This window comes from Flavonifractor sp. DFI.6.63 (assembly GCF_024462255.1).
GTDB lineage: Bacteria > Bacillota > Clostridia > Oscillospirales > Oscillospiraceae > Lawsonibacter_A > Lawsonibacter_A hominis.
Genome location: NZ_JANGBE010000011.1, coordinates 1 through 100,659, shown reverse-complemented (window position 1 = coordinate 100,659; position 100,659 = coordinate 1). Strand labels below are relative to the sequence as shown.

Below are 100,659 nucleotides of genomic sequence, written 5' to 3'. Positions count from 1 at the left end.
TACATGGACTTTTACAATACAAGGCGACTTCAAGCTAAGTTAAAGGGCCTGGCTCCCCTTGCTTACAGGAACCAGACCCTCGTGGCGTAATTTTTCTTTTTTCACCTGTCTACTTGACTGGGGGCGGTTCAATCCTGCGCTGCCGTCTCGTTACAGGATAATACAGATCAGTCCGCCGGAGCCCTCGTTGATAATACGCTGCAGGGTCTCCTGAAGCTTGCCCCGGGCATCGTCCGGCATGCGCTTGAGCTTGGTGTTCAGGTCCTCGCTCACCAGTTCATGGAAGGACTTTCCGAAAATATTGGACTGCCAGATGGCCTTGGTGTCCCCCTCAAATTCCTGCAGCAGGAAGTTGACCATCTCTTCGGATTGCTTCTCGTTGCCCACGATGGGCGACACCTCAGTCTCGATATCCGCCCGGATCATATGGATGGAAGGTGCGGATGCCTTCAGGCGTACGCCGTATCGTCCGCCCTGGCGGACGATCTCCGGCTCTTCCAACACCAGCTCATCGGTGCCGGGCACTACGATGCCGTAGCCGGTGCGCCTGACCTCCTCCAGGGCTCCCGCAACTTTGTCGTATTCCCATTTGACATGGGAGAGCTCCGACAAAAGTCCCAGCAGATCCCCATCGTCGTGGACGGCAAAGCCGGACTGCTGGGACAAGGTCTCGTAGAACAGGCTCCGCGGCAGATCCATCTGGGCTGCGGCCAGACCGGTTCCCAGACTGATGGACGTGATGCGGGCGCTGCTGACCGTATCGCACGCCCCGATGGCGGCGACCGCGCCTTCCACATCGCGGATGCGGTGCATGCCGCCGCAGCCCTCCCGGATGGCGGCGTACAGTCCGCTCTTGATGGGATGGTCGTAGGGCAGCGCGTCCACCCAGGGGGGCAGAAACAGATCCAGCTCCTTGACCGGGAACTCATAGAGCACACCCTTGATGATGTCGGTGACCGCCCGCTCATCCAGCTCCAGACAATCGGCGCACACACAGGTGACGTCATACCGTGAAATAAGATCGGCCCGGATGGATTGGACCCGGTCCGAGTTTGGGTAGGCGGAATTCAGTACCACCAAAAAAGGCTTTCCCAGCTCCTTGAGCTCGGTAATGACCCGCTCCTCCGCCTCCAGATAATCCTCCCGCGGGATATCGGTGATGGTCCCGTCAGTGGTCACCACGATACCGATGGTAGAGTGCTCCGCAATGACCTTGCGGGTCCCGATTTCGGCGGCTTCGGTCATGGGAATTTCGTAATCGAACCAGGGGGTGGTGACCATGCGCGGGCTTCCGTCCTCCAGAGAGCCTACGGCGCCGGGCACCATGTAACCTACACAGTCGATGAGCCGCACCGAAAAGGCGGCCCCGTTCTCCAGCGTGACTTCCACAGCTTCCTCGGGGACAAATTTGGGTTCCGCAGTCATGATGGTGCGGCCGGAACCGCTCTGGGGCAGCTCGTCGCGGGAGCGCTCTCTCCGGTAGACGTTATCGATGTTCGGAATGACCATGGTCTCCATGAAGCGTTTGATAAAGGTCGACTTCCCCGTCCGCACCGGCCCCACCACGCCGATATAGATATCTCCCTCGGTACGCAGGGCGATATCCTCGTAGATCTTGCGCTGTTCCACTTGCAATTCCTCCTTCGGCCCCACGAGCCGGTCGTTTTCTCTACATAGGTATGGGGATAAGCCATGAAATATGCTTCCTCTCCCACACTCGGCCGGAGGAATTGCAGGGCATGCCGTTCTATGAGATCCTACGCCCGATATGGGCGCCGACCGCTTCCAGCGTATCCGCATCCGCAATACCCGCGTAGGCCCGGCGCGTAAAATCAGGCCGCCGTCCCCCGCCCCAAAGGCATACCGGCTGCCACCCCCGGTAGACCCGCTCCGCCCGAATCTCCGCAATGGCACGGCAGGCCCGCTCACCGCGGAAGCTCAGCTCGCTCTTTTTCAGGTTTGCGGCGGCGCCCATCGCATCTGGATCCGCCGATTTCCCACGGTCCGTTCGCTGCGCTCCAAAAGCGCGTCATCCACGCCGCCAATGGCGCGGAACAGCTGAATATTTGTCACAGCGCATAGCCCTCCGCAGAATAGGCTTTCTCTCTTCTTAGTATAGACGAAGATCCGCCGCGTTTCCAACGCCTGACGGAAAAAAGTTCCCCCGGCGCGGCCGGGGGGACAGCGTTCTATTCTTCTTCGGTTGGTTCTGCCGGCTTTGTGCGGGGCGCCCCGTTTCCATCGATCCCCTTGGCGTCCAGGCGGTGGTTCACCCACTCCCGCACCAGAGCGTAGAGCACCGCGAACGTAGGCACGCCCAGCACCATACCCGGGAACCCGAACAGTCCGCCGCCTACCACGATGGCCACCAGGACCCAGATGGCGGACAGGCCCGTGCTGTCGCCCAGAATCTTCGGCCCCAGGATGTTCCCGTCGAACTGCTGCAGGGCGATGACCAGAACCAGGAAACGCAGCGCCGCCCAGGGATCCACAATGACCAGGATCATCAGGCAGGGGATCGCACCCAGGATGGGGCCAAAAAAGGGAATGATGTTGGTCACCCCGATCACAACGCTGATCAGCATGGGGTACGGGATACGCAGGATCAGGCACAGGAGGAAGCACAATACGCCGATAATGGCGGAGTCGATCAGCTTGCCGTTGATGAAACCCACGAACACCTTGTTGGCGTGGCTGCAGATCTGCAGAAATTTGTCGGCCCTCCGCTTTGGAACGACAGCATAGAGCATTTTTTTCAGCTGAGGCACCAGCCGCCCCTTTCCAGCCAGCATATAGATGGAGGAAATGACCGCAGTGATGCCGGAGATGATGCCGCTGCCCACCGCCATCCCGAAATCCAGCAGCTGCGGCAGGGAGCTGGCCACTGTTTCCGTCAGCTTGCTGGTCAAGTTTTTGATAAATTCCAGGCTTTCCTCGATCCCGGCCCCTTCCAGCTGGAACTGCTCCGTCACCTGCTGGACCAAACGTTCCAGTCCGTTCAGGTAGTACTGCATGTTCGTGGCCAGATCCATGATGCTCTGGACCACCTGCGGCAAAATCATCTGCAGCAGAATCACCACCAGGGCCAGGGCCAGCAGATAGACGGTCAGGATGGATAATCCGCGCTTAAACCTTAATTTGCGGTAAACCTTCCGTTCAAAAAAGCACATGGGCGTATTGAGCAGATAGGCAATGGCAAACCCGGCGATGAAAGGCGATACCACCCCCATAAACAGGCTCAGCCGGGTCTGGATCACGTCGAAATGGGTCAGCGCCACATAGAACAAAATCGCAATCAGCAGGACCAGCAGCAGTGAAATGGATCTCCCATCCAAAATATACCATTTTCGTTTGTCCTTGTTTTCCTTATCCGGCACGCATCCTGTCCCCCTTCGGTTGCTACGGTTATGGATCACAGTACGGTCGATCCGGTCGTGCGTCTTGCTGCGGCAGGGCCGCACGAATCAGCCGCAGAACGGTTTCCCCTTATTCCGTATCATAGCACGGCCGCCGGTATTGCGCAACCGGAAACGGTCCTGCCGCAGTCTGATTGGAATATGGTCATGAAATCCGCGCTTCTTTCCGTTCTTTTCTTAAGGCATCACCGCACAATTCCCCACGCGCGTCTTGGCGGCCAATTTGTCCCACAAATGCGTTGCAAAACCTTGCAATACACAAAGTATTCCTGCGGTTTTGCGCCTTTTGGCGGCACAAATTTTTGCGCCAATCCACACGCGCTGAATGATGCGGTAATGCCTTAATCTTACCATACCCAACGGTTGGACCGATAAACTATTTTTTAAGGTTCTTTTGTTTTTTTCGAAAAAACAGCGGCGGGACCCGTCCTGATACAAGAAACAGACCCCGCCGCTGTTCTGTTTTACCGTCTGTTTTTCAAATCAGGCTTACCCGGTGGAATACCTTCTTGCCCTTTTTGAGCATCACGCCCTCGCCGGAGAGCTGCTGCTCCGTGAGCGCGGCTGCAATATCGGTGATCTTGACGCCGTCCACCTCCACGCCGCCCTGCTGCACCAGGCGGCGGGCTTCCGAGCGGGAGGGCGTCAGGCCGCACTTGACCATCAAATCCAGCAGCGCGATTTTTCCGTCGGTCAAGTCGTCGGAGGCGAGTCCGGTGGCGGGCACATTGGACTTATCTCCGCCCTGGGCAAAGAGGGCGCGGGCAGCCTGCTGGGCCTTCCCGGCCTCCTCCTCCCCATGGACCAGTTTGGTCAGCTCAAAGGCCAGGATCTCTTTGGCAGTGTTGAGCTGGGCCCCCTCCCAATGATCCATCTCGTCGATCTGCTCCAGCGGCAGGAAGGTGAGCATGCGCAAACACTTGAGCACATCGGCATCGCCGACGTTGCGCCAGTATTGATAGAACTCATACGGAGCGGTCTTATTGGGGTCCAGCCATACGGCCCCGGACTGGGTCTTGCCCATCTTCTTGCCCTCGGAATTGAGCAGCAGCGTGATGGTCATGGCGTGGGCGTCCTTCCCCAGCTTGCGGCGGATCAGCTCGGTACCGCCCAGCATGTTGGACCACTGATCGTCTCCGCCGAACTGCATATTGCATCCGTAGTGCTGGAACATGTGGTAAAAGTCGTAGGACTGCATGATCATATAGTTGAATTCCAGAAAGCTCAGGCCCTTTTCCATGCGCTGCTTGTAGCACTCGGCCCGCAGCATGTTGTTGACGGAGAAGCAGGCGCCCACCTCCCGCAGCAATTCCACGTAGTTCAGCTTCAGCAGCCAATCCGCATTGTTGAGCATCCTGGCCTTCCCCTCGCCGAATTCGATAAAGCGCTCCATCTGCTTTTTGAAGCAATCGCAGTTGTGCTGGATGGTCTCGGGCGTCATCATGGTGCGCATATCGCTTCGGCCGGAGGGGTCTCCAATCATTCCGGTACCGCCGCCGATCAGGGCGATGGGCCGGTTGCCCGCCATCTGCAGCCGCTTCATCAGGCACAGGGCCATGAAGTGGCCTACGTGAAGGGAATCCGCAGTGGGATCGAAGCCGATATAGAATACCGCCTTGCCCGCATTGATCATTTTAGAGATCTCTTCCTCATTGGTGACTTGGGCAATCAGCCCCCGGGCCTTGAGTTCTTCATAACAAGTCATGTTCATTTCTTTCCTCTCGTTTGATGTTCCGCAAATATTCCATGTGATAGCTCTTCACCTGAAACCCCAGTCCCTCATACAGCGACCGGACGGAATTGTTGAAGGCGTAGACCGATAACTCCACGCTGTCCAGCCCAAGCGCCGCCGCCCGCTCCGCTACCCAGCGCATCAGCGATGTCCCGATCCCCTGTCCCCGACAGGACTGCGCCACACACAAGGCTTCCACACAGGCGATGCTACGCCCCGCCAGGATCGTCTGCCCTTTCGCCTGCGTCTTGACGCTGACCAGACAGGCCCCCACTGGAACCCCATCCCGCTCTGCTACCGCAGACAACCGCTCCCCTTCCGCCAACTCGTCCCGATAGTATGCCGCAAGCGTCTCCGGGGATGCCGCCCGGAACAGATCGGGCCGATTCTGGACATGGAGCGCGTGGACCTGGGCCATCAGCTCTTTGCAGCGTCCGTAATCCGCCCGGCAGAGCGGTCGTATGCACAGCGTCCTTTTCATTCCAGCAGCCTCTTTCCGCAGTGGGGACACTTCGGGTCGTCCAGGTCGTGGGACTGTCCGCAGGCGGGACAAGGGACCTGCGCGATACCGCTGCCCGCATCCCCGGGTAATTCCACGGCGTAAAATTCCAGCCTCCTGCACGAACTGCAACAATAGAGGTCTACGGTCAACGCGCCGGACAAGAGATGGTCCAAATTGCCGAACAGCCAGCTGGCTTTCCCTTTTTGCAGCGTTTCCTGTCCGACCCAGCCCATCGCTCCGCCGCAGCGCAGGCAGATCTCCCGTTTCACCCAAGTCCACACCCTTTCCGATCAAAAAACGCCCCCTGTCCGTTCGGACAGAGGGCGTAAAGACGCGGTACCACCTCTGGTTCGCCGTCTCCTCGCAGACAACGGCCTCATCGGGTGCAGTCACACCCCAGACGCGGTAACGGGCGCACCCGACACAGCCCTACTAGGTCAAAACCGTTCCGGCGGCTGCTCCAAGGCGTATTCCCAGGCGGCCCCTCTCCCCCTCGCACCATTTCGGGGGTTCTCTGGGCAGGCGCCTTCCTGGTACTCTTCCCTGTCATCGCAGTTTGATATTGCCTTGCATTATAGTATAACCCGTTTTGTTTGTCAACGACTTTCTTTTTTATAGCGCTGCGCCGCGTCCAGCAGTTCCCCCGCGCTCTCCAGCGCCGCGGGGGTGATCTGCGCTCCGGCGGTCAGCCGGGCCAGCTCCGCCTTGCGTCGCTCCCGGTCCAAAACCTCCACCTGCGTAAAGGTCCGCCCCTTGCGCTCTCCTTTTTCCACTGAAAAATGTACATCCGCCATCGCCGCCAGCTGGGGCAAATGGGTCACGCAGAGCACCTGCTTGCGCCCGGCCACATCGGCCAGTTTTTCCGCCACCTTCTGGGCCGCACGGCCGGACACGCCGGTGTCCACCTCATCAAAGACCAGGGTGCCCACGTCGTCGTTTTCCGCCAGCACGTTTTTCAGGGCCAGCATGATGCGGGCCAGCTCGCCGCCGGAGGCGATCTTCTGGATCGGCTTCAGATCCTCTCCCACGTTGGCGGACAGGAGGAACTGCACCTCATCCATCCCCGTCTCATCCAGACCGTACTCTCCGCCCTTCTCCCGGAATTCCGCCTGAAAACGCACCTTGGGCATGTCCAGCTGGGCCAGCTCGGACTGGATGCGCTTCTGGAGCGTTTCGCCCGCCTGACGCCGCGCATCGGAGAGCCGTTTGGCGCTCTCACGCGTCTCTTCCAGCGCCTTGTCCCGTTTCTTCTCCAGCCGCGCCAGCGTGTCGCTGGAAAACTGGATCTCATCCAGCTCCTTCCGGCAGCGGTCCAGATAGGCCAGCATCTCCTCCACCGTGTCGCCGTATTTCTTTTTCAAACGGTAGATCACGTCCAGCCTGCCCTCGATCTCATCCAATTCACCAGGCTCGAACTCAAAGCCGCAACGCAGCTCTCGGACCTGCTCGGCCAGATCGTCGGCATCGGAGCGCAGCCCCGACAGCCGCTGAGCCAATTCGGCCACTGGAGCGCTCATGCGCCCGGCGGCGCGCAGCGCCCCCTCCGCCTGTGCGATCAGAGCCGCGGCGCCCTCCAGTTCGTCGCTGCCGGACAGAGCCGCGTGGGCGATCTCCACCGCCTCGATGAGCCGGCCCGCATTGCGCAGCAACACACGCCGTTCGCTCAGCGCCTCATCCTCGCCCGGTTTCAGACCGGCCCGCTCCAGCTCGCTGATCTGAAAACTCAGGCTGTCGATCCGCCGGGCCTTTTCCGCCTCGTCCATCTCCAGCGCGGCCATTTCATGCCGTATGGCCTGGAACCGGTCAAAGGCCGCCTGATAGGCCGCGCAAAGCGCCTGGGTACCGCCGAAGCGGTCCAGGTAGCCCAGGTGGCAGCTCTCATCCAAAAGCTGCTGCCCGTCGTGCTGGCCATGGATGTTCAACAGCTGCCGTCCCAGCGCCCGAAGCTGGGATACCGTGATCAGCCGACCGTTCAGACGACAGACATTCTTCCCATCGCTTTGGATCTCACGCTGAAGCAGAAGCGTTCCGTCCTCATCCGGCCCCATGCCGTTTTCCCGAAACCAAGGCAGTTCCGGCAAGCCCTGAAACACCGCGTTCACCAACGCAGACCTGGCCCCGGTGCGGATCAGGTCGCGGCTGGTACGCTCGCCCATGACCGCTCCGATGGCGTCCACCACGATGGACTTGCCCGCGCCGGTCTCGCCGGTCAGCGCGTTGAAGCCCCGGTCAAACTGGATATCCGCCGATTCGATCACCGCAATATTTTCGATATGGAGCAAAGAAAGCATCGTCTCACCACCAGTCTTACAGACGTTCCGCCGCCCCGGATCCGGCGCCGGGCGTGGCAGCGTCCCTCTCCGGGCTTATTTCAGCATCTTATGGATTTCGTTGCAGAATTCCGCCGCATCCTCATTGGTGCGCAGGATCAGAATAGCGGTGTCGTCTCCGGCCAGGCTGCCGACCAGATTCTGGATCTCCATCCCGTCGATGGCGGAGCAGGCGGCGGAGGCCAGGCCGGGCATGGTTTTCAATACCACGATATTCTGCGCCAGATCGAAGGAAATGACCCCCTCCTTAAAAATCGTGCGCAGCCTCCCGGCAAAGTTCAGGGAGGTCTTGCGCTCCGATACGGCGTATTTGTACGTGCCGTACCCCGTCAATTCCTTGACCAGATGCAGTTCCTTGATGTCCCGGGAAATCGTGGCCTGGGTGGATTGGACCCCACGCGCCTTCAGCTCCGAGAGCAATTGATCCTGGGTCTCCACATCCCGCTCCTCAATGATACGTAAGATCTCCTGCTGCCGTTTTGACTTCATGGTTACGCTCCTCCCAACTTTTGGTTCAAAATATCATAAAAGGACCGGTTCGTCAGCCGAACCAGATGGGTTTTGGAGGCGGACATCTTCAATTCCACCACATCCCCGCCGTTGAGTTTGAACGCCTTTCCGCCATCCACGGAGAGATAGGTCGTCTTCCGGGCGGCACGTCCCATTTTGACGGAGACCGTCCGCTCCTTTCCCAGCACAAAGGAACGGGCGGACAGCGCGTGGGGGCAGATCGGAGTAATAATGATATTTTCCGCCGTCGGTTCGACGATGGGACCGCCGGCCGACATGGAATAGGCGGTGGAGCCGGTCGGCGTGCTGACGATGACGCCGTCGGAGGAAAAGCTGAAGATCCGCATCTGGTCGGCGCAGACCTCAAGATCCACCATGCGGGCCACCGCGCCCTTGGTCAGAGCCGCGTCGTTGAGCGCAATATCGGTGTAAACGCTTTTACCTTCCCGGCGGACCGTCACATCCAGCATCATGCGGGACTCCACGGTATACCGGCCGGCAGCAATTTTGGAGAGATGGGAAAGCTCGCTCTGCTCCAGTTCCGCCATAAAGCCCACACTGCCCAAATTGACCCCCAGGATGGGCACGCCGCAGGCATTGGCGTCCTTGGCCGCGTGGAGGATGGTTCCATCCCCGCCAAAGCAGATGAGCATGTCCGCGTCCTTCAATTCCTGCTGGGTGTCCAGAAAGCGGATGTGTCTGGGCAGCTCCACATTGGTGCCCTCCACTTGAAACGGCAGACACATGGCGGTCTCCACCCCGGCGTTTTTCAAAATGCGCTCGGCGGATTGGGCCGCCTTGATCCCACGATCCCGGTAGGGGTTGGGGCTGAGTACCACTTTCATGCTCTCTCTCCCTCCAGCGCGTCGTGAGAGGCTTCCACCAAGGCCTTCAGGTCTCCGTTCCACGGCGTTCCGGCTCCGGCGGTCAGATGTCCCAGATATTCGATATTTCCCTCCGGCCCGCGGATGGGCGAAAAGCTTATTTCCTTTACAGAAAAGTCCGCTTCCGCCGCGTTGCGCAGGAATTGCTCCAGCACCTCCAGGTGGACTGCCGGGTCCCGAACCACCCCCTTTTTCCCCACCTTCTCACGGCCCGCTTCAAACTGCGGCTTGACAAGGCATACCACTTGCCCATCCTCTTTCAGGATGCCGCGCAGGGCGGGCAGGATCAGGCGCAGAGAGATGAAGGACACGTCCACGGTGCCAAAGTCCAGGGACTCTGAAATCTGTTCCGCCGTGAGGTAGCGTACATTGGTCCGTTCCATACACACGACCCTTGGGTCGCTGCGCAGGCTCCACGCCAACTGACCGTAGCCCACGTCCACAGCGTACACCTTCTCCGCACCGTTCTGAAGCATACAGTCGGTAAAACCGCCGGTGGAAGCGCCTGCGTCAATCGCATGGGCTCCTGTCAAATCAATGCCGGTAAATACCTTCAGCGCCTTTTCCAGCTTGAGCCCGCCGCGGCTCACATAGGGAAGGGTCTGTCCACGCACCTCGATCGGCGCGTTTTCTTCGACCGGGGCGCCTGCCTTCTCTACCTTCCGGTCCTTCACATAGACCTGACCGCTCATGATCACCGCCTGGGCCCGCTGGCGGCTTTCCGCCAGTCCCCGTTCCACCAGCAGCAGATCCAGCCGCTTTTTAACCGTTGCCATGTCCGCAGACCTCCAACGCCTTTCTGCACAGACTCTCACCGTCCAGGCCGCAATAATGCCGCAGCTGCTGTACGGTCCCATGCGTCACAAACCCCGGCCCGGTATCCGCCAGAGCCAGTCCTTTGAGCGGAATACCGGCGCGTGCGGCGGCGGCGGCCAGCCGGTTCCCCACGCTGTTGGAGGGAGCGCTGTCCTCCGCTGCCAGAAGCCGTCCGGTCCTGCGCAGAGATTCCAACAGAATATCCGACGCTATGGGTGTAATGCAATTTAACTTTACGACTTCAGCCTGAACGCCATAGCGCTCCAGCCGCCGGGCACAGTCCAGCAGCGGATCGATCATGCTCCCGTAGCCGGCCAATGTGATGTCGCTCCCCCGCCGCAGGATGCACGCGGGCGCGGGCGCAGAATCGGCGGTATACGTCCCTTCCCCGCCGCGCGGATAGCGCACCGCTACAGGGCCATTGACCTGATAGACGGCATAGGAGAGCATGGAGCGCAGTTCCGCAAAGCTGCTGGGGCACAAAACGGTCATGCCGGGTACCGTGTCCAGAAAGGCCGGATCGAATACCCCGTGATGGGTCTCTCCGTCTTCCCCCACCAGACCGGCCCGGTCCACCGCCAGCACCACGTGGAGCTGCTGGAGGGCCACGTCATGGATCAGCATGTCATAGGCGCGCTGCAAAAAGGAGGAATATACGGCAAAGACCGGACGTATCCCCTGCTTTGCCATACCGGCCGCCATCGTTACGGCATGGCCCTCCGCTATGCTCACATCGAAAAAGCGCTGGGGAAAGCGCCGGGCAAATTCGTCCAGACCGGTACCTCCCTGCATGGCCGCAGTAATGGCGACCAACCGTTCATCCTGCTGGGCCAGTGCGCACATGGTCTGCCCAAACACTGCGGAAAAGTTCGGCTTCGGCGGCTGTACCGGCTCCCCGTTCCCCACGCAGAACCGGCCCACGCCGTGAAAGCGGTCCGGATTGCGCTCCGCTGGTGGATAGCCCTTTCCCTTTACAGTTCTGACGTGGAGCAGAACAGGGCTTTTTAATTCCTTGGCGTAGCCCAGCAGCCGGGTCAATCCCTTCACGTCATGACCATCCACCGGACCCAGATAGGTAAAGCCCATATCTTCAAAGAGGCTGCACGGAAGCAGCGTCTCTTTGACCGCTGTTTTGATTTTGTGTGTCACATTATAAATGTGTCCGCCCAACGGCAGCACGCTCATGACCTTGCGATAGCCCTTTTTGAATTGCAGATATTGGGGCTTGAGGCGCTGGCGTGCCAGGTGGTCTGCCACACCGCCCACGCTTTTGGTGATTGACATGCCGTTGTCGTTGAGTATGACGATCAGCGGCTCGCCGCTGTCGCCTGCGTCAGACAATCCCTCGTAAGCCAGGCCGCCGGACAGCGCTCCGTCCCCAATCAACGCCAAAACATGATAGTCCTGCTTCTGTAAGGTCCTTGCCCTTGCCATTCCAACCGCCACGGATACGGAGTTGGAGGCATGCCCCGCTACAAAAGCGTCGCAGACGCTTTCCGCCGGTTTGGGAAACCCGGCGATCCCGCCAAAGGTGCGCAGCGTTTCCATCGCGTCGTTGCGTCCGGTCAGAATCTTGTGCGCATAGCACTGATGTCCCACATCAAAGACCAGCCGGTCCCGCCCGGTATCGAATACCCGGTGAATGGCCACGATGAGTTCCACCGCCCCCAGACTGGAGGCAAGGTGTCCGCCGGTACGGGAGACCGTATCGATCAGCCGCGCCCGCAGCAGGGCGCAGACCTGCGCCGCTTCGCTGTCGTTCAGGCCGCTGAGGTCGTTTGTCAATGTATCCAAGCTAAGAATGGTATCACCTCCAGGCCTTCCTTGGCCTGTTTCATGCAAACCACCAGGCGCCCAGCAGCCCCACGCCGATCCCCAGCAGGCCGCCCATGAGCACCTGGAACGGGGTATGGCCGAGCAGCTCCTTAAGCTCCTTGCCAAAGAGGGCGGGCTTCATCTCCGTCCAGTGTTCCATAATATAATTGAGAATTTTGGCCTGTTCCCCCGCCGCCTTGCGTACGTTGGCCGCATCGTACATGACCACGATGGCCACCACCGCCGCCAGCGTAAAGGTGGGAGACGTCCAGCCATACATAGCGCCCATCGCTGAAGCGCAGGCGCATACAAAGGCGGAATGGGAGCTGGGCATGCCGCCGCTGGAGAGGATATTGCGAAAATCAAGCTTATGCTTGGTGATCAGAGTAATCACAAACTTGATCACCTGCGCCAGCGCCCAGGCCAAAATCGCCAGATTCAAAATCAGATTGCCGGTTAAAAAGTCCACTGCGTTTTTTAACATCCGACTGCCCCTTCCCTCATTTCTCCCGTCCGGCCAGCTGTTCCGCCAGCCAGCACAGGGCGCCGCCCTCGCCGCCGAAGGGGGCAAGAGCCTCTATCGCCTCGCCGGTCAGGCGCTTTACCAGCGTCCGGCAGGCATCCAGGCCCTTGAGGGTCACAAACGTCGTTTTTTCACTTCTGGCGTCGGAACCGATGGGCTTTCCGAGGGTAGCCTCGTCTCCCACTACATCCAGAATATCGTCCCGGACCTGGAAGGCCAGACCCAGACGCTCCGCATAATGCCGCACGGCCTGACGCTGCTCCTGTGTGCCGCCGGCCACGATACAGCCCATTTCCGCCGCCGCGGCAATGAGCGCGCCGGTCTTGAGCCGCTGCAGTTCTTCTACCTCGGCCAGGCTGAGCGAGTGTCCCTCCCCCGCCATATCCAGCACCTGCCCGCCCACCATGCCTCTGCCGCCGGCCGCACGGGCCAGTAGGCCTGCCGCCGCGAGCGCACGCTCCGGCGGCAGCTCCGGCGGCAGCTCCAGCATGGTCTCAAAAGCAGCCGTGAGCAAGCCGTCGCCCGCCAGCACCGCCGTGGCCTCGCCGTATACCTTATGGTTGGTGGGACGGCCCCGGCGCAGATCGTCATCGTCCATGCAGGGCAGATCGTCATGGATCAGAGAGTAGGTGTGGATCATCTCGACGGCGCCCGCAAAAGGCAGCGCGGCCGCCGGGTCGCCGCCGCACATCCGGCAGGTCTCCAGCACCAGCACAGGCCGGATCCGTTTGCCCCCCGCCAAAAGGCTGTAATACATCGCGTCGTACAGATCGCCCCTTGGTTCCCGCTCCTGAAAGCACTCGTTCAGCCAGGTTTCGATCTGTGCCCGGTGTCCGTCCAGCCGCTGCTGATGGGTCATTCCCGTCCCTCCCCGTCAAAGGGCTGCTTGACCGGGCCGCCGTCAGGCCCGGCCAGCAGCTTGCTGACCTTCTGCTCCGCCTTGTCCAGCATGCCGGAGCATTTCTTCATCAGAGCGGTTCCCTCCTCAAACAGCGTGAGGGCCTCTTCCAGCGGGGCGTCCCCCTGTTCCAGCCTGGTCACAATTTCCTCCAGGCGGGCCATGGCCTGCTCAAAATTCAGCTTTTTCTCTGCCATATGATCTCTCCCTTTCCCAGCGGCGCGGGAAACGCCCGCCCCTACAGAACCTTGCAATCGATGCTGCCGTCCGCCATGCGCAGTTCCAGCTTGTCGCCGGGATGTGCTTCCCGGATGGAGCGGACGACATGCCCGTCTTCGTTCCTGGGGATCGCATAGCCCCGGCCCAGGACCTTCAGCGGACTGATGGCGTCCAGTGTGGCCGCCCGCCGCGCAAAGCGTTCCCGTTCCCGGCCCAGCGTGCCCCGCAGCCCATGGGCCAGCTTTTCCCGCTGATAATCCAACAGGACGCGCCGGTCATTCACATAACTCATGGGGTCCTGAAGCGTACGGCAGCGCCGGGCCCGCTCCAGCAGGAAGCGCGCCCCATCCAGCCGCCGGGACACGGCGCGGCCCAGCCGCCGGGACAGCTGATCCAGCGCGGCATACTGCTCGTTCTGGTCGGGGACGGCCAGCTCGGCCGCGTTGGAGGGGGTAGCCGCCCGCAAGTCGGCCACAAAGTCGGAAATGGTCACGTCCGGCTCATGGCCCACGGCGGAGATCACGGGAATACGGGAGGCGTAGATGGCGCGGGCCACGTTCTCGTCGTTGAAGGCCCACAGATCCTCCATGGAGCCGCCGCCCCGGCCGGTAATGATTAAATCCGCCGCCTGATGGCGGTTGGCCCAGGCAATGGCGGCGCAAAGTTCCCCAGGGGCCTCCGCCCCCTGCACCCGCACCGGCAGTACCAGCACCTCCGCCATGGGCCAGCGGGCGCCCAGGATGCGGATCATATCCCGCACCGCCGCACCGGCGGAGGAGGTGATGAGGGCGATACGCTCCGGAAACCGGGGAATCTTTTTTTTATGAGCCTGGTCAAACAGCCCCTCCTGATAAAGCTTTTCCTTGAGCTGTTCGAAGGCCGCATGCAGATCGCCCATCCCATCCGGGGAGAGGGCGCTGCAATAAAGCTGATACTGGCCGTCCCTGGGAAACACGGTGACCCGGCCGAAGGCAACCACCTTTTTGCCGTTTTCCGGGCGAAAGCGCAGCGACATGGCTTCGCGCCGGAACATGACGCAGCGGATGGCCCCCTCCCCATCCTTCAGGGAAAAATAGTGGTGACCGGAGGGATAGGCCTTATAATTGGAGATCTCGCCCCGTACGAAAAGGCCGGACAGGGCGCTGTCGCCGTCCAGCAGGCCCTTGATATATTGATTGACCTGGGTAACGCTGTAAACAGGTGCCGTGCTCATCAAGCGCGCCCCCCTTCCAGGCTCCGCCGGGCCAGGATGGCCACGCCCATGGCGTTGTCGGCAGAATATTCCGGACGGGCGAAGACCGCGCCGTCCAACACGCTGCGCAGCAGACGGTTGGAGGATACACCGCCGGAGCAGAGCACCGGCAGGCCGGGATACCGCTCCAGCGCGGCATCGGTACACCGGCGCACAACGTCCGCCAGCGTCTCCAGCACGAAGCGTGCGATCCGGCCCGCCGCCTCCCCCCGCGCCGCCAACTGTTTCACCTGATTTTCCATTCCGGAAAGGGAAAAGGTCAGATCGTTGCGCCGGACGGGAAAGCCGCGGCAGGGCGGAGCCTCCGCCGCCAGGGCATCCAACGCCTTCCCCGCCGGGAAATCCAGGCCCAGCAGCAGGCCGGTACGGTCGATCAGCTGTCCGGCGGAGAGATCGCTGGTGCCGCCGATGCGCACCGCGCAGACATTGGTTCCCTGTGGATGCACATACAAAAGCTCAGTCGTGCCGCCGGACAGATGCCAGGCCAGCAGGGGCGCATCCAGCAGCTCCGACCGTCCCGCCGACCAGGCTGCGGCTGCAATATGACCCTGCTGGTGGGAGACGGGACAGAACGGGACGTGCAAAACCCCGGCCAGTACGCGCCCTTGGTTCTCCCCCGCCAAAAAGCAGGGCATATAGGAGCCCTCCACCGCCCTGGGGCGGGTAGATGCCCCCACCACAGAGATTCCCTCCAGCCAGCCCTCCGCCTCCAGCTCGGCGAAGCGGTCGGGCAGATGCTTGACATGCTGAAAAAGGGCGTCGGACTGACGCAGCCCCAGTTCGCCGGGCCGCACGTCCAGCAGCCGTCCGGCGTTCCTTCCCGCCGTTCCGTCAAAAACAGCGGCGGAAGTGGTGTAGTTGCTGGTATCGATCCCAAGCGCGCGCATGTCAGGGCGCATCCTTGGGCGTGGTGGGAAGCCCCACCGGATCCGGCGGGCACTCGCTGCGTACGAAGGAGCCCAGGATACCGTTTACGAAGGAGACCACCTCCGGTTCCTCGTAGTGCTTGGTCAGTTCCACCGCCTCATTGATCGCGGCGGCATTGGGGATGTCCTGCATATACAGGATCTCATACATGGCGACCCGCATGATCGCCACCGCCACCCGGTTGAGCCGCGCAAAATTCCAGCCGATCGCGTAGCGGGAGATGTACTCATCCAATTCCGGCGCGTGTTCATACACCCCCTTCACCAGCGCGCTGATATAGGCGCGCTGGGTCTCGTTGGGGTACTCGCTGTAAAGGGGCTCCTCCTCCCCGATGGAGGCGAAGGTGGTACGATTCATAGCCTGCGCCAGCAGCGCTTCGGCAGTCTGCCCGGTAAAGCCCAATTCAAACGTGAAGTGGACGGCAATCTCTCGGGCGGCAGTTCTGGTCATTCGGATTCCTCCAGGCAATCAATAATACACATAGATAATTATATTATACACCAGTTATGCATAAAAAGAAAAGAGCAATTTACAGCATGCGACAAAAATGTGCGGCCAAAACATGATCCGCATGCGTTTAAAGCCGGAAAAACGGCATGGCGTTATGCCATGCCGTTCCGTCGCTCGAGACAGGCCGAAGGCCTTTTGCAGCAGAGAGGGATGTATGCCGGTCCGGGCTTGAGCGCTTACACGCGATCGCCGCCCGATCCGTCTCGTCTTTTCCTGCGCCTGCAGGCGCGTCACAGATCTGCCCGCGCCTCAGCGCCGGGGTCCGGGCGGAACTTTCTCAGTAATTTTGGGCCCGCAGCTCAAAATAAGCGCGGGGATGCGCGCACACCGGGCAAACCTCGGGCGCCTCTTTGCCAATGTGGATATGACCGCAGTTGCGGCACTTCCACATGTACTCGTCGCCGCGCTTGAAGACCACGCCTTCTTCCAGATTCTTCAGCAGGGTCAGGTAACGCTCCTCGTGCTCCTTTTCGATCTTTCCGACGCCTTCGAACAGGAAGGCAAGTTTTTCAAAGCCCTCCTCTTTGGCAGTCTCGGCCATCTCCCGGTACATCTGGGTCCATTCTTCCTTTTCGCCCGCAGCGGCAGCCTTCAGATTCGCCGGGGTATCGCCGATCCCGCCCAGCTCCTTGAACCAGAGTTTGGCGTGCTCCTTTTCATTGCCCGCAGTCTCCTGAAAAATAGCCGCAATCTGCTCGTAGCCCTCTTTCTTGGCCTTGCTGGCAAAATAGTCATACTTATTGCGGGCCATACTCTCCCCCGCAAAAGCTTTCCAGAGATTGGCTTCCGTTTTGCTGCCCTTCAGTTCCATACTTCATGACACTCCTTCTACTATATTTTTGTTCGGTCCGCTGTTTTTGGTTCGCGATCAATTGAGGAAAATAAGTCAATGCACCCGCTTGCAGCCGACACAGATCCCATGAAAAAGGACCTCATGACCATGCACGTCGTGGCCGCTGTGCAAAAGCGCCTGTTCATCCAGTCCCCGGTCATAGGGCAGGCCCAAATCATATACCGCGCCGCAGGCGGAACACCTGAAATGGGGATGAGGCATGGTATTGGCATCATACCGCTCCACCGGAAACGCCATGCGCACGATGGCGCCCTCGTCTGCCAGCAGATTCAAATTGCGATAGACCGTCCCCAGACTCAGATTTGGATTCTCCGGCTTGAGCCATTGATACATCATCTCCGCCGTCGGATGTTCATGGCTGGCTTTCAATGCCTCAAAAATCAACTCCCGCTGCCGTGAGTATCGTTTGCCCTTCATTGCTCATCTCCTCTTTCGAGATCAGTAACTATTACTGTTATTAATATAACAGTTCTTCCCACCTTTTGCAAGCGCAATTTATAAAAAAACAAAAATTTTACCGGGCGTAAAGCGACTGGCGCCGTGCATACTAAACTGCGGATGGAGATCATCTAAAAAACTGCGTAATCAGCAGGAGGATACGGAATGAAACGGATTTTGACAATTCTGTGCCTGGGGCTGGCTCTGACGCTCACTACGGCCGGCTGTACCCGGGACAAGGCGCCCAATGTGACCCCGACCCCCACGACACCGGCCGCTACCGCTACGCCCAGTACGAGTCCGGTCACGACCCCAGGGACCAATGATGGCGCCGTTAATGATAACGACGGCATCATTGGCAATGAGTCGACCAATGACGCGCACGCCACCGGCACCCCCGGCACCACAGGGACCGGAGGCGTCGCCGGCACCACCATCCGCCCCACTCCGCGTACCGGAACCGGCCGTGATATCGGCAATGCGGCCGGCGATATCGTCGGCGGAGTCGGCAATGCCGCCGGTGATATCGTCAATGGAGTCGGCAATGCCGCCCGTGACATCGGCACCGGAGTAAAAGACGCCTTGCACTGACCAAAGGACAGACTGCGGCATGGGTTTTCCATGCCGCAGTTTGTTTGAAGCGGCGAAAAAGCGGTCGCGCCCGCAGCATAGGAGCCTATGCTGCGGGATGTTTGTCTTTTTTAAGAATCGCGTTCTGATTTCTTAAGTCTTTGGACGGCTTGTTTTCATATCTCCAGGTCCCTTTTTTGTTATGCTTTGGACAAACAAAACAGGGAGGTATGGTTATGTCCCGACGAAAGTTGGCCGTTCTGTTCGGCGGCTGCTCCAGCGAATACTCCGTTTCGCTTCAATCCGCTCACGCGGTGCTCGCCCACTTGGACCCGGAAAAATATGAACCGGTGCTGCTGGGGATCACCCGGGAGGGCCGATGGCTGCTGTATACCGGCCCGTTGGAAGCTCTGCTGGACGATACCTGGCACCAAGACACACGCCGCACCATCCCGGCTGTCATCTCTCCGGACCGCGGCCTGCATGGTCTGCTGGTGATCGCCCCCGCCGGAATAACCGCCGTCCGCCTGGATGCGGCCTTTCCGGTGCTCCATGGAAAAAACGGCGAGGACGGAACCGTACAGGGCCTGCTGGAGCTTGCCGGAATCCCGATAGTCGGATGCGGAACATGTGCCAGCGCGGTCTGTATGGATAAAGACCTGGCCCATCGCCTGGCCGGCCAGTCCGGCGTGGCTGTGCCGCGTTCGGTGGTGTTCCGCGCCGGCGAGGATCGAGCCATGCTGCCGTCCCAGGCTGCACGACTGGGCTATCCGCTGTTCGTCAAGCCTGCCCGGGCGGGCTCCTCCTTCGGCGTCAGCCGGGTGGAGCGCCCCGACGCGCTGGACGCGGCGGTGACCGCCGCGCTGGAGCATGACAGCAAGATCCTTTTAGAGGAAGCGGTGCCCGGCTTTGAGGTGGGCTGCGCTGTGTTGGGCAATCTGGGGCTGACCGTAGGCGAAGTGGACGAAATCGAGCTGACGCAGGGATTTTTTGACTACACGGAAAAATACAACCTGATGACCGCTCAGATCCATATGCCCGCCCGGATTTCCCGGGAAAAGGCGGAGTCCGTCAAGGCGGCGGCCTGTAAGGTCTACTGGGCGCTGAACTGCTCGGGCTTTGCCCGCGTGGACCTGTTTTTAACGCCGGAGGGCCGTGTGGTATTCAATGAAGTCAATACCATCCCCGGCTTCACCAGTCACAGCCGTTACCCCAACATGATGCACGGCATCGGCCTGGAATTCGGGGCGCTTCTGGACCGTGCGATCGAATTGGCGGTGGGCGCATGAAATCTGCTCCTCCGTGGCCTGCCGCCGGGACGCTTCTGCTGGTCAACCGGGAGCACCCGCTTCTCCGGGCGCCGGAGTCCGAAGAACTGACGGCGGTGGATCGCCGGCATCCGGACATTCTGCTTCACCGCCGCGCCAAGGTCATGTTGGATGAACTGCTGCAGGCCGCCGGGGCAAAGGGAAGCGTGATTCCGGTGAGCGGTTACCGCTCCCAGCGGGAGCAGCGGCAGATCTGGGACGATACGGTACGGGAACGGGGGCTCCGGTTCACACGGACCTATGTGGCCGCGCCGGGGTGCAGTGAACACCAGACCGGTCTGGCCGTGGATCTGGGCGAGAATGTGCCTGATCTGGATTTCATATGCCCCTGCTTCCCCGACTCGGGCCCCTGCCGTGCTCTGCGGGAAAAGGCGGCGGATTACGGCTTCGTGCTCCGTTACCCAAAGGGAAAGGAAGCGATCACCGGGATCGGCTGGGAGCCCTGGCATTTCCGCTATGTGGGCTGGCCCCATGCCCGGATCATGACGGAGCGGAATCTGGTGCTGGAAGAATATCTGGCATGGCTGCGGACGTTTCCGGCAGAGGGCGCTCCTCTGCGTTATCGGGCGGCAGGCCGCTCGTTCGAGGTATGTTACGCACCGGACGGACATCTGGACACTCTGGAAGCGCTGCTTTCCTCCGGCATGCCCTGCCAGTGTTCGGACACCAATACCGGCGGCATGGTGTTCACTTTGTGGAGGGACGCAGGATGAAGCAATGCCGATTGGGCGGACTGGATCGCTTCCGGCCCGTCGCGGCGCTGCTGGTGGTGGCCATACACACCGGGCCGCTGCTCTCCTGGAGCCGCGACGTCAACTACCTGCTCTGTGATATTCTGGCCCGGCTGGCCGTTCCCTTTTTCTTCGCCGTCAGCGGATATTTCCTCGTGCCGGAGCTGCGGGCTCGGGGCGTGAGCGCCCTGCTCCCCTTTTTAAAAAAGGGCCTTCTCCTCTACGGCCTCTCCGCTTTGCTGTACGCTCCCATCAACCTCTACAGCGGTTATTTTTCTCAACCCGGGCTTCCTTTGGAGCTGCTGCGCGACGCCTGTTTCAACGGTCTTTTTTATCACCTGTGGTATTTTCCCGCCGTGCTGCTGGGTGGATGCATCGTCTGCCTGCTGGTCCGGCGGCTTCGTTTGGCCACTGCCGCGGCAGTCTGTGCTGTCCTTTACGTCCTGGGCCTGCTTGGTGACAGCTACTATGCCTTTACAAATGCGATACCACCGTTGAAGGCATTTTATGAAGCTCTGCTCCAGTGCTTTGACTATACCCGCAACGGCCTGTTCTTCGCGCCCCTGTTTCTACTGTTGGGCGGCTGGCTTGCCGGTAGGGGAAACCGGCGCGCTGATGGCCGGTATGCTGCCGGGCTGCTGCTCTCTCTGGGGCTTCTGCTGGCCGAAGGACTTCTTGTAAAGCAATTTCACCTTGCGCGCTTTGACGCACTCTACCTCTCGTTGCCGCTTTGTATTTTCTTTCTGCTCTGCTGGCTGCGCGGTCTGGATCTGCCGGCCCGTCCCCAACTGCGCCGTTGGTCTGCCGCGGTGTATCTGCTCCATCCGCTCTGCATTCTGCTCGTCCGCGGCGGGGCCAAGGCGCTTGGCCTGAGCGCGCTGCTCATTGAAAACCGCCTGCTCCACTATCTGGCGGTGATCTTTCTTTCCGGTCTGCTGGCGGCTCCCTTTGCGTTGGTCCCCCGAAAGCGCCCGGAGCCGGAACGGGGCCGGGCCTGGATCGAGTTGGATGCCGCCGCCCTGCGGCACAATGTCAACGTCCTGTCCGGCCTGCTGCCGGAGGGATGCGCACTCACGGCGGTGCTGAAGGCCAACGCCTACGGACACGGCGACCTGGAATGCGCCCGCATCTGTCAAAAGGCCGGCATCCGGTCCTTCGCCGTGGCCACCGCCGCAGAAGGAGCCCGTCTGCGCCGGGGCGGCGTCCGGGGAGACATTCTGGTGCTGGGCTGGTCCGGTGCCGGGGCGGTCCCGCTGCTGCGACGCTATCGCCTGACCCAGACGGTGGCGAGTCCGGAACACGCCCGGCTCCTGGACCGCTGCGGAAAACGCCTGCGGGTCCATATCAAGATAGACACCGGGATGCACCGCCTCGGTACCGGGTGGGATGACGCGGCTTCTCTGCGCGAACTCTACGCCTGCTCCCATTTGCAGGTAAAGGGGCTGTTTACCCATCTGGCCGCCAGTGAGACCTGTTCTCCCTCCGATCAAGCCTGCACCCAGGCGCAGATACGCCGCTTCTGGCACGCGGTGGAAACCCTGAGCGGCGCCGGTCTGCCCATCGGAGCGCTCCATATACAAAGCAGCTATGGTCTGCTCAACTACGGCCCCCTGGAGGGCTGCGGCTGGGTACGCACCGGCATCGCGCTGTATGGCCTGCTCAGCGCTCCCCAGGATCATCCCCGCATCTGCCCCGACCTGCGCCCGGTCCTTGCGCTCCGGGCCCGGGTAGCCCAAATCCACACTTTGGAGCCGGGCGAGCACGCCGGATACGACGGGGCGTTCACCGCATCCCGCCCGACCCGGTTGGCCCTGATCACAATCGGTTATGCCGACGGCTGGCCCCGCGCCCTTTCCTGCGGCAGAGGCCGGGTACTGCTCCACGGCCAGCCGGCCCCGATTGCGGGTCTGATCTGTATGGATCAGCTTCTGGCGGATGTGACCGAGATCCCCGATGTCCGCCCTGGAGATACCGCCACGCTCATCGGCCGGGATGGCGACGCCGTGCTCACCGCCGAAGCAGCAGCTGAGGCGGCGGGCACCATCACCAATGAGCTTCTCTCCCGTCTGGGCCCGCGGCTGCCCCGCATCGTTGGGAGCGAAGCATAAAAAGACCCCGCCGCAGTTCAAAGCTGCGGCGGGGCGGCTTTTTATCGCTTTGCTTTGGGCCTGGCATTTTTCTTGGGCTTTGCCGCCGCCCAACCCGCCTTTTTGGCGGGGCGCCGGCGGGGCTTCTCTTCTGCCGGCGACTTTGGATCCGGCCTTCCCTGGTCTTGGATGCGGCGGCCTTGCTCATGTCCGGCGGGTTTCCCGCCCGCCTTGGCCGGAGCGGAGGGGCGCAGCAGACACCCCTTGCCATAGCCGATCAGGTCCTCCCGGTGGGCGGCGTGCAGCGCCTCCCGCACCAAAGCGCGCTTTTCCGGGCGCTTCCACTGCATCAGTGCTCGCTGCATGGCCTTTTCGTGGGGGTCCTTCGGCACATAGACCGGCTTCATGGTGCGGGGATCGATACCGGTATAATACATACAGGTGGACAGCGTTCCCGGCGTGGGGTAAAAATCCTGCACCTGCTCCGGCTGGCGTCCGGTGCGGTTGAGCCATTCCGCCAGACGCACCGCGTCGTCCATCGTGCATCCGGGGTGGGAAGACATCAGGTAGGGCACCAGATACTGCTGCTTGCCGTATCGCTGGTTCAGACGGTCGTATTTTTGCTTGAAGCGCTCATAAACAGCGATGTGGGGCTTGCCCATATAGTCCAGCACCCCGTCCACACAGTGCTCGGGCGCCACTTTCAGCTGGCCGGAGACATGATGCTGGACCAGTTCAGCAAAAAATTCTCCGCTCTTGTCCTGGAGCAGATAATCAAACCGGATCCCCGAACGGATGAAGACCTTCTTCACCCCCGGAACGGCCCGCACCTGGCGCAGCAGCGTCAGATAGTCGGTGTGGTCGGCGTCCAGATTGGGACAGGGCGTTGGGGCCAGACAGGCACGGTTCTTACACACCCCCGCCTTGCGCTGCTTGGCGCAGGCCGGATGTCGGAAATTGGCGGTTGGGCCGCCCACGTCGTGGATATAGCCCTTGAAGCCGGGGTGCTTCGTCAGCGCCTCCACTTCCCGCAGCACGCTGGCATGGCTGCGGGCGGAAATGATCCGCCCCTGATGGAAGGCCAGGGAGCAGAAGTTGCACGCCCCGAAGCACCCGCGGTTGTGGGCCACTGAAAAGCGTACCTCCTCGATGGCGGGCACGCCGCCCATCGCGTCATACATGGGGTGGGGCTCCCGCACGTAGGGCAGCTCCGCCACAAAGTCCAGCTCCGCCGTGGTCAGCGGCATGGCGGGCGGGTTGACCACCAGCAGGCGCGCTCCGTGGCGCTGGAGGATGGCGCGGCCCCGGATCGGATCGTGCTCCTCATACTGAATCTGGTTGGCCTGCGCATAGGCGCGCTTGTCGCCGCTCACCTGTTCAAAAGAAGGGCACTCCACCTTGGGATAGACACACGCCCCCGGGCTTTTTGCAATAAAGGCAGTTCCCTTTACATCTGTGATCTCTTCCACCGGAGTGCCTGAGGCCAGCCGGGCGGCGATCTCCTTTGTGGCGGTCTCTCCCATACCGTAGACCAGCAGGTCCGCCTGACTGTCGAAGAGAATGGCGCGGCGCACCTTGTCCTCCCAATAATCATAGTGCGCAAAACGGCGCAGGCTGGCCTCCAGCCCGCCTACGATCAACGGAAGGTCTCCAAAGGCCTCCCGCGCCTTATTGGCATAGACGATGGCCGCCCGGTCGGGCCGCAGGCCCGTCCGGTTTCCCGGGGAATAGGCGTCGTCGTGACGGCGTTTTTTCGCCACGGTGTAGTGGGCGACCATCGAGTCGATATTCCCGCTGGAAAGGAACACCCCAAAGCGTGGTCGCCCCAGCTGTGTAAAGGCAGATTCCTTTCGCCAGTCCGGCTGTGCCAGGATGGCTACCCGGTAGCCCTCAGACTCCAGCAGACGGGAGATGATGGCCGGGCCAAAGGTAGGGTGATCCACATAGGCATCCCCGGTGATCACCAGAAAATCGTATTCATCCCAGCCGCGCTCCGCCAGATCCTCCCGGCTGACCGGCAGAAAGCGGTCACGCTTGATTCGGTTCGTATCCAATATATTTCTCCAATAGATCTAAAGTGATACGGGCGCCCTTGTCCTCGCCCACTTTGATAAAACCGTATTTCCGATAGAACCGCTGGGCGACGGCGTTATCCGGCGCACAGCGCAGACGCAGATACCGCCGGCCCAGAGGCCGGTATACGGACACCGCCTGACCGATCAGCTGTACGCCCAGCCCCTGTTTGCGGTGCTGAGGCGTCATGTAGACAAACGGGATATAACCTACATCCTGTCCGGCATGCCGTTCCAGGTCCAGCTGGAGCACCCCGACGGTCTCATCGCCCCGCATCGCGCACACGACCGCCTGCGCCGGGTCCTGCCGCCAGCAGCGCAGGGCGTCGTTCACAAAGCCCTCCCCGTCAAAGGGAATCCGGGGACCGTGGATATCCAGCCACGCGTCCTGTCGGGCGGCACGGTACCACGCCGCCTCGTTCTGCATGTCCAGCGGGCGAAACCACAAATTGGCGTCAGCCGCCCGGCCGCCCTGCTCCTTCCACCACTTTTGCCGGGCCAGCGTGGAGATTTCCTCCGGCAGGTGGGAATTGTCGTTTTCAAAGAGAATACGGGCTTGTCCGTCCTCCACCTCCAAGCAGGTGACGGCGGTGTTGTCGCTGTGGCCCAGCGCATCCATTTCCCCCGGTCCCAGGCCGCGAAGGGCCCCCTGAAGACACCGGATAGCCGTGCCATGGGAAAAGACCGCCACCGTCTGTTCCGGATGCAGCCGCGCCAGGTCCAGCAGCGCACGTTTCATGCGCGTTTGCACCTGATCGAAGGTCTCCGCCCCCTCCACCCGGAACTCCGGGGCGCTATGGTTGAAGCGGAGCAGTTCCTGTGCGTCGTGCCGCTCCAGATCCCCCCAAGTCCGGTCCTCCCAGGCGCCCACGCCGATCTCGCGCAGGTCGCTGCGGGTATGTAGCGCCAGAGCCCGGGGCTTCCAAATGGCTCCGGCAGTGGTACGGGTACGAAAGAGATCGCTGGAATACACCGCGTCGATGGGGACGTCCTGGAAGCGTCCGGCCAGAGCGGCGATCTGCCGGTAACCGTTGTCGGTGATCAGGCTGTCATACCAGCCGTGGACACGCCGGTACAGGTTTCCTTCCGCCTCTGCATGGCGGATGATATAAAATCGGGTCATAAATGATTACACACTCTCTTGTTTGGTATCCGTCAGCCGGCCGGAAGGGCCTTTTCCAGCCATTCCAACAGCTTTTTCTCCGCGCCGGTCCCCTCATTGGCGCCTGCAATGATCAGATGCGCCCGGACCGCGCCGCCTTCCGCAGTGTCCAGTACCGCCGTCAGGGTCAAATTTCCCCGCTGCCACAGGAAGTACTTTTCAAATACCAGCACCAGGATTGTGCCGCTTGCGGTCTCCACCGTATAGCGGTCCGCCTCCCGCCCCTGGCTGAAGCCCTTGCCGAGCATCGTTTCGGTTATGCAGCGCGCGCATTCCTCCGCCGTTCCGGCAGGATAGAGGGTCTTAACGACCGCCATGCCATCGCTTCCTTTCCGCCGCTCCGGGACACTGCCCGGTCACAGCCGGTAGGGGCGCAGGGCTTCGGCGGCCACGGCGGCAAAATCCTCCGCCGCGCCCCAGTCGAACCGAAACAGCCCCTCTCCCCCGCCGCCGCCTACCAGATGGACCCGGGTCACTCCGCTCAGGTCGTCCAGCAGGGCGGTCAACGTCAGACGGTTTCCCGCCCGGTAATAGTGCTTTTCAAAGACCAGCGCCAGGCAGCTGCGTCCGTCGGGGCCGCCGGCCCGGTAGCGGTCGATGCATTCGCCGGTAACGCTGCCGTCCACAACGGCGCGGCAGATCCGCTCCGCGCACTCCTCCAGCGCGCAGGAGACGGTAAAGGTGACGCCCTGTCCTTCCATCCGGCTCTCCTTACCAGGGGCGGACGCCGCCGGTGAGCTCGGACACCCTGTCAAGCCCCTGTCCCGCAGCAAGGGCGGCCAGCTCGTCCCGCACCCTGAGCGGGGCGAAGGGATCGTCGAAGCAGGCGGTGCCCACCGCCACGGCAGCAGCGCCCGCCAGCATCAGCTGGGCCGCATCCGCTCCCCTGGAAACGCCGCCCATCCCCAAAATCGGGATCTTGACGGCGCCCGCCACCTCCCAAACCATCCGCACCGCCACAGGCAGCACGGCAGGTCCCGACAGGCCGCCGGTATTCATTTTTAAAATGGGGCGGCGGGTATGCACATCAATGCGCATGCCCCGCAGGGTGTTGATGAGGCTCAGCGCGTCCGCCCCCGCGCCCTCCACCGCCCGGGCAATCTCGGTAATATCCGTGACGTTGGGCGAAAGCTTGACCATCACCGGAACGGATGCGTGCTTTTTGGCGATCGCAGTGACCTCCGCGGCCAGTTCAGGCCGGGTGCCGTAGGCCAGGCCGCCCGCCTTTACGTTGGGGCAGGAGATGTTCACCTCGATCATATCCACCCCTGCCGCCGAGAGTTTTTCGCACATAACACCGTAGTCTTCCGGGGTATTGCCGGAGATATTTGCGATAATGGCCAGGTCGTGGCGCTTCAGCTCCGGCAGTTCCTGCGCGATAAAGGCGTCTACGCCGGGATTCTGGAGCCCGACGGAATTGAGAATACCCATGGGGGTCTCCGCAATGCGGGGGGGCGGATTCCCCTCCCGGCGGGCCGGAGTGAGTCCCTTGCAGCAGATGCCGCCCAGCTCGGACAGATCGTAAAAGGCGCCGTACTCCTTGCCGAAGCCGAAGGTGCCGGAGGCCACCACCACGGGGTTTTTGAGATGCACGCCCGCCAGATCGACGGACAGCTCCACCGGGTTAGACATTCCAATCCACCTCCTCCGCTTCGAACACCGGACCGTCCTTGCATACATGCTTCATGGTCCCATCCGCCATCCGGACCGCGCAGCCCAGGCAGGCCCCGATCCCGCAGGCCATGCGCTCTTCCAGGGAGACCTGGCAGCGCACCCCGTATTCCGCCGCCGCCGCCGCCACCGCGCGCAGCATGGGCTTGGGTCCACAGGCCAGGACAGACGCAACCGTCTGATCCTTTGCGAGGATCCGCCGCACCTGCTCATCCACAAAGCCGTGATGCCCCAGACTTCCGTCGTCGCTGCACAAAACGACCTGAGTGCATTTTTCCCGGAAGTCCTCCACCAGCATCGCCCGCTCCGCGCAGCGAAAGCCCAGCACGGCAACGGAACGCCCCCAGGTATAGGCGGCCTGTCCCAGCAGCGGCGGCACGCCGATGCCGCCGCCCACCAGCAGCAGGCGGTCCTTTTCGCCGCATTCAAAGCCGTTGCCCAGCGGACCCAGCACACTCAGCCGGTCTCCCGCTTTTCGGCGGGAGAGCCATGCGGTGCCCTCGCCCCGCACCTCAAAGACGATGCGCACCAGATCCACCGGCTCGTCCGCCTGGGCCAGGCACACCGAGATGGGGCGGCGGAGCAAATGCTCCGCCCCGCATTTGACATGGAGGAATTGTCCGGCCCGCAGGCCTTCCCGCTTCACCAGGTCCCCCGCCTCCAGGGTAAAGGACCAGGCAAATTCATTCAGTTTTTCTGCGCTGACAATGGTACAAATCTGCTCAATGGGCATAGGCTTTTCTCCCTCTCGTTGCTCGTTTTCCGTGCGGGACGGCGCATCCCGGGGCGGCTGCGGCCCGTAGGAGATCCCGATTCTGCACCGCGCCCGGGCCGCCGGCCAATTCCCGCCGCAGCGCTACACGATGGTTACGAACTGTTTGATATCGTCCCGCATGGCGACGGCGGCGTCCCGGGCGGCCTGCTGATAATCGGAGCCGTCCCGGCCTGTTTTCTGCCAGGCGCACATGATGCCGCGGGAGGAATTGACGATGGCGCCGTGGCCGTACTTGTTGAACGCATACTGCACATCCTCCGCGGTGCCGCCCTGGGCGCCGTAGCCGGGCACCAGGAAAAACGTGTGCTCCAGGCGGCGGCGCAGTTCGCGCAGGTCGGAGGGATAGGTTGCTCCCACCACTGCTCCGGTGAGGTGGAAGCCATGTCTGCCCGCAGTGCCCCGGCCAAGGCGCTCGGTCAGATCGCCCATGACCTTATAGACTACCCGGTCCCCCGCCACCATGTCCTGGAGCTCGCCGGAGCTGGGATTGGAGGTCTTTACCAGTACAAAAAGGCACTTGTCCTCCGCCTTGCAGGTCTCGATAAAAGGCTGAATGGCGTCAGACCCCATGTAACCGTTGATGGTGACGCAGTCGGCGTCAAACGCGGTCCGCTCGGCAGAGCCCACCTTCGTCTTTCCCAGCCAGCCGTCGCTGTAGGCCTGGGCGGTGGAACCGATATCGCCCCGCTTGATATCCGCAATGACGAAAAAGCCCTTTTCCCGGGCATAGCGGATGGTGCGCTCCAGCGCCTCCATCCCCCGCCAGCCCAGCCGCTCATAATAAGCGGCCTGGGGTTTCACCGCCGGCACGATGTCGCACAGCGCATCCATCAGGCCGCAGTTGAACCGGTAGATGGCCTCGGCCGCGCCCTCCAGGGTCTCCCCGTATTGGTCGTAGCATTCCTTTCTCATCTGGGGGGGCACATACTCCGGTTTCGGATCCAACCCGACCACAGTGGGGTTTTTCATCGCCCGGATCTTGTCTTGCAGTACGTCAAACGACATTTCCTTCTCCTCCTGATTGATACGGCACCGCCGACGGCGGCATCCTTTGGCCCGGCACGGTTTACCGCGCCGGGCAGTCTGTCTCGCGCTCCGCTTTCGTCAAAGGCGGCTCCGGGCGGAGCACCCCGCTCCCGCCTGTTTTTTATGTTTTCTATTGCGCCTGGTATATGACCTCGCCGCCCACGACGGTATACTTCACTCTGCCCTTCAGCGTCCTTCCGGCAAACGGGGTGTTGCGGCCCTTGGAGGCAAACCGCTCCGGGTCTACCGTCCACTCCTCCTCCGGATCGAAGATCACCACGTCGCCATCCGCCCCGATGGACAGGCGGCCCTTGGTGGGCAGACGCAGGATACAGGCCGGGTTGATGGTCATCTTCCGCAGGATATCGGACAGGCCCAGCTCTCCGGTATGATAGAGATAGGTCAGCGTCACCGCCAGGGCGGTCTCCAGCCCCACCATGCCGCTGGGGGCTTCGGTCAGGGGGCGTGCCTTCTCCTCGGCGGAGTGGGGGGCGTGGTCGGTGGCGATGGCGTCGATGGTGCCATCCTTCAGCCCTTCGATCACGGCATCCACGTCCGCGCGGGTCCGCAGGGGCGGATTCACCCGTGCCAGAGAACCCTGCGCCAATATCTCATCCTCGGTCAGGCTGAAATACTGGGGGCAGGTCTCACAGGTGATCTGCACCCCTTTGCGTTTATAGCGGCGCACCAGTCCCACCGACTTTGCGGTGGAGATATGGCAGATATGCACCGCGCCGCCGGTCTCTTCGGCCAGCATGGCGTCCCGCGCCACCATGATCTCCTCCGCGATGGCAGGCCGTCCCTCCAGCCGCAGCTGGCGGGATACCCGTCCCTCGTTTACCGCATAATTCTTTACCATGTCCGCGTCCTCGCAGTGGGACAGGACGGTCAGCTCCTGCCGGTGGGCCAGGATCAGCGCGTCCCGCATGAGGTTGGCGTTCTGTACCGGCACGCCGTCGTCCGACAGCGCCACCGCACCCGCGGCCTTCAGCGCCTCAAAATCCGTCAGCGCCTGTCCCTTCTGCCCGCGGGTCACCGCGCCGATCGGCCAGACGTGTACGCCGCAGGCCGCAGCCGCCTTCCCTTTCAAAAAGTCGATCTGCTCCGGGCTGTCCACCGCCGGGCTGGTATTGGGCATGCAGGCGATCGAAGAGAAGCCCCCCCGCGCCGCGGCCAGAGCGCCCGTCTCCACCGTCTCTTTATACTCGAAGCCGGGCTCCCGCAGGTGGACGTGCATATCTACCAGGCCCGCGCAAACCACCATACCGCTGGCGTCGATGAGCTTCGCCCCCGGCTCGTTGATATTGCTCCCGATCACGGCCACCTTGCCGTCCTCGATCAGAATGTCCATCACGCCGCCGATCCCGCCCACGGGATCCACCAGCCGTCCTTGGCGTATAAGCAGCTTCACTTGACCACTCCTTTCGCACATGGAAAAAGGGTCCAGGTCCACCCCCGTCCCCTTACCGCAGCAACATCTTATTTCTCGTTTTTATTATATATGGAATCGCATATTTTAGCAACGCATTTTTCTGGATTTCCGGGCACAATATCAGAGGGCATCAGCAAAGGAGGAATCGGGAATTATGACGAAACATGCGTTTCTGGAAGGCATGGGCCTTGGCGTGGTGGCCGGTGCGGCGATCGGCATCGCCGTGGCCTCCAAGTCCGGCTATGGTCACGACATGCGCCGCATGGCCCGAAAGGCCGCCCGGCGGATGGACCGCATGAAAGACCAGCTGGAGGACCGGATGGGGTTCTAAGCCAGCAAGCGGCGCGGCCTGGCCGCGCCGCTTGCTTTTGCGGGACGCTGCGTTTATAATCAATCTGACCCGGCCAATTCTATCGTTTCAGGAGGCTTCCCTATGATCACGCCCATTCTGGACCCCGGCGGACGGCGTCCGCTCTATGAGCAGCTTTACCGGCACATCCGCGGGGAGATCGAAGCGGGGCGCATGAGCGCCGGAGAACGGCTGCCCTCCAAACGGGCCTTGGCCGCCCATTTGAAGATCAGCGTCGTCACGGTGGAGGGCGCCTATGGGCAGCTGCTGGCCGAGGGCTATCTTCGCTCCGAGCCCAAACGCGGTTTTTTCGTCCAAGCGCTTCCGGACCGCCCCGCTCCAGCGGCTGCGCCGCCTGTCTCCATGCCGGCGGAGGCGGGGTCGCGCAAGCGGTTTCGCTACGATTTTTCCACCAGCGGGGTCGATACCGCGCTCTTCCCCTTTTCCACCTGGGCCCGCCTCATGCGCGAGGTGCTGAACGGACAGGAGGCGGAGCTTCTTTCCGCATCTCATCCGCAGGGCGCCGTCGGGCTGCGCCGGGCGATCGCGGAACACCTGTACCGTTTCCGGGGCATCCGGGCCGATCCGGAGCAGATCGTTGTGGGGGCCGGGTCGGAATATCTGACCGGCCTTCTGATCCAGCTGCTGGGCCGTGAGGGCCTCTATGGCGTGGAGAACCCCGGTTATGGCAAGACCCATCGGATTCTCACCAGCAATGGGGCGCGGGTGACGCCCCTGCCGTTGGACGAACAGGGCCTGCGGGTGGACACGCTGGCCTCCTCCGGCGTGCGGGTCGTCCACGTGACGCCCTCTCACCACTTTCCGCTGGGCATCATTATGCCGGTGAGTCGGCGCAGCGCCCTTCTGTCCTGGGCGGCCGGCGCTTCCGACCGATACATCCTGGAGGACGATTATGACAGTGAGTTTCGTTTTTCCGGCCGCCCCATTCCCGCGCTCCAGAGTCTGGACCGGAACGAAAGGGTCATCTACCTGAATACCTTTGCCAAAACTCTGGCCCCTTCCCTGCGGATCAGCTACATGGTGCTGCCGCCCCACCTGCTGGAACGATGGCGGCGGGAACTCTGGTTCTACTCCTCCACGGTCCCCTCCTTTGAGCAGGATACCCTGGCTCTGTTCATGCAGCGGGGTCATTTTGAGCGGCACCTTGCCCGCGCCCGCAATCGCTACAAGGCCCGGCGGGAAGCGCTGCGCGCCGCCGCCAAGGAAACCGGGCTGCTGGACATCGGCCGGTTTTCCGGAGGGGATGCCGGGCTGCACCTCCTCCTATGGCTGGAGGGACGCAACGAGGCGGAACTGGTGCGCCGGGCCGCCGAAGCCGGCGTCGGGCTCTCACCGCTTTCCGCCTATGATCTGGCCCCTGCTCCCTCTGGGCGGAAGGCTGCGCTGATCCTGGGCTACACCCATATCGCGGCGGAGGATATGACCGGCGCGCTGCTGCGCCTGAAAACCGCCTGGGGCTTTTAACGCGCCCTTGCACAGCGGCGCGGCTCCGTTTCGCCTTCCGCGTAGGTTCGGGCGAACGCGCAATCATTTCCTGCGTAAAGGGCGCTGGAGCGGCGCATACTGATCCGGAGGTGATTCGTATGCGTCAGCCCTATCGGGATCTTTACGCCCTGTTCCGCCATGAGCCGGAGGCAGAGGCCTACTTCAATTCCCTGCCTTCCTATGTACAGGAACAGCTCAACGCAAGCTATCAGGCGGTAGATTCCATGGAACGTCTGCGTGATTACGCACAGCGCATGTCCCGTTCGTATCCGGCGGAGGTCATCGGCGGACGCGTTTATCTGCCTGCGCCCACCTGGTATTAGCTCTTATCGGGACCGGGGGAATCGGCCCGGCTGCGCGAACGTTTGGCGCCCGGCGCCCCCTTGTTCCGCACGCACGCGGGGCGGCCGGACATCCCTCCGCTCAGGTATCTCCACTATTTTCGCAAAAGCGGACGGTCCTGCATTCCTGGGGCAGGGCCGTCCGCTTTGCCTCATACGCCCATATAGGAAAAGTGCATATAGTCCTTGTTCGTGGGCCAGGCGTCGCCGCCCCAGCTGTAACCGTGGGCCTTGAAACTGCGCACCACGCTTCCCTCGGCAGGGATGGACCAGGGGTCTTTGCCCGGCCGCCAGTAGGCGCCTGCACCCACCGTGCCGTTTGGATATACCTGATAGTTTTCATTCCAGTTGATGTCGATCGCGGTACCGCAGTTGTGTTCTCCTTTGGCGCCGTCCGTCCAGCGAAAACCGCCGATATCTTTCACGGGGAACTGTTCCGGATCATTGAAAATCTCGGTAAAGATTTCCGTCATATCGGCAGCCAGAGCCTTGTGGATCATAAAGGTGACCTCTCCCGCCGTTTTCTCCCCTGTGCTCTCATTCAGCCGCCATACGGGCACGGTAACCTCCGTCATATTGGTCCGGGCCTCCGCTTGGTCGGTAAAACGGCGCTTTTCCGCACTGCCAAAAAGCCGTTCTCGTTTGGCGCCGTTCTCCCCCAGCGTCCGCAGTTCGACCGGATGCGCCTGGGCAGAATCCGTCTGCGTTTGGGCGGGGGCCAGATCTTTCTCCGCTGTTTCCTGCTCCAACACCGCCCCGCTGCTCAGATCCAGCGTCCTCAGCAGCAGCGTTGCGCCCTGGGCCCGGCTCAGGACTGCGCTCCCCCGGAACGTGCCATCCGGATAACCGGTCATCAGTCCCAGCACATAAGAACGCGCTACAAAAGCCTGATAGGATGCGGGCAGCTGCTGAAAATCCGCCACGGCCGGCTCCGCCGCCGGAAGCGGCTCTCCTTCCAGCACCCGAAGCGCCAGCGTTACCGCATCCCGGCGTGTTACCGGCTCGCCCAACGTGGCTCCATTTACCGTAACAAAGTCCCCTCCGCAAAGTACGCCTGCCGACAGGGCCGCCTCATAGGCCGGAAACGCCCAGTGCGTTCCCGGCAGCCGTTCACCGGAGCCATACTGCTCCGGATAAAAGGTCCGGGCCAGCATGGTCAGATATTCGCCCCAGCTCAGCGTCCCCTCCGGAGCCATGGTCCCATCCGGAAGGCCGCCCAGTACCCCCAGCGCTTCCGCCCGTGCCATGGTCTCATATGCCCAGTGTTCCTCTGTCAGATCGGTCCATCCAGCCGCACGGGCAGGCGAGGCAATCAGCCAAGCCGCCAATATCAGCAGACCAACGCCCCTTAATACGCCGTTTTTCATGCTTCCACCCCTCTGTTTTCGACATTATATCACAAAAACAGTTCAGGGGGAACACTGTAATCACCCGAAAGCCCGCGCTTGTCTATTTTCCCAGCCGCTTCCTACCCGTACCGGGAATCTCCCTGTTCCCGTTTGTGTTGCTGCGAGCTTCATCCATAAATCATTTGTCGGAATATACGAAAAAGGCAGCCGCCTTAAACATAGCAGCTGCCCGATAGATCCGGGTTTACTGGATCGTATGTGCTGTAATAATCGTATAACTATAAGCATTGATCGTTATCTTTTTATCGTCGATCTCGCAATACCAGTTCTTTCCTCTCCGGTATATATTATAGTTTCTATCCAAAATCCTATTTTTACAATATTCAACTACATCAGCGGTATCTAACTTCAAGTTTCTTCTAATCCTGTCAACCCCCATTTGAGTAGTATGAATTTTATCAAGATGATCAAGCAATACTCTTTCTTCCATGATCGGTCCTCCGGCAAATCCGATTTGATCAATCTCATTTTACGATACGATTGAATGGTCCGCAATGGGGCTTTCGGTAAAATCGACGGATTTTGATTCCAGCAACAGCTGCAATGGAAGGGAGCCGATAGAAGGGAGTCGATAATTCTCTGCTTGACAATTTCTTTTGAAATCACTATAATATCTAACAGTGTCCATCGGGGTGTGGCGAAGTTTGGTATCGCGCTTGGTTCGGGTCCAAGAGGCCCGGGGTTCGAATCCCCGCACTCCGACCAAATCCTTCATGTGAAAACATGAAGGATTTTTCTATTTGTCAACATCTTGTTTTTGGAACGCTTTTAGGCGGCCCTCTAATTGAACACATGACGAACACCCCAAGAAAATGTATGTTGAGATGTCATCCTTTAGAAGGATGCCCTTGCATAAAACAGTTCAGTCACACTACATAGAATATGATTTTATGGTATATGGTTCGTCACATTACGCAAGTTTCGTTTGGTATCATGAAATCCGTCAGAGAAATCTGTGGATTGAAATTATGTCGTGCGGCTGAATTGCGGCAGCAGCTTGAAACCGTTGGAGCTTTTGTTTCCAACGGTTTTCAAGTTCCATAACTACACTACGCGCATCGGGGCGTCCAGTTTGCCGGATGCATGTCCTGTGTTATACTCTTGCTCATGAGGGATAGGGCCTCCTCTCGTCAAGTTGTTGTGTGGTAACTCAACTTTAACCGATGAGGCCTTATCTTTCATCCTTTTTTATTCATCTGTCCAACATGTATTGTAGTCCTACACAAATTTACCAAGCCGTCCGCTCGTCCTCTTGACGCGGGCGGGCGGGCCGTGATACACTACAAACGACCATACGACTGACGGAAGTGGAGCAACCACATGGAGTGTGGCCGGACGTAGACCGCGTCCTCTTGCCGACCGTCTGGGCACACTGATGATTGAGTGTGCCCTTTTTTGTATTTTGGGCACATGGAAAAGAGGGAATACTATGAAGACCGACATCGAAATCGCACAGTCCTGCCGGATGAAGCACATCCGGGACGTCGCGGAACTGGCGGGCGTGGACGAGGATTATCTGGAGTATTACGGCAAATACAAAGCCAAAATCGACCTGAAGCTGCTTTCCGACCGTGCCGGAGCGCCCGACGGCAAGCTGGTACTGGTCACCGCCATCAACCCGACGCCCGCAGGTGAGGGCAAGACCACCACCACCGTGGGACTGGCCGACGGCATGCGCCGCCTGGGAAAGAACACCGTGGTCGCTTTGCGGGAGCCCAGTTTGGGCCCGGTTTTCGGCGTCAAAGGCGGCGCGGCCGGGGGCGGATATGCCCAGGTGGTCCCCATGGAGGATATCAACCTCCATTTTACAGGAGACTTTCACGCCATCGGCGCGGCCAACAACCTGCTGGCCGCCATGCTGGACAACCATATCCAACAGGGCAATGAGCTTGCTGTCGACGTGCGGCGCATCACCTGGAAACGCTGCATAGACATGAACGACCGTCAGCTGCGCAGCATCGTCTGCGGCTTGGGCGGCAAGGCCAACGGCATGCCCCGGGAGGACGGCTTTGACATTACTGTGGCCTCTGAAATCATGGCGGTGCTCTGTCTGGCCGACGGCCTGACTGATCTGAAAGCGCGTCTTGGCCGTATGGTGGTCGGCTATACCAGCACCGGCGCCCCTGTCACCGCCCATGACCTAAAGGCTGAGGGCGCCATGGCTGCCCTGCTCAAAGACGCGCTGAAGCCCAACCTGGTTCAGACGCTGGAGGGTACCCCCGCATTTATCCACGGCGGTCCATTCGCCAATATCGCCCACGGCTGCAACTCCGTCATGGCTACCCGCGTGGCCCTCAAAATGGGAGATTACGTCATCACCGAGGCTGGCTTCGGCGCCGACCTGGGGGCGGAAAAGTTTTTGGACATCAAGTGCCGCCTGGCGGGCCTGACCCCGTCCGCCGTGGTCATGGTGGCCACGGTCCGGGCCCTCAAGCATCACGGCGGCTGTCCCAAGGGGGCTTTGGGCACGGAAGACCTTGCCGCGCTGGAGCGCGGCCTTCCCAACCTGCTGCGGCACGTGGAGAACATCACCGCCGTCTACGGCCTGCCCTGCGTGGTGGCCATCAACCGCTTCCCCACCGATACAGAGGCCGAGCTGCGGCTGGTAGAGGACAAGTGCCGCTCCCTGGGCGTCAACGTGGCTCTGTCCGAGGTATGGGCCAAGGGCGGCGAGGGCGGCATGTCCCTTGCCCGCGAGGTGGTCCGGCTGTGTGAAACGCCGGGCAGTTTCACCTGCTCCTATGCGTTGGATCAACCCATTGAGCGGAAGCTGGAGCAGATCGTCACCAGGGTTTACCACGGTGACGGCGTGGATCTGACCCCAGCGGCCAAAAAGCAGGCTGCGGAACTGACCGCCCTGGGCTTTGGCGCGCTGCCCATCTGCATGGCAAAGACCCAGTATTCCTTCTCCGACGATCCGTCCCTGCTGGGTGCTCCGGAGGGATTCCGGGTGACGGTGCGCAGTCTGAAGGTCTCCGCCGGGGCCGGATTCATCGTTGCACTGACCGGCGATATCATGACCATGCCCGGCCTGCCCAAAGTCCCTGCGGCCGAGACGGTCGATGTGGATGAGAACGGCCGAATCTCCGGCCTGTTTTGATGGAGAGAGGGGGAGCAGCACAGTGAACACGGCGGAACAGACCTGCGGCGGCTTTCTGGATGCACTGGCCTCCAAGGCCCCTGTGCCGGGCGGCGGAGGTGCCTCCGCGCTGGTGGGGGCGCTGGGTGCCGCCCTGTGCACCATGGTAGGAAACTATACCGTTGGAAAGAAAAAGTATGCCGCAGTGGAGGCGGACGTCAGGGTCCTTATGGAGAAGGCCGAGGACCTGCGCGGACGGCTGCTGGCGCTGGTGGACCAGGACGCCGCCGCCTTTGAGCCGCTTTCAAAGGCTTATTCAATCCCCAAGGACGATCCGCAGCGGGACGCCGTCCTGGAGCGCTGTCTGCGGGATGCCGCCGCCGCGCCCATGGAGATCCTGCGTCTTAGCTGTGAAGTGATCGGCCTTCACAAAGAGATGCTGGAAAAAGGAAGTCTTCTGATGCTCTCCGACGTTGGCACAGGGGTCATCTTCTGCCGGAGCGCCCTCTACGGCGCATGGCTCAATGTGAAGGTGAACACCAAAAGCATAGCCGACCAGGCCTTTGCACGGGCTATGAATCAGGAAGCGGACGATTTGGTCAGCCAATATGGGAACGTCGCCGATCAGGTCTATCAATCCGTGATGAGGAGGTTTTCCTGATGGCCCGGCTTTGGAAGGGCGCGCCGGTAGCGGCTGCCCTGAGCGAGCGGGTGGCCGCCCAGGTCGAGCGCTTGAAGCAGCGCGGGGTCTCCCCCGCACTGGCCATCGTTCGGGTCGGCCAACGCCCTGAAGACCTGTCCTATGAGCGCGGGGCGCTCAAACGCTGTGAAATGGTCGGCATTACTATAAAGCAGTTTATCCTGCCTGATACAGTGGAGCTGACGGAGCTGCTGCACATCGTCGAAGCGATCAACCAGGACGCCGCGATCCATGGTTGTCTGCTGTTTCGCCCTCTGCCCCGGCATCTGGACGAAGCCGCCGTCTGTGCCGCGCTCGCCCCTTCCAAGGATGTAGACGGGATCACCGCCGGTTCCCTGGCCGGAGTGTTTGCTGGCAGCGGCAGCGGCTTTCCCCCCTGTACTGCACAGGCCTGCCTGGAGATCCTGGATTACTACGGCTATGAGCTGACCGGCAAGCGGGCGGTGGTGGTGGGACGCAGTCTGGTCATTGGGAAACCAGCGGCCATGCTGCTGCTGCAGCGAAACGCCACGGTCACGCTCTGCCACACCCGTACGGCCGATCTGGCGGCTGAGTGCCGCCGGGCCGACGTGCTCATCGCGGCGGCCGGGAAAGCCGGGATGCTGGGCGTATCCCATATCGCCCCCGGTCAGGCGGTCATCGACGTTGGCATCAACCTGGATGCGGATGGGATGCTGGTGGGCGACGTGGACTTTGCTGCTGCAGAACCGGTGGCGGACGCCGTCACGCCTGTCCCCGGCGGCGTTGGCGCGGTGACCACCTCGGTGCTGGCCCGTCACGTGGCGGAGGCCGCTGCGCGGCTGCATGGCCTTGGGGGGTAATTTTATGATCACATTACGCTCCCCCGCGCCGTCCGACCGGGAGCGGATCTGGGCGTATCGAGCGGAGTTCCTCCGGGCCGGGGACAGTCTGGACGGTACCGCCGCGCTGGACCGTGCGGAATCCTTTGCGGAGTGGTTCTCCGCCGTGGAGGACAATCGCCGTGCGGAAAGCGTGCGTTCCGGAATGGTCCCTGCCACCTCTTTTTTGGCGGAGGATGCCGCCGGCTCATTGGTCGGTATGATCCAGCTCCGCCACTGCCTCAACGACTATTTGCTTCACTTCGGCGGGCACATCGGCTACAGCGTACGCCCTTCCCAGCGCAGGAAGGGCTACGCCACGGAGATGCTGCGTCTGGTGCTGGAGGAGGCCCGCCGCCTGGGTCTGAAACAAGTCCTGGTCACCTGCGACGCCGCAAACGAGGCCTCCCGTCGTACCATTCGGACAAACGGCGGCGTACTGGATGGCGCGATTGCGGAAGGCGGACGTCTCACCCAGCGGTATTGGATTGCCTTATAAGAACAGGAGGAGGGCGGATATGCAGTGCATATCCGCCCTCCTCACGGTTTTTAAAATGTTTGAGATCAGATGCAGCCCGCTGCGCACACTGCGGGATCGTTTCGACAAGCCGACGCGGGGCCGCCCGGCTCAGCGCATGGTAAAGTTGCCGCGGAACTGGGTCATATTGTCGCTGGCGGCGTAATCCGTCAGGAACATGCCCACAATGCCGAAGTTGGACTTAAGGAAGGGAAACTGGGCCTGGGGCGCGGCCTCAGGGGCCTCCTTGGCCCACTCAGGCTGAGCCAATTCCTGTTTGGCCGCCTCAATGGCGGTGCACCACTCGTCAGGGCCCTCAAACCACAGCTCCACCAGGCGGTGGAACTGGCACCCCACCACGTCGTGGTAGATCCTGCTGGACAGGAAGCGGGTGACCTCAGGGCGATTCTGGAAATAGGGCGCCATCACATCGTGGAACCACTTCTCACCGGTCTTCTCGCAGGGCCAGCGCAGGACAAACTGCCAGCGGTAGTTGGGGCCATCCTTTACGGTGCGGCCGGCGCCCTTGAAATCCTCCTCCCAGTTGATGGGCACATGGGCAAATACAAAGGGCGGGCAGCCGTTATCGCCGCCGGAGGAGCGGTGCTCCTCTCCGGTCATATTGGCCATTTGCGCGATCGCTTCGTCCGAATCGGGCAGCATGCCCTGCCAGCGCAGTACTTCCGGCGGCATAACCTCACCAAAGGCATTATTGCGCATCTCAGGCAGCATTTCGTTGATGAGCCAGTAATGCTCGGTCATCTGCATCCGGCGGGTGCCGAAACGTTCGCCGCCCGGCGGCACCGGAAGCGCGTTATAAAAGGCGTACTTCACACAGTAAGGGGTAAACTTGGAGATGCTGTCCGGGATGTGGGTGTTGTACAGCCAGTGCTGCAGGCGATGGCGATACTCCTCACGGACGCAGTCTACAAAAATCAGGCTGCGCATGGGACGAAACTCAAACGACATGTCACTCGCTCCTTTATTTTCCTCTTTTCACGATAACCGTTTTGATATGGGTCCGCGCACCGAACCGAACGGCGATCCCCGACCGCCCCGGCCCCATCTGCGTACACACTTGCGGGAAGGCGGCAATCTGGCCATGAACCGCGGGCCTGCCCTCATGAGTTAAGCATAGCATCCCCCTCGCCGTTTGTAAAATAGTTCTTTTGATATGCTTCCCGGACCGCTGACCCCTGACCCGGCTGCGGGTCAGGGGGAGTTCCCAGCCAAAGCAGAATTTTTCGATTTTGCTCTTGCAATCATGGGAAAGAACGTTTACAATATCTTATATCCTGCAAGACTTCCCGGAGGGACGGGAAGGAGCACGGAATCCGGGAGGGATGCCGATGGAAAAAAGCAGCAGCCTGCGCCCCCTCAGGCTGGGGGAACAGACGAAAAACTTCGTTTTTCTGGGGGAAGCCGGAAGCGGCAAGAGCGAGATCGCCATCAATTTTGCCCTGTCCCTGCACCAGCAGGGCGGTAAAGAGGTCCACCTCTTCGATCTGGACATGACCAAGCCCCTGTTCCGCAGCCGGGATCAGGGAGAAGCGCTTGCGGCGATGGGCATCCGTTTTCACTGTGAGCAGCAGTTTATGGACGCCCCCACAGTGACCGGCGGCGTCACCCGTCTTCTGCGGGAGGAGCGCTGCTACACGGTCCTGGACGTGGGCGGCGACTACATCGGGGCCCGCTCCATCGGCGGCTACGCTCCCCTGCTCAACGATAGCCGTACCGCCGTCTACTACGTGATGAATCCCTTCCGCCCCTGGTCCATGACCATCGACCACATCGACCGGGTCCTGGGCGAGACTCTGGGCGTCTCCCACGTCCAGCTGGATCACCTGAAGCTGATCGGCAATCCCAATCTGGGCATCCACACCACCCGGGAGGATGTGTTGGACGGGATCCGTACCTTGACCGAACTGGTCGCCCCCTACAAGCCCCTGGACTTTTTCTGTGTTTGGGAACCCCTGTACGAGCAAGTGAAGGGCGCAGTTTCCGCCCCGCTCCTCCCCATCCGCCTGTATCTCACCTATCCCTGGAACAGGATGCCGGAAGACGGCTCGTACTGAGTTCCAAAAATTTTTTGTTCAAGGTTTGCAAGATGCAAGATTATAATTGAAGGTAGAAGGAGATGTCATTATGGCAAAGGTCCAAATCGTGGCGGAGCGCTGCAAAAGCTGCGGCTATTGCATCAAGTTCTGTCCCAAGCATGTGTTGGCCATCGGCGACAAGGTCAACTCCAAAGGGTACGAATACGTCGTACCTGTGAGCCCGGACGACTGCATCGGCTGCTGCATCTGCGGCCGCATGTGTCCCGACGGGGCCATCGAAATCTACAAATAAGGGAGGGCACTGAAATGGCAAGAGTATTTATGAAGGGCTGCGAGGCCATCGCGGAAGCGGCCGTGCGGGCCGGCTGCCGGTTCTTTGCTGGATACCCCATCACCCCGCAGAACGAGATTCCCGAATATTTTTCCCGCCGTCTGCCCGAGGTGGGCGGCACCTTCGTCCAGGGCGAGTCTGAGGTCGCTTCCGTAAACATGGTCTACGGCGCCGCCTCTGCGGGCACCCGGTCCATGACCTCCTCCTCCAGCCCCGGCATCGCCCTGAAGAGCGAGGGCATCTCCTACTGCGCTTCTGCCCGCATCCCCATGGTATACGCCAACATCTCCCGGGGCGGTCCCGGCGTGGGCTCCATCCAGCCCGCCCAGATGGACTATTACCAGGCCACTAAGGCCAGCGGCAACGGCGGCTTCGAGATGATGGTCTTCGCCCCCGCCACCGTGCAGGAGGCCGTTGATATGACCTACAAGGCCTTTGATTACGCCGACCGGGACCGCAACCCGGTGCTGATCCTGGCCGACGGCGTCATCGGCACCATGATGGAGCCGGTGGTGCTGCCCGAGATGAAGAGCGACGAGGAGGTCGCTGCCATCAAGGCGTCCAAGCAGTCCTGGGCCTGCGTGGGCCACGCGCTGGACTACGCCCATCGCTCCTGGATCCAGCCGGGCCAGTGGTCCACGGTACGGATGCAGGAAGCCAACGAGGACGCCGCCGCCCTGTATGCCTCCTGGGAGAAGGATGTACAGGTAGAGGAATACCGGCTGGAGGACGCGGAGATGGTCATGACCGCCTACGGCATTTCCGCACGCATCTGCAAGTCTTCCGTGGATCTTCTGCGCGCGCAGGGCATCAAGGCCGGCCTGATCCGCCCCATCACACTGCATCCCTTCCCCTACAAGGCCTATGACCACATCGACTACAGCCGCGTCAAGGCAGTGCTGGATGTGGAGATGTCCATCCCCGCCCAGTTCGTCACCGACGTGGCCGCAGGCGTGAAAGACCGCTGCCCCATCGAGACGTGCCTGTGCTCCGGCGGCAATATTATGAGCCGCGACAAGGTCCTCGACGCGGCCAAGAAGATCATGGAGGGGAAATAAGATGGAAAAGATCTATGGAAGAACGACCACCATCCAGGAGGACAAGGTCTCCGGCTTCTGCCCCGGCTGCATGCATTCCACCGTCATCAAGCTGATCGGCGAGGTCCTGGACGAAATGAAGCTGGTCGACAAGGCCGCCTGCGTGCTGGGCATCGGCTGCTGCGGGCTGCATATGGATTACATCGCCTACGACAACACCACCGCCCCCCACGGCCGTGCCTGTGCCGTGGCCACCGGCATGAAGCGTACCAATCCCGACAGTCTGGTCTTTACTTATCAGGGAGACGGCGATTTTGCCTCCATCGGCCTGGCGGAATCCATCTCCGCCGCAAACCGGGGTGAAAACATCACCGTGATCTTCATCAACAACGGCATCTACGGCATGACCGGCGGCCAGATGGCCCCCACCACGCTGGTCGGTATGAAGGCCTCCACCGCGCCCCGCGGCCGCGATCCCAAGGAGCACGGCTACCCCATGCATATGTGCGAGATCCTCAACCAGCTCACCGCGCCCGCTTATCTGGTACGCACCAGCTGCAATACCCCCGCCAACGTGAACAAGACCAAGCAGGCCATTCACAAGGCCTTCCAGAACCAGCTGGACGGCAAGGGCTTCTCCATGGTAGAGATCGTCACCAGCTGCCCGACCAACTGGGGTATGGACGCGCTGAAGGCGCTGGACTTCATTGAGGAAAAAATGCTGCCCGAGTTCCCGCTTGGCGTGATTCGGGACCGGTAAGGAGGAGCGGAAATGGAAACCAATCTGTGTGTAGCCGGCTTCGGCGGCCAGGGCGTCATGACCCTGGGCAAATTTCTGGCGGACGCCACCTGCAATTCCACCGATAAGAATGTGACCTTCTTCCCCTCCTACGGCGCCGAGCAGCGCGGCGGCACCGCCAACTGCTTCGTCGTCATCTCCGACGAGGCCATCGGCGCTCCTTTGGGCGACGTGATGGACGACCTGATCGTCATGAACGGGCCTTCGCTGGCTAAGTTTCTGCCCACGCTGAAGCAGGGCGGCAATCTGTTCATCAACAGCTCCATCGTCTCCGACGACATCGGCCGCAGCGACGTGAAGCTGGTCAAGGCCCCGGTCACGGAACTGGCCCTGGAGATGGGCAACGCCAAGGTGCTCAACGTCATCATGCTGGGCGTATACGTAGGTTATACCGAGGTCATCGATCCCGCTATCGTGTGGGAGACCATCGAGCACAAACTCGCCTCCAAGCCCAAGCTGCTGCCCCTCAACAAACAGGCCTTTGAAAAGGGCCTGGAGCTCGGACGGGGACAGCGGTAATCCGGCTGAATCATGAATGTGCCCCCTCTGTCCACGGCAGAGGGGGCACAAGAGCTTTTCGATCAAGCGGAAAAGCCGCTTTGGAGGATTGAACTGCCCCAGGTTGTGCGGACCGTACAAAAAGGGGCCCTGGCAGGAACTATTGAGTTTTATGTGGAGAGGCGACGCGCAAGCGGCGCCTCTCCAGTCTTTAGCTGAATGCGCTCATGGTTGTAAAAGTGGATATAGCGGTCAATCCTCTCGTTGGCTTCAGAGAAAGCCGCCGGTTTTCGGCGGTAAATGCACTCTGTTTTAAGAATGGAGAAGAGATTTTCCGCCATGGCATTATCATATGGCTTGCCTTTCCTTGACATGGAAAGCGTAATGCCGTATGCTTGAGTCAGATTGAAGTATGCTTGTGGGGCGTACTGAAATCCCTGGCCGCTGTGGAGGCCGAGTCCCGCAGCGACCCTCTTTTTCTCTTTCTTCATCGCCGGACGAATGGTGTCCAGGACCAGATTTACAGTCTGCCGCCTCCCGGTCTTGCAGGCTGCAATGCCGTTATCGCAGAGGTCCCGAATCATGGAACGATACAGCACCCCCTGTTTGGTGTGGATATAAGAGATGTCCGTTACCCTGCAACTTCCCGCTGCGTTTTTCCCTCTGCCGGCATAGCCTTGATTTCAGGCAGCAACGCTTGAACGTGTGTGTAATTCCGTTTCCCCATAACAAGACCCCCTGATGTAGTTTATTTCCCTACATCAGGGGGCCTTCTGTCACTGTCCGTTTTTACTGGTCCTGTTCACGTATCTCAGCTGGTCTTTTCTTTCAAACAGCGCAGGATACCGGGCAAGGCGCGCTCTGCGTTTTCCCGCAGGGCGGCGATGATGGCATCCGGATCATTCTTGAGTACACCCTGATAGATCCGTTCAAAGTCGGCCTGGTTCTTCCCGTGTCCCGCACAGGAGCAGTAAAGGTAACGCAGCAGCAGCTGCTGGCCCTGAATGGCGATCATGCTGTTGTCCAGACGCTTGTTGCCGCAGTTGTGGTAGAACACGCCCACCAGCTCGTGGACCGCTCCTACTTCTTCCTGCGGCGTTAACGCCTGCTCATAGCGCCGGATCTGCTCCCGGATCTCCAGCGCCATCCGCTGCCGGTCCCCCTGCCGGAGCGCCAAACGGACCGCCGTGACCTGAAGGGTGGCGGCCAACTCTTGGATCTCCCGTACATCGTGCTCGTCTAACATAAGGACCCGGGCGCCCACATTGTTTTCATATACCACCAGTCCCTCCTGCTGCAGGCGGTTGATGGCCTCCCGGATGGGGGTGCAGCTCACGCCCATTTGGCTTTGCAGCTCGTTGACATTGAGGTGGCTGCCCAAGGGGAGCTGCATCGTGATGATATTCTCTCTCAACCGCTGATAGATCTGATCCACCAGGGATTGCTTCTTGATCGCTGCCATGGATTCGACTCCTTTTCCGGACGGTCTGCCCTCGATGGATAAAAGACGGCACGGTCTGGCGGCGGGTTTCCCATCGGGCCGCGTTGCCCCGGTGGACAAAGGCCGAGCCTTTCTCACATCCGCCCTGCCGGGCGCTGTTCTCCCCAAATTTTCTCGGAGCTGCCGTGCCTGATCCGTTGAGGGTAATATCTTGCAATATATAAATTTATCATAACAGAACCCTCCGGAAAATGCAAGCTTTCCCCCTTCCCCGCTCCGTGATTTCCTCGGTAATTTCCCGAAAAAGAACTTGCAATTTTGCTGAAATGTGATATGCTTAATGCAGAATAAATCTTGCAAGATACAAGATGCCGGATGCATCATCTGAAAGGACTGATCAATATGGTTTTTAAGACGTTCGACGAGTTGATTGCAAAACAGAAGGGACACCCCACCATGGCCCGGATGGCGGTGGCCGCCGCCGGGGACGAACATACCGTCGAAGCCGCCCTTATGGCCCGCAGGGAGGGTATTGCCCACCCCATTCTGGTGGGTAGCAAGGCGGCCATCGACCGTGCGCTCGCCCACCTGGGCGAGCATGTGGCCGACGAGGATATCTTTGACGTGCCCGATCCGGCGGAATCCGCCCGCTATGCCGTAGGTCTGGTCCGCCAGGGCAAGGCCGACTTTCTAATGAAGGGCAAGCTGGACACCTCGGTGCTGCTCAAAGCCGTGGTCAACAAGGATGAGGGGCTGGGCAAGGGCGGCGTTATGAGCCATTTTACCGCCTTTGAGTGCAGCGGCTATCACAAGCTGATCGTTCCGGTAGACGGCGGTATGGTCACCTATCCCTCGCTGGAGCAGAAAAAATGCATCATTGAGAACACCGTAGGCGCTCTGCGGACCATGGGCTACGACATGCCCAAGGTGGGCGTGCTGGCCTGTGTGGAAAAGCTCAACCCCAAGATGCCGGAGACGGTGGACGGCGATGCGCTCAAGCAGATGAATCAGCGCGGTGAGATCAGCGGCTGCATCGTGGAGGGCCCCATCTCCTATGACTGCGCCATGTCGAAGGAGATCGCCGACTTCAAGGGCTATCAGAGTCCCTGTGCCGGCGACTGCGACGTGCTGCTGGCCCCCAACATCCACGCAGGCAATATCATGGGCAAGATGCTCACCGTCACCTGCGGCGCCAAGATGGCCGGATTCATCGTGGGCGCCAAATGCCCCATCGTCATGACCAGCCGCGGCTCCTCCGCTCAGGAGAAATACCTGTCCATCGTCATCTCTGCCGCCGCGGCCCGCTGAGGAGGAAGCAACTATGGAAAAACTGCTGATCCTGAATCCCGGCTCCACCTCCACCAAGATCGCGGTGTTCGAGGACGAAACGCCCCTCTTTACCGAATCCATCACTCATACGCCCGAGGAGCTCGCTGCCTTCGACTGTGTGGCCGACCAGTATGAGTTCCGCCGGGACCTGGTCATCGCGACGCTGAAAAAGCACGGCGTGGCCCTGGAGTCCCTCACCGGCATCGTCTCCCGGGGCGGCCTGCTCCCCCCCATCGAGGCGGGCGCCTACGAGGTCAACGACGACATGGTATGGCAGCTCAAAAACAAGCCCCAAAACGAGCATGCCTCCAACGTAGGCGCCATGATCGCCCGCGCCCTGAGCAAGCAGTACGGCATACCCGCCTTCATCTATGACGGGATCACTGTGGATGAACTGCTGCCCATCAACAAGATCACCGGCCTGCCCGGCATGCGCCGAAAGGGCATGGGCCACAACCTGAACACCCGCGCCGCGGCCCTGCGCTACGCCCGGGAGAACGGAAAGGCCTATGCGGACGTCACCGTCATCGTGGCCCATTTGGGCGGCGGCATCTCCGTCAATCTCCATCACAACGGCAGGATCGAGGATTTTATCAACGACGAAGAGGGGCCCTTCTCCCCGGAGCGTGCCGGGGGGCTGCCCATGTTCGACGTGATCAAGCTGTGTTTCACCGGCGCGTATGACTATAAGAGCATGATGAAGCAGGTCAAGAGCCGCGGCGGCCTGATGGCCCACCTGGGCACGACCGACAGCCGCAAGGCGGAGGAGATGATCGCCGGCGGCGACGAGCATGCCAGGCTGGTCTACGACGCCATGGCGCTGAACGTCTGCAAAAACATCGGCAAGATCGCCCCCGGCGTGTGCGGCAAGGTGGACGCCATCCTGCTCACCGGCGGCATCGCCTACTCCAAGTATGTGACTGATTACATCACTGAGCACGTTTCCTTCCTCGCGCCCGTGGTCGTCTACCCCGGCGAGGACGAGATGCAGTCCCTGGCCCTGGGCGGCCTGCGGGTCCTCCGCGGCGAAGAAACCGCCAAGCGCTTCCATAAGTGCGAGAATTGAATCTCCCTTCCGCCAGAAAGAGGCTTTATCCCACAAAGGGATAAAGCCTCTTTCTGCATCGACCGGGGGGACGCTATTCCTGTACTGTGTATTTTCCGTTGATCAGGGCGACATAATACTCGATCGGGGCGTCGCTGGCATCATAAACTTTGCTTTCACAGCGCAGCAGAGCGGTATGCTTTCGAATCTCCAGCTCCCGGATCTGCTCTTCCGTGTCCGCACAGCTGCATTCAAACGTCCGCACGGCATGATGCGGTATGATGCCGTACCTTTCCTCCAGTATCTGATACATGGAGGCATTGGTAAAGTGCTCCTGTTCGATCCCCTCGCAAATTTTGTAGGGCAGCCAGTCCTCCACAAACGTGTTGGCTTCGTCCCGGATATAGCGGATACGCCGCAGATAAAAGGCCCGCTCCCCCTCCTTCAGCTGAAGTGCTTCCCGCACCGGCTTTGGAGGGATCACCACAGCTTTTTCCAGAACCTTGGATGTCAGCGGGATCGTTCCGCCTTGGCTGGAGATCGCCGTAAACCCTTTTACACGGTCCTTGTAGCCCACCGTGTTGCTGAAATCCTTGACAAAGGTCCCCTTGGATTTTTCACGCACCACATAGCCGTTCCGGGCAAGATCCAAAATCGCCTGGCGCACAGTGGCCCGGCTCACATTATACTCCTCTACCAGCGACACCTCGGTCGGCAGCATATCGCCCGGCTGCAATTCTCCCATCTTGATCCGGTTGAGGAGGATGGTATAGAGCTGATAATACAGCGGGATCGGAGAGTTTTTTTCTAATGTCGCCATCAGGCACCGCCTTCCCAAAAGAGCAATGGCACTGCCCATCTACAGACGAACCACGATGGGTACAGTAACAGTCTATTGTTATTTTATAATATTTGGAGAAAAATATCAACCTAAAATTATCCCTTACATATGTTCGTACTTATGGCGTCAGGATGCCTCCGTTGATCTCAAACGCCTGGCCTGTGATCCATCCGGACGCCCGGTCGGCCAGAAAGCTTACCGCACGCGCAATGTCGGCCGGCGTGCCCAGACGCTTGACGTGCATTTCCTTGAGCCAGATCTCCCGCTTTTCCTGCAGCGTCTCCCGGATCATATCGCTTTCCACGATCCCAGGACAGACCGCATTCACCGTCACGCCGTTTTCTGCGATCTCCTGCGACAGCGCCCGGGTAAATCCAAGCAGCCCCGCCTTGGAAGCACAGTAGTGTACATGCCTGCGTGAGCCGCGCCGGGCGCTCATACTGGCGATATTGACGATCCTGCCGTATCCCTGTGCCACCATGCCGGGCACCAGACATTTGCAGGTACAAAACGCGCTCTTCAAATTAATCGCCAGCGTCTCGTCCCAGAGTTCCTCCGTCAGTGCGTCAAAGCGGCAGTGGGTCTGAATGCCCGCGTTATTGACCAGAACCGTCACCGTCCCGAACTGTTCCCGCACCGCGCGGCAATGTTCCTCCACCGCGGTAAAGCTGGATACGTCGCAGTGGCGGTAGTACAGCCGCCCTCCCGCAAACACCCGAAGAAACTCCGCCGCGCTGACGTCGTCCACATCGAAGAAAACCACGCGATAGCCATCCTTCAGCAGCGCTTCACAGCAGGCCCGGCCAATACTGCGGGCGCCGCCCGTTACCAAAGCCAGCATCTGTTCCATCATAATTCCCCCACACTATCGACCACATGGCGCAAATGGTCGGCATCCACGCCGCAGGCCCGCCCGATCTCCGCCGCCAGGCCGGTCTGGAAGGTCAAGAGCGCCAAACATTCCTCCACACTGCGAACCGCCGCTTCCAGCTTTACCGCCAGCGTCCCGGCGGGCGGCTCCGGCCCGCACCAGAGCACCCGGCAGCCATAAGACACCAGTTCTTCCGCGACGCGGCGGTCATAGGCCAGGGTCCGTACTCCCGGCACCGCTGTGACCAGACAGTCCCGGTCCGCCCAGGAGCGGGGTCCGTGACGGAATTCCAGCAGCCCCCAAACCTCGCTGAATTTCTGAGTGATCTCCCCGTTTTTCAGCATCAATTCCTTTAAAAGCGGCAGGTAAAAGGGCGCGCCCAGACAGATCATGCGGCGGATCTCCATCCCCGTCAGCGCGCTGCGGTAGATCGCTTCCGCCTGTTCGAGCGCGGCCCGCGCCAGGTCGGGCGTGCGGGGGGATACCTTCAGGCCGCAGCAGAGCGCCAGGCATAAAAGCTGCGCCGTGGAGGAATAGCTCTCCAGCACCAGCGCTTCCCGCGCAAACGGGATCACTCTGGAGCTGCCGCAAGCCAGATCCAGCGGCGAACCCGCCGTACACCCCAGGTAAAAGGTCGAAAAGCCCGCTTCCTGCGCCGCACGCTGAGCCAGCACGGTCTCCCTGGAAGCCCCGCTGCGGGAGAGAAATAAAAAAAACGCCCCCTGCTCCCTGATCCGGATTCCATCCTCCAACAGCTCTGCAGCCTCTACCGCCAACGCCCGTCTTCCCTGAACGCCGCAAAGGCCTGCCATTTGACTGCAGAGATAAAAGGAGGTCCCGCAGCCGCAGAAGACCAGAAGCGGGGCGCGGGTCAGCGCGGCTTCCTGCTTTTCCTCCATGACCCGCTCCAGGATCTGAGGGGTACGCAGCAATTCTTCCCGATAGTCCATAGTGCTCCTTTCAAAAATACCCGCTCCCGTCCGGCGGGACAGGAGCGGGTATGGGTCCGTTTGCCTCAGGCCTCAGGGTACAGCGTGGTCCAGGCGTCCTCAACCGTCATAATGGCGGGCGCGGAGAACCATGCGTTGGGATCGGTCTTCTCGATCAGAATGATGGGGGCATATGCCTCGCCGGGCACCTGGTTCCCGTTCGCAGCACTGACGGCCATCTCCACCGCCCCGGAACCAAGCCGGTCGGGGTACTGGCCCACTACCGCGGTCAGCGGAGAGTCCTCCTGCCGCATTTCCTCCAGCACGACCTGGTCGGCATCGGTGCACACAACGAATATCTGGTCCTGGAGCCCCAGTTCCCGCACAGCCTGGGAGGCGCCGACGGCCGCCAGGCCCCAGGAGCAGTAGATGGCGTCGATATCACTGTTGCCCTGCAGGTAGGATTTGACTTCTTTGTAGTAGTTGTTTACCGCATCCTGTGTACCGATGGAGATGGTCTGCACCACATTCAGATCCGGGTAGTCCATGATGACCGCATCCAGCATGCGCAGGCGGATCTCCAGCGAGTGCCAACCCGGCGTATCCAGCGCCAGAATATTGCCCTTTCCGCCCAGTTTGTTGGTCACATACAGCGCCAGCTGCTCGCCTCCGTTGAAGTTGTCGCTGGTCAGGTTGCAGGTGGAGTATTCAGAGGTGATATCCACCGTAATACAGGGAATGCCAAGTTCGGCCATCTTCTGCATGACAGGCGCAAACGCGGGGCCCTCTCCGCCGCCGATGATCACGGCGTCCACATCCATGGTGAGGAAGTTTTCGATATCGGATACCTGCTTGTTGGAGTCGCCCTGGGCATTTGCAGTGATCAGCTCAGCGCCCAGCTCGGCGGCCTTGGCCTCTACGCCGGCCAGGATGCCGCGGTTAAAATCGTTGGTCAGATGCTGGGAGGACAGGGCGATCTTCAGCCCCGCTCCGCTGGTGGAGGCGCTGCTATCCGGCGCGGCGGAGGGCGTCTCGTCCGAGGCTGGCGCGGAAGGTGCGGCGGATGGGGCGGAATTGGCCGTGTCTCCTCCGCAGCCTGCGAACAGGCCGAGCATCAGGATAAGCGCGATTGCCAGTGCAAAATGCCGTTTCAGTTTCATTTCTGTTCTCCTTTCAATCCGTATGTATTTTCTTCCAACGATGGTTGCTGGCTTACCCGACCAGATCGTCCAGCGTGAGGCTGAGTCCCTCGACGGTCTCCCATTTGCGGATGTTCTTTTCCGGCCCCATGGGGGAATAGATAAACAGGAAAACGAATTCCCCTTCCCCCGTGTTGAGGAGCTTATGCGCTTCTCCGGCCGGGACATAGGTGATGTCGCCCCGCTGAAGCTCCACCTCGCTGCCGTCTTCCATGCGCATGATTCCCTGTCCCTTGAGGTAGATCATTACCTCTTCCTCCCCCGCATGGGTATGGAACTCGGATGCCTGTTCTTTGTTGTACACGCCGATCCCCACAGAGAGATTCTGCGCCCCTTCCTGGGCGTCCACCAGGATCAGGTTGTCCCGCACGTTGGGCGCCGCGGCCCGGTAGACGGGCAGCGCGCCGATGGACAGTTTCTTCACATTTTTACCTCCGTTCATAATTATGTTTATTCGTTTGAATGTATGTACATTTCAACGCAACAAAAATTGTTTACACCATCAGCAAATGCGGATTGCTCGCGCCCAAACGCGTGGCCCCGATATCCAGAAGCTGCTCGGCAAACTCCCGGGTACGGATACCGCCGGATGCTTTGACCTGCAGGGAATCCCCCGCCTCCTGCACCATGAGCCTGACATCGTCCAGCGTCGCGCCGGCGGCGGCAAAGCCGGTAGAGGTCTTTACGAAGTCCGCGCCCGCCCGCTTGACGATGCGCACTCCTTCCCGCTTCTGCTCGTCCGTAAGGTAATAGTTCTCCAGAATTACTTTCGTCACCTTTCCGCCGGCGGCGGCCACGAAGCGCTTGAGCTCATCTTCCAGCTCGGCATACCGTCCGCTGCGCAGCCAGCCGATGTTGATCAGGATATCCGCCTCCGTGGCGCCCTTTGCAAAGGCGTCGATGGTCTCAAAGACCTTGGACTCCGTTGTAGAATAGCCGTTTGGAAAGCCGATCGGCGCGTCGATCCCCACGTCGCTTTCCGCCAGCAGCTCCTTGGCATAGGGGATCCAGGCACAGCCGATGGCCACCGTTTTGAAGTGGAACCGCCGTGCCGCTTCCAGGTGCTGGCGCATATCCTCCTGCGTCACGTTTGGCTTCAGCAGGGTCGCGTCAATGTAGCGGGCAAATTCCTCATTCGATCTCATAAGTCTGATCTCCTTATTTTAAAATTAGAGCTTGTTTCAATCCTGGGACCGGACTGCGTCTTTTAACAGGTCCGCGGCGATGGAAGGCGCTTTTTGCCGCTGGACCGCACAGCCTCACATCTTGCTTCCCCCGCCCGGCACCGCCGGGCGGGGATGATCCGAAACGAGTGCGCCGGCCTGGCTCCTCCCCTGCCGTGAAAACGCTCTTTTTCAGAAGCGCGCTCATTTCACGCAACTGCTGCCGGGCTTGCGTCGGAAAGTCTCCCCCTCCTTCAACCAGGGCCCAGGGCGCTCAGCGCAGCTTCCATGGGTTGGCCTTCTGCGTTTCGCTCCGTGTAAGGGGCGGCTGCCACATACTTTTGACCAGCCCGCGCTCCAGCAGGTCCAGTCCGTTCTCATACAGCGCCCGCCACCGGGCGTATTCCTCCAGATAGACGGCGTGGTTTCCAAGATCCGGTTCGTAGACGCGCTCCTGCCGTACCAGCGCCTTCACCGCTTCGTCCGTGCTGTGGTAGAGCCCCGCCCCCACGGCGGCGTAAATCGCCGCGCCGATCGCCGTTCCCTCCTTTTCCACTGGCGTGATCACGGGCTTTCCCAGCACGTCGCTGAGAATTTGACACCATACCGGGCTGTGGGCCGCTCCGCCCGAGAGTACGAGCTGCCGCGGCAGGTCCGTCCGTCCGGTGATCCGCCCCACGTTTGCATACTCTCCAAAGGCCTGATAGCAGGCGTTTTCCAGGATGGCCTTGAAAAATACGCCCCGATGGCTCTTTGCGGGATCCAGGATGTCCCACCCCAGGAAGGTGGGGGCGCACATCCGCCAGTTTTGTTGGTTGGCCACATCGGAAAACAAGACCTGCAGGCCATAGCTTCCGGCCGGTACATCCAGGGTGAGCCGGTCCAGCAGATAGTAGGGATCCAGTCCGCAGGCCCGTGCGGTCTCCTTCTCGTAGGCGCCGAACACGTCGCGGAACCAGCGAACGGTGAGTCCCACATAAAAGCCAACGCCCTCATAGATCCACTCGCCCCGTTCCGAGTGGCAGCTCAGGCGGGTCCGGTACTCCGGGTCGGTATGCGCCTCATCCGCGATGTGGCAGTCCAGCCAGTAGGTCCCCCCTACGATCGCCGAGGTCCCCACCCCCATCGCGCCAACGCCCACCAGGCCGGCCTGGGTATCGGCCACGCCCGCCGTTACCAGCGTACCAGGCGCAAACCCGGTCTGCTCGGCCACCGCCGCCCCTACCCGTCCAAGCACCGTTCCAGCATCCACCACTGGCGGGAAGATCTCCTTCGGAAGGCCGCAGCGCTGCATCAGCTCCTCCGACCACTGGCGGGTATGCAGATCCAACAGGAGCGTGGAGGAGGCGTTTCCCGGCTCCACAGCGATCTCGCCGCACAGCCGATAAACCACCCAATCCGAGACCAGCATAAATTTTCCCATCCGGTCAAACGCCTTGGGATCGTGACGCTTGATCCACATCAGCCGGGGCAGGCCGTGCAGGGTGGGCCAATCCCCTGCCCGGTCGAACACCTCCCGTTCCAGACCGGCTTCCCGCAGTTCCTCGCCGTCCATGCGGCTATCCATATTGAAGCAGCCGTAAAGCACTTCCTGGCCGCTCTGGTCCATACAGAATATCCCATGGCGAAACCCGGAGGCGGTCACTGCCACCACATCGGCAGGGTCTACCGACGCCAGCGCTTTCCGGGTGCATTCGCACACCAGGGGCCAATTAAGTCTGGAATCAAAGTCATAGGCCCCGGGGATCGTACTGTTCTGAGGCACGTACCAGTCGCGGGACGCCACGCCGATCTGCCGGCCGGTCTGCATATCAAACAGGATGCAGCGCACATTGGACGAGCCGCAGTCGATGGTGGCGATATACCGCCCGGCCATCTCAACTGCCTCCTCTGCGCTTTTGCCGGACCAGCGCCAACAGGAGGATGATGACCAGCAGCGTCCCCTTGCACACATTGAGGGCTGTAACCGGGATGCCGATCATGGACAGGCCGGTCTCAAAAGAGCGCAGAAAGAGGGCGCCGAATGCGGTCGCGTAAATAGATATTCTTCCCCCTACCAGCGTTTTGCCCAGCAAAACGACCAGCAGGGAATCCATCAGGAACGAGGAGCCGTGATCCGGGGACACATATGCCTGGGAGGCGCCCAATACCAGCCCCAGCACCGCGGCCAGCAAGCTGCACAGCACATAGGACAGCAGCGTAAAGGAACGGATCTTTACGCCGGAGAGCTCACTGGCAAATTGGTTGAGTCCGGTACCCCTCAGATAGCGGCCCGCCGGGGCATATTCGGTCGCCAGAACCAGTGCCGCCAGGAGCACCAGGAAGAGGACCAGCGGCATGGGGAACGGTCCCAGACTGCCGGAACCCAGGAACTTATAGGTCGCGGGAAACCCATAGGAGATGGACATGCCCCCCTCACTAAATAAATACTGGAGCCCCTGGGCCAGGAACATTGTGCCCAGCGTGGCCACGAAGGGCGCGATGCCCAGGCGGGAGATGCAGATGCCGTTGATCAGCCCGAAGGCCAGAGCGATTCCAAGAGCGATCAGAATCCCTACCGCCAGAGGCAGCTCATCGAACACTACAGGCCACATGCCCGCCAGTGTCGATACGCCGGCCACCGCACCCACCGACATATCCACGCCGCCCGTCATCATCACTAGCGTCATTCCGCTGGAGATAATCCCCAGCATGGCGGCCTGGATCAGGATGGAGCGAAAGTTGGTCAGAGTCAGGTAATTGGGCTTGAGCAGCGTGAAGATCAGTACCATGGCCAGGTAGATCAGCAGGGTGCCAAGCTGCTTCAACCGGCCCAGCCGTCCTTTTATCAGGTCTGTTTTCATCCCGCTCCCCCCTATCTCAAGTCTTCCTGAAGCATCACGCTGCGGTTGCTGACCGAGAGGATGGCGGCAAACAGCAGTACGATGCCCTGCGCGATGAGCGTATAGTAAAACTCCATGCTGAGCAGCGTGAACGCCGTGGAAATGGAGGTGAGCATCAAAGCCCCCACCAGAATACCGGGGATATTGGCCCGCTTCGTCCCCAAGATCGTTTTGGCGATGTACGTCACGGCCAGTACCGGCAGCAGCAGCCGTTGCCCGGAATAGATGATCGAACCGCTGGAGCGCAGCGCGTTGAGCATCCCGCCCAGTGCGTAGAACACCCCCGCCAGCACAAACATGACCAGTTTGATCCGCTTGACCGAGATCCCCGCAAACTTTGCCGCGTCCTGGGACAGCCCGACCGCCTGGATGTGCAGCCCCAGCTTGGTTTGATGCATCACCAGGTAGACCGCCGCGAAGAGCACCAGGGTCAGAATCACCATCACCGGCACCGGCCCCACCGAGGCGGTGACCACCTTGACCACCGGGTGATCCCGTACCCACAGGCTGCTGCCGCCGCAGTACGCATACTCCAGACCCTGGGTCAGGAACATAATCGAGATGGTCGTAATAAAGGAGCTCAGTCCCGCGCAGGCCACCAAAATCCCGTTGAGCAGTCCGAACAGCGCCCCCGCGCCGATGCTGACCGCCGCCGCCAGCAGCGGACTGCTGCCGTTTGCAATAAAGCCGCAGAACAGGGAGGCGGAAAGCCCCACGATACCGCCCAGCGAGAGATCGCTCTCACCGCTCATGTTGACGAAGGTCACGCCCAGGGCGATAATCAGCGTCGGCGCACTCTGTGTAAGAATATTGATCAGATTGGTCCCCGTCCGGAAGCTGCCCGACAGCAGGCAAAACACGGCGATCAGGACCGCAAAGGTAAGCAGCGAGCCCCACACATCAAAGAACTTTGCCAGCGTCATGCCGGTCCTGTCCGCTCTCTTTTTATCCATGCTCCCGTCCCCCCATCGTCAGGTATACGATCTCCTCCCGGTTGGCCTGACAGGACACCTGCCGCGATACGACCCGTCCATTGAAAAGGATCACCATACGGTCGCTGATGGAAATCGCCTCGTCGATTTCGGATGACGCCACCACGACGGCCTTTCCCTGACCCGCGAGTTCATGGATCAGGGCGTAGATCTCACTTTTGCCCCGTACGTCGATCCCAACCGTGGGTTCATCGAAGAAATAGATGCCGGAGTCCCCTACCAGCCATTTGGCCACGACTACCTTTTGGATGTTTCCGCCGGAGAGCGTTTTGACGGGGACCTCGGTCCCGGGCGTTTTTACCTGAAGCTTGGCGCAGAACTCCTCTACGGACGCCCGCTCCCGCTTCTGCCGGATCAGGCCCAGCCTTCCGGTGAATCTGCGCAGAAAGGCGATCGTCGTGTTCTCCCGCACGGTAAAATCCGGGACGATCCCGTTTCTCCGCCGGTCTTCCGGGATCAGGCAGATCCCATGCCTTTTGGCCGACCGGGGGCCGGTAAGCCGGATCTCCTTTCCATCGAGGGTGACGGTCCCCGCATCCGTCCCCCGTATGCCCATGATGGCCTCGATGATCTCCGTCTTGCGGGAACCGACCGCTCCGGTAAGCGCCAGGATCTCTCCCGGCCTTACCGCAAAGGACACGTCTTCGATCAGTCCGCGCACGCTGAGATGCTCTACCTTCAGCACAGGCTCCTTGCCTTCCAGCGCGGGGTCCATCGGCCGATGCTCCCCGCTTCCCTGTACCACGCCCACCATTTTATAGACGAGTTCTTCCTGTGTGATTTCTCCCAGCGGCCAGGTGCCGGTGTAGACGCCGTCCCGCAGTATCGTGACATGGTCACAAATTTTGAACAGCTCCTCCAGCCGATGGGATATGTAGATGATCGTGATCTCCCGCTCCGCCTTGCACCGCCGGATGGCGTCGAAAAGCGCATCGGTCTCGGAGGCGCTCAGGCGGCTGGTCGGCTCATCCAGAACCAGTATCTTGGGGTTGCGGTACAGGGCACGGACGATACAGACGATCTGCTGTTTGGCCACGGACAGCTCGGAAATCTGGGCTGAGGCGTCCACAACGCCGGGCATGAACCCATCCAGCGCCTTCTGCGCCTCGCTGGTCATCCTTGTCCAGTCGATCAGGCCGGCTTTGCTGCGGGGCTCGATCCCGATCATGATATTCTGCGCCACAGTAAAACCGGGTACCAGCTCCAGCTCCTGGAAAATAAAGTCGATCCCATAATCACGGATATTGCCTGCCGTAGACTTGGACAGGCTCTGTCCATGGAGCAGGATATCGCCGGAGGTCTGTTGGTAGACCCGAGCCAGAATCTTGATCAGTGTGGACTTTCCGGCGCCGTTGGCTCCCATCAGTGCATGGATCTCTCCCTGGCCGATCGAAAAGGATACGTCGCTCAGGGCTTTTACGCCCGGAAACTCCATACCGATATTTTGAAACTCCAGGCACGCTTTTTCCGAACTCACGATGAACCTCCTCTTCTATTATCTGACCCAGTCGAGCGACCGCTTGACCGCTTCCCTCCAGCCTGCAAGCAATTTCTCCCGCGCCGCCGGGTCAATATCCGGCTCGAAGGCTCGATCCAATACCCACAAGCTCCGAATCTGTTCCTTATCCTGCCACAGCCCGGACGCCAACCCCGCCAGATATACCGCCCCCATGGGCGTTCGATCGGTGTTGGCGGGCCGCTCGATCCGGCAGCCCAGGATATCCGCGAAGCTCTGCAGGACAAAATCACTTTTGGCCACACCGCCATCCACGCGCAGCGTGTGGATTTTCAGTCCGAAACGCTGTTTCAGCGTATCCATCACATCGTTGGTCTGCAGAGCAATGGACTCGATTGCCGCCCGGCAGATATGGCGCTTATCATGGAACCTGGACAGGCCGATGATCAAAGCCCTGGCTCCCGAATTCCAATGGGGAGCGCCCAGTCCCTGAAACGCGGGCACAAAATAGACCCCGCCCGAATCCTCCACCTGCATGGCCAGCGCATCGATTTCTTTGGGACTGTCCGCGATCCCCAACTGATCGGTGAGCCATTCATTGATGGAGCCTGCTACATAAACGCCGCCCTCCAGCTCATACGTCAGCTCTCCGGACCGGTTTGCCGCGATAGCGGGAAGAATGCCGTTGGCCGGCGGTTCGTAGCGGCCCGTATAGGTCACCAGATTGAGACAGGTGCCGATGGTGCACTTGGCCTCCCCCCGCCGGAAACACGTCTGTCCAAACAGGGCGCTCATCTGGTCCCCGATTGAGGCCATGACCGGCAGCGGTTTTTGGAACGCTTCCCGCGGCTCTACCGCAAGGCCGAAGCGGGCGTCACAGGGCCGCACTTCGGGCAGCATCTGTGGCGGGATCCCCATTTTTTCCATGAGAGCGTCGTCCCACTGGTTTTTGCGTACGTCAAACAGGAGGGTCCGTCCCGCGTTGGCCGAATCCGTCAGATGCTCCCGTCCTCCGGTCAGCTTCCACAAAATCCAGGTGTTGATATTGCCGAAACAGATCTCTCCCCGTTCCGCCCGCGCACGCAGGCCGGGGTCCTGTTCCAGCGCCCAGGCGATTTTGCTGGCGGAATAGTAGGCGTTGTTCATCAGGCCGCTTTTTTCCGAGATCTCGTCGGCAAACGGCTCCCACCGCTTTACGATCTCCCCGCTGCGCACACATTGCCAGCTGATGGCGGGCGTCAGCGCCCTTCCGGTCGCCCGCTCCCAGAGGATGGTGGTTTCACGCTGATTGGTGATGCCGATCGCACGGATCTGTGCAAAATCAAATGCTGCCGCCGCCTCCAACAGCCCATCCCGGACCGAAGCCCAAATCTCTTCCGGATCGTGCTCCAGCCAGCCCTCGTGGGGATAGTAGCTGTTGATCTTTCGATAGGCGCTGCACACCACCGCTCCGTTCCGGTCCACCACGATGACCTTCGAACCGGTCGAGCCCTGGTCAATCCCCAGGATATAGTCCCCATCCATAGTCGTGCCCCCTTCGTCCAAGCGCTTTAATGTACGTACATTCTATCTTTTGGACATATAATATCACAGTCGCCCTTTGTTTGCAAGTATCTTTTTTATATATTTTAACCAAAGCTGGCATATTTCTTGCTTACTTGTCCACTGCGGTTAGTCCTGTGCCAGGACGCAGCGCTGCAGCGGGCCTGCAGGTCCGTCCGCTGGCCCCCGCAGGCCCAACTGCAGGTACAGTCCCGGCTCGCATCACAAAAGGCAGCCCCGGCGGTATCGAACCGCCGGGGCTGCCTCAGTGTGCCGAAAATAACGCCTTCTTCGATGGCATGTGCGCCTGCGAAAGCTCAAAACGGACCGCCGTTGGCGGCTTGTCGCCTTACGCGGTCTGCAGGGGCCGCCGTTTTTAAGGCCGCCTCAGGATGCGCCGGACACCCGGAATTGGGCCAGACGGGTCAGTTCGTTGACCAGCAGGGGGACCGCCGGGTTCTGGGTCGCCTTACGCCAGACCAGGATCACCTCATGGCTGGAGTCCAGCGTGATATACCGGAACGCGTCATTGGTCACCTCGCGCGCCCAGCCGTCCATGACGGCCACCCCCATGCCGTTTTGCACCCACAGGACCATGGACTCGATGGTCGGAACGATCTGGAGCTTTGGGATGAAGCCGTATTGCGCGCAATACTCCCGCACCAGCGCGCAGGTTCGGTTGGCGTCGTCGTCCACTACCACCACAAAGGTCTCGTCCCGAAAATCCGCCGGTTTGGGGCTGGCCAGCGCCGCCTGGGGGCTGCGTGCGGAGTAGAGGATGATGCGCGGGATTTCCGTCAGCCGCTGCACCGCCAGGGCCGGGTTCTTCTCCGCGGCATGGTCGATGGTCATGACCACATCCAACCGTTCTGCCTTGAGGGCCTCGATCAGCGCCAGGAAATCCCGGCTCTCCATAGTCAGGCCCACATTGGGGTAGGAGGATCGAAAGCGCTGAATGAGTTCCGGAAAAAAGCCGGATACGTCCCAGCCGGAGGGACACCCCACCGCCACCACTCCAGCCTGGGCATTGTTGGCCTGGCGCGCCTGCTCCACCGTAGCGGAGAACGCCTCCCGGCAGCGGGTGAAATAATTATAAAACAAGATCCCCGCCGCCGTCAGGCTGGTCTTTTTGCTGGTACGGTCAAACAGGGTAAAGCCGAGTTCGGCCTCCAGGGAGGAAATCTGCCGGCTGATGGCAGGCTGCGTCACATAGAGCTCCTGGGCCGTACGCGTAAAGCTCCGGTTGCGGGCCACCGCCAGAAAATATTCGATTTGCAGCTGATTCAAGACGCTTCCTCCCCTCCTGTACCTGTCAGGCCGGATGCCGCATGTATCCTCCAAACCGCAAGGCAGGTCGTTTCTTCCTCCGTATTATAACAGAAAACGCTCCGTTGGCAAACCCCTCCGTTTCCCATCAGCTTCCCAGCGCAAGGTTCTGCCGCCGGACCGCCGCGGCCCGGCTTGCGCGGTCATGGGCGCAGAGCTCATGGACCAGATAGTCCGGTGCGATTCGTTCCACCAGTCCCCGAACCGCCCCATCGGTCCAGGGCCGGTGGGTATCAATATTCAAAATATGGCGGTAGCTGGCCGCAAACCGCTCCAGATAGTCCTCCGGCAGAGGCGGCAGCGCGCCTGTGTGGGCACGGACATAGGGACCGCTGAGGGACTGATGCAGATGGACGCCCTTGATATACCGGCACAGCGTTCCGTGGGCGTCCAGCATACGGTGGATATAGGCCGCCCCCTCCGCCTGGGTACGCAGGTTCCGGTCCGTGTTCATCAGGTGTCCCGTATCCAACAGGATCCCTTTGCGCGCAAAGTGGATCTTCTCCAGCAGGCTACCGGTCAGGGCCGGGTCTGTGAAGGTGAAGCCGGGCCACCACTGGTTTTCCACCAGGAACTGAAAAGGCCAGTCCCGGCCGTCCAGCAGCCGGTTGGCAAGCTCCGCCGCCGCGTCGATCACCGCCGCGTGGCTGTGTTCCCAGCGGTAGGTATATCCCTCCTCGATGGATACGTCGGACACATGGAAGACCACATACCGCGCCCCCCACGCCAACGCCCGCTTCAAATCCGCCCGATAAAGGTCCAGCAGAGTCTGCTCCCCCTCCGCCCCGCCGTAAAACGCCCTCCAGACCGGCTCAGAGCCGAATTTCCGCATCAGCGCCGCCCGGTCCCCCCGCCAGAAGTCCAGCCAGTCCGGATAAAAGGTCAGATGATACCCGAAGCGCAGTCCTTCCGGAATGCTCCAGGGCGGCTCCACGCCGCCCCATACGCCCTCCAGGCCGTCACAGCCGCAGGCTGCGACCGCCGCGGGCAATTCCGCCGCGTACTCCTCCAGTACATCCGCCGCCAACGGGAGGCTCATGAGCGTATACACATCAGTTGCCCGACGGGAAGAACGGCGCCAGCGCGGCCGCCACGCCGCTGACCGGCATGGTCTGCAAAACGATGCGTCCCGGCCCGGTGACCACGGTGTTGAACAGGCCCTCGCCGCCGAACAGCGCGTTCTTTACCCCCTTGACAGACTGGATCTCAATGGAACAGGCGGCGTCCATCATGGCCAGGTTTCCGGTATCCACCACCATCTGCTGACCGGCCCGGAGCTCGTACTCCACCGCGTATCCGTCTACCTCCAGAAAGGCCGTGCCACGGCCTGAAAGTTTCTGCATGATGAAGCCCTCGCCGCCGAAGAAGCCGGCGCCCAGCTTTTTCTGGAAAAAAACCGAAAGCTCCACCCCCGGCTCTGCGGCCAAAAAACCGCTCTTCTGCACGACCACAGGGTGCTCCGGAGTGATCTCCACCGCCCGGATCGAGCCGGGAAAACTGGAGCCGAAGGCGATCATGCCGTCCCCCTGGGCAGTATAAGTATTCAAAAAGATCGACTCCCCGGAGAACATGCGCCCAAAAGCCTTGCCCAGCCCGCCCGCCGAGGTCTGCATCTGCTGATTGGGGCTCATCCATACCATGGAACCGCGCTCCGTAATCATAGATTCTCCCCCCGCCAGATGGCAGATCACCACGGGCATGGGCTCGCCGACGATCTCATAGTTCATATCGAATGCCTCCTGTTCAAATGCCGCCCGGTCTTCTCCGGACAGTCTCCTGATCCCATGGACCGGGAAGGAAAACGGGCGCCCCCCTCCCGGTCTCCTTCCTGCATTCTAACACAGGCCCCGCTCCGCCGCAAGGGCTTTACAGGAGGGCGGCTGTTATGGTATCATGATACAAAACGGAAGCAAAGGAGCCGATTTTCATGCAGTTTACCCACGAGCAGGCCTGGGACCTGCTGAAGGAATACAACCAGGAGCCGTTTCATCTCCGCCACGCCCTGACGGTCGAGGCCGTAATGGGCTGGTTTGCCGATGCGCTGGGCTATGGAGAACAGGCGGAGTTTTGGCGTCAGGTCGGCCTGCTTCACGACCTGGATTTTGAACAGTGGCCCGACGCGCATTGCGTCAAGGTCCGGGAACTGTTGGAGGCTCGCGGCGCGGACGCCGCGCTGATCCACGCCGTCGTCAGCCACGGCTGGGGCATGACCGGGGCGGATGCCAAGCCGGAGCACCCAATGGAACAGGTCCTTTTCGCTGTGGACGAGCTCACCGGCCTCATCGGGGCCGCCGCCCTCATGCGCCCCTCCAAAAGCGTACAGGATATGGAACTCTCCAGCCTGAAGAAGAAATATAAGGACAAAAAATTTGCCGCCGGCTGTTCCCGCCAGACCATCGCCCAGGGGGCGGAAGCGCTGGGTTGGGAGCTGCCGGAACTGCTGGAGCGGACGCTTCAGGCCATGAAGGCCTGCGAGGCCGATATCGAGGCCAAGTGTGCATCACTGTAAAACCATCAAGGCCCCCGGAGCACGCAGCGCGTGCTCCGGGGGCCTTCTTATTTCTCCACAGTCTGCCTGCGCCGCTTTTTCCGGTGCAGACACAGCAGCATCCCAACGCTCACAGCCGCCAGGACTGCGGCCGCGGCGATGGCGATTTTTCCCCCCGCCCCGCCGTAGCTCACGGAAACGGTCACGGCCGATCCCGCCGCCTGAAATTGAAGATAGGCGCCGAAGTAGGAATACGCCGTATCCTGCCACACACCGTCCTCCAGCACACGGACGGCGCTCACCCGCTCGCCGGGACGCGGCAGATAGCGCACGGTATGTACTGCCGCGCCATCCGCCGGGATGGTCAGCGCCCAGGTCTCGCCGGCATCCTCCCCGGTCCCGCTCCGGACGGCGGAGAGGACGTCTTCCCCGGTAAAGCTGCCCTCCACCAGAAACACGCTGCCCCCTGACTCCCGCTGCCGGCCGCCGGCCAGAGCGGTTACGCATGGGGTATAGACCGCCTCTACCGTCTCGTCGAAGGTAAGCTGATCAAACTCGGTCCGGCTCCAGGCGGCAGAATAACCTTCCTTGGGCGGGACATCCGGAACCTCCTCCGCGGACAGCGAGCCTCCATAGTCGAATGCCACCGTTCCAACCGGCGCGCCGTCCGCCCAAAAACACAGCGAGAAGGTTCCGAACTCCGCCGGAGCTCCCTCCAGAGACAGCAGCGTATCATAGTCTACCGGCTCGGCCCGTCCGGAGTAGCTGAACCGGTCCAGGCCCGCCAGCGTATCCAATACGAACAGGTTGCCGGAAAAGGTCCCGTCCACGCTGCCGGAGATGGCCCCGGCAAACTGCACGGCATCCTCGATCCGTACCAGCGCGCGGCAGTCGGTGACCACACTCCCCGCGCCCACGATCCCGCCGGTATAGCGCCCGCCCGACAGCAGGCACTTGGCCCAGCAGCGCCGGATGGCGGAGGCGGACTGCCCGGCGATACCGCCCAGATAGCTGCCGCTGCCGGAAGAAATGGAACCGTAGCCCTCGCTGTCCACCACGACGCCCAGGGACATGAGCCCCACGATCCCGCCGGCACAATCCTTTTTCACCTCCACCGCGCCCCGGTTGACGCAGTGCTGCACCACCGCCTTGGCCTCATAGCGGGCGTTGAGAATACTGCCGCCATCGGCGGTCAGATCGTCTTCCGGATCGAAATCGTACTCCACCGCCATAGCGCCTACGATCCCGCCCACGTTGCGGTCCCCGGCCACCGCGCCATAATTGACGCAGCCGGCCGCCTTTCCGCTGGCTGCGGCGCTCCAGTCTTCCTCCGAGGTGTCTGCAAAGCGGTCCGCCGACGAGGTAGCTCCACTGCCGCGCAGCAGATCCAAAAAGCGCTCCATCACCACCAGGAATTGCCCGTTGACGGCCTGAAGGTCCTCCGTCAGCGTTCCCGCCGCGGCATGCACCGCGCCGCTGAGTCCATCCATTTCTTCCGATAGGCCCTCCATGGCCGCGTACAGGGCGTTTCCGGATGCACGCATCCCGTCGCTCAACGGCGCAAACTGGATCACACGTTCCTGAGACAAGTCCCGGAACAGGCGGTACCCGTCCCCCACCAGCCTTGTCGCGGACGCGGCCGCGTCCGCAAAGGCCCCTGCCGCGTCTGCCAGGGTCTGTACCGCCTCCTCCAGCCGTCCCGCGGCCAGACAGCCGTCTGCCAGCGTATCCCGCAGATGACCGGCGGCGGCCTCCGTGCGGTCCGCCGCCCGGCTCATCTGTAAAACAGCCGAAACCACATGATCCAGGGCATCGGACAGGCTCCGGGTATCCAGATTCACATTGTCCAGCACGGCGCACACCCCCCGGGCCACGCTATGCAGGCCGTCGGCGGCGGCTTGCAGCGCGGCGGCCAGTTCGTCCCAAGCAGGCTGAAGCGCATCCAGCCGCTCCAGCAGTTCCTTCCAGTCCTCCGTCGGCGCCAAGCCATCTCCGATCTGGCCCAAGGCCCGTCCCATGGCCTCCAGCGCCGTCCCCAGCTCGTCGATTCCCTGCGCCGCCTGCGCCAAGCCCTGACGGAGCGCGCTCTCGTCCTCCACCGTCAAGGCGTTCCCCGCCAGCGCCAGCGCAGTCTCGATCTGCTCCAGGGCGGCCTTTGCGCTCTGGTTGGCGGCATCCAGATCATCCGCCGCCAGCTGCAGATCCTCAAGTCCATCGCCGCCAAGCGCGATCACCGGGACCAGCTGCTCCAGCGCCCGCTGCAGAAATTCGATTCCGCCGTCCACCTGCCCGGATACGTCCTCCAGCTGCTCCAGCAGCGGTGCAGTCCGCTCCAGGGTATCGGCCAGCAGCTGGGAAAAGCGATTGATCTGCGTCAAATTTTCATCCGACCAATCCGCCGCCCCCTCCGCCAGTCCTTTGGTCTGTGCAAGCGCGGAATCGGTATAACCGGAGATCTGTTCAAACCGGCCGGAGATGGTATCGGAGCTTTCATCCATATCCCGCAGGGCCCGGTCCACCATGGCGTTCAGGCGGTTCAGCTCCTCCTCCAGGCGCGAAAGTCCGTCCTCGTCGGCCACAAGGATGATATCCGGCTCCATCTGCCCTGCAATGCCGCCCACTTCTTTACGGCCGTTCACCCGGCCGTGGTTGATGCAGCCGCTGAGATACCCGCTGGAGCGCCCCACCACGCCTCCTACGTTGTAGCCTACGTGGGGATAGCCCACACTGCCGTAATTGGAATCACTCAGCAGCAGGCCGGAGGAATATCCGGCGATGCCGCCGGTATCGGTGGCGCTGTCCACCAGTTCCGTGGTATCCGTGTCGGTGATCGCTGTGACCAGATCGCTCTCCAGCTCCGACAGGCCGCTCTGCCCGTCGGCGGCCAGCGTGTTCACACTGGCACGGTTGGTACAGCTGGAAATGCTCCCCGCATTTTTCCCGGCGATGCCGCCGGTATAGTGCTCTCCCCGGATGCTTCCGGATACGGTACAGGATCGGATGCTCCCGGACGCCTCATTCTGCCCCGCGATCCCGCCCACGGTACCGTCCCCGGACACCGCCCCGTAAAAGGTGCAGTTCAGCAGCTTTCCGCAGTTGATCCCGGCGATCCCCCCCACCTGCGTCTGCGCCCCGGACGGACAGACGCTGCCCGCCACGATCAGATTGCGGATCAGTCCGGTCTCCGCCACGATGCAGAACAGTCCGGTAATGGAATCTTCCGCTCCGATCCGCAGGCCGCTGATGGTATGGCCCTGTCCCTCAAAGGTGCCGCTGAAAATCGGGATCGGCTCAAATTCCATCCCGCTCAGATCCAGGTCGCAGCGCAGCCGTACGATTTTCCCCTCCGACCAGGTGTCCAGCGCACACTGTTCGGCAAGCTGCGCCAAATCCTGCGCAGAACGAATCTCGATCTCATTTTCCGCCGCCCGCGCCGCGGCCGCAGGCGCAGCCGGCCCCACGCACAGCACAGCCGCCAGCAGCAGGGCAAATATCCGTTCAAGTTTCTTCATGGCGGTCCTCCGTTCCCTCTGTGACCTCTCCGGGCAGAACGTTGACGTTCACGTCGCCCTTTACCCGGGCGTGGACGACACCCACAATCTCACCGGAAATCGTACCCCGAACCAGGCCGTCCAGCCGCACGCTCCCGCTGGCGCTGCGGGACTGGAGGGGAAGGCTCACGCTGAAGGAGGTCTTCTCGATGACCCTGTCCCCCAGCAGCAGGATCTGCGGCAGCACCAGCATCACCAGGAAAATCGAGATAAAGGTGCCCCGGCCCAGACACTGTCCGATGCCCGCGATGGCAGCCTCGGAAGTCAGCCGGCCGATCAGCGTGCCGGCGATGGCCAGCATCAGCCCCGAGGTGATGATGGTGGGAAACGCCAGATTCATCGTCTCAATGATGGCGTCCCGGTGGTTCATGGTCCGCTTGAGCTCCCCAAACCGGCTGGAGATGACAATGGCGTAGTCGATATTGGCGCCCATCTGGATGGAACTGACGATCAGGTAGCAGATGAAAAACAGAGGCCTCCCCGTCAGGGCTGGCACGGCAAAATTGAGCCAGATGCTGCCCTGGATGACCAGCACCAGCAGGATGGGCTGACCCACCGATTTAAAGGTGAACAGCAGCACCATCAGCACGATGAGGATGGACACCACCCCCACCACGGAATTGTCCCGCTCGAAGGTCTTGCACAGATCGTATTGACTGGTGGACTCGCCCACCACGTAGACCGTGCCGTCGTAATACGTTCCGGCGAGCGCATGCAGCTCGTCCAGGAAGGCGAAGGTCTCCGCGCCCTCTTCCGGCAAATTCAGATAGACCAGCATGCGGCTGTAGTCCTCGCCCTGCAATTGGAGACGGGCGTTGTTCATCTGTTCATAGGCCTCTTCCAGGGTGCCGCGCAAATCGGCCTCCAGGGTGATATAGCCCTGATCCACCTCATCATAGAGGAAGCAAACCATATCGATGAGGGGAACACTGTAGGAGGAGAGCCCGTTGACGATCTTGGCATAGTCCGCGTCGCTGGCGGCATAGGCGGCGTAGAGCAGCTGGGCCGCCTCATAGTCCAGGTCCAGCAGTTCGGAAAACTGCCGGGGGGTAAGCCGGTCGGTGAGCCTATAACCGTCCATGGCTTCCACATTGGCAAGCCCCAGGGCGGAGTCCACCTCTTCCCGGTCCTCCAGCGCGCGCAGCAGCTGCCCCTCCGCCTCGTAATTGCCGGCCGGGACCACCAGCGCCACCATATTGCTGCCGCCGAAGTTGTCCTCGATCATCTGCTGGGCGATCTGGGTGTCGTTCTGGATGGGGGTCGTCAAGGTACTGTAGCCATAGACGTAGGGGCAGTCGCCCGCGATCACCGCCGCCGCGATCACCGCGGCCAGAAAGACCGGCGGGACGATCTTCCGCGTAGCATAGGCCAGCTTTCCGACAAAGGGGATCTTGGGTACGAACACCCGGTGGCCCGTGCGGTCCATCAGACCGCTGAAGAGCATCAGCAGGCCCGGCATCAGCAGGAAGACCGTCAGCAGGCTGATCACGATGGCCTTGATAAGCACGATCCCCAGATCCGGCCCGAGCTTGAACTGCATCAGCGTCATGGCAAACAGCCCGCCAATGGTGGTCAGGCTGCTGGCCGAGAGCTCCGGGATGGCCTTGCTCAGCGCCACGATCACCGCCTCGCGGGCCGGCAGCACCTCGTGCTCCTCCCGGTAGCGGTGGCAGAAAATAATGGCGTAATCCACCGACAGGGCCAATTGCAGCACGATGGTGACCGAGTTTGAAACGAAGGAGATGGTCCCCAAAAAGAAGTTTGTGCCCATCTGGATCACCGCCGCACTGACAAACGTAAGCAGCAGGACCGGGACCTCTGCATAGGTCTCTGAGGTAAACAGCAATACCGCCACCACGATTATGGCCACGTATACGATGATGACGCTCATCTCGTCCGCGATGGTCTCGGAGGCCGTATTGCCCAGGCTGGTGGAGAGGTAGGCGTCATAGCCCGAGAGGACGCCTTTCACCTGCTCCAGCGCATCCAGGCAACGCATATCCGCTTCATCCCAGTCCAAGGTGATCTCGAAGAGCGCGGAAACATTATGGTAGTGCTCCTGCGTATCGTCAAAGGCTACGGCGGATACGCCCTCGACCGCCTCCAGGCGCTGGGCCAGCGCCTGCGCCTGCGCATAGGAGAGGTTGGCCGCCATGACCTTAGCGGTACCGAAGGTGGTAAACTCGCGCTCCATCACGCTCAGCCCCCGACGGGTCTCAGTCGTGTCCGGCAAAAACGCCGAAATGGAATTTTCCACGCCGACCCAGCCGCGGGAGACCGCCGAAAAGGCGATCGCCAGCGCAAACAGCAGGAAGAATAAATTCCGCTTGTCCACGATAAAGGCGCAGATCTTCATCATGGCCTTGTTCTCCGTGGCGTTCCGATGTTCTCCGCTCATACCGTTTCCGCCACGCCAACCACATCGATCCCGCCGACCCGGCAGTCCATCCGGAACCGGATCCCCGTTTCACTGAGCGTACCCTCCGCGTGATAATGCAGCTCAGACATCAGCGTGACCAGTACGCCCGAAAAAGAAACCGCGCCATCCTTATAGCGTCCATCCACAAAGGGACTGCACCGCTCCAGCAGATTGATGGCTCCGCTGAGGGCCCCGTTGTGCAGTTCCACCGCCATGGAGCCCCGGCGTACCCCCAGTGGAACGGCTGCTTCAATTTTGTAATGATAGGTCCCGTTTTCCATATCGTGAGCCTCCTTTTGACCCGTATACTCTACGCGTTCCGCTTCGGGGATAAAACGGGCAATGTGGATACCGTTGACTAATTTCAGACAGCAGCGGGGTATTTGCCTGGAAAAGGATCAATACAACGCGTCCACTTGACCTTTTTCTCAGACACTTGTATCATAGATCCATGGAAACCATACGCAGGAGGTGCTTCCATGACACATGCGGAACAGGCCAATCGGACCAAGGCTCAGCTTGCCGCCGCACTGAAGCAGAAGCTTCAGACCAAAGTCATCTCTAAGATCACCGTGAGCGAGCTGATCAAGGCGTGCAATATCAACCGCAACACCTTCTACTATCATTTCGAGAGCGTCTATGACCTTTTGAAGTGGATGCTGGAACAGGAGGCCATCCAGGTAGTCAAGCATTTCGACCTGCTGGTGGACTATGAGGAGGCCATTTCCTTCGTCATGGATTACGTGGAGGAAAACGAACATATCCTCAAATGTACCTGCGACGCGGTGGGGCGGGACGAGCTGAACCGCTTTTTTGCCGCTGATTTCCGGGACGTGATGCGCTCCCTCCTGGATCGGGTCGAGCAGGAGCTTGGCGTGCATGCCGAGCCAGCCTTTAAGGAATTCCTCTGCGCCTTTTACACCGAGGCCCTTGCCGGCATGCTTCTTGACTGGCTGCGCAACCGGGAACTGCGGGACCGTGCGAATACCGCCCGCTACCTGGTGCAGGTGCTGCGCTGTTCGCTCCCCGGCCTGCTTTCCTCCTCTGCGGGCGCCCCCGCACCCCCAGCCGCAAAAAACGCGCCGGGTCTCGGTTGAGACCCGGCGCGTCAGCTTGTCGAAAAAGGTTGGACTTTTTAGGCCGGAGGAAGCGCCGCGCCTGCGGACACCCGCGCCTCCGCGATGTTCAGGGCGTGATCCCCGATCCGCTCAAAGTCGGTCAGCAGCTCAGAAAAGATGATGCACGCCTCGTCGGAGCAGGCTCCGGAACGCATCCGGTCCAGCTGGTTCTGCCGGTAGGCGCCCGTCATATCGTCGATCCGCTGCTCCAGCGCGGCCACGTTTTTCAGCAGTTCCATGGGTTCCGCCGTTTCACGGGCCAGCTCGTCCAGCACCGCCAGGCATACGCTCTCCATCTCCTGGAGCTCCCGGCGGGCCGCGTCGGAGAAGTGGATATGCTTTTCCTTGAGCATACCGGAATACTCGCAGATATTCATGGCGTGATCGCCCACCCGCTCAATATTTCCGGTGATCTTGAAATAGGCGCTTACCGCCGCCGAATCCCGCTCGTTGGTCTCGTGAACGATGACCTTGGAGATGAACTGAGAGATCTCCTTATTCAGATAGTCGATGTATTCCTCGGTGGCCTCCGCCCCCTCCAGCAGCTTGGGATTGCGCTCCAGCACCGCCTGGAAGCCCACCTCGGTGTTCTGCCGCGCCATCCCCAGCATCCGATCCAGCTCCTGCCGGAGCTGATTGAGGTACATGGCGGAAAAGCCGATGGGGTGTTCCTGCTTCGTGTGGATGGGGCCCGGGATCAGATACGCCAGGTGCATTCCCTCCTCCCCGCTCTCCTTCCGGTCGGGCAGGATGCGCATGGCCAGCTGCACCAGCTTTCCGCCCAGCGGGAGCAGCAGGAACGTGGTGACAATGTTAAACAGCGTATGCATATTGGCGATCTGGGCCGCCGGGTTCTCCGGCGTCAGAGACTGAACGCCGCCCACAAGAGAGAGCCCCAAAAGCGGCGTTACCAGGCACAGCGTTGTAAACACGACGGTACCGATGATATTGAACAGCAGATGGATAATCGTGGCCCGCTTGGCATTGCGGCTGGTGCCGATGGAAGCCAGCACCGCGGTGATACAGGTGCCGATGTTCTGACCGAACAGGACGAATACCGCGCTGTCGAGTCCGATCACGCCGCTGAGCGCCAGGGCCTGCAGGATCCCCACCGAGGCGGAGGAGGACTGGATGAGCGCGGTGAAGCCCGCGCCCACCAGAATACCGACCAGAGGATTGGAAAACGTGCTCACCAGTTCTACAAAGGCAGGCCAGTCCCGCAGCGGCTCCATGGCCGTGCTCATCATGTCCATGCCGATGAAAAGCACTCCAAGGCCGGCCAGGATGCTGCCGTAGTGGCGGACCTGGGGCTTTTTCACGAAGACCACCATCGCTACGCCCACAAACGCAAACAGCGGCGCCAAAACGCCCACATCCAGCGCGATGAGCTGCCCGGTGATGGTGGTGCCGATGTTGGCCCCCATGATGATCCATACGGCCTGACGCAGGGTCATCATACCGGAGTTGACAAAGCCCACTACCATGACGGTGGTGGCGGAGGAGGATTGGATGACCGCCGTGATGACGGCGCCCACCAGAACGCCCAGAAACCGGTTGGCCGTCAGCCGCTCCAGGATGCTCTTCATCCGGTCGCCGGCAGCGGCCTCCAGGCCGGCGCTCATCATCTGCATGCCGTACAGGAACAGCGCAAGACCGCCCAGCAGTCCCAGCACGATGGTATAATTCACGTTCCATCCCTCATTCTTTAGGCATCACCGGACAATTCCCCACGCACGTCTTGGCGGCCGATTTGCCCCACAAATGCGTTGCAAAACCTTGCAATACAAAAAGTATTCCTGCAGTTTTGCGCCTTTTTGCGGCACAAATTTTCGCGCCGATCCGCACGCGTTGAAGCATGCGGCAATGCCTTTACACAATGATCACAAATCCAAAAGCAGTATAGCGAATGTAAAGTTCCGCGTCAACCGGATTTACAAGAACTTTACAATTCGTTTTCTCCGCCTTTCGTCCCGGTTTGCTCCTTGCGTCTCCGGCCGGCGGCGCGCAAGCCCGGCCCGCCGCCGGCGTTTTGCCCCGGTTTCAACAAGCCTTAACCCAATTTTAATGCAGAAATACCTTGGATCGGTTGCCTTTCCTTCCGAAATCGGCTATACTATGGTTTAAGACCAAACGGCTTCCAACGGGTCAAACGGATTCTTCGGAAGTCCATGGCGTCTTGCGCCGTGCAAGGCTGCTTTCAGCGGCTTTGGTTTGGAGTGCATCGTCAATGGAACGCGCGCCGCACCGGGGCGGCAACCGTCCGCCCCTTGAAACGGATCCATTTTTCGCTTCCTTGATGCTGCCCGTCATTGGATGGATCCGCATCCGCACCAACGGCAAAAGGAGAATGTATTTATGGATCAACAGCCTGCCAAGAAGCGCCGGGGTCCCAAAAGCAAGTTCGGCAAGATCCTGGTCAACCTGATCGTCACCGCTGTGGTCGGGTTCCTCTATTTTTACGTAGCCCTGCCCGCCATCAATCTCCAGTCCAGCGACTTTTACCTGTTCATCGGCATCCTCTGCGTGGTCTACGTGGTCTGCGCCCTGGTCACCTCCGGGTTCAACCTGGGCGGCGGCGGTCCCAAAGAGTATTTCAAGTTCATCAAGTCCCAGTGCCTGCCGATCGGCATCCTGTTTCTGGCGCTGATCCTGGTGGCCATCGTAGGCTCCGTCATCTCCCTCCCCATCTTCCGTGCGGGCGCCTACCGGGATCTGCTGGACGTGCAGGACGGCGATTTCTCCGCCGATGTGGCTCAGATCTCTTTTAACGAGATTCCCACGCTGGACCGCACCTCCGCGGAGTTTCTGGGGGACCGCCAGATGGGTACGCTCAGCGATATGGTCAGTCAGTTCGAGTATTCCAACGACTCGACCCAGATCAACTACCAGGGCCGTCCCGTGCGGGTGGCTCCCATCGACTACGCGGACATCATCAAGTGGTTCACCAACCGCTCCGAAGGCCTGCCCGCCTATGTGGTGGTGGATATGGTCACCCAGGAGGCCACGGTAGTCCGCCTGTCGGAAGGAATGAAGTATTCCTTCTCCGAGCCGCTTAACCGCAACATCTCCCGGCACCTGCGCTTCCAGTACCCCACCTTCCTGTTTGCCACGCCTCAGTTCGAGATCGACGAAGACGGCCAGCCGTGGTGGATCGCTCCCCGGGTGGTAAAGACCATCGGCCTGTTCGGCGGTACCGACATCCACGGCGCGGTACTGGTCAACGCCATCACCGGAGAGAGCACCTATTATGAGCAGGTCCCCACCTGGGTAGACAATCTGTACACCCCCAGCCTCATTATGGAGCAGTACGATTACCACGGCACCCTCATCAACGGCTTTATCAATTCCATCTTCGGCCAGCGGGACGTGACGGTGACCACCGAGGGCTACAACTATATCGCGCTGAATGACGATGTATATATGTATACCGGCGTCACCTCCGCCAATGCCGACCAGTCCAACCTGGGCTTCCTGCTGTCCAACCAGCGCACCAAGCAGACCAAATTCTACTCCGCGCCCGGCGCCACGGAGGATGCCGCCAAGCTCTCCGCCATGGGCGTGGTGCAGGATCTGGGCTATACCGCCACCTTCCCCCTGCTGCTCAACATCGCGGATCAGCCCACCTACTTCATTCCGCTGAAGGACGCCACCAACTTGGTAAAGAGCTACGCCATGGTCAACGTAGCCCAGTATCAGGTGGTGGCTGTGGGCTCCACCGTCGCCGCCTGTGAGCAGAGCTATATCGCCCTGCTCTCCGAAAAGGGCATCACTACCACCGAGGAGCTGCCCCGCACCGAGGTCTCCGGCCGGATCACCGACATCCGCAGCGCCGTGATGGACGGAAACTCCTACTACTTTATCCAGCTGCGCGGCGACGCGGTATATTATTCCCTCTCCGCCGCCGCCAATCCGATCGCCGTGATCCTGAATGTGGGCGACACCGTGACCATCAGTCACGCACCGGCGCTGGAGGGCGAGTCCTCCTCCATCCTGACCGGCGAAACTGTGACTCTGGATCGCGCGGCCCCCTGACTTCTATCTGCAGGAAAGCCCCCTGGCCCCGGCGCAGCTGCGCCGGGGCCAGGGGGCTTTCCCAATGTGTACGGAGTCTCCGGCCGCGTTAAGGCGCCGCCGCGCCTTGCGCCTGCCCTGACCCCTTGGGGATTTGATGCTTTTGACGATTTATCCAATCCATTCGTAACGCTCTTTTTTCGTTTTGTCTTGAATCCCGTCAGTTTGGTCTTATCTTTTCGCCCTTTTCTCTCTTTTGTTTTCCTTCCCAAGCATTCAGAAGATGCAGCGCTTCCGGTGCGAGCAGCAGCAGCGCACACAGATTGGGCAGGGCCATCAGGCCGTTGAAGATGTCGGCCAGCTGCCACACGGCGGCCAGCTCCCCCACGCTGCCCCCGACCACCATCAGCAGGAACACTGCCCGATAGAGCCGGCGCCAGCGGTCAGAGCCCGTCAGGTATTCCAGGCCCCGCTCCCCGTAATAACTCCATCCCAGCAGCGACGTAAATGCAAACAGCAGCAGGCACAGGGACACAAAGATGCCGCCGAAGCGGCCGAACACGGTGGAAAAGGCTGCGGCGGACAGAGGCGCGCCCACCATGACGGAGGAGACGCGTCCGCTCTGGATGGCGGCCAGGGCCGCTTTTTCATCGTAGACCCCAGTGGTCAGGATGACTAAGGCGGTGACGGAGCACACCAGCAGCGTGGCGACAAAGACCTCGAACATCCCCCACATGCCCTCCTCGGCGGGCTCCTCCACATCGGAGGCGGCGTGCGCCATGGCGGAGGAGCCCATGCCCGCCTCGTTGGTAAACACGCCCCGGGCGATCCCATAGCGCATGGCGGCGGCCACACCGTAGCCCAGCCCGCCGCCCGCCGCGGCGCGGGGTGCAACGGCCCCTGAGACGATGCGCGAGAGCGCGTCCGGGATGGCGGAGGCATGCACAAACAGCACCACGGCCCCGCCGCCCAAAAACAAAAGTGCCATACAGGGCACCAGCTTCTCGCTGAAACGCCCGATGCGCCCGATCCCACCCAGGATGACCGCCCCGGTCAGCAGCGCGGTGATCGCCCCAACCGCCAGCCGGTCCCAGCCGAACGAGGCCTCCAGCGCGGTGGCGATGGAATTGGCCTGCACCATGTTTCCGCCCCCCAGAGAGGCCGCCACACAGCAGACGGAGAACAGCGCCGCCAGAAAGCGGCTGCCCACGCCCCGCTCCATGTAGCACATGGGGCCTCCCTGCCATCCGCCGTCCCGGGCGCGTTCCCGGTAGCGCACCGCCAGCGTCTTCTCCGCACAGCTGGTCATCATGCCCAGAAGGGCGGAGACCCACATCCAGAACACCGCCCCAGGCCCGCCGTAAAAAATGGCGGTGGCCACCCCGGCGATACTCCCGGTCCCGATGGTGGAGGCCAGCGCAGTGGACAGGGCCTGGAACTGAGTCAGCCCGCCTCCCTGCCGCTTCCGCCGGGGCCGGAGGAGGGAACCCAGCGTGGTCCTGAGCCATAACCCGCACTCGAACACCTGAAAAAAGCCGGTACGCAGGGAATAAAACAGCCCCACCAGCAAAAACAGCCCCAGCAGCCACGGGTTCCAAATAAAATCGCCCAGCCGCTCCAGAAAGGTCATCGCCTCACCACCTCAAGCTACTGGTATGCGGACAAGGGACGGAATATGTAATGCCGCAGCCAAACGCAGCGCCCCGGCCTTCCAAACGGCCGGGGCGCGGAAGCTGGTCAGGTATGCCGCTGTGCCGCGGCCGCCGCGCGCCAGACGCTGCGGCGGATGCAGAACAGGGAGCCGAAGACGGTGAGGGCCGCCAGCACGATACACACCAGGATGAACAGGAACACCACGGTATAGGAACCGGTGCTGTCGTAAATAAGTCCATAGATGGTCGTCGTCAGGGCGCAGGCCGTCAGATAGGCGGTGTAGAGGTTGGAAAAAATGGTGTTATAGCATCGGTGACCGAAGGCCTCCCGCACCAGGATAGGCCCTTCCACGACCCCCAGCGCGCGCCCGCCGCCCAGCATCAGCGCAAAGACTCCGGTCAGGATCACGCTTTCGCTGCCGGTCAGCAGCAGTCCCACGGCGCCTACGCCGATGATCGTAAGAAACAGCTCCATCGTCCGCCGGATCCCCCAGCGGACGCTGAGCGCTCCCAGCAGGAACTGCGTCAGCGCGGCCCCCATCTGATAGCAGGCATTGAGTCCGCCCACTGCCATCTCGCCGTATCCCTTGGCACGAAGCATGGCGGGCACATGGGTATAGGCCCCCGATACCAGCGAGACCGCGATGAACATGCCGATGATGAGGTAAAAGACCGGCATGTGGGCCGCTTGGTCCGGTGTGACCCCGGCATCCATGGGCAGCGGGACGCTCTCCCGCCGCCCCGCCCGTACCGTTTTTTTTCCCGTACAGGGCTCCAGCCCCAGCTCCCCGGGCCGGAAGCGGATCAGGAACACCCCGGCGGGCAGCATGACCAACAGGGCGACGGCGGCAATCAGCAGATACCCCGCCTGCCAGCCGCGGCATTGGATGACCCAGGCCAGCACCGGCGAGAAGACGATGCCGCCCAGCCCACCGCAGGCGGTGGCCAGACCGATGTAGCCTCCCGGAGCGGTGAACCACTCGCTGATGACCAGCGGCACCAGGGTGTAGATGCCAAGCCCCGCCGCAAAGCCCAGCAGGGCGGCGCTGAGCATAAAGTGCCAAAACACCGTGGAGCGCGCCGTCAGGACCGCCGCGCCCGCCAATCCCAGGCACACCAGAGCCAGATACTTGCGCAGGTCGTACCGGGGCATGAGCCGTCCGGCCAGAACCGTGCCCGCCATACCGCACAACGTGCGCACCGTATGGGTCAGGGATATCTCTGTGATGGAAATATTTTGAGCGACGCTGACTGGAGAGAGAAACAGGCCGAAGCAATTGATAATCAGGCCGTAGCCGGCAAAATTGAACAGGCATACCCCCAGGAAAACCGCCGTTGCCCGGCGGCGGCTGGCCTGCTGCCGGTTCACAGCCAGTGTTTCTGCACTCATCCGGCGAAGTCCATGACAGTCAGATCCTCCGCCCGGTCCGGCTTGTCATGGTTTTCCGCAAAGATCTGCGGCAGATATTTGGCCAGGCGGTAATACTCCTGGGGCGAGTGGCGGGACAGCCCCTGTACCCGCCGGGGGTCCACGGCGAAGTCGGTGCGCACAGGCTGCTTGTTGACGATCATCCAGCCCAGCCAAAAACGGGTGCGCAGTTCGATCCCGCCCTCCACCGCGCGGGCAAAATGGATGAAGGTGGTCCGGGGGATGTCCCAGTCGGGCGGCCCGCTGTGGGCACAGATGGCCGTCACCGGCTGGGCGTTGAAGCGCTCCATATCGAATCCAAAGGACTCCGGGGAGCGGAAGGAGATGCGCAGGGCCGAGGTGCCCTCCCCCACGTTCTCCAACACGAAATCGCTGGTGTTCCAATTGCGCTCCCGCCAGCTCAGCGCTGGGTCCAGGCGGCGCTGCCGGTGGTCCGGACTGACCCGGGCCAGATAATGGTCGTTGGGGTCCCAGATCTGATAGCGCAGGCTCTCCAGTCCATGCCAGGCGAACCACCACTCGATCATCTCCAGCGTGACGCCGGGCATTCGGGTCAGGGAAGCGATGTATCCGCTGCCGTCCGGCATAACGCACCAGCCCACCTCCCTGGGCAGGTAGCCGGGGTTCAGCAGGTCGTTCCTCTCTTGGATGGGCAGGGCCAGCGCGGGGTCCATGGGCCGGGCCATCTGCTCCAGAATATCTTCGGGCACGGGGGGATATGGTTCATCAAAATATTTGGCGTAGGGCTTGCGCCGCTCCGCCTCGGAAAGGGGTTGTCTCATGGTATGACCTCCGAGCGTTGGATTTTTTGTTGGGGGAACTTCGGTTGCAAACATACCATACCCCAAGCCGGCCGGAAAGTAAAATATCCCCTTTTCATGGCCGTTATAACTTTCCCTCATGGGCCTGCTCCTGTGCGAACTCCACGAACCGCGCCGCCGCAGTACTTCGGTCCGCTCCGGCACGGGTAATGAGCGCGATGTCGATATCTACGATACCGTCCAGCAGCGCCGCGCAGGAGAGGCGGGAGTCGTGCTCAAAACGGTAGCGCCCGCCGGCGATCACGGCGATCCCCTGACCGTCGGCCACCAATTCGGCGATGAAGTCCGATCGATTGGCCACGATCTTCACCCGGGGCGCAAACCCCGCCATTGCGCAGCTCTGCCGGGTCATACGGGTCATGACGAATTCCTCGTTGAGCAGGATGAACTGTTCCTCCCGCAGCTGGGCAAAGCGCACCCCTTCCCGCCAGCGGATGCGCCCGCGGCAGAAGCAGGAAAAACTGGTCCCGCATGATCACCGTAGCCTCCAGGCCCGGCTCCGGTTCCGGCGGGATCAGCGTGGCCCCGATGTCCAGCCGCCCGGCCAGCACTTCCTCCCGGATATGGGCCGAACCATGACCGGAGACCACCAGCTCCATTTCCGGAAAGGCACGGGAAAAATCGGCGGTCAGGCGATAAAACAGGATCTGTCCCAGCCCGTACGGAATCCCGAAGTGCAGCCGGCCCCGGTTGCGGCTGTTAGCCTCGTCCACCGCCCCCAGCAGGTCGTTGTATTCCCGGATCAGCTGCTGTCCCCGTTCAAAAAGCACCCGTCCCACATCGGTCGGCTCACTGCGCTTGTCCCCCTGGACAAGCAGCTTGGCCCCCAGCTCCTCCTCCAGATGCTTGACCGCCTTGCTCAGGGCGGGCTGGGAGAGATAGAGCTGCTTGGCCGCAGCGGAATAGGTGCCGCTTTTGACGATCTGAATAAAATACATCAGCTGTCTGATTTCCATCAAACCTACGCCTCCCGTTCCCTTGTTTTTGTTATTCTACCACAAATGCGGCCGGTCTGAAAAGACCTGCACACACTTCAGCGGTATCTCCCCCAATCCCCTGCGGCCCAAGGACTATAACCTTTCGTTCTGACGGATATGAATCATCGGTATAAGCAAAATGTCCTTTGGGGGTTGACCTTTTACAGGATTTCCTGCTATTCTTACCCTGCGTTGAGGGACGCGGCTGCAAAACAGACTGCCGGCGGGTGCATTGAGAGAACCCACCGGCAGGATATGCTGAGGAGGAAATCGTCTTGACGGAACAAAACACAGCGACTGCCAGCAAGCAGAACAACAAAGCCAACAGTTTCGGCGGCTGGGGCTGGAGCATGATCTTCATGTGCATGATCGCCTATTTTATCGGCGGCGGCATCAACACAGACGGCCTGAACATCTTTGTAGGCGCTTTGAGCGGCGCCCGCGGCTGGGACCGGGCCGCCATGCTCTCCTGGTCCACCTACGGCGGCTGGATCGCCATCCTCTTTACCTTCATCTTCGGCCATATCATCGTGAAAAAGGGCGCTAAGGTAGTCTTTGTCGGTACGCTGTTCCTCACTGCCATTGCCATTTACTTCTACGGTCATACGCAAAATTTTGCCGTCTACGCTATTTCGGTCGCCGCCTGCTCCATCCTGAGCGCGGGCTACTCCCTGACCGCGCCCAACACCATTCAGGCCAACTGGTTCCCCCGCAAAAAGGGCCTGGCCCTGGGCTGGTCTACCATCGGCTATCCGCTTTGCACCATGATCTTTCCCTTTGTCACCAACTTCCTGATGGGGAACTTCGGCGTAGAGTCCATGTTTACCGCCATCGCGGTTTTTGTACTGATCTTTGCCGTCATCTCCATCTTCTGGTGCAAAAACACCCCGGAAGAGGTGGGCTGCGCCCCCGACAACGACCCGCTGAGCGCCGAGGAAATCAAGGCCAGTCAGGCCGCCGCCAGAGCCTACAAGAGTCCCTGGACCATAAAGCGGCTGCTCAAAACGCCCCAGACCTGGCTGATCGGCATCGGCATGGGTCTTCTTTGGATGGTCACCGTCGCCATCGTCAGTCAGCTGGTCTCCCGCCTGATGGGCGCGGGCTATGAGCGCACCGCCGCCGTCGGCATGCTCTCCGTCATGGGCTTCTTCGGCATCTTCGGCTCCTACATCTGGGGCTTCATCGACCTGAAGATCGGGACCAGGAAGGCGACCTATATCTACGCCGCCTGGTATGCCGTGGCCCTGCTGCTGCTCATCTTCATGGCGAACACCGTTACGATTTATCTTGGGGTCTTCATGGTAGGCATCTCCGTGGGCGGCATCTGCAATCTGATCCCCTCCATGATCGGCTCGGTCTTCGGCCGCTACGACTTTGCCGCCGCCAGCCGCTTTATCTCCGCCGTCACCAAGGGCATCTGCGCCTGCGCCTATCTGTATAACGCACAAAGCCTCAAGCTCACCGGCAGCCTGACGGCCGGGTATGTGGGGCTCATCGTTCTCTGCGGTGTGGCCGCCCTGCTGGTCTTCCTCATCAAGCCCGTTGTAAAGCCTCAGAACTGAATTTTCTTCCAAAAGGGCCCCGTTCTCCAAGTGGAGAACGGGGCCCTCCGTCTGTTGTCAGCGGTCCACCAGGGGAATCTCCGTCCGGTCGGTCTCCTCCAGGTGGTTCAGGTAATAGTTCGTCTCTCTGGCGGTCACACCGGATAGGAGCAGTACGGCGATCAGGTTTGGAATGGCCATCAATGCGTTGAGGATGTCCGCGATGGTCCACACTAGGTCCAGCGCCAGCACCGGGCCGACTACCACCACGGCCACAAACAAAAGCTTATAGGGCAGCAGCGCCTTCTTTCCCCACAGGTACTGGGCGCAGCGCTCTCCATAGTAGGACCAGCCCAGGATGGTGGACCAGGCAAAGGTAATGATGCCCACCACCAGAATGATGGGTCCCAGCACAGGGATCTGACTGAAGGCCGCGGTGGTGAGCTGGCCGCCGTCAGCGATGGTGTCCATATTGATCTCCGGATTTTTCATGATCGTGGAGACCAGCACCAGGCCGGTCATAAGACAGACCACCACCGTATCCCAAAAGGTTCCGGTGGCGGAGACCAGGGCCTGCCACACCGGGTTGCGGGTCTGGGCGGCGGAGGCCACCAGCGGAGCCGACCCCATGCCGGACTCGTTGGAAAAGAGTCCCCGGGCCACGCCGAAGCGCAGGGCGATCATCACGCCCTGCCCCACCAGGCCGCCTGCGACCGCACCGGGGGTAAAGGCCAGGCGCAGGATCGCGCCCACGGCCGGAAGGATAAAATCATAGTTGATGCCCAGGATAATGACGCATCCCAGCACATAGAATACCGCCATCAGGGGCACCAGCTTCTCGCATACACGGGCAATGGACTGGATGCCGCCGATGATGACGATACCGGTAAGGATCCCCCCCACGACGCCCACCGCGATGGGCGGGATATTCAGGGGGACGTTGTTTTCGATGACCTCCGCGATGGCGTTGATCTGGGTGCCGCAGCCGATGCCGAAAGAGGCCAGCGCGGCCAGCGCGGCGAACAGCACCCCAAGCCACTTCATATTCAGCCCGCGTTCCAGGGCATACATGGCGCCGCCCTGCATCTTGCCGTCCGGAGTGCGTACCCGGTATTTGACGGCGATGAAGGATTCGGCGTATTTGGTAGCGATGCCGAACACCCCCGCGATCCAGCACCAGAACACCGCGCCCGGCCCGCCCAGAAAGATAGCGGTGCCCACGCCGATGATGTTGCCGGTGCCGATGGTGGAGGCCAGGGCGGTGGTGAGGGCCTGGAACTGGCTCACATCGCCGGGGGAATCCGGGTCCTTCGTCACGGACAGCTTGATGCCGGTAAGGGTTTTGCGCTGGATGAACCCGGTGCGCAACGTCATAAACAGGTGGGTCCCCAGCAGCAGGACGATCATGGGGATCCCCCATACGAAATCATCCAGCCAGGTCATGATCTGTGAAAACTGCTCCATTGCTTCTGTCTTCCTCTCTCTGATTCGTCCGAGGAATGCGCGCCCTCCGAAAGCTGCCGGAGAAACCGGTCGATGATCCGGTTCATCGCTTCCGGCTGGTCCACGTTGGCGTTATGCGCCGCGCCCGGAATGAGGAACAAGGGGTGGCCTTCCGCCCGGTGCCACGCTTCGTTATAGGCCCTGACCTTTCCCGTCCGGTCGTGCTCCCCCACGGTCAGCCAGATCGGCCCGCAGGGGGATGTATCCCGTATCTCGGGGATGAACCCGGCAAAACCAAGGTACATTAGCCGGCACAGCTCGTCCTTGGAGTATCCCTGGAGCATTTGGAGCATATTCTCCCTGCCCCGCCGGGTCCTGCCGCACATGCGCGCCATGGAAGCGCGCAGCAGCCTGTCCGGAAAAAGCCGAAACATCCATCGTGTCTGCTTCAGCCAGAAAAGGTCGGACGGGCTGTAATACCGGCTTCCATACGGACAGGTACCGATTGTGATCAGCCCCTTGACCCGTTCGGGTGCGCAGGCGAGCAGCGACTGAGCCACAAATCCGCCCGCCGACTGCCCGATCAGCACTGCCGTCCCGATTTCTTCCCGGTCCAGGATCGTTTGAAGCTCTTCCGCCAAATGTCCGTAGGAAAAGTCCTGGTAGGGCCTTGACTTCCCGTGGGCCGGCGCGTCCCACGTGAGCACGGTATGTCTGCCTGAAAAGTGTTGGATCTGGCCGTCAAACAGGCGGTGATCCGCCGTCAGACCCGGCAGGAAAACCAAGTTCTCCCTCTCCGGGCGCACGCATTTTTCGATCCAGTAATAGGTCCTGCCCCGTTCCGATACGACCGACCGCTCTTCCATTTCCCACGCCGTCCCCCTTCCGTCCGCTATTGTCCGCTTTGCTCCATTCACTTTTTCAGCTGTCCGGCCATGGCGGAGCTGCCGCGCTCCTCCTGCCGTCCCTGCTGCTCCAGGTAGCGGCGTACGGCTTTCTTGCCCGCGGACCGGTTCTCCCGGCGCTTCTTGAAGTCAGAACGCTTCTCCCGGTAGCCGCATACGCAGGCGAACATCTGCTTTTCTCCCTCGCCCGCCAGGCGGGCGGCAAATCGCCGCGTTTCCCCTGCAAAAACGCTCTCCCGCTCCTCCACTAAAACCGCTTCCATACAAAATATGGGCGATTGCGAAAAGCAAAGGAAACAGTAGCACACCTAATGAAATGTTCCGAAGAATCAAAGCGCAAAAATGTGTGTAAAAAGTTCCGGAGCAGGCATTGGAAAAGGGTACCCTTTCCGTAAAAATCACTCGTTTCTGCCTGCGGCAGATAAAGAAATGTATTCTTTAAATATTCCCTCTTGACGCATGCCCAATTTTCGGCAAAGCCGCTGAGAACTTGTATGATAGTCTTCAACATAAGCATCGATGCGCCGGGCATGCATTTGTTTGAACAGGAAATCCATATCTGCTTTTGCAGCCTCACAAGCATAACCCGGCCCGCAGTAATCAGAACGGAAATTCCAGCACACGCTGAAGGCATCCTTTTCCCGCCGGCCAAACACGGTACCTATAAATGCATCTGTTTCCTTCAAACATACCGCCAGTTCCGAATCATCCTTTTGACTCTGTTTCTTTTGGATCTCATCGCCCGCTTCTTCAATACTATCCAGCTTTTCGCCAACAAAACAATGTACTTTAGGATGTGCAAAGAGCTGGAAATATGCTTCGGCATCCTGTTCACAAAATGGCCTGATAACCAATCGGTCGGTATAGAGCTTGATCGCTCCCATTTTTGTTTTCTCCAAATCCGGATTCATCAACGTCTTCGATATCCCTATCATATTGCTTGAATCTGAATCCTTTTGCCCTTTTCCCGCCTTTTATGGAATAGCACCGTCACCCACTCTTGCCAATAGTCAGATAGCTCTTTGCGTTATTTTCTATGATACGGAAAAGCGAACGTGTTGGCAATACGAAAGATACGCGCCCATACCGTTTCCCCCGGGGCATGCCCCGCATACAAAGCCCGCGGCGCCCTGAGACCGCTGACCACCGCAGGCTTTTAGCCTGCGGCGGTCAGCTTCGGTCCGATCCGGCGCAGGGCGGACGCCCGCTACAGCGCGATGCTCCAATTCCCCAGGGCATCCAGGATGGGGATCAGCTGCTCACAGCGGCGCGTGGCCTGGTACTCCACCCGCACAGGCACTTCAAGATACTCCCGGCGAAGAATGAGCCCGTCGCTTTCCAGCTCACGCAAGGCGTTGGCCAATACGGTATTGGACACGCCGTCCAGGCTCTTTTTCAGACGGTTATAGCGCGTAGGTCCGTTGTTGTGGAGCGAGCAGAGGATCTGCATCTTCCATTTCCCCCCAATGAGCTCCAAGGCCCGGTTCAGGGGACAGGCATCCATACAGGGGCAATTCTCATGGGTCGGCTCCAAGGTCAGTTCCTCCTTACCTGGTACGGAATTTCTGCGTTCTTGTCAGAATCACCTGTCGGTACTATAATCATACCAGGTAGCAAGAAAAAAGAAAAGTCTTTTTCAGGAGGAATCGTCATGCCGCCTTATCTCCAGGGCCTGGCCATCGGACTGGCCTACGTGGCCCCCATTGGGATGCAGAATCTGTTTGTCATCAACTCCGCCCTGACCCAGCCCCGACGGCGGGCCTTGCTCACCGCCCTGATCGTGGTGTTTTTTGATGTGACTCTGGCGCTGGCCTGCTTTTTCGGCATCGGCGCGCTGATGGAGCGCTTTACCTGGCTGCAGCTTATCATCCTGCTGGCGGGCGGAGCCACCGTGGTGTGGATCGGCGTCGGCCTGCTGCGTGACAAGCCCACCATGGATCAGACGGTAGAGGTGAACGTCCCGCTGCCGCGGGTGGCCGCCAAGGCCTGCGTGGTCACCTGGTTTAACCCGCAGGCCCTGATCGACGGCACCATGCTCTTCGGCGGCTTCCGGGCGGGCAATCCCGGCGCGGTCAGCTCCCAGCTGATCCTGGGCTCCTCCACCGCTTCCTTTCTGTGGTTCTTCGGCGTCACTATCCTCATTTCCTGCTTCTCCGCCCGGTTCAACGATAAGATCCTGCGCGTCATCAACATCGTGTGCGGCTGTATCATCATTTTCTACGGTCTCAAGCTGATCCTGCGTTTTTTCCAGCTGATTCTGTAACGTGTTGTAACATACATATGGAAAGGAGCACGCTGCTATATGAACGAGCTTTCTATCCGTCACGCCGAACCCGGAGACTTGGATCCCCTGATGAAGATCGAAACGGACAGCTTTCCGCCAGCAGAGGCGGCCTCCTGCGCTACGCTTGCATACCGCATATCCGATCTTGCAGAGTGGTTTCTGGTGGGCATGCTGGATGGCGTGCCTGTGGGCTTTTTGAATGGGTTGACCACACGGAAAACATTTATTGAGGATGACATTTTCGAGCCTGGAAATTCTGATCCCGATGGGAAGACTCTGGCTATTCTCAGTTTGGCCGTGTCCCCCGACTTTCGGTGCAAGGGCTTGGCGGCCGCCCTCCTGAACTCCTGTCTGGAGACCGCCCGCCAACGCGGATTGGAGCGTGTGGTGCTCACCTGCAAGGACCACCTGATCCACTATTACCAGCGCTTCGGCTTTATGGAACACGGAATTTCCCGGTCCGTACATGGTGGCGCCGTGTGGCATGACATGGAGTGCAGGCTTCTGTAACGGCGCCTCGCAAAACGCCAAAGGTGAATTGTCAAGTCAAGTGCAGCAGCAGGCCCCAAAAGACTGCAAAGGGGGAGCGTCAGGCAAGGCATTTTTGCGCACGGAGGTTCAGTAAGGCAATAATGCTGTCGATCTGCTCGTCTGAAGCCGGGCCCATATCGGATCCCTTGGGCGGTCATTCTCTTGATTCGACCGTTGGGGTTCTCGTTCGCGCCGCACTGCCAGGGGGCGTGCGGGTCCGCAAAATAAAATGGAACCGTTCCGGCTGCCGCGGAGAGCTCCCGGTACAGCGCGAATCCAGACCCGCGGTCCGGCGTGATGCTTTTTATCCGATCCGGCGGCAGAAGGATGAGCAGAAGGATCATCGTGTCACGGGCGGACCGGGCCGACCTGTCAGGCAGCTTTGCGGCCGGCGTAAACCGGGACTTGCGGTCTACCACGGACAAAAGGCAGCTTCCTCTTTCTGCTCCGGCTGGCTGCTCGTTTGTTTTCCTCAAACAGTCCGGCGTGGACGGCGCGGCAGATGGACGCATAGCTGCGCTGCAGCGGAGTCTTCTCCTGCTTGAGCCGATTCGATATCTCATCAGGAGGCCAGTGTGCCTCCGGAAACAGCCTGCGGATGTGCTCCCGCTTCTCGGGCGCGCACAGAATATGCTTTTGCCCGCAGAGAAGGCGCCTCTTCCCGTAGCAACGCTGCGCTTTTGACGGACTGTACGGTTGCTTCTCGGCTTGTTTCTTGACCGCTCCCGGCTGAGCGTTGCTGAAGCCCGGCCAATTTCCTGGGCGATCCTCCGAAGGCTCCGCCCCTCCCCCTTTATCAGGGATCGCTTTTCTCGTTCTTCTATGCTAAGATGCCTGTAGTGGCTCACGTCCAGGCTCCTTTCTGGTTGTCCGCAAACACCATTGTGGGAGTTTCCCTGGCTTGAGTCACTTTTTTGTTGCATTTGTATCGTATATTTAAGGCATTGCCGCGTAATTCAACGCGTGCGGATTGGCGCGAAAATTTGTGCCGCAAAAAGGCGCAAAACCGCAGGAATACTTTGTGTATTGCAAAGTTTTGCAACGCATTTGTGGGGCAAATTGGCCGCCAAGACGTGCGTGGGGAATTGTGCGGTGTTGCCCTAAGTATAGAAATGGAGCAGCGCCTATCTGCCTCATTTTTTATAAAAAGGGGAAAAACCTATATGTTATAGATCTGTCGCAACAATAAAGCCATATGGAGAGAGGACATTTTGGGAGGCCCCTTCTGAAAGGAGAATTTCTCCAAGCCCTTCTTTGGATAAAGCTACATCCTCTGTACTGAAATTACACCAGATAGAGATGGTTTTGCCTTCATAGGTTCGTTGATATGCGAAAAGCTGCGGATGCTCCGGCAAAAGGAGCTGGAAATCCCCCCATTTCAGAATCTCGCTGGCGTTTCGCAGAGCGATCAATTTTCGGTAGAGGTGAAGGATCGACCCTTCATCCTCCATGGCGCCTTCCACGTTGATGCCGGGATAGTTGGGATTTACCTCGATCCACGGCACTCCGGCGGTGAAACCGGCGTTGGCCGTGCCGTCCCACTGCATGGGGGTGCGGGCGTTGTCCCGGCCCTTCTTCCGGATGCCGTTCCAAGCCCAGGCTGTACGGCCGGCCTTCTCCGCTTCCTTCAGCAGGCTCAGGCTCTCAATGTCCCGGAGCTGTTCTACCCGTTCAAAGGGCATGTTTGTCATGCCGATCTCCTCGCCCTGGTACAAAAACGGCGTGCCCCGCAGCAGATACATGGCCACGGCCAGCATCTTGGCGCTGTGGACTCGCAGCTCTTCGCTCTCCGTGGAGCCAAAGCGGGACACGATCCGGGGCTGGTCGTGATTGCCCCAGAACAGGGTATTCCAGTCAATGGCCTGCTGCCACGCGGAGATGATCTCTTTAAATTTCATCAGGTCGAAGGGGATAGCGTCCCACTTGCTGCCCGCGCCGTCCATATCCATAATGTCGAACTGGAAGAGAAGGTCCAGTTCCCGGGCATCGCCCACCACAGAGTTGGCGTTGCGAGTATTCACAAAGCTGGTCTCCCCCACGCACATGCACTCCCGCCCATCCAAGCACGCTTGGCGCATCTCCCGCAGGTATTCGTGGAGCTTGGGCTGGAAGGCGAAATACTCCGGGGTGAACACATATCCGTCACCCGGGCCGTCGGGCAGGGCCGGATGCTTGGCGATGATACTGATCACATCCATGCGGAACCCGTCCACGCCCTTATCAAACCAGCGGTTCATCATATGGAAGACATCCCGCCGCATATTTTCGTTTTCCCAGTTCAAATCGGGCTGCTTTTCGGAAAAGAGGTGGAGATACCACTGGTCGGTCTGCTCGTCATAGCTCCAGGCGGAGGGGGCGAAAAAGGACGCCCAGTTGTTTGGCTCCCTTCCGTCTTTCCCATCCCGCCAGATGTAGTAATCCCGATAGGGATTCGTCTTGTCCTTCCGGGACTCAATGAACCATTTATGCTCGTCGGAGGAGTGGTTTACCACCAGGTCCATAATCAGCTTGATATCCCGCCGGTGAAGGCCCTCCAGCAGCGCGTCAAAGTCCTCCATGGTGCCGAATTCTTCCATAATCTTCTCATAGTCCCGGATATCATAGCCCATATCGGCGTTGGGCGAGTCGTAAATCGGGCAGAGCCACACCGCACCGATGCCCAGCCACTTCAGATAATCCAGCCGCCGGATAATTCCTCTCAGATCGCCGATACCGTCCCCGTTGGAGTCCTGAAAGCTGCGGGGATAGATTTGATAGAAAACGCGTTCTTTCCACCATTGATTCACCTGATTTATCCTCCTTCAACGACAATAACGCCGCATCGAAGCACTTGAACTTCTGCACATACCGCTAAACCCTGTTCCGTCTTTAAAAGTTGATAGGGCAGATGTCTGCGCTGTCCGTGCACTTGATCTGGAGAGGCAAACCAAACATCGTTTGGTTTGCTCATAACTTGAACCTGCATGGTCACAGTTTCCATTTTGCAGGGCTTAATTTTCCCCTCATTCCAAAGGGAATTGTTGTTAAGTAAATTAACGATGTAAATTGCTTTTCTTTTGCGATTCTGGCGGAGGTGAAACCATATCTTTCCGTCTTCGCCGTCAGCACTTCCTTCTGGAGAAAAAGCATATTCGTGATTATCCCAGCCTTGGTGCGTCATGCTGACATCTTCCATTGTGTCATCCATTAAGAGTGTTTCATACTGTACAAAAAAATCCTGGTAGACGCGTATCCATTCCAACTGCTCATCATTTAGCTTAGTATAGTCAACATAGTATCCTTGCGTTATTACTGCATTTTCCTCGCCAAAAAAGAGCTGGGTTGCGCCATACATTCCAATTACAAACGAGAGAAACAATTGGCATTCCAAGGCTCGTTCCGGGGCGTCCGTACGAAAAGGTGCTGGGTATGCGGCTAAAACAACTGGTTTTCGGCTGTTTCGAGCTTCTGAGATCAAGGCCCCCAGATGCCGGTAGCGGGTGCAAGGAGGCCATACTTCGATATAGACAGCTTGCTGACTGGTGAGCATTGTACGTGATGCAGGCCACCCCCCCACATTGTTGAACATTAGAAAAGGCGTCTTCCGTGACTCTGTGGAGATTAGATGTGCGCTTTCAATCAGCTTCGGGAATTCGTCACAAAGATATATAGCACGGCCTTGGCTATCAAAGGCAAATTTAGGCGCGCCATATGTGTCCATATGGATTCCATCAAATCCGACATCGTTTATCGCATGTTGATATTGCTCCAAAATATGGTTATGCCAACCTGCTTCCCGCTCTAAGTTCATAATGTAAAATGTATTGATAAAGCAAATCGGCTCTCCTGCGCCGTTGTACAAGCTCTGATCGGGATGTCGCTTTTGATAGGCTTCGGAAGCGGCATAAACCGCACCATACGCAAGGGTCAGCATACCATGCGACCGGCATTGCTGTATTTTCTTACGGATGATAGTCAAATTATTGTGCTTGCCCATCATATCGGTATAGTCCGGTGTAGGCGAAACGAAATCATCATGGCGATACGACCAGTCATAAAATTGAACCGCATTGATATGCATACGGGCCATGGCCTCAATATCTGTATCTTGCCCATTCTCTGGAGTAAAGTCACAAAGGAAGCCATACCGAATTACCTTACCGGCAGGGGCAACATCAAATGCTGTAAAACAGGTGGCTAACGTCACACCGTTGATGCAAAACTGCGCCTTCACACCATACCCACCCGGGCCAAAGCGGTGTTCAGAAATTGTAACAATGGGCATGCCTTCTTCAATGGCAGCAGAGCACTCGAAGGTCAAGCCGTCAATGGAAGAAACGTGTAACACTACATTAGTTGCGCTTCCGAGGTTTTGGATGCGAAAGGCAATTGGCATGCCTGGCTCAAAGCTGCCCCTGGTCGGGTAAAGATCAAACTTTTTATTCATCCCTTAAGCGCTCCGTCTGTCAGTCCTTGAATAAACTGCTTCTGAAAAACCAAGAAAATAATGATTACTGGTATCACAGCAATAACGGCTGTAGATGCCATGAGGTGCCACTTCGCTCCTCCAAATTGTTGAAAGAACACCGAAAGAGCTTGTGGTATGTTTTGTTTTGAACGTGATTGAAGGAAGAAAACCGCTTGAGCATAGTTATTCCATATCCCAAAACCATTGAGTATAATGAAAGATGCGGTTGCAGGCTTGATCGCAGGAAAAATCACACGCCAAAAGGTTGAGAAACCTGTACAGCCATCCAGCGCGGCTGCCTCATCCAATTCTTTGGGAAGCGCACGTATAAACGTTGCGTAAATAAAAACCGCCGATGGCAAAGCTAATGTAGAACAAACAAGAATCATTCCCCAAAGCGTATTGACTGCATTTATTTTTCGCATGAGTGTATAGAGCGGAACCGTGTTAATTATTCCAGGAATCATCATACACGACAGTAACAGTCCAAATACAAACTTGTTGTAGCGCGTATTGTGGCGTGCTATTGCATATCCGGCTAACCCTCCCGTCATGATAGTCAACCCTAGCGTGCCAGCAGTAATGATAGCTGAATTGAGCATTGCCATCCCGATTTTAGATTTACTCCATGCATCTATAAAATTCTGCCAACAGAAATCAGGCACAAAAATGTTGCCCTCATAAAAGACCCGTTCAGGGGAATTCAAAGCAAGCACCAGCAAAACATAAAACGGAATTAAACACATAATGCAAATTGCAATAATGAGCAAGTACTTTATAAATTTGGAGATACCTTTCACATCGATTCCCCCTCAATCTTTTGCTCGGGTCAACCGCATTGAAATCAATACCGGAATTAGGATAATTAGAAACAGAATCATGGCAACAGCCGTAGAATATCCCGTCCGGCTGCCATAACACATCCGCATGATATAAATGCTTAGACTTTCTGTAGAGTATCCCGGGCCCCCTTCTGTTAAGGACATTATGACATCAAATACGGAGAGAGAGCCAATGATATTGGTTACTACATTGATTCGGATCGCAGGCATAAGTAGGGGGAGCGTCACATGCGCAAACCGCTGCCAAGGCGACGCCCCGTCAATGAGAGCGGCCTCTAACACATCGCTGGAAATGGATTGAAGGCCAGCCAAATAAATGATCATGGTCATACCTGCAAATTGCCATACATTCACAAGCACTAAAACGGCCAGAGCGGATGGATATGAGCTCATCCAATTTCCAATCGGATCAGGAAGTCCCAACTGTGAAAACGCATGATACAAAAAGCCGCGCCCAGGTTGAAGAAGAAAGTACCAAATATATCCCATGATCAATGGGCTGATAATTGCAGGGAGATAAATAATAACTCGTGCAATACTTTTGCCGCGAAACTTACTATTCATCAGAAAGGCATATCCCAAACCAACAAGATTTAGAAGGACAGCACTTCCAATTGCAAAGATCAATGTCGTTTTGATGTCATGCATGGCTCGTTCATCTGAGAAAAAGTCAACAAAGTTTTTTAGCCCTACAAATTTTGCCTCTCCCATTCCGTCCCAATTTGTCATGCTCATGCCTATCCCTTTTAGTAAGGGGTAGACAAAAAACACACCGAAAAGAATTAACGCTGGCAATGAAAGAAACTGAGCCCAATTGATTCGCTTTTTCTTCATAGTTGGTCTCCTTCAAAAGCAAACGGCGGACTCGGAGTCTTAAAATCATCTCTTGACCCCGAGCCCACCGTTATAAAATACTAAAAAGTGTTGTCGCGAGGCAAATTAAGGCAGATTATTTTAATGCGTACGGAACAAAGCCAAAAGCCTTGAATCCCAAGGCTCTCAAGGCCAATTGGCCTTGTTCGGGTGCAAGTTTTTTTGGCAAATGAGCCGGAAAACCTTGCACCTTCCGCTGGAGCAATACGGCGCTCCAGCGGAAATATGCATTGCAACAATGTCTCAACTTCATCAAACGGGCTATTCATAGCCCGTTTGATGAAATGATGCAGCCGTGGCCGCACGAATAAACCGCTTGGCGGTTGATTCAGTAGACATTATTTTAGGACGTAAAACCGGCATCCCAAGCCTTTTCATAGGCAATCGCAAATTCCTCTGCCGTGTACTTTCCGGCCAACAGATCCTGAACCATTCGTCCAGCGTCATCACCAGAGAATCCAGCAGGTTTTTCATTGGTATATCCAATATTCGCCGCAGATTCAATTGCACTATTGACGCCTTCGACGACAGCGGCGGGAGCCCAGTCAGCGTCTACATCAGTGAAAGCAGAAGGAGAACCGAGACTTTCCGCATACTTCTTCTGGTTTTCCGCTTGGAATAAGTACTCCAAAAAGTCTTTTGCCTCTGCCGAATAGGGAGTTTCAGCGCTAATGCTATAGCCGGAATCCTCGGCCACCAAAACCATCGGCGTACCGTCAGCCATCATAGAGGGATACGGCATAAAGCCGATTTTATCAGCCATAGAAGGATCCTTTTCAAGAATACCGGACAGGCACCACATACCATTGCTGAACATAGCAGCCTTCCCGGACACAAAAGCGTCCACACAGTTATCGCTTGTAGCAGTCAAGACATCGGCGTTCAGCAATCCCTTATCTTGAAGTTCCAAGAGCCCTGCGGCAAAGGTTGCCATAGCGCCGTTCGGATCGCCGAAATTCAGGATACTCTTGTCGTTGTTCAGCATCGCAACCTTCGCTTCGGTAGCACCGTACTTGGCCTTAATATAGCCATGAGGGATGAATTCAATCAGATGGCCCAGATGCCATGCCTCATTTCCGAAGATAAACCACGGATCCACATCAGGCTTTGCCGCCTTGAGCGCTTCCAGGTTGGCGACAAATTCTTCCCATGTATTAGCGGGTTTCAGCCCCAACTCATCAAAAATTTCCTTGTTATACCAGAATCCGGCCATAGTCATGTTGGTGCAGATTCGATACTGTTTGCCGCTGTTCACATCCGTGCAGTTTTCCCGCATGGAAGGAATTAAGCGATCCCAAATCTCATTCCAGTCAGACAGGTCCAGATACTTTCCCTGATTGACATACTCCTGTTCGTAGGTCGTCATGACAGCAGGGGCTTCACCAGAGGCAAACTTGATTTTGATGATGTTGCTCGCATCATTTTGATATTCTTGTTCCACAGTAATTCCGTTGCTTTGTGCATTATAGGCGGCAATGATTTCATCAAGCAGGTCAACTGTCTCGACCTTCCCGGTGAAAAAGACTAAATCAACATCCTTTTGCGCAGCGGGCTGGGTCGGATTGGCCCCTGGAGTCGGTGTCGGAGTTGTTTCTGCGGAGGGAGTGCAGCCGGCAAAAAGCGTCAGCATCATTGCGGCAGCGAGGAACAGAGAAATCTTCTTTTTCATTTTTACCTCTCCTTTTTCATGTTTGAATTGGTCTATCTAAGCGACAGCATACCATACCGGCATAAGGGAAAAGAGGGCGGGAGCAGATGTGACCTCCATATATGGTTTTTCTGCTCCCGCCAGGGTGCTTACACTTCGGAATTCCCGAAAAGCCAGGTCTGCATAGAAGAAGTAATGCGATAGTGGATATGAACAAGGTCGGAATCCTGCCAGCCAGAACCAGAATTATCTCCAATTGCAATGACCAGGTTTGCCCAGTCGTCCGCTCCAGCTACTCCGGTACTTGAAAGCTCCGAAAGCGGAATAACCATCTCAATCCGACCCGAGTTGGTTTCCCACTGAGGAGCAATCACGTTTGTGATCGCCCCGCTCTGTGACCAATTCCCGCCAGCGGCTGTAAACTTATGAAATACATCCGAATCGCTGGATCTCATGAATGCAAAGGCACAATCACGGCCAAGCAGGGATTGTTGCAGGCTCGTGTTGTTTGTCGCCATCGTTTGATGCTTAAAATCCTCTGAATATACAGCCACGCTGAACAAATCGTTCGGAGCTTGATAGACAGGCAGAGATTTGCCCGCCGTATCAATTCTAATGTACAGGTTGCTATCATCATTGCACAGATAAACTTTGTGGATGTCACGTGTTGCTTTCCCGGTATCCCCTATCTCATCCAGGTAATACGGAACATATGTCCACTGCCCCCAGTCAGAAACCGTATCATATGGGTCCGAGGTATTCGTACAACCACCGTTTACCGTTATTCCTTGGTATGCCCCCGCATTATATTGCTGCGGAACGATTCGCATATCGAACTGCTCATCATAGGCAAGGGCCGTCATAATGTACGCCGCACCAGTGATCGGTTCACACATCGTGCTAAGCACGGGTTTAAACGTAATATTAGATACACATTCACCCGCCGGCATATAGCCCAGAGCCGTCCTGTCAACATACCATTGAAGCCGATCATACCCTCTCTCCTGCAATGCATGGTACCCGCTGTTCAGCTCCATCATCGCGATCCACATTGTCATTTGCGGCCAAGAGGGTTCATCATCCAACGTCTCTGCTCCACCCGGATCCCAACTGTTCTTTCCTGTATAGAACGTATCTCCCTGATATCTCGCGATTCCTGTCCCGTCTCTGCTGATGGTTGCGGTTATTTTTCGATAATGGTTATATGCTCGCTTCGACGCCATGTCCAACACACCATATGTGAACAGCACATCCGAGGAGGAATCAACCGTCGTTCTCGGTGTCCCGTCAAGATTGACAGCACGGTTGTAATACCACCAATTACTGTCCCCATCTGTTGTATTATACAAGCCGGCAACTCCATCAGTCGAACTTCTCTGGATAGCGCTCCGAATTGTCCCCGCAGCACCATTATAGGAGTCAGCAAGATCCTGGAGGCCCAAATCTTTTGCCAGTTTTTGTGCCGCATCTAAGCCTGCGGCATACAACGCTTGAGTAAAAGCGTTATACTCAAACTGCTCTTCCCAAATACTACAATCTCCAGCCCCAAATCCGTTTGACTGAATCCCGTTGCAGACCAAGTCTGAGGACATTTTGTATGCAGGCCAGATTTTGTTCAGAAACGCCTGCCGAGCGGCCGCAGGCAATGCCTCGTAGTGGCGATAAACTCCAATCAAGAACATGCCAACGGAGTCATACTCAGGTTCAACAAAAGAGACAGGGCTATTGTCCCACAACCAGTAGCAGGTCCAGAAAGCGCCAGGTTGCTTCCAGTCGCCCTGATCCGACTTGATTTGTCTATCAGCCAGCCAGAGCCAGTATGCCTCGGCTTCATCCAAATGCCCAGATGCATCATACGACATCGCTGTAACGGCAGAATCACGCGCCCACACTTTATACGAATATGCAGAAGGGTTTGTTGTTGCAGGCATGGCCGCAAACTTGTGAACCGTATTCCCAGCGCTATCCTCGTATGAGCCAGGAACCGTAGACTGCTTTATCAAGACCAGAATAGAATTATAAGCGTCATTCAGTCTGCTGTCAGGCAAACTGGTCTGCTTCCCTGTACGAAGCCACGCATCATAGGCGTTTCTTGTCAGCTGAGTCCACTCAGCAGCAGTCTTTGTTCTGATTTTTGTCAAGGTCGTTTGCATTTCAGTGGCAGAGCCGCAAATTGCCGTATAGAAGCTAAACGTTTGTGTCTCATGCGCGCCCAAGGAAACGGACTTCATATATGCCGTTGAAATATCTGTTGCATTTACACTCGTATTATTTTTCAAGGTTCCATTTTGATCAAATGTAACCCACGGAGAACAGGTTGCGCTCGCGGCATTGGAATCCGCGTCGTTCGCAACCTGGAATCCATCTGCTACGCCGAAGCAGCCGTGCGCTATAACATATTGTCCCGCAGCTGTCATGTCGGTTACGATGGTGTCAGTACTTGACTGATAGCTGGATGTGATATTGGAAGTCGAGTGGTTTTCTACATGGAGCATATCAAGGATAGAGAAGTTCTGAAGTTCGCTCGTCAAATTCGTAACATCGTAAGTTACTATCATAAAATTTTCATTTGGAACAACCGAATAAGATCGCTTAACCTCAACAGGAAGAAGTCCGCCATCATAAGAGGTGTATGTTGTGTTCAACACTCCTTCTGCGTCGAAATACCCTGTGGCATCAAATTTTGAACCAGTTGTATATGATTTGTTCTCGGTATTGTTCCTTAGGAACATAGAATAGTTGCGGATCTGATTTTCATTATAGTCCCCATTCGGGGTCCCGTCATAATAACGCATCTCATAAATACCGGGGCCATCGGAAAGGGGAGCCTGCGCCGGGTTGATATCCGCAGCTTTCCAAATATAGCTTGTATCGTTCCAGTTGTTCAGATACAAAGAACGGCTACTTTCAAACAGTTCGGTCACAGTTACCTTATCCAAATTAATGAATCCACTATACTTCTCTGTAACCAGTACAACCGCTCTATGCACCCCAGCGGTCAAATATATCCCTTTCTCAACAGTTCGCCATTCATCCCAACTACTACCATTTGGGAAAGTAGTCTTCCCCCGGCTCTCACCATCTATGAAGAGTTCTCTGCTACACTCAGAATCCGTCGCATTCGCATAACTAAATATTAAACTATAGTAACCGTCCGACGGAGTAACAATATCGAAAGTAACGCTGTCGTACAAGTCGCCGTACCCATCAACGAACCCCGTCCCAGAGAAACCCGCATGATCCGTATTTGTTCCAACTCCAGAAAGAATCATGTTCTCAGCTTCTATGGTAGTAGTGGAACCCTGAGCGGCCCACTTAATGAAAACCATGTCCCAGTACTCCAATTTAGGCACAGTGAACATTATGTAGTGACCCGTTGAATCGGAGCCAAGCGTATAACTCAGATTTTCGCTCAGGCACGCGTTATAGTCCGGAGATGCAACATAGACGCCGGCGACAGTCCGATCATTTGTATAATAGTACTTGACGGAAAGATTGTTCTTAGCCGTCGGTGCAGTTGTAGCATTTCTCCAGTTGGTATCTTGTTCCGAAGTAAGGTTAATCAGATGTACTATGGAATAGTCCTCACCCTTATCCTTGGGAATAAACCAAATCTTCCCAGGCTCGCCGCTTCCAGATATTGATTCACCAGCAATGCTTAGGTTTTGTAATCCTCCATCGCCCGGAGTGACATCAGGATCATACAAAAGGTTCTCATAACCAGTGATAAAATCATAATGAGACTTCATTGCTTCCCGCAGATTGGAGGACATGGTCTTGAATGCCTTGGGGTAATAGGGATGTCCCAACATAACAGCATCGCTGTAATTATCGCTTCCGTTCGCCGCGCTTAAGCCTGTACCCATTTCAATATGGTAGGCTCCACTCGCTGCAACGGCGGCATCGGTAAGCCGGACAGATGCATCGTTAAACATGGAGACCGTCAGCTTATCCAGCTGAATATCTCCACCGGTCGAAGTCGCATCCTGTCGGATTTCAATTGAGTGATTACCTGCGGATAGATAAAGCATTTTAGGGGCAGTAAATGCATTTTCTCCAGAGAATACACCCCAACTGGGTTCTGCGGGCATCACACCAGTACGCGTCGGATCAAAGCTCACCGTCATACACGGTGCATCGTCTACAATGATTGACTTCGTGCTTCTGGTTTCAGTGCCATTCGAATAGGTCATTACCAGAGAATAATACCCTGCCTCGGGTACAGAAACAGAAAAGGTCAGACTATCCCCAATCTGGTCGAACCCAGACACATAGGTAACACCCTCCGGGTTGGTAGCAACATACACCCCATCGCCAACAGCATCTTCCGCTTGAATGGTGGTTCCGAGTGTGTCATATTGGTTCATATATGCTGCTAACACCATTGCTTTTCCATCAGAGTTGTCTCTGGACCACTCGATGAATGACTTAAGGTCATTATAGGTATTGGAGTTTTCCCAAATCTCACTGAATGAAAAATCTGTGTCAGCATATTTGGTAATATATTCGGAGGAAAACGAGTCATTCGCCGGCGTTCCACCATTGACCATATTCATAGTCACGTAGGCACCTGCTGAATATTTATTTTCCAACCCGGCTTTGATCGCGTCAACGTATCCCGGGAAGGTCTTGCCTAGGTCGACATAGTTCCCATTATAGTCATAGTAATCAATATTTCCCCAATAACTTCCCATTTGGTCAATATGGATTCCATCAAACCCCAGAAGATCTATGGCATCTTCGTATTGGTTCAGCATAAACTCCTGCCACGCCTTATTCTCAGGATTGAAAACATGCAGAACCGGTGCCGGATCACCCTCCAACGGGAAAATCAGCTGATCGATATCGTTTATTGTGCTGTTGTCAGTTTCGTCATATGAGGTATTATAGTCCTTGTTCTTATATAGGCCCCACTCTTTCTTTACTGCATAATCTTCATAATCCTCACGTGCCATATACGCCATTTGATACGCCATAGCACTTTGATTTAGTAAATGCCCAGCATTAATCCTTTGAGTTATGCTATCCTTGGAAATCGTATTTCCAAACATATCGATCCAGGAATCTGCTGCGCCAGATGGGACAACCTTTTCGTGCCGCCACATCCAATCATAATACTGAACAACATTAATGTGGTAGTCTCGAACTAATTCCTCAATAAGAGCCGTGCTTTCCTGCAAAGTTTCGCCAGCATCAAAATCTACAGAATAACCATACCGGGGAAAACGAGAAAAATCCGAGGAAACATCAATTGCCACGCTATCAAACTCTCCATTATTGAGGGAAACCTCAACAATATAGCCAGTGTAATCATTTGTTGGGCAATTCCAGGTATAGGTAATATTCGTTGTTTCGTTTGCATTCACTGAAACAGGAAGGGAATCTGTCGCGAGGCAATTTTCGAGATGATACGTCTTGAGCGTAACAACTTCAGTTGCGTTTGTGCTGGTCGGATTGCTCAGTTGAACTGTGATAATTGCCTCGCCTCCGGGGGCATAAGCCGCTTTGTCGGTGTAGACATCTTCGATTTGCAAGTTTCCATTGGTGGTAGCCATTGCATTTGATATCGGAAGCAATGTAAAGAGCATTACCGCGCATAGGAAAGTGCTTATGAGTCTTGTAAGCCGTGATGCCTTTTTCATTTTTACCCCTTCCTTTACTATTACCGTCTCACCCTTTTGGACATTCCGCCTATTCTTCAAGCACATTAATTATAGCATTTGTGTAAACTGCATTGAATTCTTTCTTTATTAGATTTTGTACTCGTTTTTTTAGGTGTCACTAATCTTGACGGGCGGAAAGATGTTCTGGGAATGTGGGTTTGGGAAAATGAAAGCGCCAAGTTCTGGGCACCGGCGCTGAATGGTCTGCGTAACCGCGGTCTGGAAGATATCTTCATTGCCTGCACGGACACTCTGACTGGATTTTCTGCTGCCATCGAGGCGGTTTTCCCCCAAACGGAGATCCAGGCCTGTATCCGAAACCCTGCCAGATACGTTTCCCGCAAGGATCTGAAGGCCCTGATGGCAGACCTGAAAGCCCTGTATGCCGCTGAGGAGGGGACCTCTGCGCCGAAAGCTCTGGGGGCGTTTGCCCAGCGGTGGGACAAGAAACACCCTGAAATTTCAATATTCTGGTCGGATAACTGGCCCGATCTGGGCATCTATTTCAAGTCTCCGCAGGAAGTTCGGAGACTGATTTATACCGCCAATGCCATTGAGGGCTTTAACCGGCAGCTTCGCAAAGTGACCAAAGCCAAGTCTGTTTTTCCGACAGACGACGGCCTCCTGAAAATGCTGTATCTGGCGATGATAAACATTACGAAAAAGTAGACTGGCAGACGCCAGGACTGGAGCATGATCCACGGGTAGTGTCAAGGATTTTGCGCAAATTGGTTTGCAGGCTCTGGAATGAATGAAGTCAGCCAGCAATGGAGGCGTCCTCAACGGCAGCCTCCAGGTGCTTCATATTCATGTACTTTTTGTTGCCCCACTGGGTGCCGGCCACATGGCGCAACCGGGCACAGACCAGCATCAGAGCAGAGTTACCGTGCGGGAAACTACCCACCACACGGGTGCGGCGGCGGATCTCCCGGTTCAGCCTCTCAATGACATTGTTGGTGCGGATGCGAGTCCAGTGTTCGCTGGGAAAATCGCAGTAGGTAAGAGTCTCCTCAATGCCATCCTCTACCTTCCTGGCAGCCTCCTTCAGTTTCATGGAAC

General features: G+C 59.0%; 92 protein-coding genes, 1 tRNA gene, 2 pseudogenes and 1 riboswitch. Of the genes and pseudogenes, 28 read left to right on the top strand and 67 right to left on the bottom strand.

Going from position 1 to position 100,659, the window contains the following annotated elements; translation table 11 throughout:
* Positions 1 to 3 precede the first annotated feature (3 nt).
* Entirely contained in the window at positions 4 to 90 is an 87-nt protein-coding gene (locus NE547_RS18570) for an IS3 family transposase (RefSeq protein ID WP_370826984.1), read from the top strand.
* A gap of 60 nt (positions 91 to 150) precedes the next feature.
* Here the strand turns inward: NE547_RS18570 and spoIVA are convergent, their stop codons facing one another.
* From spoIVA to NE547_RS08100, 3 genes are all read right to left on the bottom strand, one after another.
* Positions 151 to 1,629: a stage IV sporulation protein A gene (spoIVA, locus tag NE547_RS08110; protein ID WP_256175294.1), complete on the bottom strand. Its 1,479-nt coding sequence runs from the start codon at positions 1,627 to 1,629 to the stop codon at positions 151 to 153.
* Between the two features lie 118 nt (positions 1,630 to 1,747).
* Positions 1,748 to 1,975 carry a hypothetical protein gene (locus NE547_RS08105; RefSeq protein WP_186906445.1) on the bottom strand — a complete coding sequence of 76 codons (228 nt, stop codon included), beginning with the start codon at positions 1,973 to 1,975 and terminating at the stop codon, positions 1,748 to 1,750.
* Positions 1,976 to 2,189: 214 nt separating this feature from the next.
* A complete protein-coding gene (locus tag NE547_RS08100) occupies positions 2,190 to 3,377 on the bottom strand; it encodes an AI-2E family transporter (protein WP_256175292.1) in 1,188 nt (395 codons plus the stop codon).
* Between the two features lie 30 nt (positions 3,378 to 3,407).
* Between NE547_RS08100 and NE547_RS08095 the strand changes: the two genes are divergently transcribed.
* Complete coding sequence (locus NE547_RS08095; RefSeq protein ID WP_256175290.1) at positions 3,408 to 3,761, top strand: hypothetical protein; 354 nt, start codon at positions 3,408 to 3,410, stop codon at positions 3,759 to 3,761.
* A gap of 133 nt (positions 3,762 to 3,894) precedes the next feature.
* On the opposite strand, the gene tyrS is transcribed toward NE547_RS08095, so the two are convergent.
* The 16 genes from tyrS to NE547_RS08015 all read right to left on the bottom strand — a co-directional run bounded on the left by tyrS (position 3,895) and on the right by NE547_RS08015 (position 17,604).
* Positions 3,895 to 5,121, bottom strand: a complete 1,227-nt coding sequence (tyrS, locus tag NE547_RS08090; RefSeq protein ID WP_186906442.1) for a tyrosine--tRNA ligase — start codon at positions 5,119 to 5,121, stop codon at positions 3,895 to 3,897.
* On the bottom strand, positions 5,108 to 5,629 hold the full coding sequence (locus NE547_RS08085; RefSeq protein WP_256175289.1) for a GNAT family N-acetyltransferase: 522 nt from the start codon (positions 5,627 to 5,629) through the stop codon (positions 5,108 to 5,110). The genes tyrS and NE547_RS08085 overlap by 14 nt, the downstream gene beginning before the upstream one ends.
* Positions 5,626 to 5,919, bottom strand: a complete 294-nt coding sequence (locus NE547_RS08080; RefSeq protein ID WP_256175288.1) for a zinc ribbon domain-containing protein — start codon at positions 5,917 to 5,919, stop codon at positions 5,626 to 5,628. The genes NE547_RS08085 and NE547_RS08080 overlap by 4 nt, the downstream gene beginning before the upstream one ends.
* Before the next feature lie 327 nt (positions 5,920 to 6,246).
* A complete protein-coding gene (gene recN / locus NE547_RS08075) occupies positions 6,247 to 7,941 on the bottom strand; it encodes a DNA repair protein RecN (RefSeq protein WP_186906439.1) in 1,695 nt (564 codons plus the stop codon).
* A gap of 75 nt (positions 7,942 to 8,016) precedes the next feature.
* Positions 8,017 to 8,469 carry an arginine repressor gene (locus tag NE547_RS08070; protein ID WP_186906438.1) on the bottom strand — a complete coding sequence of 151 codons (453 nt, stop codon included), beginning with the start codon at positions 8,467 to 8,469 and terminating at the stop codon, positions 8,017 to 8,019.
* Positions 8,470 to 8,471: 2 nt separating this feature from the next.
* A complete protein-coding gene (locus tag NE547_RS08065) occupies positions 8,472 to 9,335 on the bottom strand; it encodes an NAD(+)/NADH kinase (protein ID WP_186906437.1) in 864 nt (287 codons plus the stop codon).
* Positions 9,332 to 10,150, bottom strand: coding sequence for a TlyA family RNA methyltransferase (locus tag NE547_RS08060; protein WP_186906436.1), 819 nt, complete (start codon positions 10,148 to 10,150; stop codon positions 9,332 to 9,334). The genes NE547_RS08065 and NE547_RS08060 overlap by 4 nt, the downstream gene beginning before the upstream one ends.
* Positions 10,137 to 11,984, bottom strand: coding sequence for a 1-deoxy-D-xylulose-5-phosphate synthase (gene dxs, locus NE547_RS08055; protein ID WP_186906435.1), 1,848 nt, complete (start codon positions 11,982 to 11,984; stop codon positions 10,137 to 10,139). Before dxs ends, NE547_RS08060 begins: the two co-directional genes overlap by 14 nt.
* Positions 11,985 to 12,024: 40 nt before the next feature.
* Positions 12,025 to 12,489, bottom strand: coding sequence for a divergent PAP2 family protein (locus NE547_RS08050; protein WP_186906434.1), 465 nt, complete (start codon positions 12,487 to 12,489; stop codon positions 12,025 to 12,027).
* Between the two features lie 16 nt (positions 12,490 to 12,505).
* Positions 12,506 to 13,387, bottom strand: coding sequence for a polyprenyl synthetase family protein (locus NE547_RS08045; RefSeq protein ID WP_186906433.1), 882 nt, complete (start codon positions 13,385 to 13,387; stop codon positions 12,506 to 12,508).
* Positions 13,384 to 13,623: an exodeoxyribonuclease VII small subunit gene (gene xseB / locus NE547_RS08040; RefSeq protein WP_256175286.1), complete on the bottom strand. Its 240-nt coding sequence runs from the start codon at positions 13,621 to 13,623 to the stop codon at positions 13,384 to 13,386. The genes NE547_RS08045 and xseB overlap by 4 nt, the downstream gene beginning before the upstream one ends.
* Before the next feature lie 41 nt (positions 13,624 to 13,664).
* On the bottom strand, positions 13,665 to 14,858 hold the full coding sequence (gene xseA / locus NE547_RS08035) for an exodeoxyribonuclease VII large subunit (protein WP_256175284.1): 1,194 nt from the start codon (positions 14,856 to 14,858) through the stop codon (positions 13,665 to 13,667).
* Positions 14,858 to 15,784 (bottom strand): DNA-binding protein, encoded by a 927-nt coding sequence (locus NE547_RS08030; RefSeq protein WP_256175282.1) that lies wholly within the window; start codon positions 15,782 to 15,784, stop codon positions 14,858 to 14,860. Before NE547_RS08030 ends, xseA begins: the two co-directional genes overlap by 1 nt.
* Before the next feature lies 1 nt (position 15,785).
* On the bottom strand, positions 15,786 to 16,274 hold the full coding sequence (nusB, locus tag NE547_RS08025; RefSeq protein WP_186906429.1) for a transcription antitermination factor NusB: 489 nt from the start codon (positions 16,272 to 16,274) through the stop codon (positions 15,786 to 15,788).
* Positions 16,275 to 16,611: 337 nt separating this feature from the next.
* Positions 16,612 to 17,145, bottom strand: coding sequence for a rubrerythrin (gene rbr / locus NE547_RS08020; RefSeq protein WP_186906428.1), 534 nt, complete (start codon positions 17,143 to 17,145; stop codon positions 16,612 to 16,614).
* Positions 17,146 to 17,220: 75 nt separating this feature from the next.
* The gene (locus NE547_RS08015) at positions 17,221 to 17,604 is read right to left on the bottom strand and encodes a transcriptional repressor (RefSeq protein ID WP_186906427.1); all 384 of its coding nucleotides are present in this window, start codon (positions 17,602 to 17,604) and stop codon (positions 17,221 to 17,223) included.
* A 186-nt stretch (positions 17,605 to 17,790) separates the two neighbouring features.
* Between NE547_RS08015 and NE547_RS08010 the strand changes: the two genes are divergently transcribed.
* The 4 genes from NE547_RS08010 (at position 17,791) to vanT (ending at position 22,362) form a co-directional block, all read left to right on the top strand.
* Positions 17,791 to 18,216: a hypothetical protein gene (locus NE547_RS08010; RefSeq protein ID WP_256175280.1), complete on the top strand. Its 426-nt coding sequence runs from the start codon at positions 17,791 to 17,793 to the stop codon at positions 18,214 to 18,216.
* 215 nt (positions 18,217 to 18,431) lie between these two features.
* Positions 18,432 to 19,484, top strand: coding sequence for a D-alanine--D-serine ligase VanG (gene vanG / locus NE547_RS08005; RefSeq protein WP_256175278.1), 1,053 nt, complete (start codon positions 18,432 to 18,434; stop codon positions 19,482 to 19,484).
* Positions 19,481 to 20,236: a M15 family metallopeptidase gene (locus tag NE547_RS08000; protein ID WP_256175277.1), complete on the top strand. Its 756-nt coding sequence runs from the start codon at positions 19,481 to 19,483 to the stop codon at positions 20,234 to 20,236. The genes vanG and NE547_RS08000 overlap by 4 nt, the downstream gene beginning before the upstream one ends.
* On the top strand, positions 20,233 to 22,362 hold the full coding sequence (gene vanT / locus NE547_RS07995) for a serine racemase VanT catalytic subunit (RefSeq protein WP_256175275.1): 2,130 nt from the start codon (positions 20,233 to 20,235) through the stop codon (positions 22,360 to 22,362). Before NE547_RS08000 ends, vanT begins: the two co-directional genes overlap by 4 nt.
* Positions 22,363 to 22,403: 41 nt before the next feature.
* On the opposite strand, the gene NE547_RS07990 is transcribed toward vanT, so the two are convergent.
* The 8 genes from NE547_RS07990 to NE547_RS07955 all read right to left on the bottom strand — a co-directional run bounded on the left by NE547_RS07990 (position 22,404) and on the right by NE547_RS07955 (position 30,458).
* On the bottom strand, positions 22,404 to 24,395 hold the full coding sequence (locus NE547_RS07990) for a YgiQ family radical SAM protein (RefSeq protein WP_256175274.1): 1,992 nt from the start codon (positions 24,393 to 24,395) through the stop codon (positions 22,404 to 22,406).
* The gene (locus tag NE547_RS07985; protein WP_256175273.1) at positions 24,370 to 25,536 is read right to left on the bottom strand and encodes a bifunctional histidine phosphatase family protein/GNAT family N-acetyltransferase; all 1,167 of its coding nucleotides are present in this window, start codon (positions 25,534 to 25,536) and stop codon (positions 24,370 to 24,372) included. The genes NE547_RS07990 and NE547_RS07985 overlap by 26 nt, the downstream gene beginning before the upstream one ends.
* A gap of 32 nt (positions 25,537 to 25,568) precedes the next feature.
* The gene (locus NE547_RS07980) at positions 25,569 to 25,892 is read right to left on the bottom strand and encodes a DUF6054 family protein (protein WP_186906421.1); all 324 of its coding nucleotides are present in this window, start codon (positions 25,890 to 25,892) and stop codon (positions 25,569 to 25,571) included.
* 39 nt (positions 25,893 to 25,931) lie between these two features.
* Positions 25,932 to 26,276 (bottom strand): DUF6054 family protein, encoded by a 345-nt coding sequence (locus tag NE547_RS07975; protein ID WP_186906420.1) that lies wholly within the window; start codon positions 26,274 to 26,276, stop codon positions 25,932 to 25,934.
* Between the two features lie 10 nt (positions 26,277 to 26,286).
* Positions 26,287 to 27,207 carry a dihydroorotate dehydrogenase gene (locus tag NE547_RS07970; RefSeq protein WP_186906419.1) on the bottom strand — a complete coding sequence of 307 codons (921 nt, stop codon included), beginning with the start codon at positions 27,205 to 27,207 and terminating at the stop codon, positions 26,287 to 26,289.
* Positions 27,200 to 27,979, bottom strand: coding sequence for a dihydroorotate dehydrogenase electron transfer subunit (locus NE547_RS07965; protein ID WP_256175271.1), 780 nt, complete (start codon positions 27,977 to 27,979; stop codon positions 27,200 to 27,202). The genes NE547_RS07970 and NE547_RS07965 overlap by 8 nt, the downstream gene beginning before the upstream one ends.
* Positions 27,980 to 28,102: 123 nt before the next feature.
* Positions 28,103 to 29,026 carry an orotidine-5'-phosphate decarboxylase gene (gene pyrF, locus NE547_RS07960; RefSeq protein ID WP_256175269.1) on the bottom strand — a complete coding sequence of 308 codons (924 nt, stop codon included), beginning with the start codon at positions 29,024 to 29,026 and terminating at the stop codon, positions 28,103 to 28,105.
* A gap of 151 nt (positions 29,027 to 29,177) precedes the next feature.
* Positions 29,178 to 30,458 (bottom strand): dihydroorotase, encoded by a 1,281-nt coding sequence (locus NE547_RS07955; RefSeq protein ID WP_256175267.1) that lies wholly within the window; start codon positions 30,456 to 30,458, stop codon positions 29,178 to 29,180.
* A gap of 175 nt (positions 30,459 to 30,633) precedes the next feature.
* On the opposite strand from NE547_RS07955, the gene NE547_RS07950 reads away from it, so the two are divergent.
* From NE547_RS07950 to NE547_RS07940, 3 genes are all read left to right on the top strand, one after another.
* Positions 30,634 to 30,810 (top strand): hypothetical protein, encoded by a 177-nt coding sequence (locus tag NE547_RS07950; protein WP_256175265.1) that lies wholly within the window; start codon positions 30,634 to 30,636, stop codon positions 30,808 to 30,810.
* Positions 30,811 to 30,912: 102 nt separating this feature from the next.
* Positions 30,913 to 32,313, top strand: coding sequence for a PLP-dependent aminotransferase family protein (locus NE547_RS07945; RefSeq protein ID WP_256175263.1), 1,401 nt, complete (start codon positions 30,913 to 30,915; stop codon positions 32,311 to 32,313).
* A 119-nt stretch (positions 32,314 to 32,432) separates the two neighbouring features.
* Positions 32,433 to 32,657, top strand: coding sequence for a hypothetical protein (locus tag NE547_RS07940; RefSeq protein WP_256175262.1), 225 nt, complete (start codon positions 32,433 to 32,435; stop codon positions 32,655 to 32,657).
* A 170-nt stretch (positions 32,658 to 32,827) separates the two neighbouring features.
* Here NE547_RS07940 and NE547_RS07935 read toward each other — a convergent pair whose 3' ends face one another.
* Positions 32,828 to 34,042 (bottom strand): S-layer homology domain-containing protein, encoded by a 1,215-nt coding sequence (locus tag NE547_RS07935; protein ID WP_186906412.1) that lies wholly within the window; start codon positions 34,040 to 34,042, stop codon positions 32,828 to 32,830.
* A gap of 226 nt (positions 34,043 to 34,268) precedes the next feature.
* Positions 34,269 to 34,514, bottom strand: coding sequence for a DUF3781 domain-containing protein (locus NE547_RS07930; protein ID WP_305148473.1), 246 nt, complete (start codon positions 34,512 to 34,514; stop codon positions 34,269 to 34,271).
* A 198-nt stretch (positions 34,515 to 34,712) separates the two neighbouring features.
* Between NE547_RS07930 and NE547_RS07925 the strand changes: the two genes are divergently transcribed.
* The 5 genes from NE547_RS07925 to NE547_RS07905 all read left to right on the top strand — a co-directional run bounded on the left by NE547_RS07925 (position 34,713) and on the right by NE547_RS07905 (position 39,201).
* Positions 34,713 to 34,789: transfer RNA gene (locus tag NE547_RS07925), tRNA-Pro, on the top strand.
* A gap of 579 nt (positions 34,790 to 35,368) precedes the next feature.
* Positions 35,369 to 35,460, top strand: a riboswitch (ZMP/ZTP riboswitch).
* A gap of 53 nt (positions 35,461 to 35,513) precedes the next feature.
* A complete protein-coding gene (locus NE547_RS07920) occupies positions 35,514 to 37,184 on the top strand; it encodes a formate--tetrahydrofolate ligase (RefSeq protein WP_256175260.1) in 1,671 nt (556 codons plus the stop codon).
* A gap of 22 nt (positions 37,185 to 37,206) precedes the next feature.
* Positions 37,207 to 37,824: a cyclodeaminase/cyclohydrolase family protein gene (locus NE547_RS07915; RefSeq protein ID WP_256175258.1), complete on the top strand. Its 618-nt coding sequence runs from the start codon at positions 37,207 to 37,209 to the stop codon at positions 37,822 to 37,824.
* Complete coding sequence (locus tag NE547_RS07910) at positions 37,824 to 38,684, top strand: bifunctional 5,10-methylenetetrahydrofolate dehydrogenase/5,10-methenyltetrahydrofolate cyclohydrolase (protein WP_256175257.1); 861 nt, start codon at positions 37,824 to 37,826, stop codon at positions 38,682 to 38,684. The genes NE547_RS07915 and NE547_RS07910 overlap by 1 nt, the downstream gene beginning before the upstream one ends.
* Before the next feature lie 4 nt (positions 38,685 to 38,688).
* A complete protein-coding gene (locus NE547_RS07905) occupies positions 38,689 to 39,201 on the top strand; it encodes a GNAT family N-acetyltransferase (RefSeq protein ID WP_256175255.1) in 513 nt (170 codons plus the stop codon).
* Between the two features lie 129 nt (positions 39,202 to 39,330).
* Here the strand turns inward: NE547_RS07905 and NE547_RS07900 are convergent, their stop codons facing one another.
* Positions 39,331 to 40,188, bottom strand: coding sequence for an acetyl-CoA hydrolase (locus tag NE547_RS07900; protein ID WP_186906407.1), 858 nt, complete (start codon positions 40,186 to 40,188; stop codon positions 39,331 to 39,333).
* Between the two features lie 380 nt (positions 40,189 to 40,568).
* Between NE547_RS07900 and NE547_RS07895 the strand changes: the two genes are divergently transcribed.
* From NE547_RS07895 to NE547_RS07875, 5 genes are all read left to right on the top strand, one after another.
* Positions 40,569 to 41,294 (top strand): hypothetical protein, encoded by a 726-nt coding sequence (locus NE547_RS07895; protein ID WP_186906406.1) that lies wholly within the window; start codon positions 40,569 to 40,571, stop codon positions 41,292 to 41,294.
* 70 nt (positions 41,295 to 41,364) lie between these two features.
* Positions 41,365 to 41,568, top strand: coding sequence for a ferredoxin family protein (locus NE547_RS07890; RefSeq protein ID WP_256175252.1), 204 nt, complete (start codon positions 41,365 to 41,367; stop codon positions 41,566 to 41,568).
* A gap of 14 nt (positions 41,569 to 41,582) precedes the next feature.
* On the top strand, positions 41,583 to 42,665 hold the full coding sequence (gene vorB / locus NE547_RS07885; RefSeq protein WP_256175250.1) for a 3-methyl-2-oxobutanoate dehydrogenase subunit VorB: 1,083 nt from the start codon (positions 41,583 to 41,585) through the stop codon (positions 42,663 to 42,665).
* Between the two features lies 1 nt (position 42,666).
* Entirely contained in the window at positions 42,667 to 43,404 is a 738-nt protein-coding gene (locus NE547_RS07880; protein WP_256175248.1) for a thiamine pyrophosphate-dependent enzyme, read from the top strand.
* A gap of 12 nt (positions 43,405 to 43,416) precedes the next feature.
* Positions 43,417 to 43,962, top strand: coding sequence for a 2-oxoacid:acceptor oxidoreductase family protein (locus NE547_RS07875; protein ID WP_186906402.1), 546 nt, complete (start codon positions 43,417 to 43,419; stop codon positions 43,960 to 43,962).
* 149 nt (positions 43,963 to 44,111) lie between these two features.
* Here the strand turns inward: NE547_RS07875 and NE547_RS07870 are convergent, their stop codons facing one another.
* Together NE547_RS07870 and NE547_RS07865 are read right to left on the bottom strand one after the other, a co-directional pair.
* A complete protein-coding gene (locus tag NE547_RS07870; RefSeq protein ID WP_370866831.1) occupies positions 44,112 to 44,540 on the bottom strand; it encodes a transposase in 429 nt (142 codons plus the stop codon).
* A gap of 212 nt (positions 44,541 to 44,752) precedes the next feature.
* A complete protein-coding gene (locus tag NE547_RS07865) occupies positions 44,753 to 45,403 on the bottom strand; it encodes a GntR family transcriptional regulator (RefSeq protein ID WP_186906401.1) in 651 nt (216 codons plus the stop codon).
* 381 nt (positions 45,404 to 45,784) lie between these two features.
* Between NE547_RS07865 and NE547_RS07860 the strand changes: the two genes are divergently transcribed.
* Both NE547_RS07860 and buk read left to right on the top strand, forming a co-directional pair.
* Positions 45,785 to 46,690 carry a phosphate acyltransferase gene (locus NE547_RS07860; RefSeq protein ID WP_256175244.1) on the top strand — a complete coding sequence of 302 codons (906 nt, stop codon included), beginning with the start codon at positions 45,785 to 45,787 and terminating at the stop codon, positions 46,688 to 46,690.
* 13 nt (positions 46,691 to 46,703) lie between these two features.
* The gene (gene buk, locus NE547_RS07855; RefSeq protein WP_186906400.1) at positions 46,704 to 47,777 is read left to right on the top strand and encodes a butyrate kinase; all 1,074 of its coding nucleotides are present in this window, start codon (positions 46,704 to 46,706) and stop codon (positions 47,775 to 47,777) included.
* Positions 47,778 to 47,850: 73 nt separating this feature from the next.
* On the opposite strand, the gene NE547_RS07850 is transcribed toward buk, so the two are convergent.
* The 14 genes from NE547_RS07850 to NE547_RS07785 form a co-directional block, all read right to left on the bottom strand.
* Positions 47,851 to 48,576, bottom strand: coding sequence for a GntR family transcriptional regulator (locus NE547_RS07850; RefSeq protein ID WP_186906399.1), 726 nt, complete (start codon positions 48,574 to 48,576; stop codon positions 47,851 to 47,853).
* Positions 48,577 to 48,715: 139 nt separating this feature from the next.
* Entirely contained in the window at positions 48,716 to 49,447 is a 732-nt protein-coding gene (locus NE547_RS07845; protein WP_186906398.1) for an SDR family NAD(P)-dependent oxidoreductase, read from the bottom strand.
* Positions 49,447 to 50,418 (bottom strand): SIS domain-containing protein, encoded by a 972-nt coding sequence (locus NE547_RS07840; RefSeq protein WP_186906397.1) that lies wholly within the window; start codon positions 50,416 to 50,418, stop codon positions 49,447 to 49,449. The genes NE547_RS07845 and NE547_RS07840 overlap by 1 nt, the downstream gene beginning before the upstream one ends.
* A 65-nt stretch (positions 50,419 to 50,483) precedes the next feature.
* On the bottom strand, positions 50,484 to 51,557 hold the full coding sequence (locus tag NE547_RS07835) for a sugar ABC transporter substrate-binding protein (protein WP_186906396.1): 1,074 nt from the start codon (positions 51,555 to 51,557) through the stop codon (positions 50,484 to 50,486).
* A gap of 52 nt (positions 51,558 to 51,609) precedes the next feature.
* Positions 51,610 to 52,020, bottom strand: coding sequence for a cupin domain-containing protein (locus NE547_RS07830; protein WP_186906395.1), 411 nt, complete (start codon positions 52,018 to 52,020; stop codon positions 51,610 to 51,612).
* A gap of 70 nt (positions 52,021 to 52,090) precedes the next feature.
* Entirely contained in the window at positions 52,091 to 52,741 is a 651-nt protein-coding gene (gene deoC / locus NE547_RS07825; protein ID WP_186906394.1) for a deoxyribose-phosphate aldolase, read from the bottom strand.
* 292 nt (positions 52,742 to 53,033) lie between these two features.
* On the bottom strand, positions 53,034 to 54,635 hold the full coding sequence (locus tag NE547_RS07820; protein WP_186906393.1) for an FGGY family carbohydrate kinase: 1,602 nt from the start codon (positions 54,633 to 54,635) through the stop codon (positions 53,034 to 53,036).
* Position 54,636: 1 nt separating this feature from the next.
* The gene (locus tag NE547_RS07815) at positions 54,637 to 55,602 is read right to left on the bottom strand and encodes an ABC transporter permease (protein ID WP_186906392.1); all 966 of its coding nucleotides are present in this window, start codon (positions 55,600 to 55,602) and stop codon (positions 54,637 to 54,639) included.
* Positions 55,603 to 55,613: 11 nt separating this feature from the next.
* On the bottom strand, positions 55,614 to 56,594 hold the full coding sequence (locus NE547_RS07810) for an ABC transporter permease (protein WP_186906391.1): 981 nt from the start codon (positions 56,592 to 56,594) through the stop codon (positions 55,614 to 55,616).
* Positions 56,587 to 58,110: a sugar ABC transporter ATP-binding protein gene (locus NE547_RS07805; RefSeq protein ID WP_186906390.1), complete on the bottom strand. Its 1,524-nt coding sequence runs from the start codon at positions 58,108 to 58,110 to the stop codon at positions 56,587 to 56,589. Before NE547_RS07805 ends, NE547_RS07810 begins: the two co-directional genes overlap by 8 nt.
* A gap of 18 nt (positions 58,111 to 58,128) precedes the next feature.
* On the bottom strand, positions 58,129 to 59,613 hold the full coding sequence (locus tag NE547_RS07800) for a glycerol kinase GlpK (protein WP_256175241.1): 1,485 nt from the start codon (positions 59,611 to 59,613) through the stop codon (positions 58,129 to 58,131).
* 405 nt (positions 59,614 to 60,018) lie between these two features.
* Positions 60,019 to 60,918, bottom strand: coding sequence for a LysR family transcriptional regulator (locus NE547_RS07795; protein WP_256175239.1), 900 nt, complete (start codon positions 60,916 to 60,918; stop codon positions 60,019 to 60,021).
* A gap of 127 nt (positions 60,919 to 61,045) precedes the next feature.
* Positions 61,046 to 61,996, bottom strand: a complete 951-nt coding sequence (locus NE547_RS07790; RefSeq protein WP_186906387.1) for a TIM barrel protein — start codon at positions 61,994 to 61,996, stop codon at positions 61,046 to 61,048.
* A 13-nt stretch (positions 61,997 to 62,009) separates the two neighbouring features.
* Positions 62,010 to 62,684, bottom strand: coding sequence for a TIGR00266 family protein (locus NE547_RS07785; protein ID WP_256175238.1), 675 nt, complete (start codon positions 62,682 to 62,684; stop codon positions 62,010 to 62,012).
* 200 nt (positions 62,685 to 62,884) lie between these two features.
* Between NE547_RS07785 and NE547_RS07780 the strand changes: the two genes are divergently transcribed.
* Positions 62,885 to 63,466 carry a hydrolase gene (locus NE547_RS07780; RefSeq protein ID WP_186906385.1) on the top strand — a complete coding sequence of 194 codons (582 nt, stop codon included), beginning with the start codon at positions 62,885 to 62,887 and terminating at the stop codon, positions 63,464 to 63,466.
* Positions 63,467 to 63,513: 47 nt separating this feature from the next.
* On the opposite strand, the gene NE547_RS07775 is transcribed toward NE547_RS07780, so the two are convergent.
* From NE547_RS07775 to NE547_RS07765, 3 genes are read right to left on the bottom strand one after another with little or no spacing between them, the layout of a single operon-like run.
* Complete coding sequence (locus NE547_RS07775; RefSeq protein WP_256175237.1) at positions 63,514 to 66,957, bottom strand: GLUG motif-containing protein; 3,444 nt, start codon at positions 66,955 to 66,957, stop codon at positions 63,514 to 63,516.
* The gene (locus tag NE547_RS07770; protein ID WP_256175235.1) at positions 66,944 to 69,394 is read right to left on the bottom strand and encodes an RND family transporter; all 2,451 of its coding nucleotides are present in this window, start codon (positions 69,392 to 69,394) and stop codon (positions 66,944 to 66,946) included. The genes NE547_RS07775 and NE547_RS07770 overlap by 14 nt, the downstream gene beginning before the upstream one ends.
* Positions 69,391 to 69,696 carry a hypothetical protein gene (locus NE547_RS07765; protein WP_256175234.1) on the bottom strand — a complete coding sequence of 102 codons (306 nt, stop codon included), beginning with the start codon at positions 69,694 to 69,696 and terminating at the stop codon, positions 69,391 to 69,393. The genes NE547_RS07770 and NE547_RS07765 overlap by 4 nt, the downstream gene beginning before the upstream one ends.
* 198 nt (positions 69,697 to 69,894) lie before the next feature.
* On the opposite strand from NE547_RS07765, the gene NE547_RS07760 reads away from it, so the two are divergent.
* Entirely contained in the window at positions 69,895 to 70,512 is a 618-nt protein-coding gene (locus NE547_RS07760; RefSeq protein ID WP_256175233.1) for a TetR/AcrR family transcriptional regulator C-terminal domain-containing protein, read from the top strand.
* Positions 70,513 to 70,550: 38 nt separating this feature from the next.
* Here the strand turns inward: NE547_RS07760 and NE547_RS07755 are convergent, their stop codons facing one another.
* Positions 70,551 to 72,221: a Na/Pi cotransporter family protein gene (locus NE547_RS07755; protein ID WP_186906380.1), complete on the bottom strand. Its 1,671-nt coding sequence runs from the start codon at positions 72,219 to 72,221 to the stop codon at positions 70,551 to 70,553.
* A 667-nt stretch (positions 72,222 to 72,888) separates the two neighbouring features.
* Between NE547_RS07755 and NE547_RS07750 the strand changes: the two genes are divergently transcribed.
* Positions 72,889 to 74,565, top strand: a complete 1,677-nt coding sequence (locus tag NE547_RS07750; RefSeq protein ID WP_186906379.1) for a CvpA family protein — start codon at positions 72,889 to 72,891, stop codon at positions 74,563 to 74,565.
* 199 nt (positions 74,566 to 74,764) lie between these two features.
* Here the strand turns inward: NE547_RS07750 and NE547_RS07745 are convergent, their stop codons facing one another.
* The 4 genes and pseudogenes from NE547_RS07745 to NE547_RS07730 all read right to left on the bottom strand — a co-directional run bounded on the left by NE547_RS07745 (position 74,765) and on the right by NE547_RS07730 (position 79,384).
* Entirely contained in the window at positions 74,765 to 76,174 is a 1,410-nt protein-coding gene (locus NE547_RS07745; protein WP_186906378.1) for a sodium:alanine symporter family protein, read from the bottom strand.
* Positions 76,175 to 76,281: 107 nt separating this feature from the next.
* Positions 76,282 to 77,586, bottom strand: a complete 1,305-nt coding sequence (locus tag NE547_RS07740; RefSeq protein ID WP_256175231.1) for an MFS transporter — start codon at positions 77,584 to 77,586, stop codon at positions 76,282 to 76,284.
* Complete coding sequence (locus NE547_RS07735) at positions 77,583 to 78,407, bottom strand: DAPG hydrolase family protein (RefSeq protein ID WP_186906376.1); 825 nt, start codon at positions 78,405 to 78,407, stop codon at positions 77,583 to 77,585. Before NE547_RS07735 ends, NE547_RS07740 begins: the two co-directional genes overlap by 4 nt.
* 103 nt (positions 78,408 to 78,510) lie before the next feature.
* Positions 78,511 to 79,384 (bottom strand): annotated as a pseudogene (locus tag NE547_RS07730) (LysR family transcriptional regulator).
* A 314-nt stretch (positions 79,385 to 79,698) separates the two neighbouring features.
* Here NE547_RS07730 and NE547_RS07725 point away from each other — a divergent pair.
* Positions 79,699 to 80,985 (top strand): nitrate/nitrite transporter, encoded by a 1,287-nt coding sequence (locus tag NE547_RS07725; RefSeq protein ID WP_256175230.1) that lies wholly within the window; start codon positions 79,699 to 79,701, stop codon positions 80,983 to 80,985.
* 57 nt (positions 80,986 to 81,042) lie between these two features.
* Here the strand turns inward: NE547_RS07725 and NE547_RS07720 are convergent, their stop codons facing one another.
* From NE547_RS07720 to NE547_RS07700, 5 genes are all read right to left on the bottom strand, one after another.
* Positions 81,043 to 82,428, bottom strand: coding sequence for an amino acid carrier protein (locus NE547_RS07720; protein WP_256175229.1), 1,386 nt, complete (start codon positions 82,426 to 82,428; stop codon positions 81,043 to 81,045).
* Positions 82,404 to 83,273: an alpha/beta fold hydrolase gene (locus NE547_RS07715; protein ID WP_256175228.1), complete on the bottom strand. Its 870-nt coding sequence runs from the start codon at positions 83,271 to 83,273 to the stop codon at positions 82,404 to 82,406. Before NE547_RS07715 ends, NE547_RS07720 begins: the two co-directional genes overlap by 25 nt.
* A 47-nt stretch (positions 83,274 to 83,320) precedes the next feature.
* Positions 83,321 to 83,560, bottom strand: coding sequence for a hypothetical protein (locus NE547_RS07710; protein ID WP_256175227.1), 240 nt, complete (start codon positions 83,558 to 83,560; stop codon positions 83,321 to 83,323).
* A gap of 150 nt (positions 83,561 to 83,710) precedes the next feature.
* Complete coding sequence (locus tag NE547_RS07705; protein WP_256175226.1) at positions 83,711 to 84,196, bottom strand: GNAT family N-acetyltransferase; 486 nt, start codon at positions 84,194 to 84,196, stop codon at positions 83,711 to 83,713.
* Positions 84,197 to 84,519: 323 nt separating this feature from the next.
* Entirely contained in the window at positions 84,520 to 84,846 is a 327-nt protein-coding gene (locus NE547_RS07700) for a helix-turn-helix domain-containing protein (RefSeq protein WP_243204641.1), read from the bottom strand.
* Positions 84,847 to 84,963: 117 nt separating this feature from the next.
* Here NE547_RS07700 and NE547_RS07695 point away from each other — a divergent pair, with 117 nt between their 5' ends.
* Together NE547_RS07695 and NE547_RS07690 are read left to right on the top strand one after the other, a co-directional pair.
* The gene (locus NE547_RS07695; protein ID WP_256175225.1) at positions 84,964 to 85,575 is read left to right on the top strand and encodes a LysE/ArgO family amino acid transporter; all 612 of its coding nucleotides are present in this window, start codon (positions 84,964 to 84,966) and stop codon (positions 85,573 to 85,575) included.
* A gap of 39 nt (positions 85,576 to 85,614) precedes the next feature.
* Complete coding sequence (locus NE547_RS07690; RefSeq protein ID WP_256175224.1) at positions 85,615 to 86,106, top strand: GNAT family N-acetyltransferase; 492 nt, start codon at positions 85,615 to 85,617, stop codon at positions 86,104 to 86,106.
* On the opposite strand, the gene NE547_RS18565 is transcribed toward NE547_RS07690, so the two are convergent.
* The 7 genes from NE547_RS18565 to NE547_RS07660 form a co-directional block, all read right to left on the bottom strand.
* On the bottom strand, positions 86,016 to 87,050 hold the full coding sequence (locus tag NE547_RS18565) for an IS30 family transposase (RefSeq protein WP_370866830.1): 1,035 nt from the start codon (positions 87,048 to 87,050) through the stop codon (positions 86,016 to 86,018). The two genes, NE547_RS07690 and NE547_RS18565, sit on opposite strands and share 91 nt — an antisense overlap.
* 243 nt (positions 87,051 to 87,293) lie before the next feature.
* Complete coding sequence (locus NE547_RS07685; RefSeq protein WP_256175223.1) at positions 87,294 to 88,913, bottom strand: alpha-glucosidase; 1,620 nt, start codon at positions 88,911 to 88,913, stop codon at positions 87,294 to 87,296.
* A 5-nt stretch (positions 88,914 to 88,918) separates the two neighbouring features.
* Positions 88,919 to 90,553, bottom strand: coding sequence for a glycoside hydrolase family 66 protein (locus NE547_RS07680; RefSeq protein ID WP_186906367.1), 1,635 nt, complete (start codon positions 90,551 to 90,553; stop codon positions 88,919 to 88,921).
* A complete protein-coding gene (locus NE547_RS07675) occupies positions 90,550 to 91,374 on the bottom strand; it encodes an ABC transporter permease subunit (RefSeq protein WP_256175222.1) in 825 nt (274 codons plus the stop codon). The genes NE547_RS07680 and NE547_RS07675 overlap by 4 nt, the downstream gene beginning before the upstream one ends.
* Before the next feature lie 12 nt (positions 91,375 to 91,386).
* On the bottom strand, positions 91,387 to 92,250 hold the full coding sequence (locus tag NE547_RS07670) for a carbohydrate ABC transporter permease (RefSeq protein WP_186906366.1): 864 nt from the start codon (positions 92,248 to 92,250) through the stop codon (positions 91,387 to 91,389).
* Positions 92,251 to 92,632: 382 nt separating this feature from the next.
* Positions 92,633 to 93,958, bottom strand: coding sequence for an ABC transporter substrate-binding protein (locus tag NE547_RS07665; protein WP_256175221.1), 1,326 nt, complete (start codon positions 93,956 to 93,958; stop codon positions 92,633 to 92,635).
* A gap of 128 nt (positions 93,959 to 94,086) precedes the next feature.
* On the bottom strand, positions 94,087 to 99,579 hold the full coding sequence (locus NE547_RS07660) for a glycoside hydrolase family 66 protein (RefSeq protein WP_256175220.1): 5,493 nt from the start codon (positions 99,577 to 99,579) through the stop codon (positions 94,087 to 94,089).
* 117 nt (positions 99,580 to 99,696) lie between these two features.
* Here NE547_RS07660 and NE547_RS07655 point away from each other — a divergent pair.
* A pseudogene (locus NE547_RS07655) lies at positions 99,697 to 100,266 on the top strand (transposase); the annotation flags it as partial.
* A gap of 91 nt (positions 100,267 to 100,357) precedes the next feature.
* Here NE547_RS07655 and NE547_RS07650 read toward each other — a convergent pair.
* Positions 100,358 to 100,659: transposase (locus NE547_RS07650; RefSeq protein ID WP_256175219.1), on the bottom strand; the 302-nt coding region annotated here is incomplete at its 5' end.

Coding starts and splice junctions, on each gene's coding strand:
- NE547_RS07950 (WP_256175265.1), top strand. CDS start 30,634: ATGACGAAACATGCGTTTCTGGAAGGCATGGGCCTTGGCGTGGTGGCC.
- NE547_RS08060 (WP_186906436.1), bottom strand. CDS start 10,150: ATGGCAACGGTTAAAAAGCGGCTGGATCTGCTGCTGGTGGAACGGGGA.
- NE547_RS08105 (WP_186906445.1), bottom strand. CDS start 1,975: ATGGGCGCCGCCGCAAACCTGAAAAAGAGCGAGCTGAGCTTCCGCGGT.
- NE547_RS07690 (WP_256175224.1), top strand. CDS start 85,615: ATGAACGAGCTTTCTATCCGTCACGCCGAACCCGGAGACTTGGATCCC.
- NE547_RS07860 (WP_256175244.1), top strand. CDS start 45,785: ATGGTTTTTAAGACGTTCGACGAGTTGATTGCAAAACAGAAGGGACAC.
- NE547_RS07920 (WP_256175260.1), top strand. CDS start 35,514: ATGAAGACCGACATCGAAATCGCACAGTCCTGCCGGATGAAGCACATC.
- NE547_RS08070 (WP_186906438.1), bottom strand. CDS start 8,469: ATGAAGTCAAAACGGCAGCAGGAGATCTTACGTATCATTGAGGAGCGG.
- pyrF (WP_256175269.1), bottom strand. CDS start 29,026: ATGTCGTTTGACGTACTGCAAGACAAGATCCGGGCGATGAAAAACCCC.
- NE547_RS08050 (WP_186906434.1), bottom strand. CDS start 12,489: ATGTTAAAAAACGCAGTGGACTTTTTAACCGGCAATCTGATTTTGAAT.
- NE547_RS07890 (WP_256175252.1), top strand. CDS start 41,365: ATGGCAAAGGTCCAAATCGTGGCGGAGCGCTGCAAAAGCTGCGGCTAT.
- NE547_RS07910 (WP_256175257.1), top strand. CDS start 37,824: ATGGCCCGGCTTTGGAAGGGCGCGCCGGTAGCGGCTGCCCTGAGCGAG.
- NE547_RS08015 (WP_186906427.1), bottom strand. CDS start 17,604: ATGAAGGGCAAACGATACTCACGGCAGCGGGAGTTGATTTTTGAGGCA.
- NE547_RS07835 (WP_186906396.1), bottom strand. CDS start 51,557: ATGAAACTGAAACGGCATTTTGCACTGGCAATCGCGCTTATCCTGATG.
- NE547_RS07705 (WP_256175226.1), bottom strand. CDS start 84,196: ATGGGAGCGATCAAGCTCTATACCGACCGATTGGTTATCAGGCCATTT.
- rbr (WP_186906428.1), bottom strand. CDS start 17,145: ATGGAACTGAAGGGCAGCAAAACGGAAGCCAATCTCTGGAAAGCTTTT.
- NE547_RS07940 (WP_256175262.1), top strand. CDS start 32,433: ATGCGTCAGCCCTATCGGGATCTTTACGCCCTGTTCCGCCATGAGCCG.
- NE547_RS07850 (WP_186906399.1), bottom strand. CDS start 48,576: ATGGCGACATTAGAAAAAAACTCTCCGATCCCGCTGTATTATCAGCTC.
- NE547_RS07845 (WP_186906398.1), bottom strand. CDS start 49,447: ATGGAACAGATGCTGGCTTTGGTAACGGGCGGCGCCCGCAGTATTGGC.
- NE547_RS08065 (WP_186906437.1), bottom strand. CDS start 9,335: ATGAAAGTGGTACTCAGCCCCAACCCCTACCGGGATCGTGGGATCAAG.
- xseB (WP_256175286.1), bottom strand. CDS start 13,623: ATGGCAGAGAAAAAGCTGAATTTTGAGCAGGCCATGGCCCGCCTGGAG.
- NE547_RS08045 (WP_186906433.1), bottom strand. CDS start 13,387: ATGACCCATCAGCAGCGGCTGGACGGACACCGGGCACAGATCGAAACC.
- NE547_RS07750 (WP_186906379.1), top strand. CDS start 72,889: ATGGATCAACAGCCTGCCAAGAAGCGCCGGGGTCCCAAAAGCAAGTTC.
- NE547_RS08000 (WP_256175277.1), top strand. CDS start 19,481: ATGAAATCTGCTCCTCCGTGGCCTGCCGCCGGGACGCTTCTGCTGGTC.
- NE547_RS07740 (WP_256175231.1), bottom strand. CDS start 77,586: ATGAGTGCAGAAACACTGGCTGTGAACCGGCAGCAGGCCAGCCGCCGC.
- NE547_RS07695 (WP_256175225.1), top strand. CDS start 84,964: ATGCCGCCTTATCTCCAGGGCCTGGCCATCGGACTGGCCTACGTGGCC.
- NE547_RS07935 (WP_186906412.1), bottom strand. CDS start 34,042: ATGAAAAACGGCGTATTAAGGGGCGTTGGTCTGCTGATATTGGCGGCT.
- NE547_RS07930 (WP_305148473.1), bottom strand. CDS start 34,514: ATGGAAGAAAGAGTATTGCTTGATCATCTTGATAAAATTCATACTACT.
- NE547_RS07895 (WP_186906406.1), top strand. CDS start 40,569: ATGGAAAAAAGCAGCAGCCTGCGCCCCCTCAGGCTGGGGGAACAGACG.
- NE547_RS18565 (WP_370866830.1), bottom strand. CDS start 87,050: ATGCAACAAAAAAGTGACTCAAGCCAGGGAAACTCCCACAATGGTGTT.
- NE547_RS08095 (WP_256175290.1), top strand. CDS start 3,408: ATGGATCACAGTACGGTCGATCCGGTCGTGCGTCTTGCTGCGGCAGGG.
- NE547_RS07800 (WP_256175241.1), bottom strand. CDS start 59,613: ATGGATGGGGACTATATCCTGGGGATTGACCAGGGCTCGACCGGTTCG.
- NE547_RS07715 (WP_256175228.1), bottom strand. CDS start 83,273: ATGGAAGAGCGGTCGGTCGTATCGGAACGGGGCAGGACCTATTACTGG.
- vorB (WP_256175250.1), top strand. CDS start 41,583: ATGGCAAGAGTATTTATGAAGGGCTGCGAGGCCATCGCGGAAGCGGCC.
- tyrS (WP_186906442.1), bottom strand. CDS start 5,121: ATGACTTGTTATGAAGAACTCAAGGCCCGGGGGCTGATTGCCCAAGTC.
- NE547_RS07770 (WP_256175235.1), bottom strand. CDS start 69,394: ATGAGCGGAGAACATCGGAACGCCACGGAGAACAAGGCCATGATGAAG.
- NE547_RS07775 (WP_256175237.1), bottom strand. CDS start 66,957: ATGAAGAAACTTGAACGGATATTTGCCCTGCTGCTGGCGGCTGTGCTG.
- NE547_RS07820 (WP_186906393.1), bottom strand. CDS start 54,635: ATGGCCGGGCGGTATATCGCCACCATCGACTGCGGCTCGTCCAATGTG.
- NE547_RS18570 (WP_370826984.1), top strand. CDS start 4: ATGGACTTTTACAATACAAGGCGACTTCAAGCTAAGTTAAAGGGCCTG.
- NE547_RS07780 (WP_186906385.1), top strand. CDS start 62,885: ATGCAGTTTACCCACGAGCAGGCCTGGGACCTGCTGAAGGAATACAAC.
- vanT (WP_256175275.1), top strand. CDS start 20,233: ATGAAGCAATGCCGATTGGGCGGACTGGATCGCTTCCGGCCCGTCGCG.
- NE547_RS07945 (WP_256175263.1), top strand. CDS start 30,913: ATGATCACGCCCATTCTGGACCCCGGCGGACGGCGTCCGCTCTATGAG.
- NE547_RS07865 (WP_186906401.1), bottom strand. CDS start 45,403: ATGGCAGCGATCAAGAAGCAATCCCTGGTGGATCAGATCTATCAGCGG.
- NE547_RS08085 (WP_256175289.1), bottom strand. CDS start 5,629: ATGAAAAGGACGCTGTGCATACGACCGCTCTGCCGGGCGGATTACGGA.
- vanG (WP_256175278.1), top strand. CDS start 18,432: ATGTCCCGACGAAAGTTGGCCGTTCTGTTCGGCGGCTGCTCCAGCGAA.
- buk (WP_186906400.1), top strand. CDS start 46,704: ATGGAAAAACTGCTGATCCTGAATCCCGGCTCCACCTCCACCAAGATC.
- NE547_RS07815 (WP_186906392.1), bottom strand. CDS start 55,602: ATGAAAACAGACCTGATAAAAGGACGGCTGGGCCGGTTGAAGCAGCTT.
- NE547_RS07745 (WP_186906378.1), bottom strand. CDS start 76,174: ATGACCTTTCTGGAGCGGCTGGGCGATTTTATTTGGAACCCGTGGCTG.
- NE547_RS07720 (WP_256175229.1), bottom strand. CDS start 82,428: ATGGAGCAGTTTTCACAGATCATGACCTGGCTGGATGATTTCGTATGG.
- NE547_RS07660 (WP_256175220.1), bottom strand. CDS start 99,579: ATGAAAAAGGCATCACGGCTTACAAGACTCATAAGCACTTTCCTATGC.
- NE547_RS07760 (WP_256175233.1), top strand. CDS start 69,895: ATGACACATGCGGAACAGGCCAATCGGACCAAGGCTCAGCTTGCCGCC.
- xseA (WP_256175284.1), bottom strand. CDS start 14,858: ATGAGCACGGCACCTGTTTACAGCGTTACCCAGGTCAATCAATATATC.
- NE547_RS08030 (WP_256175282.1), bottom strand. CDS start 15,784: ATGCGCGCGCTTGGGATCGATACCAGCAACTACACCACTTCCGCCGCT.
- NE547_RS07665 (WP_256175221.1), bottom strand. CDS start 93,958: ATGAAAAAGAAGATTTCTCTGTTCCTCGCTGCCGCAATGATGCTGACG.
- NE547_RS07975 (WP_186906420.1), bottom strand. CDS start 26,276: ATGGAAGGACAGGGCGTCACCTTTACCGTCTCCTGCGCGCTGGAGGAG.
- NE547_RS07790 (WP_186906387.1), bottom strand. CDS start 61,996: ATGAGCCTCCCGTTGGCGGCGGATGTACTGGAGGAGTACGCGGCGGAA.
- NE547_RS07965 (WP_256175271.1), bottom strand. CDS start 27,979: ATGCCCATTGAGCAGATTTGTACCATTGTCAGCGCAGAAAAACTGAAT.
- NE547_RS07680 (WP_186906367.1), bottom strand. CDS start 90,553: ATGAATAAAAAGTTTGATCTTTACCCGACCAGGGGCAGCTTTGAGCCA.
- NE547_RS07980 (WP_186906421.1), bottom strand. CDS start 25,892: ATGGCGGTCGTTAAGACCCTCTATCCTGCCGGAACGGCGGAGGAATGC.
- NE547_RS07875 (WP_186906402.1), top strand. CDS start 43,417: ATGGAAACCAATCTGTGTGTAGCCGGCTTCGGCGGCCAGGGCGTCATG.
- NE547_RS07905 (WP_256175255.1), top strand. CDS start 38,689: ATGATCACATTACGCTCCCCCGCGCCGTCCGACCGGGAGCGGATCTGG.
- NE547_RS07985 (WP_256175273.1), bottom strand. CDS start 25,536: ATGACCCGATTTTATATCATCCGCCATGCAGAGGCGGAAGGAAACCTG.
- NE547_RS07880 (WP_256175248.1), top strand. CDS start 42,667: ATGGAAAAGATCTATGGAAGAACGACCACCATCCAGGAGGACAAGGTC.
- NE547_RS08010 (WP_256175280.1), top strand. CDS start 17,791: ATGAAACGGATTTTGACAATTCTGTGCCTGGGGCTGGCTCTGACGCTC.
- NE547_RS07765 (WP_256175234.1), bottom strand. CDS start 69,696: ATGGAAAACGGGACCTATCATTACAAAATTGAAGCAGCCGTTCCACTG.
- NE547_RS07735 (WP_186906376.1), bottom strand. CDS start 78,407: ATGAGACAACCCCTTTCCGAGGCGGAGCGGCGCAAGCCCTACGCCAAA.
- deoC (WP_186906394.1), bottom strand. CDS start 52,741: ATGAGATCGAATGAGGAATTTGCCCGCTACATTGACGCGACCCTGCTG.
- NE547_RS07670 (WP_186906366.1), bottom strand. CDS start 92,250: ATGAAGAAAAAGCGAATCAATTGGGCTCAGTTTCTTTCATTGCCAGCG.
- NE547_RS07840 (WP_186906397.1), bottom strand. CDS start 50,418: ATGGACTATCGGGAAGAATTGCTGCGTACCCCTCAGATCCTGGAGCGG.
- NE547_RS07970 (WP_186906419.1), bottom strand. CDS start 27,207: ATGTCTAACCCGGTGGAGCTGTCCGTCGATCTGGCGGGCGTGCATCTC.
- NE547_RS07785 (WP_256175238.1), bottom strand. CDS start 62,684: ATGAACTATGAGATCGTCGGCGAGCCCATGCCCGTGGTGATCTGCCAT.
- NE547_RS07900 (WP_186906407.1), bottom strand. CDS start 40,188: ATGTCGTTTGAGTTTCGTCCCATGCGCAGCCTGATTTTTGTAGACTGC.
- NE547_RS07810 (WP_186906391.1), bottom strand. CDS start 56,594: ATGGATAAAAAGAGAGCGGACAGGACCGGCATGACGCTGGCAAAGTTC.
- recN (WP_186906439.1), bottom strand. CDS start 7,941: ATGCTTTCTTTGCTCCATATCGAAAATATTGCGGTGATCGAATCGGCG.
- nusB (WP_186906429.1), bottom strand. CDS start 16,274: ATGACCAGAACTGCCGCCCGAGAGATTGCCGTCCACTTCACGTTTGAA.